At 72.0% G+C, this 114,104-nt stretch carries 96 protein-coding genes (1 of these 96 only partly in view); 33 read left to right on the top strand and 63 right to left on the bottom strand.

Translation table 11 applies throughout. The features are described from left to right. A protein-coding gene (gene purH / locus ABZ725_RS01875; RefSeq protein ID WP_358800864.1) for a bifunctional phosphoribosylaminoimidazolecarboxamide formyltransferase/IMP cyclohydrolase crosses the window boundary here: on the bottom strand, window positions 1-851 show its 5' portion. It extends 733 nt beyond the left edge of the window; the window shows 851 of its 1,584 coding nt (coding positions 1-851); it begins with the start codon at window positions 849-851; the stop codon falls past the left edge of the window. Continuing rightward, on the bottom strand, window positions 848-1,477 hold the full coding sequence (gene purN / locus ABZ725_RS01870; protein ID WP_358800863.1) for a phosphoribosylglycinamide formyltransferase: 630 nt from the start codon (window positions 1,475-1,477) through the stop codon (window positions 848-850). Before purN ends, purH begins: the two co-directional genes overlap by 4 nt. Window positions 1,478-1,799: 322 nt before the next feature. Between purN and ABZ725_RS01865 the strand changes: the two genes are divergently transcribed. Then, window positions 1,800-2,549 carry a hypothetical protein gene (locus tag ABZ725_RS01865; protein ID WP_358800862.1) on the top strand — a complete coding sequence of 250 codons (750 nt, stop codon included), beginning with the start codon at window positions 1,800-1,802 and terminating at the stop codon, window positions 2,547-2,549. 10 nt (window positions 2,550-2,559) lie between these two features. Here ABZ725_RS01865 and ABZ725_RS01860 read toward each other — a convergent pair whose 3' ends face one another. Further along, the gene (locus tag ABZ725_RS01860; RefSeq protein WP_358800861.1) at window positions 2,560-4,293 is read right to left on the bottom strand and encodes a DUF6350 family protein; all 1,734 of its coding nucleotides are present in this window, start codon (window positions 4,291-4,293) and stop codon (window positions 2,560-2,562) included. 96 nt (window positions 4,294-4,389) lie between these two features. Here ABZ725_RS01860 and ABZ725_RS01855 point away from each other — a divergent pair, with 96 nt between their 5' ends. Further along, on the top strand, window positions 4,390-5,658 hold the full coding sequence (locus tag ABZ725_RS01855) for a helix-turn-helix domain-containing protein (protein WP_358800860.1): 1,269 nt from the start codon (window positions 4,390-4,392) through the stop codon (window positions 5,656-5,658). A 199-nt stretch (window positions 5,659-5,857) separates the two neighbouring features. Here the strand turns inward: ABZ725_RS01855 and sucD are convergent, their stop codons facing one another. From sucD to ABZ725_RS01830, 5 genes are all read right to left on the bottom strand, one after another. Continuing rightward, a complete protein-coding gene (sucD, locus tag ABZ725_RS01850) occupies window positions 5,858-6,745 on the bottom strand; it encodes a succinate--CoA ligase subunit alpha (RefSeq protein ID WP_351908596.1) in 888 nt (295 codons plus the stop codon). A 21-nt stretch (window positions 6,746-6,766) separates the two neighbouring features. Then, entirely contained in the window at window positions 6,767-7,945 is a 1,179-nt protein-coding gene (gene sucC, locus ABZ725_RS01845) for an ADP-forming succinate--CoA ligase subunit beta (RefSeq protein WP_358800859.1), read from the bottom strand. Window positions 7,946-8,182: 237 nt separating this feature from the next. Next, the gene (locus ABZ725_RS01840; RefSeq protein ID WP_358800858.1) at window positions 8,183-9,337 is read right to left on the bottom strand and encodes a VWA domain-containing protein; all 1,155 of its coding nucleotides are present in this window, start codon (window positions 9,335-9,337) and stop codon (window positions 8,183-8,185) included. A gap of 71 nt (window positions 9,338-9,408) precedes the next feature. After that, on the bottom strand, window positions 9,409-11,700 hold the full coding sequence (locus ABZ725_RS01835; protein ID WP_358800857.1) for a DUF5682 family protein: 2,292 nt from the start codon (window positions 11,698-11,700) through the stop codon (window positions 9,409-9,411). A gap of 151 nt (window positions 11,701-11,851) precedes the next feature. Then, window positions 11,852-12,982, bottom strand: a complete 1,131-nt coding sequence (locus ABZ725_RS01830) for an AAA family ATPase (RefSeq protein ID WP_358800856.1) — start codon at window positions 12,980-12,982, stop codon at window positions 11,852-11,854. Between the two features lie 167 nt (window positions 12,983-13,149). Between ABZ725_RS01830 and ABZ725_RS01825 the strand changes: the two genes are divergently transcribed. Both ABZ725_RS01825 and ABZ725_RS01820 read left to right on the top strand, forming a co-directional pair. Beyond that, window positions 13,150-14,514: an SWIM zinc finger family protein gene (locus ABZ725_RS01825; RefSeq protein WP_358800855.1), complete on the top strand. Its 1,365-nt coding sequence runs from the start codon at window positions 13,150-13,152 to the stop codon at window positions 14,512-14,514. A 139-nt stretch (window positions 14,515-14,653) separates the two neighbouring features. Beyond that, on the top strand, window positions 14,654-16,264 hold the full coding sequence (locus ABZ725_RS01820) for a DUF5691 domain-containing protein (RefSeq protein WP_358800854.1): 1,611 nt from the start codon (window positions 14,654-14,656) through the stop codon (window positions 16,262-16,264). Window positions 16,265-16,295: 31 nt separating this feature from the next. Here ABZ725_RS01820 and ABZ725_RS01815 read toward each other — a convergent pair whose 3' ends face one another. Further along, window positions 16,296-16,712, bottom strand: coding sequence for a cobalamin B12-binding domain-containing protein (locus ABZ725_RS01815; RefSeq protein ID WP_351908583.1), 417 nt, complete (start codon window positions 16,710-16,712; stop codon window positions 16,296-16,298). Window positions 16,713-17,171: 459 nt separating this feature from the next. Between ABZ725_RS01815 and ABZ725_RS01810 the strand changes: the two genes are divergently transcribed. Beyond that, window positions 17,172-18,152 (top strand): alpha/beta fold hydrolase, encoded by a 981-nt coding sequence (locus tag ABZ725_RS01810; RefSeq protein ID WP_358800853.1) that lies wholly within the window; start codon window positions 17,172-17,174, stop codon window positions 18,150-18,152. Window positions 18,153-18,359: 207 nt separating this feature from the next. Continuing rightward, window positions 18,360-19,910 (top strand): M23 family metallopeptidase, encoded by a 1,551-nt coding sequence (locus ABZ725_RS01805; protein ID WP_358800852.1) that lies wholly within the window; start codon window positions 18,360-18,362, stop codon window positions 19,908-19,910. Between the two features lie 66 nt (window positions 19,911-19,976). On the opposite strand, the gene pcrA is transcribed toward ABZ725_RS01805, so the two are convergent. Continuing rightward, a complete protein-coding gene (pcrA, locus tag ABZ725_RS01800; RefSeq protein WP_358800851.1) occupies window positions 19,977-22,490 on the bottom strand; it encodes a DNA helicase PcrA in 2,514 nt (837 codons plus the stop codon). A gap of 312 nt (window positions 22,491-22,802) precedes the next feature. Between pcrA and ABZ725_RS01795 the strand changes: the two genes are divergently transcribed. After that, window positions 22,803-23,924 (top strand): NlpC/P60 family protein, encoded by a 1,122-nt coding sequence (locus ABZ725_RS01795; RefSeq protein ID WP_358800850.1) that lies wholly within the window; start codon window positions 22,803-22,805, stop codon window positions 23,922-23,924. Between the two features lie 176 nt (window positions 23,925-24,100). Continuing rightward, window positions 24,101-25,108, top strand: a complete 1,008-nt coding sequence (locus ABZ725_RS01790) for a tellurite resistance/C4-dicarboxylate transporter family protein (RefSeq protein ID WP_358800849.1) — start codon at window positions 24,101-24,103, stop codon at window positions 25,106-25,108. On the opposite strand, the gene ABZ725_RS01785 is transcribed toward ABZ725_RS01790, so the two are convergent. Further along, window positions 25,086-25,439: a hypothetical protein gene (locus ABZ725_RS01785; RefSeq protein WP_358800848.1), complete on the bottom strand. Its 354-nt coding sequence runs from the start codon at window positions 25,437-25,439 to the stop codon at window positions 25,086-25,088. The genes ABZ725_RS01790 and ABZ725_RS01785 overlap by 23 nt on opposite strands. Before the next feature lie 471 nt (window positions 25,440-25,910). On the opposite strand from ABZ725_RS01785, the gene ABZ725_RS01780 reads away from it, so the two are divergent. Beyond that, window positions 25,911-26,999 (top strand): NlpC/P60 family protein, encoded by a 1,089-nt coding sequence (locus ABZ725_RS01780; protein ID WP_358800847.1) that lies wholly within the window; start codon window positions 25,911-25,913, stop codon window positions 26,997-26,999. A 57-nt stretch (window positions 27,000-27,056) separates the two neighbouring features. Here the strand turns inward: ABZ725_RS01780 and ABZ725_RS01775 are convergent, their stop codons facing one another. Both ABZ725_RS01775 and ABZ725_RS01770 read right to left on the bottom strand, forming a co-directional pair. Continuing rightward, window positions 27,057-27,803: a response regulator transcription factor gene (locus tag ABZ725_RS01775; RefSeq protein ID WP_358800846.1), complete on the bottom strand. Its 747-nt coding sequence runs from the start codon at window positions 27,801-27,803 to the stop codon at window positions 27,057-27,059. After that, window positions 27,800-29,092 (bottom strand): PspC domain-containing protein, encoded by a 1,293-nt coding sequence (locus tag ABZ725_RS01770; RefSeq protein WP_351908565.1) that lies wholly within the window; start codon window positions 29,090-29,092, stop codon window positions 27,800-27,802. Before ABZ725_RS01770 ends, ABZ725_RS01775 begins: the two co-directional genes overlap by 4 nt. A gap of 179 nt (window positions 29,093-29,271) precedes the next feature. Between ABZ725_RS01770 and ABZ725_RS01765 the strand changes: the two genes are divergently transcribed. Both ABZ725_RS01765 and ABZ725_RS01760 read left to right on the top strand, forming a co-directional pair. Continuing rightward, window positions 29,272-30,951 (top strand): PspC domain-containing protein, encoded by a 1,680-nt coding sequence (locus ABZ725_RS01765; RefSeq protein ID WP_358800845.1) that lies wholly within the window; start codon window positions 29,272-29,274, stop codon window positions 30,949-30,951. Beyond that, the gene (locus ABZ725_RS01760; protein ID WP_358800844.1) at window positions 30,938-31,228 is read left to right on the top strand and encodes a hypothetical protein; all 291 of its coding nucleotides are present in this window, start codon (window positions 30,938-30,940) and stop codon (window positions 31,226-31,228) included. Before ABZ725_RS01765 ends, ABZ725_RS01760 begins: the two co-directional genes overlap by 14 nt. Before the next feature lie 122 nt (window positions 31,229-31,350). Here ABZ725_RS01760 and ABZ725_RS01755 read toward each other — a convergent pair whose 3' ends face one another. Further along, on the bottom strand, window positions 31,351-31,881 hold the full coding sequence (locus ABZ725_RS01755) for a DoxX family protein (protein WP_358800843.1): 531 nt from the start codon (window positions 31,879-31,881) through the stop codon (window positions 31,351-31,353). A gap of 204 nt (window positions 31,882-32,085) precedes the next feature. Next, a complete protein-coding gene (locus tag ABZ725_RS01750) occupies window positions 32,086-33,387 on the bottom strand; it encodes a hypothetical protein (protein ID WP_358800842.1) in 1,302 nt (433 codons plus the stop codon). 201 nt (window positions 33,388-33,588) lie between these two features. On the opposite strand from ABZ725_RS01750, the gene ABZ725_RS01745 reads away from it, so the two are divergent. Beyond that, window positions 33,589-34,554 carry a DUF4429 domain-containing protein gene (locus tag ABZ725_RS01745; RefSeq protein WP_358800841.1) on the top strand — a complete coding sequence of 322 codons (966 nt, stop codon included), beginning with the start codon at window positions 33,589-33,591 and terminating at the stop codon, window positions 34,552-34,554. A 30-nt stretch (window positions 34,555-34,584) separates the two neighbouring features. Here ABZ725_RS01745 and ABZ725_RS01740 read toward each other — a convergent pair whose 3' ends face one another. Then, entirely contained in the window at window positions 34,585-35,379 is a 795-nt protein-coding gene (locus ABZ725_RS01740) for a class II aldolase/adducin family protein (protein WP_358800840.1), read from the bottom strand. Window positions 35,380-35,489: 110 nt separating this feature from the next. Here ABZ725_RS01740 and ABZ725_RS01735 point away from each other — a divergent pair, with 110 nt between their 5' ends. Both ABZ725_RS01735 and ABZ725_RS01730 read left to right on the top strand, forming a co-directional pair. Next, the gene (locus ABZ725_RS01735) at window positions 35,490-36,116 is read left to right on the top strand and encodes a hypothetical protein (RefSeq protein ID WP_358800839.1); all 627 of its coding nucleotides are present in this window, start codon (window positions 35,490-35,492) and stop codon (window positions 36,114-36,116) included. Window positions 36,117-36,228: 112 nt separating this feature from the next. After that, on the top strand, window positions 36,229-36,702 hold the full coding sequence (locus tag ABZ725_RS01730; protein ID WP_358800838.1) for a pyridoxamine 5'-phosphate oxidase family protein: 474 nt from the start codon (window positions 36,229-36,231) through the stop codon (window positions 36,700-36,702). A gap of 3 nt (window positions 36,703-36,705) precedes the next feature. Here the strand turns inward: ABZ725_RS01730 and guaA are convergent, their stop codons facing one another. Beyond that, window positions 36,706-38,286, bottom strand: coding sequence for a glutamine-hydrolyzing GMP synthase (gene guaA, locus ABZ725_RS01725; RefSeq protein ID WP_358800837.1), 1,581 nt, complete (start codon window positions 38,284-38,286; stop codon window positions 36,706-36,708). Window positions 38,287-38,648: 362 nt separating this feature from the next. Here guaA and ABZ725_RS01720 point away from each other — a divergent pair, with 362 nt between their 5' ends. Continuing rightward, complete coding sequence (locus ABZ725_RS01720) at window positions 38,649-38,930, top strand: chorismate mutase (RefSeq protein ID WP_351903612.1); 282 nt, start codon at window positions 38,649-38,651, stop codon at window positions 38,928-38,930. A 728-nt stretch (window positions 38,931-39,658) separates the two neighbouring features. Next, window positions 39,659-40,690, top strand: a complete 1,032-nt coding sequence (locus tag ABZ725_RS01715; protein ID WP_358800836.1) for an LPXTG cell wall anchor domain-containing protein — start codon at window positions 39,659-39,661, stop codon at window positions 40,688-40,690. A gap of 78 nt (window positions 40,691-40,768) precedes the next feature. Here ABZ725_RS01715 and ABZ725_RS01710 read toward each other — a convergent pair whose 3' ends face one another. The 4 genes from ABZ725_RS01710 to ABZ725_RS01695 all read right to left on the bottom strand — a co-directional run bounded on the left by ABZ725_RS01710 (window position 40,769) and on the right by ABZ725_RS01695 (window position 46,908). Further along, entirely contained in the window at window positions 40,769-42,553 is a 1,785-nt protein-coding gene (locus ABZ725_RS01710) for a GMC family oxidoreductase (protein WP_358800835.1), read from the bottom strand. Between the two features lie 29 nt (window positions 42,554-42,582). Next, window positions 42,583-44,232 (bottom strand): succinic semialdehyde dehydrogenase, encoded by a 1,650-nt coding sequence (locus ABZ725_RS01705; protein ID WP_358800834.1) that lies wholly within the window; start codon window positions 44,230-44,232, stop codon window positions 42,583-42,585. 137 nt (window positions 44,233-44,369) lie between these two features. Beyond that, complete coding sequence (locus ABZ725_RS01700; RefSeq protein WP_358800833.1) at window positions 44,370-45,980, bottom strand: serine/threonine-protein kinase; 1,611 nt, start codon at window positions 45,978-45,980, stop codon at window positions 44,370-44,372. Window positions 45,981-46,011: 31 nt separating this feature from the next. Then, window positions 46,012-46,908 (bottom strand): MBL fold metallo-hydrolase, encoded by an 897-nt coding sequence (locus tag ABZ725_RS01695; RefSeq protein ID WP_358800832.1) that lies wholly within the window; start codon window positions 46,906-46,908, stop codon window positions 46,012-46,014. Between the two features lie 87 nt (window positions 46,909-46,995). Here ABZ725_RS01695 and ABZ725_RS01690 point away from each other — a divergent pair, with 87 nt between their 5' ends. Further along, complete coding sequence (locus ABZ725_RS01690) at window positions 46,996-47,979, top strand: AraC family transcriptional regulator (RefSeq protein ID WP_358800831.1); 984 nt, start codon at window positions 46,996-46,998, stop codon at window positions 47,977-47,979. Here the strand turns inward: ABZ725_RS01690 and ABZ725_RS01685 are convergent. From ABZ725_RS01685 to ABZ725_RS01660, 6 genes are all read right to left on the bottom strand, one after another. Then, window positions 47,976-49,601: a serine/threonine-protein kinase gene (locus ABZ725_RS01685; RefSeq protein ID WP_358800830.1), complete on the bottom strand. Its 1,626-nt coding sequence runs from the start codon at window positions 49,599-49,601 to the stop codon at window positions 47,976-47,978. The two genes, ABZ725_RS01690 and ABZ725_RS01685, sit on opposite strands and share 4 nt — an antisense overlap. Before the next feature lie 57 nt (window positions 49,602-49,658). Further along, the gene (locus ABZ725_RS01680) at window positions 49,659-51,299 is read right to left on the bottom strand and encodes a serine/threonine-protein kinase (protein ID WP_358800829.1); all 1,641 of its coding nucleotides are present in this window, start codon (window positions 51,297-51,299) and stop codon (window positions 49,659-49,661) included. A 116-nt stretch (window positions 51,300-51,415) separates the two neighbouring features. Next, window positions 51,416-53,176: a serine/threonine-protein kinase gene (locus ABZ725_RS01675; RefSeq protein ID WP_358800828.1), complete on the bottom strand. Its 1,761-nt coding sequence runs from the start codon at window positions 53,174-53,176 to the stop codon at window positions 51,416-51,418. Window positions 53,177-53,335: 159 nt separating this feature from the next. Then, the gene (locus tag ABZ725_RS01670; RefSeq protein WP_358800827.1) at window positions 53,336-55,837 is read right to left on the bottom strand and encodes a protein kinase; all 2,502 of its coding nucleotides are present in this window, start codon (window positions 55,835-55,837) and stop codon (window positions 53,336-53,338) included. A gap of 259 nt (window positions 55,838-56,096) precedes the next feature. Further along, window positions 56,097-58,301, bottom strand: a complete 2,205-nt coding sequence (locus ABZ725_RS01665; protein WP_358801350.1) for a serine/threonine-protein kinase — start codon at window positions 58,299-58,301, stop codon at window positions 56,097-56,099. Between the two features lie 341 nt (window positions 58,302-58,642). Further along, entirely contained in the window at window positions 58,643-60,349 is a 1,707-nt protein-coding gene (locus tag ABZ725_RS01660; RefSeq protein WP_358800826.1) for a glycerol-3-phosphate dehydrogenase/oxidase, read from the bottom strand. A 267-nt stretch (window positions 60,350-60,616) separates the two neighbouring features. Here ABZ725_RS01660 and ABZ725_RS01655 point away from each other — a divergent pair, with 267 nt between their 5' ends. Beyond that, on the top strand, window positions 60,617-61,825 hold the full coding sequence (locus ABZ725_RS01655; protein WP_358800825.1) for a nucleotide sugar dehydrogenase: 1,209 nt from the start codon (window positions 60,617-60,619) through the stop codon (window positions 61,823-61,825). A 661-nt stretch (window positions 61,826-62,486) separates the two neighbouring features. Here the strand turns inward: ABZ725_RS01655 and ABZ725_RS01650 are convergent. The 4 genes from ABZ725_RS01650 to ABZ725_RS01635 all read right to left on the bottom strand — a co-directional run bounded on the left by ABZ725_RS01650 (window position 62,487) and on the right by ABZ725_RS01635 (window position 67,050). After that, on the bottom strand, window positions 62,487-63,611 hold the full coding sequence (locus ABZ725_RS01650; protein ID WP_329220292.1) for a GuaB3 family IMP dehydrogenase-related protein: 1,125 nt from the start codon (window positions 63,609-63,611) through the stop codon (window positions 62,487-62,489). Between the two features lie 161 nt (window positions 63,612-63,772). Next, a complete protein-coding gene (gene guaB / locus ABZ725_RS01645; protein ID WP_351903653.1) occupies window positions 63,773-65,275 on the bottom strand; it encodes an IMP dehydrogenase in 1,503 nt (500 codons plus the stop codon). A 143-nt stretch (window positions 65,276-65,418) separates the two neighbouring features. After that, a complete protein-coding gene (locus ABZ725_RS01640; protein WP_351903656.1) occupies window positions 65,419-66,006 on the bottom strand; it encodes a sigma-70 family RNA polymerase sigma factor in 588 nt (195 codons plus the stop codon). A gap of 432 nt (window positions 66,007-66,438) precedes the next feature. Next, window positions 66,439-67,050 carry a response regulator transcription factor gene (locus tag ABZ725_RS01635; RefSeq protein ID WP_003948568.1) on the bottom strand — a complete coding sequence of 204 codons (612 nt, stop codon included), beginning with the start codon at window positions 67,048-67,050 and terminating at the stop codon, window positions 66,439-66,441. A 379-nt stretch (window positions 67,051-67,429) separates the two neighbouring features. On the opposite strand from ABZ725_RS01635, the gene ABZ725_RS01630 reads away from it, so the two are divergent. Beyond that, window positions 67,430-67,759 carry a WhiB family transcriptional regulator gene (locus tag ABZ725_RS01630; RefSeq protein ID WP_358800824.1) on the top strand — a complete coding sequence of 110 codons (330 nt, stop codon included), beginning with the start codon at window positions 67,430-67,432 and terminating at the stop codon, window positions 67,757-67,759. Window positions 67,760-67,890: 131 nt separating this feature from the next. On the opposite strand, the gene ABZ725_RS01625 is transcribed toward ABZ725_RS01630, so the two are convergent. Further along, window positions 67,891-68,838: a LysR family transcriptional regulator gene (locus ABZ725_RS01625; protein ID WP_358800823.1), complete on the bottom strand. Its 948-nt coding sequence runs from the start codon at window positions 68,836-68,838 to the stop codon at window positions 67,891-67,893. Window positions 68,839-68,918: 80 nt separating this feature from the next. Here ABZ725_RS01625 and ABZ725_RS01620 point away from each other — a divergent pair, with 80 nt between their 5' ends. The 3 genes from ABZ725_RS01620 (at window position 68,919) to ABZ725_RS01610 (ending at window position 71,269) form a co-directional block, all read left to right on the top strand. Continuing rightward, entirely contained in the window at window positions 68,919-69,587 is a 669-nt protein-coding gene (locus ABZ725_RS01620; RefSeq protein WP_351903662.1) for an MOSC domain-containing protein, read from the top strand. A gap of 110 nt (window positions 69,588-69,697) precedes the next feature. Beyond that, window positions 69,698-70,471, top strand: a complete 774-nt coding sequence (locus tag ABZ725_RS01615) for an SDR family oxidoreductase (protein ID WP_351903665.1) — start codon at window positions 69,698-69,700, stop codon at window positions 70,469-70,471. Window positions 70,472-70,561: 90 nt separating this feature from the next. After that, window positions 70,562-71,269 (top strand): ester cyclase, encoded by a 708-nt coding sequence (locus ABZ725_RS01610; RefSeq protein WP_358800822.1) that lies wholly within the window; start codon window positions 70,562-70,564, stop codon window positions 71,267-71,269. Between the two features lie 83 nt (window positions 71,270-71,352). Here ABZ725_RS01610 and groL read toward each other — a convergent pair whose 3' ends face one another. From groL to ABZ725_RS01590, 4 genes are all read right to left on the bottom strand, one after another. Beyond that, window positions 71,353-72,978 (bottom strand): chaperonin GroEL, encoded by a 1,626-nt coding sequence (gene groL / locus ABZ725_RS01605; protein WP_351903671.1) that lies wholly within the window; start codon window positions 72,976-72,978, stop codon window positions 71,353-71,355. 111 nt (window positions 72,979-73,089) lie between these two features. Continuing rightward, window positions 73,090-73,398 carry a co-chaperone GroES gene (gene groES / locus ABZ725_RS01600; protein ID WP_020132158.1) on the bottom strand — a complete coding sequence of 103 codons (309 nt, stop codon included), beginning with the start codon at window positions 73,396-73,398 and terminating at the stop codon, window positions 73,090-73,092. Between the two features lie 272 nt (window positions 73,399-73,670). Beyond that, window positions 73,671-74,477, bottom strand: a complete 807-nt coding sequence (locus ABZ725_RS01595) for a polysaccharide deacetylase family protein (RefSeq protein ID WP_358801349.1) — start codon at window positions 74,475-74,477, stop codon at window positions 73,671-73,673. Between the two features lie 14 nt (window positions 74,478-74,491). Next, window positions 74,492-75,529 (bottom strand): polysaccharide deacetylase family protein, encoded by a 1,038-nt coding sequence (locus ABZ725_RS01590; RefSeq protein WP_358800821.1) that lies wholly within the window; start codon window positions 75,527-75,529, stop codon window positions 74,492-74,494. Between the two features lie 113 nt (window positions 75,530-75,642). On the opposite strand from ABZ725_RS01590, the gene ABZ725_RS01585 reads away from it, so the two are divergent. After that, window positions 75,643-76,809: a class I SAM-dependent methyltransferase gene (locus ABZ725_RS01585; protein ID WP_358800820.1), complete on the top strand. Its 1,167-nt coding sequence runs from the start codon at window positions 75,643-75,645 to the stop codon at window positions 76,807-76,809. Between the two features lie 22 nt (window positions 76,810-76,831). Here ABZ725_RS01585 and ABZ725_RS01580 read toward each other — a convergent pair whose 3' ends face one another. The 3 genes from ABZ725_RS01580 to ABZ725_RS01570 all read right to left on the bottom strand — a co-directional run bounded on the left by ABZ725_RS01580 (window position 76,832) and on the right by ABZ725_RS01570 (window position 80,126). Further along, window positions 76,832-78,109 (bottom strand): sigma-70 family RNA polymerase sigma factor, encoded by a 1,278-nt coding sequence (locus ABZ725_RS01580; protein WP_358800819.1) that lies wholly within the window; start codon window positions 78,107-78,109, stop codon window positions 76,832-76,834. 70 nt (window positions 78,110-78,179) lie between these two features. Beyond that, entirely contained in the window at window positions 78,180-78,536 is a 357-nt protein-coding gene (locus ABZ725_RS01575) for a YciI family protein (RefSeq protein ID WP_358800818.1), read from the bottom strand. A gap of 42 nt (window positions 78,537-78,578) precedes the next feature. Then, the gene (locus ABZ725_RS01570) at window positions 78,579-80,126 is read right to left on the bottom strand and encodes an MFS transporter (RefSeq protein WP_358800817.1); all 1,548 of its coding nucleotides are present in this window, start codon (window positions 80,124-80,126) and stop codon (window positions 78,579-78,581) included. 72 nt (window positions 80,127-80,198) lie between these two features. On the opposite strand from ABZ725_RS01570, the gene ABZ725_RS01565 reads away from it, so the two are divergent. Next, window positions 80,199-80,858: a helix-turn-helix domain-containing protein gene (locus ABZ725_RS01565; RefSeq protein WP_358800816.1), complete on the top strand. Its 660-nt coding sequence runs from the start codon at window positions 80,199-80,201 to the stop codon at window positions 80,856-80,858. Here the strand turns inward: ABZ725_RS01565 and ABZ725_RS01560 are convergent. From ABZ725_RS01560 to ABZ725_RS01550, 3 genes are all read right to left on the bottom strand, one after another. Further along, the gene (locus ABZ725_RS01560; protein ID WP_358801348.1) at window positions 80,851-81,903 is read right to left on the bottom strand and encodes an LCP family protein; all 1,053 of its coding nucleotides are present in this window, start codon (window positions 81,901-81,903) and stop codon (window positions 80,851-80,853) included. The two genes, ABZ725_RS01565 and ABZ725_RS01560, sit on opposite strands and share 8 nt — an antisense overlap. A 127-nt stretch (window positions 81,904-82,030) precedes the next feature. Next, complete coding sequence (locus tag ABZ725_RS01555; protein WP_358800815.1) at window positions 82,031-83,389, bottom strand: endo-1,4-beta-xylanase; 1,359 nt, start codon at window positions 83,387-83,389, stop codon at window positions 82,031-82,033. A gap of 82 nt (window positions 83,390-83,471) precedes the next feature. Beyond that, on the bottom strand, window positions 83,472-84,536 hold the full coding sequence (locus ABZ725_RS01550; protein WP_351903689.1) for a LacI family DNA-binding transcriptional regulator: 1,065 nt from the start codon (window positions 84,534-84,536) through the stop codon (window positions 83,472-83,474). Between the two features lie 142 nt (window positions 84,537-84,678). Here ABZ725_RS01550 and ABZ725_RS01545 point away from each other — a divergent pair, with 142 nt between their 5' ends. From ABZ725_RS01545 to ABZ725_RS01535, 3 genes are all read left to right on the top strand, one after another. Continuing rightward, entirely contained in the window at window positions 84,679-87,048 is a 2,370-nt protein-coding gene (locus tag ABZ725_RS01545; protein WP_358800814.1) for a glycoside hydrolase family 3 N-terminal domain-containing protein, read from the top strand. Window positions 87,049-87,113: 65 nt separating this feature from the next. Continuing rightward, window positions 87,114-88,592: a M48 family metalloprotease gene (locus tag ABZ725_RS01540; protein WP_358800813.1), complete on the top strand. Its 1,479-nt coding sequence runs from the start codon at window positions 87,114-87,116 to the stop codon at window positions 88,590-88,592. Beyond that, window positions 88,589-89,548 (top strand): hypothetical protein, encoded by a 960-nt coding sequence (locus tag ABZ725_RS01535; protein ID WP_358800812.1) that lies wholly within the window; start codon window positions 88,589-88,591, stop codon window positions 89,546-89,548. Before ABZ725_RS01540 ends, ABZ725_RS01535 begins: the two co-directional genes overlap by 4 nt. 37 nt (window positions 89,549-89,585) lie before the next feature. On the opposite strand, the gene ABZ725_RS01530 is transcribed toward ABZ725_RS01535, so the two are convergent. The 4 genes from ABZ725_RS01530 to tsaB are packed head-to-tail and all read right to left on the bottom strand — an operon-like array spanning window position 89,586 to window position 92,128. Beyond that, on the bottom strand, window positions 89,586-89,840 hold the full coding sequence (locus tag ABZ725_RS01530; protein ID WP_358800811.1) for a hypothetical protein: 255 nt from the start codon (window positions 89,838-89,840) through the stop codon (window positions 89,586-89,588). After that, window positions 89,837-90,949: a tRNA (adenosine(37)-N6)-threonylcarbamoyltransferase complex transferase subunit TsaD gene (tsaD, locus tag ABZ725_RS01525; protein ID WP_358800810.1), complete on the bottom strand. Its 1,113-nt coding sequence runs from the start codon at window positions 90,947-90,949 to the stop codon at window positions 89,837-89,839. Before tsaD ends, ABZ725_RS01530 begins: the two co-directional genes overlap by 4 nt. Beyond that, window positions 90,942-91,478: a ribosomal protein S18-alanine N-acetyltransferase gene (rimI, locus tag ABZ725_RS01520; protein ID WP_358800809.1), complete on the bottom strand. Its 537-nt coding sequence runs from the start codon at window positions 91,476-91,478 to the stop codon at window positions 90,942-90,944. The genes tsaD and rimI overlap by 8 nt, the downstream gene beginning before the upstream one ends. Continuing rightward, window positions 91,475-92,128, bottom strand: coding sequence for a tRNA (adenosine(37)-N6)-threonylcarbamoyltransferase complex dimerization subunit type 1 TsaB (gene tsaB / locus ABZ725_RS01515; protein WP_358800808.1), 654 nt, complete (start codon window positions 92,126-92,128; stop codon window positions 91,475-91,477). The genes rimI and tsaB overlap by 4 nt, the downstream gene beginning before the upstream one ends. A 112-nt stretch (window positions 92,129-92,240) precedes the next feature. On the opposite strand from tsaB, the gene ABZ725_RS01510 reads away from it, so the two are divergent. Then, complete coding sequence (locus tag ABZ725_RS01510; protein WP_358800807.1) at window positions 92,241-92,792, top strand: hypothetical protein; 552 nt, start codon at window positions 92,241-92,243, stop codon at window positions 92,790-92,792. A gap of 6 nt (window positions 92,793-92,798) precedes the next feature. On the opposite strand, the gene ABZ725_RS01505 is transcribed toward ABZ725_RS01510, so the two are convergent. The 6 genes from ABZ725_RS01505 to ABZ725_RS01480 form a co-directional block, all read right to left on the bottom strand. Next, window positions 92,799-92,987, bottom strand: coding sequence for a hypothetical protein (locus ABZ725_RS01505; RefSeq protein ID WP_358800806.1), 189 nt, complete (start codon window positions 92,985-92,987; stop codon window positions 92,799-92,801). A 179-nt stretch (window positions 92,988-93,166) separates the two neighbouring features. Then, window positions 93,167-93,679, bottom strand: coding sequence for a tRNA (adenosine(37)-N6)-threonylcarbamoyltransferase complex ATPase subunit type 1 TsaE (tsaE, locus tag ABZ725_RS01500; RefSeq protein ID WP_358800805.1), 513 nt, complete (start codon window positions 93,677-93,679; stop codon window positions 93,167-93,169). After that, a complete protein-coding gene (locus tag ABZ725_RS01495) occupies window positions 93,645-94,898 on the bottom strand; it encodes an alpha/beta hydrolase (RefSeq protein ID WP_358800804.1) in 1,254 nt (417 codons plus the stop codon). The genes tsaE and ABZ725_RS01495 overlap by 35 nt, the downstream gene beginning before the upstream one ends. A gap of 108 nt (window positions 94,899-95,006) precedes the next feature. After that, on the bottom strand, window positions 95,007-96,176 hold the full coding sequence (gene alr, locus ABZ725_RS01490) for an alanine racemase (protein ID WP_358800803.1): 1,170 nt from the start codon (window positions 96,174-96,176) through the stop codon (window positions 95,007-95,009). A 110-nt stretch (window positions 96,177-96,286) separates the two neighbouring features. After that, a complete protein-coding gene (locus tag ABZ725_RS01485) occupies window positions 96,287-97,732 on the bottom strand; it encodes an NAD(P)H-hydrate dehydratase (protein ID WP_358800802.1) in 1,446 nt (481 codons plus the stop codon). Between the two features lie 192 nt (window positions 97,733-97,924). Then, complete coding sequence (locus ABZ725_RS01480) at window positions 97,925-98,296, bottom strand: holo-ACP synthase (protein ID WP_358800801.1); 372 nt, start codon at window positions 98,294-98,296, stop codon at window positions 97,925-97,927. Window positions 98,297-98,429: 133 nt separating this feature from the next. Between ABZ725_RS01480 and ABZ725_RS01475 the strand changes: the two genes are divergently transcribed. Both ABZ725_RS01475 and ABZ725_RS01470 read left to right on the top strand, forming a co-directional pair. Beyond that, entirely contained in the window at window positions 98,430-99,425 is a 996-nt protein-coding gene (locus ABZ725_RS01475; RefSeq protein WP_358800800.1) for a hypothetical protein, read from the top strand. Then, complete coding sequence (locus tag ABZ725_RS01470; protein ID WP_358800799.1) at window positions 99,422-101,200, top strand: insulinase family protein; 1,779 nt, start codon at window positions 99,422-99,424, stop codon at window positions 101,198-101,200. Before ABZ725_RS01475 ends, ABZ725_RS01470 begins: the two co-directional genes overlap by 4 nt. Window positions 101,201-101,282: 82 nt before the next feature. Here ABZ725_RS01470 and glmS read toward each other — a convergent pair whose 3' ends face one another. Further along, window positions 101,283-103,130, bottom strand: a complete 1,848-nt coding sequence (glmS, locus tag ABZ725_RS01465; protein WP_358800798.1) for a glutamine--fructose-6-phosphate transaminase (isomerizing) — start codon at window positions 103,128-103,130, stop codon at window positions 101,283-101,285. A 131-nt stretch (window positions 103,131-103,261) separates the two neighbouring features. Here glmS and coaA point away from each other — a divergent pair, with 131 nt between their 5' ends. Together coaA and ABZ725_RS01455 are read left to right on the top strand one after the other, a co-directional pair. Further along, window positions 103,262-104,251: a type I pantothenate kinase gene (coaA, locus tag ABZ725_RS01460; protein ID WP_358800797.1), complete on the top strand. Its 990-nt coding sequence runs from the start codon at window positions 103,262-103,264 to the stop codon at window positions 104,249-104,251. A 29-nt stretch (window positions 104,252-104,280) separates the two neighbouring features. Continuing rightward, window positions 104,281-105,219 carry a DUF389 domain-containing protein gene (locus ABZ725_RS01455; RefSeq protein ID WP_358800796.1) on the top strand — a complete coding sequence of 313 codons (939 nt, stop codon included), beginning with the start codon at window positions 104,281-104,283 and terminating at the stop codon, window positions 105,217-105,219. A 124-nt stretch (window positions 105,220-105,343) separates the two neighbouring features. Here ABZ725_RS01455 and glmM read toward each other — a convergent pair whose 3' ends face one another. From glmM to rplM, 3 genes are all read right to left on the bottom strand, one after another. Continuing rightward, entirely contained in the window at window positions 105,344-106,702 is a 1,359-nt protein-coding gene (gene glmM, locus ABZ725_RS01450; RefSeq protein WP_358800795.1) for a phosphoglucosamine mutase, read from the bottom strand. A gap of 281 nt (window positions 106,703-106,983) precedes the next feature. Beyond that, entirely contained in the window at window positions 106,984-107,505 is a 522-nt protein-coding gene (gene rpsI / locus ABZ725_RS01445) for a 30S ribosomal protein S9 (protein WP_351903752.1), read from the bottom strand. A 42-nt stretch (window positions 107,506-107,547) separates the two neighbouring features. Then, window positions 107,548-107,991, bottom strand: coding sequence for a 50S ribosomal protein L13 (rplM, locus tag ABZ725_RS01440; RefSeq protein ID WP_358800794.1), 444 nt, complete (start codon window positions 107,989-107,991; stop codon window positions 107,548-107,550). A gap of 408 nt (window positions 107,992-108,399) precedes the next feature. On the opposite strand from rplM, the gene ABZ725_RS01435 reads away from it, so the two are divergent. After that, a complete protein-coding gene (locus tag ABZ725_RS01435) occupies window positions 108,400-109,275 on the top strand; it encodes a hypothetical protein (RefSeq protein WP_358800793.1) in 876 nt (291 codons plus the stop codon). Window positions 109,276-109,297: 22 nt separating this feature from the next. Here the strand turns inward: ABZ725_RS01435 and truA are convergent, their stop codons facing one another. From truA to infA, 7 genes are all read right to left on the bottom strand, one after another. Then, window positions 109,298-110,155 carry a tRNA pseudouridine(38-40) synthase TruA gene (gene truA / locus ABZ725_RS01430; protein WP_358800792.1) on the bottom strand — a complete coding sequence of 286 codons (858 nt, stop codon included), beginning with the start codon at window positions 110,153-110,155 and terminating at the stop codon, window positions 109,298-109,300. 88 nt (window positions 110,156-110,243) lie between these two features. Then, window positions 110,244-110,756 (bottom strand): 50S ribosomal protein L17, encoded by a 513-nt coding sequence (gene rplQ, locus ABZ725_RS01425; protein ID WP_351903764.1) that lies wholly within the window; start codon window positions 110,754-110,756, stop codon window positions 110,244-110,246. Between the two features lie 198 nt (window positions 110,757-110,954). Next, window positions 110,955-111,977, bottom strand: a complete 1,023-nt coding sequence (locus ABZ725_RS01420) for a DNA-directed RNA polymerase subunit alpha (protein ID WP_003966937.1) — start codon at window positions 111,975-111,977, stop codon at window positions 110,955-110,957. 122 nt (window positions 111,978-112,099) lie between these two features. Next, a complete protein-coding gene (rpsK, locus tag ABZ725_RS01415) occupies window positions 112,100-112,504 on the bottom strand; it encodes a 30S ribosomal protein S11 (protein ID WP_010354218.1) in 405 nt (134 codons plus the stop codon). Window positions 112,505-112,574: 70 nt separating this feature from the next. Then, entirely contained in the window at window positions 112,575-112,955 is a 381-nt protein-coding gene (gene rpsM, locus ABZ725_RS01410; RefSeq protein ID WP_020132619.1) for a 30S ribosomal protein S13, read from the bottom strand. Between the two features lie 213 nt (window positions 112,956-113,168). Then, window positions 113,169-113,282, bottom strand: coding sequence for a 50S ribosomal protein L36 (gene rpmJ / locus ABZ725_RS01405; protein WP_004984509.1), 114 nt, complete (start codon window positions 113,280-113,282; stop codon window positions 113,169-113,171). Between the two features lie 73 nt (window positions 113,283-113,355). Next, complete coding sequence (gene infA / locus ABZ725_RS01400; RefSeq protein ID WP_003948620.1) at window positions 113,356-113,577, bottom strand: translation initiation factor IF-1; 222 nt, start codon at window positions 113,575-113,577, stop codon at window positions 113,356-113,358. Window positions 113,578-114,104: the final 527 nt, after the last annotated feature.

Raw genomic sequence — 114,104 nt, 5'->3', positions numbered from 1 at the left:
GCGACGGCCGGCTCGGCGTGGTCGTACGCGGCACGGTGCGCGGCGTCCGTGTCCGTGTAGTTGTTGTACGACATCTCCTTGCCGTGCAGCTGCTCGGCCTCGGCGAGACCGGCGCCGCTGCCGTCCACGTAGAGCGCGGCGGGCTGGTGCGGGTTCTCGCCGTAGCGCAGGGTGCTCCTGCGCTCCCAAGTGGCGCCGAGGAAGTCGGGGAACTGCGACTCGTCCACGGGCGCGTAGGAGGAGGCGAACCAGGAGGCCACGGCCACGTCGTAGGCGGCGGTGTGCTGGAAGGCCTCGGCGGCGAGCCGCTTGCGGGCGGCGAGGTCGAAGCCGCCGTCCTGCACGGCCGCGAGGACGTCGGTGTACCGCGCCGGGCTGGTGACGACGGCCACCGACGGGTGGTTCTTGGCGGCGGCGCGCACCATGGACGGCCCGCCGATGTCGATCTGCTCGACGCACTCGTCGGGCGAGGCGCCCGAGGCGACGGTCTCGCGGAACGGGTAGAGGTTGACGACGACCAGGTCGAACGGCTCGACGCCCAGCTCGGCGAGCTGCTCGCGGTGGCTCTCCAGCCGCAGGTCGGCGAGGATGCCGGCGTGCACCTTGGGGTGCAGGGTCTTGACCCGGCCGTCCAGGCACTCGGGGAAGCCGGTGAGCTCCTCGACCTTGGTGACGGGGACGCCGGCGGCGGCGATGCGGGAGGCGGTGGACCCGGTGGAGACGAGCTCCACGCCCGCCTCGTGCAGCCCGCGCGCGAGCTCTTCCAGACCGGTCTTGTCGTAGACGCTGACGAGCGCGCGACGGATGCCCCGCTTGCTGCTCTCGGCCGTGACAGTGCTGTCGGCGGTCACTGGATAACTACCTTTCGTCCCTCAATGCGATAGCCGTTGCGGGCGAGCCGCCCCACGACCTCGACGAGCAGCCTTCGCTCGACTTCCTTGATGCGCTCGTGCAGAGCGCTCTCGTCGTCCTCGTCCCGGATCTCGACCACGCCCTGGGCGATGATCGGCCCGGTGTCGACGCCGTCGTCGACGAAGTGGACGGTGCAGCCGGTGACCCGCGCGCCGTACGCGAGCGCGTCACGCACGCCGTGGGTCCCGGGAAAACTGGGCAGCAGCGCGGGATGCGTGTTGACGACCCGCCCCCCGAACCGCGCCAGGAACCGCTTCCCCACGATCTTCATGAACCCGGCGGACACGACCAGGTCGGGCTCGTGCTCGGCCACGGCCTCGGCAAGAGCGGCGTCCCACTCCTCCCGGCTCCCGTAGTCCTTGACGCGGCGCACGAAGGTGGGAATCCCGGCCCGCTCGGCACGGGCCAGCCCCTCGATGCCGTCGCGATCGGCCCCGACGGCCACGATCTCGGCTCCGTAGGCCTCGACGCCGGCGGCTCCGACGGCGTCCAGGAGTGCCTGCAGGTTCGTACCGGATCCGGAGACCAGCACGACGAGGCGCTTGGCCACGGGCTTGGCGGCCACGGCGGGGGCCCTTTCTCGGGGAAACGTGTGTGCAATGCCGGCCCGCCCCGCCTCACTCACACCGTGAGCACGTTGCCACTCGCACGTTCGCCACTTGTACGTTCATACGAATGCATCGCGCCCCCGGATACGGGGAAGCCTACGAAGCAGCCGACCGTCAGCAACGATACCGGCACACGAGGCAGCCCCCACGGGACGGGGGCGTGGCCGGAAGGTAGCGTCTGCGACGAGCCGGATCGGGAACGCGGTGGTAGTGCGGTGCGTTTCCGAAGTGACAGCTCACTCCAGACAGTCGTACCTCCTAGGGGAAGACGCTCATTTGATGCCGGACCGCAGTCTGCGACTCCTCACGCTCCCCCCGCAGTCACCGCAGGGAGGGGAGCGCGGCGCCGTGCTGCTGCGGGAGCGCCCAGCCTCTCCCCCCGACGCCCCGTCGGGCGACAGCACACCCCCCGAGGACGACAACCCCTTCGCCCCGCCGCCGGAGGGCGCCCCGGACCGCCCGTGGCAGCCCCGGCGCCCGGCGGGCGGCGCCCCCGAGGGCGGGCGTTCCCCGTGGGGCAGCCACTGGAGCAACCAGCAGCCCGGCCGCTCCCCCGGCGGCTTCGGCGAGCGACCCGGCGGCGGCCCCGAGGGCGGCGGCCCCGGCAACACCGACCCCGGCAAACGCTGGGACCCCACGGACCCCGCCCAGCGCCGCGCGCGCTACGCCCTGCTCTGCGGTATGTGGGCCTTCTTCTTCGCCCTCTTCGGCTGGCCGTATGTGGCCCTGCTGCTCGGCGCACTGGCCCTGAACTGGGGCATCAGCGCCCTGCGCGCCAAGCCCCGCACCCCCGACCCGGACACCCCGCCCACCCCCGAGACCACCGGCCGCCCCCAGCGGACCGCCGCCGTCAGCGGCCTGGTCACCGCGTCCCTGGCCCTGGCCCTGGTCGCCGCGAGCTTCACCGCGCAGCTGGTCTACAGCGACTACTACACCTGCACGAACGACGCCCTGACGAACGAGGCGAAGCAGTCGTGCAGCGACCTGCTGCCGAAGGAACTGAAGGGAATCCTGGGCGCGAACGCCTGATTCCCTCAGGTCACCGCCCCTCCGGCCCGTCCTCCCCCGCCTCCCGCAGGACAGCCCACCGAGCCTCCCGACCGACATCCCCGTGCCACACCGGGTCCATGGGGTCGGGCTCGACGGCGACGGGCGCTGCGGGTACTTCGGGCACTGCGCGACTTTCGGGCGCGGGGGCGGGCGCAGGCACAGCGGCAGGGGCGGGTTCGGGCGCGGGTACGGGGGCAGGGGCGGGCGCGGGTACGGGCGCGGGCTCGGCAGCGAAGGGCTCAAGGGGAGCGAAGTCGTACAGCTCCGACTCCGACCCGGACGCGGACTCCGCCGCCATCGCCACCGCCGGCACTCCCCGCTCCTCCTTCGCCCCTCTCCTCCACCAGCCCCTCCACCCCTTCCGAGCCCCACCGACCCCGCGTTCGCCCCGCTCCCGCTCTCGCTCCCCACGCCCCCGCCATCCACGCACCCCCACAGCCACCGGCACCCCCACCCCCACGGTCCACAGCAGCACCGCGCCCCCGACCTGCCACCACACCGGCCCGAACCGAGCCAACGCGGCCACTCCCAGCGGGCCGCCGGCCAACCCCGCGAGCGCTCCCATCAGCGCCCCGCACACCGCCCCCGCCACCGCGACGGCCTCCACGGTCCTCCTCCGCGAGCTACGCCCCGCCGCGTCCGCCGCGTCCATCGCCCGGGCCACGAACACGCCCACCGTCACCCCGGCGACCAGCGGCACCACCCCCGCCGCCCAGTTCAACGGCGTTCCGCCCCCCGCCTCCGGCACCGCCGCCAGCAGCGGAAACGGCGGCAGCAGCGGCGCGGGGTCGGCGGACAGCGGCGCCACGACATGCCCGGCCCCGAGGACGTACCCCGGACCGAGCGCGTACGCCGCGCCCCACACCGCCGCGTTGGGCACCAGCGCCACGCACAGCAACAGCACCGCGAACCGCCCCGACCACCCCTCCGTGAGCTGCAGAAACGCCTGCCGAGCCGCATCCGCGTGCCACACCGACGAGGCCGCCACCAGCAACGCCCCGCCCCCGACGAGCACCGCAGCCCCGGCCCCCGCCGCCCGCCCGGCGACCCCGAGCCGCGCGCGCCCGTCCTCCTCCAGAAGCAGTCGCCGCATCCTGCGCGGCAGCACCTGCAGCGCGCTGTCCACCGGCCCGCGCGGACGACCGTGGGCCGACCAGACCCCCGCCCCGGCCGCCAGCACGGCGACCGCGGGCACCGACACCGCCGTCCACACCCATGAGGGCCGCAGCGCACCGCCGGCGGCGTAGCAGGCGACGCCCGAGCCGACGGCGAGGTAGCCGAGCACGACGCCCGCCCACGCCGTACGGGCGCTCACGAGCGTCCCGTACTCGCCGGGGCCGTCCGCCTCGACGACGACGCCCCCGTCCACCGCGTCCCGCGCGGCGCGCCGCACCAGCCACACGGGCAGCACGAGCAGCAGCAGCGGTGTGACGCCGACCGGGGCCGGGACCCCGGACAGCGTGTCGACGCGGACCAGTTCCGCGCCATGGGCCAGCAGCCACAGCGCGGCGGCGACGTGCAGCGCGCCGCCGGGACCGCTGTCCGGATACGGGGAGCTGATCCACAGCACCATCACGAGCACGGCGAACGCACCGAGCCCCAGCCCGGCCGCGAGCACCCCGCCCAGGAGGCCGGCGGCGAGCCCGGGCGATCGGTCGCGCATCCGGGTGAGCAGGGGCGACAGCGACAGTCGGCGAGCGGTCATCTGGATCACGACGGTCATGGTCCCAACGACACGCGCTTTCCCGTCGTAACAGGCGAACTTCCGCTGTGTCGCTCAATATACGCTTATGTACTTTTTCGCGCGAAGGGACATCCTGTGACGCAGCAGCGCCCTGTCCCCCCGCTTCCGTCCCCCAAGGAACGCCGACGCCTGCGCGAGGCCGCCTCGTTGACGCAGGCTCAGGTCGCCGAGCAGGTGGGCGTCGCCCGGGAGACGGTGCGCGCGTGGGAGTCCGGCCGCACGACACCGCGCGGCCCCAAGCAGGAGGCGTACGCGAAACTGCTGGCATCGCTGAACAAGGCGGACATGGTGACGAACACCCAGGAGACAGCGCCTCGACCCCAGGTGACGGCAGGCCTGGACGCGAAGGGCAGGAAGGGCCGGAGGCCGAGACCGCCGGGCACGGCGTCGGCGCCTCTCCTCGACCAGGCCCTCGCCTCCACCCTCGAACTGCAACCCGTCGCACCTCTCGCAGCCCTCGAACCTCTCGCAGCCCTCACATCCCTGGCGCCTCTCGCGCCTCTCGCGCCCGGGGCCGGCGCCGCCGCGCCTCCTCCTCCCGGCACTTCCCTGACCCCCGCTCAGGCCTTCGACGCCCTCTACGCCTTCTGCGCCCCCGCGCTGGTCCGGCAGACCTATCTGCTCTCCGGTCGCCGCGAACTGGCGCGCGAATCGGTCGAGTGGGCCTTCCAACTGGCCTGGCAGCGCTGGCCCGAGGTGGCCGTCGACCGTGACCCGGCGGGCTGGGTGCGAGCGGCCGCGTACGAGTTCGCGCTCTCCCCCTGGCACCGGTTCCGCCCCCGCTACCGCCACCCGGAACCGCCCCCGGCCGACGCCTCCGACCGCGCGCTGCTCGACGTGTTCCTGACCCTCCCCGCGCCGCAGCGCCGCACCCTCCTCCTCTATGACGGTGTCGGCCTCGACCTGCCGGAGACCGCGGCCGAGACGGAGGCGAGCACACCGGCGGCGGCGAACCGGCTGCTGCACGCGCGCGAGGTGATCGCCGCGCGGCTCCCCGACCTGGCGGACCCCGTCGAGCTCCACCGGCGGCTGGCGGAGGTCGCGTCCGCCGAGCGGCTGCGTGCGGCCAAGTCGCCCACCGTGCGGTTGGGCAGCGAACGGCGGGCCCGCTTCTGGACCAGGGCGGCGATCGCGTTCACGATCGCGATCATCGGCGCGACGGCGCTGACCGCGCGCACGGCCCCCACCCGGTACGAGCCCCCGGTGCCGCCCGGCGAGACCGTGCAGGGAGTCCCGCCCCGAACGGCCCCGGGCGCGCTCTCCGACGCGGAGCTGAACCTGCGCGCGAAGCTGCGGGCCGAGGCCCAGCCCGGCCCCGAACGACTGCTCCCGGAAGGCCGCTGACGCCGACCGGCCGACCGGCCGGCTGACCGGCTGACCGGCTGACCGGCTGACCGGCTGACCGGCTGACCGGCTGACCGGCTGACCGGCTGACCGGCGAAAATACCGTTGGGCCCGCCCCCGCTCGCTGCGGGGTCGGGCCCAACGGTGTTCGGCTGAGAAACCGGCTGAATGATCCGGCTGGGAAACCCGGCCGGAAAGGTCAGCCGGCCGCGAGGATCTCGCGGGCCAGCTTCGCCGTCTCGGTCGGCGTCTTGCCGACCTTGACGCCGGCGGCCTCGAGGGCCTCCTTCTTCGCGGCGGCCGTGCCGGAGGAGCCGGAGACGATGGCGCCGGCGTGGCCCATGGTCTTGCCCTCGGGCGCGGTGAAGCCCGCGACGTAGCCGACGACCGGCTTCTTCACGTTGTCCTTGATGAAGGCCGCGGCCCGCTCCTCGGCGTCGCCGCCGATCTCACCGATCATCACGATGAGGTCGGTGTCGGGGTCGGCCTCGAACGCGGCGAGCGCGTCGATGTGCGTGGTGCCGATGATCGGGTCGCCACCGATGCCGACGGCCGACGAGAAGCCGATGTCACGCAGCTCGTACATCATCTGGTACGTGAGCGTGCCGGACTTCGAGACCAGGCCGATGCGGCCCGGCTTGGTGATGTCGCCCGGGATGATGCCGGCGTTCGACTGACCCGGGGTGATGAGACCGGGGCAGTTCGGGCCGATGATCCGGGTCTTGTTGCCCTGCGACACGGCGTACGCGTAGAACGCGGCCGAGTCGTGGACGGCGATGCCCTCGGTGATGACGACCGCGAGCGGGATCTCGGCGTCGATCGCCTCGACCACGGCGGCCTTGGCGAAGGCCGGCGGCACGAAGAGGACGGACACGTTCGCGCCCGTCTTCTCGATCGCCTCGGCGACCGTGCCGAAGACCGGGATCTCGGTGCCGTCGACGTCGACGGACGTGCCCGCCTTGCGCGGGTTCACGCCACCGACGATGTTGGTGCCGTCGGCGAGCATGAGCTTGGTGTGCTTCATGCCCGTGGAGCCGGTCATGCCCTGGACGATGACCTTGCTGTCCTTGTTGAGGAAGATAGCCATGGCTGTCTGAGTCCCTCTTCCTTACTTCGCAGCCGCGAGCTCGGCGGCCTTGTCGGCCGCGCCGTCCATGGTGTCCACGCGCTGGACCAGCGGGTGGTTGGCGTCGGAGAGGATCTTGCGACCCAGCTCGGCGTTGTTGCCGTCCAGTCGGACGACCAGCGGCTTGGTGACTTCCTCGCCCTTGGACTTGAGAAGCTCCAGGGCCTGGACGATGCCGTTGGCGACCTCGTCACAGGCGGTGATGCCGCCGAAGACGTTGACGAACACGGACTTGACGTCCGGGTCGCCGAGGATGATCTCCAGGCCGTTCGCCATCACCTGGGCGGACGCGCCGCCGCCGATGTCGAGGAAGTTGGCCGGCTTCACGCCGCCGTGGTTCTCACCGGCGTACGCGACGACGTCCAGGGTGCTCATGACGAGACCCGCGCCGTTGCCGATGATGCCGACCTCGCCGTCGAGCTTGACGTAGTTGAGGTTCTTCTCCTTGGCGGCGGCCTCGAGGGGGTTCGCCGACGCGTGGTCGACGAGCGCCTCGTGGTCCGGCTGGCGGAACTCGGCGTTCTCGTCCAGCGAGACCTTGCCGTCGAGGGCGATGACCTCGCCGGAGGCGACCTTGGCCAGCGGGTTGACCTCGACGAGGAGCGCGTCCTCTTCGATGAAGGTCTTCCACAGGGTGACCAGGACGTTCTCGACCTTGTCGGCGACCTCGGCCGGGAAGTTCGCGGCCTCGACGATCTGGCGGGCGACCTCGGGGGTCACGCCCACGTTGGCGTCGATCGGCGTCTTGGCGACGGCCTCCGGACGGTTGGCCGCCACCTCCTCGATCTCCATGCCGCCCTCGACGGACGCGATGGAGAGGAAGGTGCGGTTGGCACGGTCGAGGAGGAAGGAGACGTAGTACTCCTCCAGGATCTCCGGGGCCGTCTCGGCGATCATCACCTTGTGGACCGTGTGGCCCTTGATGTCCATGCCGAGGATGTCCGTCGCACGGGCGACGGCTTCGTCCGGGGTGGCGGCGAGCTTCACGCCACCGGCCTTGCCACGGCCGCCGACCTTCACCTGGGCCTTGACGACGGACTTGCCACCAAGACGCTCGGTGGCTGCGCGGGCCGCCTCAGGCGTGTCGATGACTTCACCGGCCAGCACCGGTACATCGTGCTTGGCGAAGAGGTCCCTCGCCTGGTACTCGAACAGGTCCACGCGCTTCCGTCCCTATCAGTGATCTCGCGGTTCGTTGGATGCGTGGGCGTGCCGCGAAGGGCAACGTGACGTCCGCTGTCACAGGGGTGGCGCACACGGTGTCCGAGCGCGCGGCATGTCCGTCTCGCAGGTTATCGCTGCTTTAAGGGGGCCCCTAAATCGAGGGTCACACCTGAGCGGTGATACCTGTCACATGATGCCGCGATCACTGGCACCGGGTGCCGGAGGTGAGGGTCCTCACGGGGCCGGGATCACCCCGGTGAGCCCCCGTTTCTCGATCGCCGCCGCCATGACCTCCGGGAACAGTTCGGGTGTGCAGGCGAACGCCGGCGCGCCCAGCTCGGCGAGCGCGGCCGCGTGCTCCCGGTCGTAGGCCGGCGCTCCCTCGTCCGACAGCGCGAGCAGCGCGACGAACTGCACTCCCGACGCCTTCATGGCCGCGACCCGCTTGAGCATCTCGTGGCGGATGCCTCCCTCGTACAGGTCGCTCACGAGGACCACCACCGTCTCCGCCGGCCGGGTGATCTGTGACTGGCAGTAGGCGAGCGCCCGGTTGATGTCCGTGCCGCCGCCGAGCTGGGTGCCGAACAACACGTCCACCGGATCGTCGAGCAGGTCGGTGAGGTCGACGACCGCGGTGTCGAAGACGACGAGCCGCGTGCTGATCGACCGCATCGACGCCAGCACCGCCCCGAACACCGACGCGTACACGACCGAGGCCGCCATCGACCCGGACTGGTCGATGCAGAGGATCACCTCCTTCTTCACCGACTGCGAAGCCCGCCCGTACCCGACGAGCCGTTCCGGCACGACCGTCCCGTACTCGGGCTGGTAGTGCTTGAGGTTGGCGGCGATCGTGCGGTTCCAGTCGATGTCACGGTGGCGCGGCCGGCTGACGCGCGCGGCGCGGTCCAGCGCCCCGGTCAGCGCGGCCCGGATACGGGTGGCGAGCCGCTTCTCCAGGTCGTCGACGACCTTGCGCACGACCGCCCGCGCCGTCTCCTTCGTCGTCTCCGGCATCGCCTTGTTGAGGGAGAGCAGCGTGCCGACGAGGTGCACGTCGGCCTCCACCGCTTCCAGCATCTCGGGCTCCAGCAGCAGCGCGGACAGCCCGAGCCGGTCGATGGCGTCGCGCTGCATGACCTGCACCACGGAGGAGGGGAAGTACGTCCGGATGTCCCCGAGCCAGCGCGCCACGGACGGCGCCGACGCCCCGAGCCCCGCCGAACGCTCCCGCCCCGTCCGTGCCCCGTCTCGCGACCCGTAGAGCGCGGTGAGCGCCCGGTCCATCGCGGCGTCCCGCCCGGAGAGCCCGTGGCCGGTCCCGTCCGCCGCATCGCCGTCGCCGCCGCCGAGCACGAGCCGCCAGCGCCGCAGCCGCTCCCGCCCCATCTCCGTACCTGTGCCTGCCTCTGTACCTGTGTCTGCCTCTGTAGCTGTGTCTGTCTCGATCTCGGTCCCCGTCATCCGCCGACCACCGTCTCCCTGTGCCTGTCCCCGTCCAGTCCCAGCAGCAGCCGCACCACCGGCAGGACGGCGTCCGCGCGCCCCTCGTCGAGCCCGGCCGCGAACCCCGGCGTCCCGGTCTCCACCGCGCTCGTCCTCTTCCCCCGGCGGATCAGCTCGCCGAGCGTTCTGCGCGCCCCCGGCTCGTACGCCGAGAAGGTCCGCCGCAGCAGTGGCAGTACGTCGGTGAACGCCTCCGCCGGCACCGAGGTGAGCCAGCCGTCGACCAGCCCGAGCAGTCGTTCGTCGTGCACGAGGAGCAGTCCGCCCCCGGAACCGCCGCCGACGAAGCCCTCGATCCAGGCGGCCGCGTCGCCCGGCGGTGTCCCCGGCGACAGGGCGAGCCCCATCAGCCGTGCCGCCTCCGCCGGGTCCAGCTCCCCTTCGTCCAGGAGGAGGCGCACGGCACGGCCCCGGACGACGCCCGGCACGGTGTCCCGCCCGGACAGCACGCGCAGCACGGCACGCCATCGGATGCGCGGACCGTCCCCGAGCATCGCCACCGCCCCGTGCACCGCGTCCACATGGCGCCGCATCTCGTCCGCCGCGTCCGCGTCCAGCGAGGCGCAGGCCGCCGGGAGGCCGACGAAGATCCGCTCGGCGAGGCCCGCGGCCACCTCCGCCAGCGCGCCGGTGTCGGTGCCGCGCACGTCTCCGTAGCGCAGCGAGCGGACCAGGGCGGGGAGGGCCTGGGCGAGGTGGCCGACGTCCGTGTCGAGGGCCGCCCGGTCGGCGAGGACCCGCATCACCGTCGGCAGCGCGTCCGGCAGCCCGGCCAGCAGGCAGCGCTCGGCGAGCGCGGTCACCTCGGCGAGGGCGCGTGCGGCGACGGCGTCCGTCTCCGCCTTCGCGGTGGCCGCGGCGAGCACGGTGGTCCCCCACACCCCGGCCTCGGCGACCCGCACGGACAGCTCCGGCTCCCACCGCAGCCGCCATCTCTCCCGGAACGTCCCCGTGTCGCCGTGCGAGGCGGCCGGCTCGCCCCAGGCGACGTGCAGCAGCCGCAGCCGGTGCAGCAGTCTGCTGCGCTCGGCGTCGGTCTCCTTGCGCAGGTCGAGCGCCAGCTCGCGGTCCTCCGCCTCCGGTTTCAGCCGCAGCCGACGCTGCGACCGGTCGAGGTCGCGCCGCAACGGCACCGCGGGCGCGCCGGCCGGGACCTCGCCCAGCACATCCCCGACCACCAGCCGGTCCCGCACCAGCGCCAGCGGAACGTCCGAGCCCTCGCACAGCACCGCGCGCACGGCGTCGGTCGTCTCGCCCAGACCGGGCAGCGGCCGGCCGCGCACCGCGGCGAGCGTCTCGGCGAGCCGCACCGCCTCGATGACATGCGCCGGGGAGACGATCCGGTCCTCCTCGCGAAGCAGCACGGCCACCTTCGTCAGCCACCGCTCGACCGGCCGGTCCGGCGCATCGAACAGATGGGCGTACCAGCCCGGCGAGTCGATGCCGGCGCCGTACCCCCCGGCCCGTGCGAGCCTGCGATGGGTCCACGGCACCCAGGTCAGATCGGCCTTGACCTTGGGCAGCCCCTTGAGCAGCGCCCGGTCCGCGGCGACGGCGGCCTTCCGGCGCAACGCGGGCACATGCCACGCCCCGCACACCACGGCCACTCCGTCCGGCCCGAACTCCCGTTGCGCGAGCCGTACTTGGCCGCGCATGTACGCCTCCCGCACAAGGTCGCGCCGGTCGCCGTCGTACGTCTCGCGCAGCGCGCCCATGGCCTCTTCGAGCGCGGCGAACGGCGCGAACGGATCCCCCGAGGTCCGATGCTCGACGACGTCCTCCCACCATCGCTCGACATCGTCGTACCCGGCGACCTCGGCAAGCGCCGCAAGGGGATCCCCTCGCAGCCCGTCACCCCCGTCCGCCTGCTCCGCCTCCGCTCTCTCCCCTGCCAGCGTGTGGGTGGCCGGGAGGTCGATGAAGCGGGCCGGGACTCCGTGTTCCAGGGCCCAGCGCAGGGCGACCCACTCCGGGGAGAACGCGGCCATGGGCCAGAAGGCGGACCGGCCGGGTTCGTCTACGGCGTGGGCGAGCAGGGCGACCGGCGGTCGCATTCCGGCGTCGGCGGCGAGCGGGATCAGCGCGTCGGCCTCGGGCGGCCCCTCGATCAGGACGGTCCGCGGGCGGGCGGCCGCCAGGGCCGCCCGCACCGCCCGGGCCGAACCCGGCCCGTGATGACGCACCCCGAGGAGCAGCGGCCGGCCCGCGTCCGCGGCCCGGCCGCCGCCTCCGTCGGCGCTCGTCATCCCGTCCACCCGCGCCTGCGGGGCCACTTCGTGTCGTCGTCCACAGCCACCTTGTTCACAGCCACCCCGTTCATAGCCACCCTCCGTACTCCGTGGGCATACGCCCAGGTCATCTGGTTCTGGTTGATCCCGTTGCTTTCCTTGCTGACGTTCACTCGCTCACCTCCCTGCAGGCGCGATAGAAGTCCGTCCAGCCGGCGCGTTCGCGCACGACCGCCTCCAAGTACTCCTGCCACACGACCCGGTCGGCGGCCGGGTCGCGGACGACGGCGCCGAGGACACCCGCGGCGACATCCCCCGGTCGCAGCACTCCGTCGCCGAAGTGCGCGGACAGGGCAAGCCCGCCCGTGACGACGGAGATGGCTTCGGCCGTCGACAAGGTGCCACTCGGTGATTTCACTTTGGTCCGGCCGTCGGAGGTGACCCCGTCGCGCAGTTCGCGGAAGACGGTCACCACGCGGCGGATCTCGTCGATACCGTCGGGTGCGGTCGGCAGATCGAGGGAGCGCCCGATCTGGCCCACGCGCCGTGCGACGATGTCGACCTCGGCCTCGACACTGTCCGGCAGCGGCAGCACCACCGTGTTGAAACGGCGGCGCAGGGCACTGGACAGCTCGTTGACCCCGCGGTCGCGGTCGTTGGCCGTGGCAATCAGGTTGAAGCCACGGACCGCCTGTACTTCCTGCCCCAACTCCGGTACCGGGAGCGTCTTCTCCGACAGGATCGTGATGAGTGTGTCCTGTACGTCGGCCGGAACGCGAGTCAATTCCTCGACGCGGACGGTCATTCCGTCGGCCATGGCGCGCATGACCGGACTGGGCACCAGCGCGTCCCTGCTCGGCCCGTGCGCGAGCAGCTGCGCGTAGTTCCAGCCGTAGCGGATCGCCTCCTCCGGGGTGCCCGCGGTGCCCTGCACGAGCAGCGTCGAGTCGCCGCTGACGGCTGCGGCAAGGTGTTCGGAGACCCAGGTCTTGGCGGTGCCGGGCACGCCGAGCAGCAGCAGGGCGCGGTCGGTGGCGAGGGTGGAGATGGCGACCTCGACGATCCGGCGCGGGCCCACGTACTTCGGCGAGATCACCGTGCCGTCCGGCAGGGCGCCGCCGAGGAGGTAGGTGGCGACGGCCCACGGCGACAGTTTCCAGCGGGCCGGGCGCGGACGGTCGTCCTGTGCTGCCAGCGCGGCGAGTTCACCCGCGAAAGCGTCCTCGGCGTGCGGACGCAATGCATCGGGCGACTGGCCGCCGGTCGATTCCACGGACGTCGGATCTACGGACACAGACATGGCTGAGGCCCCCTCCAGCTCGGCCGGTTCGGATCTGGTGTCCACCGTGCACCACGCCACTGACAACGCGATCCGACCTGCGAAAACGTCCTGGCAGCCAGGCTCGCCGGATGCTCGCCGGATGCGCGTCGGAGCGATTGTCAGTGGTGGGGTCTACCTTCGATGGCATGACTCAGCAGGGGGTGCGCTGGACCGCGGATCAGGTGCTGGCACTGGCGCCTGACTCCGCGTCACGCAAAGCGGGGAGCAAACTCGGCGCGGCCGGGCCGTGGTCCGGGACGGGCAGCTCGCGGGAGGGGGCGGTGTGGGGCCTGTGCAAGGGCAGCGGCAGCACGCCGTACCGGACGGTCGTCGATGTCGCCGACCCGTCGTCCGCCGTCTCCGGCCCGGCGTACGACTGCAGTTGTCCGAGCCGCAAGTTCCCGTGCAAGCACGCGCTCGGGCTGTTGCTGCTCTGGTCGGACGAGGAGGGATCGGTGCCGGCGGGGCGGGCGCCGGACTGGGCCGAACAGTGGATCGCGGGGCGCAGAGGTACCCAGGAGGAACGGGCGGCGGCCCCGGCGGGTTCCGCGTCCGGCCCCGCGGATCCGGAGGGGGCGCGCCGCAGGGCGGAGCGCCGCGCCGAGCGGATCACCGCAGGGGCGACGGAACTCGAGGAGCGGCTCGCCGACCTCCTGCGCTCCGGCCTGGCCACGGCCGAGCAGGCGGGGTACGGCCTGTGGGAGGAGACGGCGGCGCGCATGGTCGACGCGCAGGCACCCGGACTCGCCTCGCGGGTGCGGGAGTTGGGGGCGATCCCGGCGTCCGGCGCGGGCTGGCCGGTGCGGCTGCTGGAGGAGTGCGCGCTGCTCCACCTCCTCGATCAGGGCTGGCTGCACCGCGAGCGGCTGCCGGAGGCCCTGGCGGCGACGGTCCGTACCCGCGTGGGCCTGCCCTCGTCCCCGGCCGGCCCGCCGGTCCGGGATCAGTGGCTGGTTCTCGCCCAGTACGACACGCCGGACCCGAAACTGACGACGCGTCGTATCTGGCTCTACGGCACGACCTCGGGCCGTACCGCGCTCCTCCTCTCCTACGGCGCCGCGGGCCGCGCCCCGGAGCTCTCGCTGCCCGTCGGCCTCGCCCTGGACGCCGAGCTGTCCGCGCATCCCGGCACCGGACAGCAACGGGCGTCGCTCGGCGAGCAGTTCGCGCCGCCCACCCTCACCGGGACCCGGCCCCCGGGCTCGACGACGACCGAGGCGACCGCGCGCTACGGCGAGACCTTGCGCCACGACCCCTGGCAGGACGCCGTCCCGGTGACCTTGGACGGCGTCGTACCGACCCCGGACGGCGACTCCTGGCAACTGGCGGACGCCGACGGCGACACGGCCCTGCCGCTCACCCCCGCGGCGGTCGCCCACCCCGGCCTGTGGCGCCTGGTGGCCCTGTCGGGCGGCGCCCCCGTCAGGGTCTTCGGCGAGTGCGGCCACCGTGGCTTCACCCCCCTGACGGCCTGGCCGACGGGCCCGGGAGAGGCGGTACGCCTGCGCTGAACACGGCTGGCCCCAGGAACAACGACACCAGCGACGACACCAGCAACGACGCCAGCGACAGCAACAACACCCCCGCCCGCACCCCTCACCAGCACCCGCACCCGCACCCGCACCCGCACCCGCACCAGAAGGGAGCCTCATGACCGCCGCCTCGCACCTCTCCCCACCACCCGCCTGGGAGGACCTGGTCACCGCGGCCCTCCTCGGCACCGACCGCCGTACGCCCCCGGGAGCGGCCCCCGGCCGGGACGCGCCGGCGGCGCTGCTGGACGCCGCGGCCGCCGAGACCGTCCGCCGACGGGCCGGCCTGCGCCCGGGCCGGGCGGCTCCCCGCCCGGAGCCGGCCCCCGAGGACCCCCGCCCGGCGCTGCCGGCCGCGGCGGCCCGCAGGCTCGCCCTGCTCCTGGCCGACCGCCCCGGCACCGGCTCGGGCGGCCGCAGAAGCACGGCACCGGATCTCATGGAGCTGCTGCCCCAGTGGCTGACGGCGGTGAACGCCCGCGGGTTCGCCGCTCCCCCCGAGGCCCTCCCCGCGCTGCTCGACGCGGCACGCGCGCGTACGGACCTGCGCCCGGCGGCACTGCGGTTCGCGGGTTCGCGGGCGCTGTGGCTGGCCCGGCTGAACCCGGACTGGCGGTTCGCGCTGCGCGGCGCGCCGGGCGGCGGCGCCCCCCTGCCGGGCCCGGCGGAGGCCCGGAGGGTCGAGACGCTGTGGCAGGAGGGCCTGTTCGCCGAGCGGGTCGCCCTGCTGGCGTCGATCCGCTCCCGCGACCCCGACGCGGCCCGTGAGCTGCTCATGGCCACCTGGTCGACGGAGCGGGCCGAGGACCGGCTGATGTTCCTCGACTCGCTGCGCACCGGCCTCGGCGCACGGGACGAGCCGTTCCTGGAGCAGGCGCTGGCCGACCGCAGCCGCAATGTGCGGGCGACGGCCGCGGAGCTGCTGTCGGCCCTGCCGGGCTCCGCGCTCGCCGCGCGCATGGCCGTCCGGGCCGGCACGTGCGTGGCCGTCGACCACACCGGGGACACGCCGACGCTCGTGGTGGAGGCACCGCACGAGTGCGACGCGGCCATGGAGCGTGACGGCGTGTCGCCCAAGGCGCCGACCGGCCGCGGCGAACGGTCCTGGTGGTTCGGCCAGCTGATGGAGGCGGCCCCGCTCGCCACCTGGCCGGCGCGACTGGGCGGCCGTACGCCGCAGCAGATCGTGGCGTTGCCGGTGGCCGACGACTGGCTGGGCGAGCTGCACGGGGCGTGGTGCCGAGCGGCGGTACGGCAGCGGGACCCCGGCTGGTCGCGGGCGCTGCTCGGCGCGCCGTCGGCGCCCGGCGCGGGCGGGCCGGGCGCGGTGTCCCTCGCCGAACGGGCGAAGCTGCTGGGCACGCTTCCGGTGCCCGAGCGGGCGGACTGGGTCGCCGGTTTCATCGCGGCGCACGGCCTGTCGGAGGCGTTCCAACTGCTCGGCGTCTGCGCCGTACCGTGGGCGGAACCGCTGGGCCGCTCCGTGGTCGACGCGCTCAACATCGCGCGGGACGCGGGCAGCTATCCCTGGAGCTTCAGCGGAGTGATGGGCCTGGCCGAACGCTGCCTGGACCCGTCGGAGGCAGCCCGCCTGGACGCCCTCCTGGCCGTACCGGACGAACCGGAGGACGCGTCACCGGGAGCGGGCGGTTACTGGGCGGAGGCGTTCCAACGACTGGGGAGAACCTTGCGGCTGCGGGCGGTGATGACGCAGGAGCTGGGCGCATGACAAAGCGCCTTCAGGGCCGAACCGGGCTCGCTCAAGCCCCCGCAGGCTGCTGGACGTGGGCCCGGATCCATTCCACGATCGACGCGGTGGTCGCCCCCGGAGTGAAGATCTCGGCGACCCCCTTCTCCTTCAGGGGCGCGATGTCCGCCTCGGGAATGATCCCGCCGCCGAAGACCAGGATGTCCTCCGCCTCCCGCTCCTTCAGCAGCTCGATCACCGCGGCGAAGAGCGTGTTGTGGGCCCCGGACAGGATGGACAGTCCGATCGCGTCGGCGTCCTCCTGGATCGCGGTGTCCACGATCTGCTCGGGCGTCTGGTGGAGACCGGTGTAGATGACCTCCATACCGGCGTCGCGCAGTGCCCGCGCGATCACCTTGGCCCCGCGATCGTGGCCGTCGAGCCCCGGCTTGGCGACCACCACGCGGATCGGACCGGCTGCCACACCCATCACTGCCTCCATGACGCGACCGAGTGAACGAACGTTATCTCCAGCATCCCGCAACCGGCAGTTTCACCGTGCCGGCCGAGGGGGAAATCACACGGAGGGACACGTTCATCGCGCGCTGATCGCCCGCGCCACGGGGGAACAGCCGCACCGGGAGCCGCGACGAGGTCGCCGTACCGCCCCGCAGCAGGCCGCGCTGCGTGGCGGTACGGCGCATCGGCAGGCACGATGGTCACGTAGGGCAGGTAAGGCACGACAGCGGGGAGCCTCGTCGCCACAACCGGACAGGGTTCCTCGTCGCGTCATCGGTGCAACGGGTGTCACACAAGCCGTACACACCCCGCACCACAGGCCGCACCCGCTCCACACCCTGTCGTGCCCGCTCGACCTCCTCGAGAGCGACTTCCACGAGGGCACACGGGGGACAGAGAAGTCCTCAGCGTGCCGACAGGAGGTCGGCCCATGAAGGTCACCTGGGCACTGCAGCCCTTTCTCCCGCTGTACCGGCGTCTGCTGGCGGACATGCCGAGCCTGTCGGGCCTCCCGAACATCATGAGCATCACCAGCCTTCCGAACGTGCCCGGCCTTCCCAGCAGGCTGGCCGGTTTCTCCCTGACCCTCCTCAAGGCGACCGCCCTGGACCTCGCGATCCTCGCGGGCCACCTGCTCCTCTACCCCTCCGGCATCGCCCAGGAGCGCCGTGGCGCGGCCCGCCCCGCACTTCCCGGACCGACCGGCGAGGGGCCCGCACAGCTGCCCACGCATGCCCCGCCCCCGGTCGTGCTGCTGCACGGCTTCATCGACAACCGTTCGGTGTTCGTCCTGCTGCGGCGCAGCCTGGCCCAGCACGGCAGGCATCGGGTGGAGTCGCTCAACTACTCCCCCCTGACCTGCGACATCCGGACCGCGGCCGAGCTGCTCGGCCGGCACATAGAGGAGATATGCGAGCGCACCGGCAGTCCGCAGGTCGACGTGGTCGGGCACAGCCTGGGCGGCCTCATCGCCCGCTACTACGTGCAGCGACTGGGCGGTGACATACGCGTCCGGACGCTGGTCACGCTGGGCACCCCGCACTCCGGCACCCGGGTGGCGCCGCTGGCGAACGCGCACCCGATCGTGCGCCAGATGCGCCCCGGCTCGCAGGTCATCGAGGAGCTCTCCCGGCCCGCGCCGGGCTGCCGTACGCACTTCGTCAGCTTCTGGAGCGACCTCGACCACCTGATGGACCCGCTGGAGACCGCCTGCGTCGACCATCCCGACCTGCTGGCGCAGAACGTCCGGGTGACCGGGATCGGCCACCTCGCCCTGCCCGTGCACCCGGCCGTGGCGACCGGCATCCGGCAGGCCCTCGACAGCGCGCACACGGGGTCGGCCACAGCATCCGCAGGAACGTCCACCGGCGCCCGCACCGGCCCCCGGTCCGACGGCCTCACCGTGGCCTGACGACGCCCCGAGACTCGCCCGGCGCCCCTCCCGCCTCGAACGCTATTCGAACATACGGCCAAACCCGCGCCCGCCGTCCCCCGAAACACCGCCGAATGCCCCTTTCCTGCGAGCGCGAAACCTGCAGAAGATTGTCGTGCCCGCGTACTGCCGGGTACAGTCGCCGCACTGCTCTGGCAGCCCCTGTCGTCGGCGAAAGAGAAGTTGGTGAACGACCGTCACCCGTCGGGGATCATGACCACCCCGGCCCCGGCTTCCGATCCCGCTGCGGCGCACTACGCGTCGTACGGCGCCCAGGAAGCCCAGCACGACGGCTTCACCACGTACCCCGGCTACGAGACCGGCTCCTATGACACCGGCGCGCACGGCACCGGACACTTCCAGGCGGCCGACCCCCTCTTCGGTGAGCTCCCCGGCGACAGCACGAACCGGGCGACCGGTACGTACGACACCGGCGCGCAGTGGAGCACCGACGGTCATCAGGACCACCAGAGCCACCAGGCCCCGGACACGGGCAGCCACCAGACCCTGAACTACGACGCGTACGCCGCCCAGCACCACGCGGTCTACGACTCGGGCGCGTACGACGCGACCGCCTGGTCCACCGGCCAGTACCAGCACCTGTCCGCCGTCCCGCAGCAGGCGACCGCGCCCGACGGCAGCGGTCAGTGGGACGCGAGCGCCTGGCTGCAGCCCGACCAGTCCGGCAGCCCGGCCGACCAGACCCAGCACTGGGAATGGGGCACACAGGCCTTCGACACCGGCGCGTACGACGCGACGCAGTGGAACTCCGACGGCGGCGAGTCCGCGCAGGCCGCTCAGTCCGCCGACGAGTACGAGCAGTCGGCCGAGGTCCCGTTCGACCAGCAGGCCACCGCCACCTTCGAACACGTCGGGTACGACGACTCCGCCCCGGCCGAGGGCGAGTCGTCCGACGACGCCCCGCTCCCGCTCCTCGACGAGCAGGAGGACGCCGCCCCCGCACCGGTCGGGCGGGCGGCCACCCGCAACGCGAACCGTTCCCGGCGCCGGATGCCCGCGAAGCGCTCCGCGCTGCTGACCGTGGCGGTGCCCTCGGCCTGTGTGATGGGGGTCGCCGGGATCGCCGCCGCCTCCGTCGGCACGCTGACCGGCGGCGACGGCGACAAGGACACGACGGCGTCCGCCTCGGACGCGCAGCCGGTGAAACCGTCCGCCGCCAACAACAAGCTGGACAGCCAGCTGGAGACCCTCTCCGCCGGGGCCGACGACTTCGCCGACCGGGCCAGCCGTACGCAGGAACGTATCGACCTCAAGACGCAACAGGAAGCCGAGAAGAAGAAGGCGGCGGCGGAGGCGGCCCGCAAGGAGCGGCTGCGCCCCAAGTACGCCCTTCCGGTCGCGAAGCACGGCCTCAGCGCCTACTTCGGCCAGGCCGGCATCAACTGGATGTCCCAGCACACCGGCATCGACTTCCCGGTCTCCTACGGCACGACCGTGATGGCGGCGACCGACGGCACCGTACGCACACAGTGGAACAGCGCCTACGGCAACATGATGATCGTGACGGCGAAGGACGGCACGGAGACCTGGTACTGCCACCTCTCCAGCTACCGCGTCGCCTCCGGTACGACGGTCAAGGCCGGCGACCCCATCGCGTACTCCGGCAACTCCGGCAACTCCACCGGTCCGCACCTGCACTTCGAGGTCCGGCCGGCCGGCGGCTCTCCCATAGACCCGCTGCCGTGGCTGCGCAGCCACGGCCTCAACCCGACGTAGACCCGACGGCCTTGCTCCGAGCCCCCGCTCGAACCGAAGTCCGAGCGGGGGCTCAGCCGTGTGCGGCTACAGCTTCTCCACCGGCGCGTACCGCAGCAGCAGCCGCTTCGGCTTGGTGTCGCCGAAGTCGACCGTGGCCTCCGCGTTCGCGCCCGTGCCCTTCACTCCGACGACCGTGCCGAGCCCGAACTGGTCGTGCGTGACGCGGTCGCCGACGGTCAGCGCGACCACCGGCTTGTCCGCCGCACCCCGGCGCGTCGCGAAGCCGGACGCGCCCGCGGCCGAGGAACGCGAGCGGGACGAGGACAGCGACGCCGCCACCCCGGACACCGGGCCGGAGGACACGGGAGCGGTGGCTCCCGTCCGCTTCCAGTCCACATGCGTCGGCGGGATCTCCTCGAGGAACCGGGAGGGCGGGTTGTACGACGGCTGCCCCCAGGCGCTGCGCAGCGCGGACCGGGTGAGGTACAGCCGCTCACGCGCGCGTGTGATGCCGACGTAGGCGAGGCGGCGCTCCTCCTCCAGTTCCTTGGCCTGGCCGAGGGCGCGCATATGCGGGAAGACACCGTCCTCCATGCCGGTGAGGAAGACGACGGGGAACTCGAGGCCCTTGGCGGTGTGCAGGGTCATCAGGGTGATGACGCCCGAGCCGTCCTCCTCGTCGTCGGGGATCTGGTCGGAGTCGGCGACGAGCGCGACCCGCTCCAGGAAGGCGGCGAGCCCGACGGGCACCGCGGCCGCGGCCTCGCCCTCCCCTTCGGCCTCCCCGGACTCCTGCTCGAACTCCAGGGCCACCGCGGCGAGTTCCTGAAGGTTCTCGATGCGGGTCTCGTCCTGCGGGTCGGTGGAGGACTGCAACTCGGCGAGGTAGCCGGTGCGTTCGAGCACCGCCTCCAGGACCGTCGCCGGACCGGCGCCCGACTCGACGATCGTGCGGAGGTCGTCCATCAGCGCGTTGAACCGCTTCACGGCGTTCGTCGACCGCGAGGCCATGCCGTACGCCTCGTCGACGCGCTTCAGCGCCTGCGAGAAGCTGATCTTCTCCCGCTGGGAGAGGGCGTCGATCATCGCCTCGGCGCGGTCGCCGATGCCGCGCTTGGGCACGTTGAGGATCCGGCGCAGCGGCACCGAGTCCTCCGGGTTGGCCAGCACGCGCAGATAGGCCAGGACGTCCCGGACCTCCTTGCGCTCGTAGAAGCGGACGCCGCCGACGACCTTGTAGGGCAGACCCACCCGGATGAAGATCTCTTCGAAGACCCGGGACTGGGCGTTGGTGCGGTAGAACACGGCGACGTCGCCCGCCTTCGCGTCGCCCGCGTCCGTCAGTCGGTCTATCTCGTCGGCGACGAACTGCGCCTCGTCGTGCTCGGTGTCGGCGACATAGCCGGTGATGCGCGCGCCCGCGCCCGCGTTGGTCCACAGGTTCTTGGGGCGGCGGGACTCGTTGCGCTCGATGACCGCGTTGGCCGCGGACAGGATCGTCTGCGTGGAGCGGTAGTTCTGCTCCAGCAGGATCGTCGTCGCGTTCGGGTAGTCCTCCTCGAACTGGAGGATGTTGCGGATCGTCGCACCGCGGAAGGCGTAGATCGACTGGTCGGCGTCACCGACGACGCAGAGTTCGGCGGGCGGCACGTCGTACTCGTTCGGCGGTACGTCGACGGGGTGCTCGGAGGTCCCGACCAGTTCGCGGACGAGGGTGTACTGGGCGTGGTTGGTGTCCTGGTACTCGTCGACCAGGACGTGCCGGAAGCGGCGGCGGTAGTGCTCGGCGACGTCCGGGAAGGCGCGCAGCAGGTTGACCGTCGTCATGATCAGGTCGTCGAAGTCGAGGGCGTTGGCCTCGCGCAGCCGGGACTGGTACATCGCGTAGGCCTGGGCGAGCGTCTTCTCGAACCCGTCGGCGGCCTGGGCGGCGAAGTCCTCCTCGTCGATCAGCTCGTTCTTGAGGTTGCTGATCTTGGCGCTGAAGGACTTGGGCGGGTAGCGCTTGGGGTCGAGGTCCAGATCCCGGCAGACCAGGGCCATCAGGCGCTTGGAGTCGGCGGCGTCGTAGATCGAGAACGACGACGTGAAGCCGAGCCGCTTGCTCTCCCGACGCAGGATGCGCACGCACGCGCTGTGGAACGTCATCACCCACATCGCGTTCGCGCGCGGGCCGACGAGGTGCTCGACGCGCTCCTTCATCTCGCCCGCGGCCTTGTTGGTGAAGGTGATCGCGAGGATCTGGCCCGGGTGCACGTTCCGCTCGGCGAGCAGGTGGGCGATGCGGTGGGTGAGCACGCGCGTCTTGCCGGAGCCGGCGCCGGCCACGATGAGCAGCGGGGTGCCGGCGTGGGCGACGGCCGCGCGCTGGTTGTCGTTCAGCCCCTCCAGGAGTGCGGCCGCGTCCAGGACCGGGCGGGGGGCGCCGCCGCGGTAGTGGGCGTCGCGGTCCGGGGGCACGTCGAACTTCCCGCCGAACAGATCGTCCGGGACCGACTCCGGTCCGTGATCGTCCTCGGGCGGTGGCGGGGGCTCCTCCTCGTGGGCACGGGGGCCCTGGAGGTCCGCCAGGAAGCTGTCGTCAAAGAGGCTGCTCATCGCTCTCCGAGTCTAGGGGGCACCACTGACAAGCGGCCGCCGCCCCGGAAACATCTCCGCTCTCACCCTCCGACGCAGCGCCGTCACCGCACGTGATCCCACATGCGGGCATCACAAAAGGTCACGGAAATGTATCGGGCATATCACCCATCAACCTTCACAGGAGCAGCACGAGTTGGCTACCGTTTCGGCAGGCCACACGGATCCCCACCGGCGAAACCTCGCCGAGCCGCACGGCCTCCGCCGAGTCCGGTTGCGCCCCTGTGCGGCGGCCGGAGCCGGGGACCCACCGAACCAAAGGAGTCGCCTCCCTTGGCGTCGCAGCACCGCAAGCCGCGCTCCGCGGGCACGCGCGTGGCGGGCATACGCACGCCCACCCTCGCCACCGCCGCCCTCACCTCCGTGGCCCTGCTCTCCCAGACGGCGGACGCCGCTCCGCAGGAGGACGGCAAGCCGAGCCTGGAAGAGGTCGAGAAGAAGGTCGACAACCTCTACCGCCAGGCGGAGTCGGCGACCGAGAAGTACAACTTCGCCAGTGAGAAGACGACCAAGAAGCGCGCCGCCGCGCCCGACACGGCGACGTTCCCGCAAGCGGACACCCCGCAGGAGCACGTCGACCGGAACCAGCCGACGAACCGGCTGACCGACCGTCAGAAAGGCACGGTCGCCGACTACGTCACCGAGCAGTCGGCGACGACGAAGCGCCAGGAGGCCACCGGGAGCCTCGCGACGCTCGCCGACTCGCCGGACGCGCTGAAGACCGCCAAGGCCACCGTCCAGAAGAAGCTCGGCGACGCGCGCGAGCTGCTGTCCCGGCTGACGGCCCAGGAGAACGCGCGCCTCGCGGCGATCGAGAAGCAGAAGCAGAACGAGGCCGCGCGCAAGGCGGCGGAGCTGGCCCAGCAGCAGGCGGCGGAGCTGGCCCGGCAGCAGGCGACAGAGCTCGCTCAACAGCAGGCGGCAGACCAGGCCGCGGCGCAGGCCGCCGCCCAGCAGGAGAGCGGCGGCGACTCGTCGAACGCGGGTTCCCCGTCCGCCTCCACCTCCGCCTCGCCCTCCGCGGACTCCCCGTACGCCACCAAGGCCGCGAAGGCGATCGCCTTCGCCCGCGCGCAGATCGGCAAGCCGTACGTCTGGGGTGCGACGGGCCCCGACTCCTACGACTGCTCCGGCCTCACCCAGGCCGTCTGGAAGGCCGCCGGCGTCACCCTCCCGCGCACCACCCACGACCAGGCGAAGGCCGGCACCAAGGTCTCCCTGACCGACGCCCGGCCCGGCGACCTGATCTTCTTCTACGACGACGTCAGCCACGCCGGCGTCTACATCGGCAACGGCATGATGATCCACGCCCCGAAGCCGGGTGCCTACGTGCGCGAGGAGTCGGTCCGCTACGACGGCGAGACGATCGTCCCCAGCGTGGTCCGCCCGGCCTGAGAACAGGCACACGCGCGTGGGCCTGGTTCGCGGGTACGCGCGCGTGAGCGTCTGTTCTCGGGCACACGCGCGTGGGCCGCACGCCCCCTCCCCCGCGCCCTGCACCCGCGCGTAATTCCACCCGCCCGCGCGCGAGCCCCGCACACCCGGCACACCGCGCTCCTTAGCATCGCCGCATGTCCGGCTCCCCAGCTCGTCCCACCCCTTCCCCCGAGCCCGCCCCCCGCTCCCCTTTCGGCCTCTGGTGGGCGCGGCGGCAGCCGGCCGCCGGGGCCGCTGTGATGGCGACCGGGATCCTGTCCATCGGCCTGCATCTGACGGACTACGAGACGCTGTCCCGCGTCGCCCTGGCGCTCGCGGGCGCCGCTTGGGTGGCGCTGGCGGCGGACTTCGTCGTGCGGCTGCTGCGCGAGCGCGAGCGGTGGCTGGCGGAGGCGGGCACGCCGGGGGCGCTGACCGCCGTGGCGGCGACGACCGTGCTCGGCACGCGCGTGTGCGTGCTCGGCCGGCAGACCCTGGCCGAGGTGCTGCTCGCGCTGTCGGCGGTGCTGTGGCCCGTGCTGCTGGCGACCGTCGTACGACGGTGGAGGCGGCGGATGCCCGGGGCGGTGTTCCTGGCCTGCGTGGCCACGCAGGGGCTCGCCCTGCTCGGCGCGGTCCTGGCGAAGGCGGAGGCGGCGGCCTGGCTCGCGCACACCGCGCTCGTGCTGTTCTGGCTCGGACTCGTGCTCTACGGCGTCGCCCTGGCCCTGTTCGACCTGCGGCAGGTGGCCGAGGGGGCCGGGGACCAGTGGGTGGCCGGCGGCGCGCTCGCCGTCTCGGCGCTCGCGGGGGCGAATCTCCTCACGGCCGAGGCCGGGGGCCTGTACCTGTGGAACGACGACGACACCGACGTCCTGCGCACGGTGACCGTCACGCTGCTCGTGCTCGCCCTGGCCTGGTACGCCGTCCTGCTCGTCGCCGAGGTGCGATGGCCGCGGCCCCGCTACGACGTGCGCCGCTGGGCGACGGTGTTCCCGATGGGGATGTCGGCCGCGGCGACCCTGTCCGTGGCCGCCGAAGTCGACGTCCCGTCGCTCGAGGGGCCCGGGGAGGTGCTGCTGTGGGTCGCGGTGGCGGCATGGCTGGCCGCGGCGGCCGTGACCGTGGCCGGCACCGCGCTCAGGTCCAGAGCACCGCGATGAAGACGTTCACCACGGTCAGCAGTCCGACCAGGCCGAACAGCGGCTTCTCCACCGTCTCGTCGTCCCGCTTCACATAGACGAGGCCGAGGATCACGATCAGCAGGGCCAGCTTCACGCCGATCTTGATGTTGTTGACGTGCTGGTCGTCCGCCTGGTTGAGGCCGACCAGGATCACGCCGGTGACCAGCATCGTGGCCGCGCCGTGGAGCATCGCCGGGACGAAGCGGGCCGTGCCCTGGCCCATCGCCTTCAGCTGCGTGAGGAAGCCGCCCAGCAGCGCGGCGATGCCGATGATGTGCAGTCCGACAAAAAGATGGATGAGTACGTCCATGAGGCCGGATGCTAGTCAGCCGCGGGTGCGCCGCCCGACACCGGCCCTCCCCACCCGACCGGACTTGCATATATGCGTCCCATAGCAGTCCGCCGCCCCGACGTGTCCCGAAAACGCCGTTTCGGTCAGCGCACCGCGTGAATCCGACGGCCGCGGTCCGGAATTTCGGACAGGTGTGGTCACCCGGCAGTCCGCTCGAGTCACTTCCGCACATCGCGTTACCCGACCGACACCACCGGGCCTAGCGTCCTCCCCCAGGTGACCGGCTCCCCACCGCCGCCCGGGCCAGGGGCGGCAGTCGGCCACCACCGCCGAGAAGGTCCGGCGGCGGCCCGCTCCCCCGTGCGGGCCGTCGCCGGACGCGTCAGCCGCTTCCCGGGCCGTCCGTCCGCTCCCCCACGACGGCCCCCAGGTCCCCCGGCGGCTGTCCCAACGGACGAGGCGGTCGTACGAAAGGACGTGCAGTCCCACGTGGCAGCGCACCGCAGGCCCCGACAACGCTCGCTCGGCGGCCAGACGGCCCGTACGGCGTTCACCCTCGCCCTCGCGGGCGCGGCGACGGCGACGGCCTTCGACGGGACCGGACAGGCCGAGCCGAACCTGACTCAGGCCGAGGTCAAGACGAAGGTGGCCAAGCTGTACCAGGAGGCGGAGGCAGCCACCGAGAAGTACAACGGCGCGCAGGAGAGGGCGACCGCGGCCGAGCAGCGGCTGGAGACGATCCGGGACGAGGCGGCGCGCAAGGAGGAGAAGCTCAACTCGGCGCGGGAGGCGCTGGGTTCGATGGCGGCGGCGCAGTACCGCAGCGCCGGACTCGACCCCGCCGTGCAGCTGGCGCTCTCCGACGACCCCGACGGCTATCTCGACGGCGCCGCCTTCGCCGAGCGGGCCGGCGACCGCCAGTCGGCCGCCGTCGCCCGGGTCCGCAGACAGCTGCGGGAGATCGAGCAGCTGCGCGGCGCCGCGCGCGTCGAACTGACCTCCCTCAAGGCGCGTCAGGCCGAACTGAAGACGCAGAAGGAGACCATCACCGGCAAGCTGGACGCGGCCCGCCGCCTGCTGTCCCAGCTGTCGGCGGCGGAGCGGGCCCGGATCGCCGAGGGGACGAGCGGCAGAACAGCCGCAGGCGCCGGCGACCGCGCCTCACGCACCTCCACGGGCGGACGCACCGACCTCCAGCCGCCCGGCTCCACCACCGTAGGAGCCCCCAACTCCCGTGCGGCCGCCGCCGTTTCCTACGCCTACTCCAAGCTCGGCAGCCCGTATGTGTGGGGCGCGACCGGACCGAACGCCTTCGACTGCTCGGGCCTCGTCCTGGCCTCGTACCGCTCCGCCGGCGTCTCCCTGCCCCGCACCACATACGCCCAGATCGGCGCCGGGCAGCGCGTCTCCCGCGCCGAACTCCTCCCGGGCGACCTGGTGTTCTTCTACTCCGGCATCACCCACGTCGGCCTCTACATCGGCGACGGCCAGATGATCCACGCCCCGAACCCGTCGGCCCCGGTGCGGGTGGCGCCGATCGACGAGATGCCCTTCGCGGGGGCGACACGGGTGGTGTGAGCCGACGAGCGACCCGGTGGGCGCACCCGGCCCGCTCCGGCCCGCTCCGGCCCGGCGTCACACCAGTCGCCGCGCCGTCGCCCACCGGGTGAGCTCGTGCCGGTTGGACAGCTGAAGCTTGCGCAGCACCGCCGAGACATGGGACTCGACCGTCTTGACGGAGATGAAGAGCTGCTTGGCGATCTCCTTGTAGGCATAACCGCGGGCGATGAGCCGCAGGACCTCACGCTCGCGCTGGGTGAGCCGGTCGAGGTCCTCGTCGACCGGCGGGGCGTCGGTCGAGGCGAAGGCGTCCAGGACGAACCCGGCGAGGCGAGGCGAGAAGACGGCGTCGCCCTCCTGCACCCGGAACACGGAGTTCACCAGGTCCGTACCGGTGATCGTCTTGGTGACGTAGCCCCGGGCGCCGCCGCGGATCACCCCGATGACGTCCTCCGCCGCGTCCGACACGGACAGGGCGAGGAAGCGCACCGGCTGCTCGGCGTCGGCCATCAACGGGGCGCAGCGGCGCAGCACTTCGACCCCGCCGCCGCCGGGCAGGTGGACGTCCAGGAGGACCACCTCGGGCCGGGTCGCGGTGATGACCGTGACCGCCTGGTCGACGTCCGCCGCCTCACCGACGACCTCGACGCCGGTCTGCTCGGTCTGGCCGATCTCGGCCTGCACACCGGTGCGGAACATACGGTGGTCGTCGACGAGGACCACGCGCACATGGCGCCCGCTCGTCGTCTCGCCGGAGGCCTTCGCCGGCTCGGCCGACTCCGCCGCTCCCGCCGTGCCGTTCGTCTCGGTCGGGTCGCTCATGACGTGTTCTCCACCCTCTCCATCTCCAGCTCGACCTCCGTGCCGCCGCCCGGGACCGCCCGCAGCCGCGCCGTGCCGCCGTGGCGCTCCATGCGGCCGATGATCGATTCTCTGACGCCCATGCGGTCGGCGGGTATCGAGTCGAGGTCGAAGCCGGGTCCGCGGTCCCGGACGGACACGAAGACCGTCCTTCCCTCGACTTCGGCGTAGACCTGCACGGCGCCGCCCTCGCCACCGTACTTGGCCGCGTTCACCATCGCCTCGCGCGCGGCCTGCATCTGTGCGCCCACCCGTTCGTCGAGCGGGCAGTCCCCGACGACCACGACCTCGATGGGGACGCCGTGCTTGTCCTCGACCTCGGCGGCGTTGCGGCGCACCGCGTCGGCGACCGTGGTCGGCTCGTCGGCCTCCTCCTTTCCGGTGCCCTCGGGTTTGTAGAGCCAGGTGCGCAGGTCGCGCTCCTGGGCGCGGGCGAGGCGGCGCACCTCGCCGGCGTTCTCCGCGTTGCGCTGGATCAGGGTGAGGGTGTGCAGCACCGAGTCGTGGACATGGGCGGCGACCTCCGCACGCTCCTGGGCGCGGATGCGCATCAGGCGCTCCTCGGAGAGGTCCTGGGTCATACGGACCAGGTAGGGACCGGCGAGGAGCGTGATGCCGACGAGGACCGCGAGGGCCGCCTGGAGAACCGAGCCGAGGTGGGCGGCCGAGCCCTGCAGGACGAAGATGCCGGAGACGCCGGCCGTGACCAGCAGGACGCCGGCGCCCGCGCGCAGGAGCGTGAGCGTACGGCGTCTGCGGCCGACCTCGACCCAGCGGGCCCGGCGCGCGTTGTCCGCCTGTCTCCAGACGAGGGCGACGCCCGCGCCGACGAGGACGGCGGGCAGCAGATACGCCTTGGCGCCGGTGCCCAGGTTCACATTGCCGACGAAGACCATGGCGACGACGACCATGAGGAGCAGGGCGACGATCTGCCCCTTGTCGGGTTTGCGGGCGACGAGCCTGCGGCGGCCGTCGGGCGCGGTCTCGGTGGCGACCAGCGCCGGGGGTTTCTGGTCGCCGACACCGCCGACCCCGAGCGGCACGAAGAACCAGAAGGCCGCGTAGAGCAGGGCGCCGAGGCCGTCCGCCATGAACAGGCCGGCGAAGACGAGCCGCACCCACACGACGGGCAGCCCGAGATGCCCGGCGAGCCCCCGCGCCACGCCACCCAGCCAGCGTCCGTCGCTGCTGCGGTAGAGCTTGCGCGGCGGCCGCGGTTCGACGAGTGGCGCTGTTGCGGCTTCCGGCATGCCAACGATGGTCACACGGGCGGTCGGCCCGGGCATCAGGGTTCGTCCCCGAGAGGCCCCTGATCTTCCGGGCCGCCGCACGTCGAACGCCTCCCCTGCCCCGGATCAGGGCCGATATCAGGGTCCGACCAGGGTCGTTCCGACTGCCGCGAGGGCGGCTCGCCCGCCACCATGGACTCATGACAGATCACCAGCACGCCGCGGACGCCGAGCCCGACGGGGGCACCGCGCCCGACGCGGCCGCCCCGTCCCCCGGCGTCTCGGGCACGGCCGGTGAAAAGCCTCGCGCGCACGGAGAACACGGAGAACACGGAGGGCCTGGCGAGCAAGGAGTCCGCGAAGGACCCGGCCCGTCCGAGGGAACGGAGGCGCGGACCGTGGTCGAGGCGGCCACCGAGGCCGCGACAGCCGCCGCGATCGCCGACCGGGCTGCGGCCGCGGCAGCAGCCGATAGCGGTTCAGAGACCGGTAGCGGTTCAGAGAGAGGAACAAGCTCAGCGGGAGGTGCCGAGGCACCAGGGGCGGCGGGAGCGGGATCGGGAGCACCGGGCGCACCCGGCACTCCGGAAGGCGCCGAAGCGACCGGCCCCCCGCCCGGATTCCGGCGGGACCGCGAACACAAGATGCTCGCCGGTGTGTGCGCGGGTCTCGGGCGGCACTGCGACATGGACCCGGTGATCTTCCGGATCACGCTCGCCGTGCTCTCCGCGACCGGCGGCATCGGCCTCATCTTCTACGGCTTCGCCTGGCTCTTCGTCCCGTACGCCGACAACGGGCAGAACGAGGTGCGCAAGCTTCTGACCGGACGGGTCGACGGCCAGGCTCTCGCGGCCGTGCTGTTCGCGCTGGTCGGCTGCGGGGTGTTCCTGTCGATGCTGAACAACGGCAGCGTGCTGACCTTCGCCGTGGTTCTCTCCCTGCTCCTCGCGGGCGCCGGGTACTGGTCCCGGCAGCGGGACTCCTCCGACCCCGACCCGCTGGCCGCCCAGGCCGTGGCCGACGCACCGCCGGAGGCCCAGGCGCCGCCGGTGCCCGCCGCCTACCTCTCCTGGTGGCGCGACCCCATCGTCAAGGACGGCACGCACGACGGCGGCACCGGCTATCTGTGGGGCCCCTGGGACGCCCACGGCCGGGACATCACAGCGACCGTCAGAGTCGACCTCGCCGGCCACCGGCGCCGCCCCGATGACATACGCACCGCGCGCGAGGCATACACCGGACCGCGCGGCCCCCGCTGGATCGGCGGCTGGGTCTTTCTGCTCGCCGTGCTGGCGGGCGGCCTCGCCACCCGGCTCACCTGGGACGACCATCCGCTCGGCACCAGCCTGCAGGCCGGCCTGGCGGCCGCGCTCATCGTGCTCGGCGGCGGCATCGCGATCAGCTCGTTCCTGGGGCGGACGGGCGCGGGGTCGGTGTTCCTGGCGATCGTCACAGCGGGCCTGCTGGCCTGCACGGCTGCCCTGCCGAAGGACATCGGCACGCACTGGACGAACACGACCTGGCGGCCCACGGCGGTGGCGGAGGTGCGGACGGCCTACGACCTGGGCACCGGCGAGGGCACCCTGGACCTGTCCCGGCTGGACCTGGCCAAGGGGCAGACGGTGAGCACCAACGCCGAGGTGGGGGCGGGCCGGCTGCGGGTGATCGTGCCGCCGGACGTGATCGTGAAGGTGAGGATCGACGTGGGGCTGGGAGACGTCCAGCTGCCCGGCGACGACGAGAAGGACGTGGACGTGGAGCCGGGCAAGCACAAGGAGGTGACCCTGCAGCCGGTCTCCGGCAAGGCGGACGCGGGGACCATCGACCTCGACCTCCAGGTCGGAGTGGGACAGGCGGAGGTGGCCCGTGCTGCGTCATGAGTTCCGGCCCGGCAGGCTGGTCGCCGGCGTCTTCTTCACCCTCGCCGGCGTCATCTACGTGGGGGACGCGGGCGGCGCCTGGGAGACGCCGTGGTTCGTGGTGATCCCGGTCGTCATGGCCGGCCTCTTCCTGGCGGGCGCGACGGGCGTGGTGGCCGGGAGCATCCGCAGACGACGCGGCCCGTCCCGCCGGACCGCTCCGCCCACGGACACCGGCACGAGCACAACGCCCCCGACCCAAGGGGCCAGGGGTCCAAGGGGCCAGGGGGCCGGCTAAGCGGGTCGGGCGAAGTCGGCTGCGGTTCGGCAGCACCCTGAAGGGGCGCGGGGAACTGCGCGACGAGCGACGATGGCGCCGCAGCGCAACGACGGCACAGCGCGGCACTTCCAGCGGAGCGCTTAGCTCAGGTCGCCCGCACGCTGCCGTCGCCGGGAGCGCCAGACCGCGTCGAGGGAGAGGACGGGAGCACCGGCGAGGATGAAGGGCAGCCAGGCCATGAGGTAGGGGAGGTCGTTGCCGTAGTAGTAGGGATCCGAGGCCCAGCTCACCGTCAGCCACAGGCTGAGCGAGATCAGCGCGCCGCCGAGCGCGGCGATCCGGGTGAGGACGCCCAGCAGGGCGCCGATGCCGACGGCGAGTTCGCCGAAGGCCATGGCGTAGCCGAAGGCGACGGGGTTGTTCAGGGCCATGTCGACCAGGGCCGGGATGGCCGAGGAGTCACGGACGGCCCGCATGGTCTCGCCGATCGAGCCGGCCCCGCTGTCCTTCAGGAAGGCGCTGTCGGTGAGTTTGTCGAGGCCGGCGTAGATGAAGGTGACGCCGAGGAAGATGCGCAGGGGAAGGAGGGCGTACCGGGCGGCGGTGTCCCGCCAGTCGCCGCCACCGTCGAGATAGGGGGGGTAGCTGTCCGTCCGCATGCCGTGAGTCATCGCCCGTAGCCGCCTCTCGCCCGCAGTGGTGGGACCCCTCAACAGACCATACGTACGAAATGGGGGGTGCGCTCAACTGTTGACACGGCTTCTGCGCCCCACGGATTCACTCAGCCGCACCGATTCACACGACCGTGCCGACTCACACCGCCGCGCCGACCGCCGCGCCGACCGCCGGTATCACCGCCAGGATCACCGCCGGGATCACTCCGTGACGTCGATCGCGTAGCGGTTCGTCTCCGCTCCTGCCGCGGTGACGACCTGGACGTCCAGGCGGCCCGGTTCCACGTCCACCGGGACGGGGACGGTGAGGACTGCGTCGGTGGGGTTGCTGAAGCCGCCCGTGACCGGGACGAGGGGGACATGGACGTGGACCGGGCCGATACGGACGACCATCCGGGACAGGCGGTCGGCGGTCTGCGCGCCGGGCGGGACGAAACCGGCGCCGCGGATCTCGATGTCGTCGCCGGTGCGGATCGGGGCGTCCAGGTCGCCGGCCTCGCGGGAGCGGACGACGGAGAGGATGACGGGGCGGCCTCCCTCGGCGTACTTGCCGGCGAGGTAGGTCGCGGCGGAGACCAGGACCACGACCGCCAGACCCCAGGGCAGGTCGGGCAGCTGGTCGGGCCGGCGGGCCAGCCGGACCGCGGCGAAGGCGAGGGCGACGGCGCCGATCACGACGTACTGGATGTCGGCGAAGGTGCCGCGGCCGGCGTCGTCGGTGAGCAGGTCGGCGGCCCGGGGCCGGTGGGCGCGGACCTTCTGGAGCCGTTGGGCGAGGACGCGCAGGCCGACCACCCGGCGTACCAGCACCGCGATCCCGCAGACCACGGCGAGGACGGTCACCACGCCGGCGCCCCGGGCCAGGTCGAGCCCGGCGATCAGCGCGTCGCGTTCGGCGTGGCCGGAGGCGGCGGCGAGCCGGCCCACCAGGACCAGCACCGCATAGGCCACGAGCAGCACCCAGGCGGCGGCGACCGCACGGGAGGTGGAGAGGCGGTTGTCCTCGCCGATCACGGGCGCGAGCGCGCCGCCGCGCGCCCGGTGGAACCAGGAGGCGGCGGTCAGCGCGCCGGCGACGACGAGGGCGGCGAGGAGTCCGGCGGTGCGGGCGCTGGTCCAGCCCGCGCCGATGGCGGTCAGCGACTGGACCAGCAACAGCACGACGACCGCCGCCCACACGGTGACCGCCGTGCGGAGCCAGAGCCGGGTCAGCCAGGCCTCGCCCTCGGCGCGGCCGCGTTCGGCGACGAGCTCCGCGGACTGCGCCAGCTCCTCGGAGACCCACTGGCGCGAGGCGGAGGCCGAGTGCGCGACGGCGGCCGGCAGGCCCTGTCCGGCCGCGAACTCCTCCCGTTTCACCAAGAACGCGGCCACCGCGCGCCGATGCCCCTCGCGCGCCCCGTGCGGGCAGTCCCCGCACGCACAACCGCCGTCGTGCGCACCCGCTCCCGCACCCGTTCCCGGGCCGGGATTCACGCCCTGTCTCGCCTCCTGAACCGCCACGTCCGACGCCTGCCTTCCCGGCTACCCGATCGGATGGCGGCCTTTGTGGGACCCCGTGCGGACCCCTGCCGCCACCCTGTGAACAACTCCCCTGCGATGACTGCGAATTGTGCCCTACGCCACACCCTCCGTTTCCGCCAGGTCTGGTCAGCGCGGGTGAAGCCGCGTGGGCAGTGTTGACCCGGCTGCGAGAATTCCCGTATGGCCGAGATCATCCAGCGTGACGGGACCTGGGCCTTCGACGGCACAACGGTCAGGATCACGCCGGGGCTGCACCGCTCCGTGCCGCTGTTCCGGCAGACGTACGGGGAGATCGCCGTGCCCCTGGAGGCGGTCGCCGGGATCGTCTACGAGCCCGAACGCAGGCGCGGCAGGCTGCGGATGCGGCTGCGCGAGGGGGCCGATCCGCTGTTGCAGGCGACCGGCGGCCGGCTGCCCGACGCGGCCGACCCTTACCGGCTCACCGTGGACATCGACCGCTCCGGGGTCGCGGAGTACCTCGCCGAGGAGATCCGGCACGCACTGCTGCTGGACCAGATCCCGGGCGAGCCGACCAAGGCCTACCTCCTGCCGGGTCCGCCGGTCCCGGTGTCCGTGCGCTCCTCCGACGGCATCGTCTCCTTCGACGGGATCCAGGTGCGGATCGACTGGGCCGACACCTCGGACCGGGTGAAGCGGGCGACCGGGCCACGGGTGATGAACGTCCGCGACGTCGTGCAGGTCGAGTGGCTGCCCAACTCCGGCTACGAGGATGGTTTCCTGCGCTTTGTGACCCGCGAGACGGTGTTCTCGAAACTGCCCGCGGAGAAGGATCCGTATGCCCTGGACCTGTGGGGCAACGTGAGCCGCGACCTGCTCACCGCGCTGGTGGCGACCGCGGTCACGGCCCGTCTCCCGCATCCCTCGGCGCGCCCGCCTGCCGACGACGAACACGCGGACGAATACGCGGACGGACAAGCGGACAGACACCGACGCGGACACGGAGACGGACATCGGCGCGAGGACGCGGACCGCAGGCGTCGACTCACCGCCTCCGTCCCGCCCCCGGCCGACCACCACGACGTACTGCTGCGTCGCCTGCGCGAGTTGGGCGAGCTGCACCGGGCCGGGGTGCTCACGGACGAGGAGTTCGCCCGCACGAAGGCGGTCGTGCTCCGCGGCTTCTAGCGCAGGCGACAGCTCGACAGGGCGCAGGCGTCAGCTCAACAGGTCCGGCTCGCTGCGGCTGATGTCCTGCCACAGCGGCTGGTAGTTGATCCACGCCACGAGGTCGCCGCCGAGCTGTTCGCGGGTCGCCGTGGCCGCCCGGTGGTCGATCAGGATCGGCCGGCCCGCCGCCCGCGCGGTCAGCTGGACCTGGCTGGAGCGTTCCATCGACACGAACCACCAGGCGGCCGCGTCCACGGAGTCGCCGACCGTGAGCAGCCCGTGGTTGCGCAGCACGAGCGCCTTGCGGGAGCCGAGCGCGGTCGCGATGCGCCGTCCCTCCTCCGCGTCGACGGCCACGCCGGTGTAGGCGTCGTAGAGGGCGTGGTCCTCGTAGAACGCGCAGCTCTCCTGGGTGATGGGGTCCAGCAGCTCGCCGAGTGCGGCGAGGGCGCGGCCGTGCACCGAGTGGCAGTGGGCGACGGCGACGACGTCCGGGCGGGCGGCGTGGACCTGGGCGTGCACGGTGAAGGCGGCCTGGTTGACGTGGTAGCGGCCCTCGACGACCTGACCGTCGGCGTTGGCCAGCACCAGGTCGCTCACCGTGACGTGCTTGAAGGGCATCCCGAACGGGTTGACCCAGAAGCAGTCGTCGAACTCCGGGTCGCGGGCGGTGATGTGTCCGGAGACGCCGTCCTCGAAGCCGAGCCGCCCGAAGAGCCGCACCGCCCCCGCCAGCCGTTCCTTGCGGTGCCGGCGCTCGTCCTCCACCGAGTCGTGCATCGGCGGCATGGCGAACTGCAGCCGGTCGGTGGGCAGCGGGGCAGGCGGTGTGGGCCCGTGCATCGGTCCTCCAGCACTGGGTGGGTTTACGACGCGGAAGTTACCGTCGGTCAGTGCAAAAGGGCAGAGCCGTTATGCAAAGATGACGATTTCCGTCACCTTCGGAGTACAACTTGAGCCTCGCCGACCGACACGTCACCGCCCTCATGCGTCAGATCACGACGCGAAACGATATCGAGCTCGTCCATCCCTTCGCGGAGCTGGAGACGATCGGCGCGCTGGTCTACGTGGCCGAGTGCTACGGCTTCCGGTACGAGAGGGTGCGCCTCGTCGGCAAGCACCGCATCATGCACGTCCAGCTGGTCCGCGACCCCGGCGCCTGGGCGCGGCAGCGGGCCGCGGCGAACTCGGCCGCCTTCCCCGACCCGGGCCCCGGTCGCCCGGTGCCGGGCATGTACCTGGGCTCGCTCACCCCGGTCCCCGAAATACAGGCGGACGTCGAGGTGATCACGGCGCTCATCCGCTACGACGGTCTCGGCGCGGCTGCCAACCGTAAGCAGCTGCTGGCCATCGGCTGGGGCTCGGCGGTGCTGTTCCTGTTGATGGCCGTGCTGACCGGCAAGTACGCCGTCCTGCTCCCGCTGGCCGTGCTGATGCCGCTGTTCATGCTGGGCTCGCTCCGGGTCAACGCGAGCCGGCGCGCGAAGCTGGCCCAGCGGCTGACGGCGGCGGGGTGCACGCCGGTCCGGGACGCGTCGGGCCGCGAGCGGTTCGTCCGGCCGGTGCCGAGCACGGCGTGAACGCGCAGGCCCCGGACACGTCGAACACGCCGGACACCTCGGATACACCGGACACCTCGGATACCTCGGATACCTGACAGAAGATGTCGGGTATCGGGGTCAGACTCGGCACATGGCATCGAACTGGGCGGCGTTCGCCGCAGCCGAACCCGAACTCGCGACGACCGCCGAGGACCGCTTCGGCGCCTTCACCCACCATGTCCTCGCCACCCTCCGCAAGGACGGCTCCCCCCGCACCACCGGCATCGAGGTCCGCTTCCTCGGCGGTGAGCTGTGGCTCGGCATGATGCCGGACTCGCTCAAGGCCCTCGACCTGCGCCGGGACCCGCGTTTCGCGCTCCAGGCGAACCCCGGGGAGGGGCAGTCCATGGGCGGGGGCGATGTACGGATCGCGGGGCGGGCGATCGAGGTCGAGGACCGCGAGACGAAGGCCGGATACCGCGAAGAGGTGGAACCGCCGGAGCCGTTCCACCTCTTCCGCACCGAGCTGACGGAGGTCGTGCGGACCTACGTCGAGGACGAGACGTATCTCGTCGTGCAGGTCTGGAAGCCCGGTGCCCCGCTGCGCACGATCAAGCGCAAGTAGGGGCTACTCCCACTCGATCGTGCCCGGCGGCTTCGACGTCACGTCGACGACCACACGGTTGACGTCGGCGACCTCGTTGGTGATCCGGGTCGAGATCCTCGCCAGGACGTCGTACGGCAGGCGCGACCAGTCGGCCGTCATGGCGTCCTCGCTGGACACCGGGCGCAGGACGATCGGGTGGCCGTAGGTGCGGCCGTCGCCCTGGACGCCGACGCTGCGGACGTCCGCCAGGAGGACCACGGGGCACTGCCAGATCTCGCGGTCGAGACCGGCCGCCGTCAGCTCCTCACGGGCGATGGCGTCGGCGTCGCGCAGCAGGTCCAGCCGCTCCTTGGTGACCTCGCCGACGATCCGGATGCCCAGGCCGGGGCCCGGGAACGGCTGGCGCTGGACGATCTCCTCCGGGAGCCCGAGCTCCTGGCCGACCATCCGCACCTCGTCCTTGAACAGCTTGCGCAGCGGCTCGATGAGCTGGAACTCGAGGTCCTCCGGCAGGCCGCCCACATTGTGGTGGGACTTGATGTTCGCGGTGCCGGTGCCGCCGCCGGACTCGACGACGTCCGGGTACAGCGTGCCCTGGACCAGGAATTCCACGGCCGGACCCGCGTCCGCGACGATCTCCGCCTGGGCCTGCTCGAAGACGCGGATGAACTCGCGGCCGATGATCTTCCGCTTCTCCTCGGGGTCGGAGACCCCGGCGAGCGCGCCGAGGAAGCGCTCCTCCGCGTCGACGACGACGAGCTGGACGCCGGTCGCGGCCACGAAGTCCTTCTCGACCTGCTCGGTCTCGCCCTTGCGCATCAGACCGTGGTCGACGTACACGCAGGTCAGCTGGGAGCCGATGGCCTTCTGCACGAGGGCCGCGGCGACCGCCGAGTCCACGCCGCCGGAGAGGCCGCAGATGGCGCGCTTGTCGCCGACCTGCTCGCGGATCGCGGCGACCTGCTCCTCGATGACGTTGCCGGTCGTCCAGGACGGAGTGAGGCCCGCGCCGCGGTAGAGGAAGTGCTCCAGGACCTGCTGGCCGTGCGTGGAGTGCATGACCTCGGGGTGGTACTGGACGCCGTAGAGCTTCTTCTCGTCGTTCTCGAAGGCGGCGACCGGGACGACGTCCGTGGCGGCGCTGACGGTGAAGCCCTCGGGGGCGGCGGAGCAGGCGTCGCCGTGCGACATCCACACGGCCTGCTCGGCGGGGGTGCCCTCGAAGAGGGTGGACGACGTCCTCGACACATGGAGATCGGTGCGGCCGTACTCACGGGCGCCGGTGTTGTCGACGGTGCCGCCGAGCGTCTGCGCCATCAGCTGGAAGCCGTAGCACATGCCGAAGACGGGGACGCCGGCTTCGAAGATCTCGCGGTCGAGGCGGGGGGCGCCCTCCTCGTACACGGACGAGGGGCCGCCGGAGAGGATGATCGCCGCCGGGTTCTTGGCGAGCATCTCCTGGACCGGCATGGTGCTCGGCACGATCTCGCTGTAGACCCGCGCCTCGCGGACTCGACGGGCGATGAGCTGGGCATACTGCGCGCCGAAGTCGACGACCAGGACGGTGTCGGGGGCGGCGGCAGTAGGAGTCGCTGATGACACGGGAGCCTTCCGGCGGTGGGGCGGGGGTCTGTGTGTACCGCCGATTCTACCGAGCCGGGCGTCCGGACGGTCCCGGTGCCGAAGGCTCCGCCCCCGGCCCCCCGGACTCCGCGCACCCCCGGCCCCTCCGGACTCCCCGGTCCATGCCCAGGGAGCCGTGGCATACTGCCTCCATGCGCAAGCTCACGTCCTTCGTCTTTACCTATGGCAACCGGCCCACCGGCTGCCATGGTCGTGCTGCTTGAGCAACTGACAAGCGACTTCCCAGGCGCCCCGGGCCGACAAGGCCCGGGGCGCCTGTCGTTTTCCCGGGCCGGACCGGGGCATCCCGTACCCACCTCGTACTCACCACAGGAGCCCCCATGACCGCCACCGACGTGACCGGCGCCCGTACCCCCGAGGCCGCGGACGTGATCACCGGCGCCCGTGAGCGCATCGACGCGCTCGACGACCGGATCATCGGTCTGATCCAGGAGCGGATGGCCGTCTCCGCCGTCATCCAGGAGGCGCGGATCACCTCCGGCGGCCGGCGCGTGAACCTCTCCCGCGAGATGGAGGTCCTCGGCCACTACCGGGACGCGCTCGGCAAGCCAGGGACCTCCCTGGCGATGACGCTGCTCGAACTGTGCCGGGGTCGCATCTGAGTTCGGCCCCCTTCTCACCCGTACGGCGCGTGACCGCCCCGCGAACGGCCTCGTTGGTGCTGGTGTCCGTTCCAGCCAGGTGCGGGCCCGGAAGAACCACGCGTGGCTCGCTGGAGCGATGAGGCGCACGGATCGTGCGTGCGTCGTGGGACCTCGCTCCAGGAAGTGACCGGACGGCAGGGGACAGCAGCCCGGTCACCCAAGAGAACGGTCGGCCCCGGGGACGCCCGGGGCCGACCGGCGGAAAATGCAAAAATGCACAAGGGCCGGGTCAAACGGTTGCGGGGGCCGCGCTCATCCAGCACGATGCGTAGAAAGCCCCGAACAGGCTCAAGTCACCCCTCGGGCAGCCGTCTTGCGTTGCCCTCCCCAGCTGTTCAGACGTTGTCGGACCTTGCCAGACCTCATTGCCAAAGGTCCAGACCAGCGGCGCAACCCCCCGGCGCCGCTCCCAGGCACCGGCGCTGCCCTGACGCCGGTGCTGACGATAGAGAAGGGCCTCGCGGTTTCCGTCCCGCGGGGCCCTTCGTCATGCCCGGCCCTCGTCGCGCCCGGATCTTCGCAGTGCCCCGCCTTCGCCGACCCGGACTGTGACGCGTGCCACATAAAGAACCTGTGAATAGAGGACAACCGTTCACAGGCTTCGCCGGTCACACCTAGCGAAACACGGGCCACTCCCACACCCCCATATGAGGAAGGCCTCCCCCACCAGATCCACCGAGGTCTTCATGAAGCTCCGCCGCACGATCGTCACCATGGCCGCGACGGCCGTCATCGCGCCGCTCGCCCTGCTGTCCGCGCCCGCCGCCTTCGCGGAGGGGGACGACACGTCCTCCCCGAGCGCGACGTCGTCCTCGACGGAGACGGCCACCTCCGCTCCGTCCGCGTCCGACAGCCAGAGCGCGACCGGCACCCCGACCGACACCACCTCGGCCTCCTCGTCCTCCTCGCCGTCCGGTTCGAACACCCTGGCCGCGACCGGCACGCCCACCGGCACCACGTCGCCGTCCGCGTCCGACTCGAGCAAGCCCGGCGCGAGCGAGGAGCCGTTCGACCCGTTCCAGGACTGCGAGTCCTTCGAGCTGGACGAGAAGCTCACCGCGCAGCTCAAGGGCCTGCCGAACAAGATCGTCGCCGGTTCGGGCTGGCACGCCTTCAAGATCGTGATCGACAACGACTCCGACCGTGATCTGAAGAACGTCTACATCGACTCCATGCTGGAGTACGGCGACGAGACGGACGCCTGGCTGTCCGAGGGGCTCGCCGTCATCCAGGTCAAGGAGGACGGCAAGTGGACCGACTCCTACCAGGACTCCTACGAGGACGAGAACGGCAAGACGGTCAACGTCACGGGCTCCTTCGTCGGGCTGCTCGACTCGCTGGAGAAGGACTCCTCCGCGACCCTCGACCTGCGGGTGAAGGTCTCGGCCTCCGCTCCGGCGGGCTCCTCGTTCGCGCTGAGCGAGGCCATCTACGCGGGTGAGGGCTCCGACTGCTACGGCAACGGCGACTTCTACGACGTCGACATCCTCGCCGCCGGCAGCAGCGCGGACGACGTCGACGACGCCACGCCGAACGGTGACAAGCCCACCGACGGCGACAAGCCCCAGGGCGGCGCCAAGCCGATCAGCGGCAGCCTCGCCTCGACCGGCGCCGACTCCACGCTCCCGATGATCGGGCTGGTCGGCGGCGTCGCCGTCGTCGCCGGTGCGGGCGCGCTGTTCGTCGCGCGTCGCCGCAAGGTCGGCGCGCACGCGTAACGCACCACTGGACCAGCGAAGGGACCTGCGCTCGGAGGGGGGCGCAGGTCCCTTCGCTCTTTGTCGGACCTCGTCGACCTACTTCTTGGGCGGTACCGCGGGGATGCCCAGGAAGGGCAGGCGCAGTGCGCCGAACGCGTCCGCCGGCACCGCCGGGCGGGCCGGCTCCACCGGCTTGAGGCGTTCGTACGCCGCCCCCTGCGCCGGACGCGGATCCGCCCCGCCCTTGTTGGGCCAGTACGACATCGCGCGCTCGGCCTGCGCGGTGATGGTGAGCGACGGGTTCACGCCCAGGTTCGCCGAGACCGCGGCGCCGTCGACGACCGAGATGCCGGGATGGCCGTAGAGGCGGTGGTAGGGGTCGATGACGCCCGTCTCGCGCGAGTCGCCGATCGGACAGCCGCCGAGGAAGTGGGCGGTGAGCGGGGTGCCCATCAGCTCGCCCACGTTGGACCCGGCGAAGCCGTTGATGTCGGCGGCGATCGCGGAGGCCGCCTCCGAAGCGGCCCTGATCTGCTTGGGGTTGGGCGCACCGTGCCCCTGACGTGCCGTCAGCAGGCCTTTTCCGACGCCCGTCGGCTTCAGGTACGTCGTCAGCGAGTTGTCCAGGGACTGCATCACCAGGCCGATGATGGTCCGCTCCGACCAGCGGCGGTTGGAGAGCGAGCGCAGCACGAGCAGCGGGTGGCGGGCCGCGCTCGCCAGCCAGCCCGCGACCCTCGACGAGCCCTCCGCGTACGGCACCTGGAGGATCGACAGGCCGCCCATCGAGTTGGAGCCCTTGCCGTAGCGGACCGGCTCGATGTGGGTGTTGTCGTCCGGGTGGATGGACGAGGTGATGGCGACGCCGCGCGTGAAGTCCACCTTCGCCTCGCCCGTCGCCCTGCGATAGCGGCGGTCGTCGGTCTGCGCGCCGACCAGAGCCTCCGAGTTGGTGCGGGTCAGCTCGCCCAACCGGTCGGAGAGGTACGGGAGTCGGCCGTCGGCCTTCATGCGGTGCAGCAGGGTCTGGGTGCCGTAGGTGCCGGCCGCGAGGACGACCCGGCGGGCCTTGAAGGTCCGGCCCGCGCTCGACTTCCGCTTCCGCGCGTCGGTGGGGAGGGTGGCGATCGCGTAGCCGCCCTGCGAGTCGTCCGTGATCGACACGACCGTGGTCAGGGGGTGCACGACCGCGCCCGCCTGCTCGGCGAGATACAGGTAGTTCTCGTTCAGGGTGTTCTTCGCGCCGTGCCGGCAGCCGGTCATGCACTCGCCGCACTCGGTGCAGGCCTTGCGGTCCGGGCCCGCGCCTCCGAAGTAGGGGTCGGCGACCTGCTCGCCCGGCTTCGCCTTCGCGCTGCCGTCGGCGTCCTCGCCGTCGCCGAAGAACACGCCGACCGGCGCCATATGGAAGGTGTCGCCGACGCCCATCCGCTCGGCGGCCGCCTTCAGGTGCACGTCGGAGGGGGTGGTCGTCGGGTTGAGCCGGACGCCGAGCATACGGCGGGCCTGGTCGTAGTACGGCTTCAGCTCGTCCTGCCAGTCGGTGATGTCACGCCACTGGGGGTCGTCGAAGAAGGGTTTCGGCGGTACGTAGAGGGTGTTGGCGTAGTTGAGGGAGCCGCCGCCGACGCCCGCGCCCGCCAGGACCATGACGTTGCCCAGGAGGTGGATGCGCTGGATTCCGTACATGCCGAGCCTGGGGGCCCAGAGGTAGTTCCTCAGGTCCCAGGAGTTCTTGGGAAGCGTTTCCCCGGTGAAGCGGCGGCCCGCCTCCAGGACGCCTACGGTGTAGCCCTTCTCTGTCAGGCGCAGGGCGGTCACCGAACCGCCGAAGCCCGATCCGACGACGATGACGTCGTAGTCGTAGGCGTCCTTGGACACAGGGTCTCCTCGTTGAGAACAGGTCCTGTCTAGCGCAGGCGGAGCGCCTTCATGACCCGCAGGCTCGTGCTCATGAACTGGGCGTACTTCTCGTCCGTCATCCCCAGGGAGGGCGCCATCGGCAGCAGGCGCTGCTGGGCGACCGTCTGGGCCTCCGTGTACTTCAGGATGCCCTCGGAGCCGTGGCGGCGGCCCAGGCCGGAGTCCTTCATGCCGCCCATCGGGGACTGGACGCTTCCGTAGGCCGGGGCGTAGCCCTCGTTGACGTTCACGGTGCCGGTGCGCAGCCGGGCGGCGACCTCCCGGCCGCGCCGGCCGTCCTTCGTCCAGACCGACGAGTTCAGGCCGTACGGCGTGGAGTTGGCGTGCTCGACCGCCTCGTCGTCGGTCTTGAAGCGGTAGATCGAGACGACCGGGCCGAAGGTCTCCTCGGTGCAGACGGACATGGGCTCCGTCACTCCGTCGAGGATGGTCGGCTCGAAGAAGTAGGGGCCGACGTCCGGGCGGGCGACGCCGCCGGCGACGACCTTCGCGCCCTTGGCGACGGCCTCCTCCACATGCCGGGTCACCGTCTCCAGCTGGCGCTCGCCGACCAGGGAGCCCATGTCGGCGCCGTAGGCCAGGGAGGTGCCGAGGCGCATGGCCTTGGTGCGGGCGGCGAACCGCTCGACGAAGGCGTCCGCGATCGACTCGTGGACGTACAACCGCTCGATGGAGATGCACAGTTGACCGGCGGAGGAGAAGCAGGCGCGGACCGCGCCCTCGGCCGCCCGCTCGATGTCGGCGTCCTCGAGGACCAGCATGGCGTTCTTGCCGCCGAGCTCGAGGGAGACGCCGACGAGCCGGGCGGCGGCGCCCTGGGCGACCTCGCGGCCGGTGCGGGTGGAGCCGGTGAAGGAGACGTAGTCGGCGTGCCGGACGACCTCCGGGCCGACGACCGGACCCTCGCCGAGGACGACCTGGAAGACATCGGCGGGCAGACCGGCCTCGACGAGCAGATCGCGGGCCCACAGGGCGGTCAGGCAGGTCTCCGTGTCCGGCTTCATCACGACCGCGTTGCCCGCGACGAACGCCGGCAGCGCGTCGCCGACCGACAGCTCCAGCGGATAGTTCCAGGGGGCGATCTGGCCCACGACACCGCGCGCGTGACGCAGTTCGGTGACCTTCGTCAGGGTCGGCATGGCGCCGGCGTGCCGCTTGGGGCGCAGATAGGCCGGGGCCTTGCGACCGTAGTGGCGGGCGGCGACCGCGACGGCCTGCACCTCCTCGTGGGCGTGCAGGCGCGCCTTGCCGGTCTCCAGCTGGATGAGGTCGAGCACCTCGGCCTGGCGGGCCAGCACCAGGTCGTGGAAGCGGAGCAGGACGGCGGCACGCTCCCGGACGGGCGTCTTCTCCCACACCGCCTGGGCGGCGCGGGCCGACTCGAAGGCCTTGAGCACGTCCTCGGGAGTGGACTCGGGCAGGTCGGCGAGCTTCTCGCCGGTGAACGGCGTGTGGTTCGCCGTCCGGCCGGAGCCCGTCACGCCCTTGGTGAGCTGGGCGACCAGTTCCGGCGTCACCACGTCGGCGGCGGTGCGGACGCCGACGGGGGTGGGGGCGAGGGGGTTCGTCCCAGCCTTGGCCGGCGTCTTCTCCGACGTCGTTTCCTGCGTCTTTTCCGGGGCCTGCGAGTCCGTCATGAGGCGCAGGGTATGACGTGGGGAAGACTTTGGGTACCCGCCGGTAATAGGGATTCACCGACCGCACACACGACGCCAGCGTTCACTGGCAACAAACCTGCTGATCAGGGCGTCGAGCCCGGCGCCTGCCGCGCGATTCAGCCGACCGCGATCTCCAGACGGTCGCGCGCCTCCTCGAACACCGCCGTGCCCTGCTTCTCGTCCGGCGTCCCCTTCGGCATGTCGACGCGCAGCTCGTACATGCGGCTGTCGGCGGTCAGGACGAACAGTTGCAGGACACGGGTCGGGGTGACGTCCAGACCGTAGGTGGTGTCGGCGAGCACGGCCTCGAAGCCGTGGAAGGTGGTGCGGGTGCTCTGGGTGCGCGCGTCCTGGGCGTAGCCCTTCCAGGTCTCGTGCGCCTCGACCGCCCGGGCCAACGGGGTGCCGGGCGCCCGGTCCCAGAGGGTGAGGCGTACGTCGACGGAGCCCGCCGAGTAGATCACCAGCCGGGGCTGCTGATCGGCGGCGCCCTGGCGGGCGGACTCCAGGTACAGGCTCGGAAGGGTCAGGGACGCGTCCATGCCGGCCTCACGGTGGACGACCCACGGCGACGACCGCGCCCCTGTTTCCCACAGGGACGCCCCCAGCCAGCCACCGCCCGCGAGCAGCCCGACGACCAGCGCCAGCGCCGGCGCCAGCGCCGGCGCCAGGGCCACGGGACGGCGGTGGAAGGGGCGACGGACGCGGGTGTCGCGGGTGGGCGGGGGCTCCGGTTCGGGGTGGTCGACGGGCGGCGCTCCCCCCACCCGCACCGTCCCCACGTCCTCCCCGAACTCTCGAAGGACCCGCACGTCCTGAGGCTCGGCCTCCGCAGCGCCGTGAGCCCGGTCCATCCCCGCAGCCACCCCCTCCGCCCCCTCGGCGACCGCCGCCAGCGCCGCGGCCGCCTCCGCCGGGTCCGGGCGGCGTTCCGGGTCGCGTTGCAGGAGCCGTACGAGCAGGGGGCCGAGCGGGCCGGCCTGTTTCGGCTCGGGCGGGTCCGCGGCGAGGATCGCGGCGAGCGTGGACTCCAGGGTCGTCCGCCGGAACGGGGACCAACCCTCGACGGCCGCGTACAGCAGGACGCCGAGGGACCACAGGTCGGACGCGGGGCCCGCGCCGCGCCCGGACATCCGCTCGGGGGCGATGAACTCCAGCGAGCCGACGAACTCGCCGCTGGCGGTGAGGGATTCCTCGCCCTGGATGTGCGCGATGCCGAAGTCGGTGAGGACGACCCGGCCATGCGGGCCGAGCAGCACGTTGGCGGGCTTCACATCCCGGTGGACGATGCCGACGGCGTGCGCGGCGCGCAGGGCGCCCAGGACGGCGAGGCCGATGCGGGCGGTCTCGGCCGGGTCGAGGGGGCCGCGCCGCAGCACCTCGTGCAGGGACTCGCCGCGGACCAACTCCATGACGATCCAGGGGAGTCCGCCGTCCGCGTCGGCCCCCTCCTCCACCACCACGTCGTGGATGGAGACGGCGCACGGGTGGTCGACGCGGGCGGCGGCCCGGGCCTCGCGGTGCAGACGGTGGGCGGCCCGGCGATAGGAGTCGCCCTCGGGGTCGCCCGACAACCGGGGCTGTTTGACGGCGACTTCGCGCCCTATGAGCTCGTCCCGGGCCCGCCAGACGGTACCCATGCCGCCGGAGCCGATGCGTTCGAGCAGCCGGTAACGCCCGTCCACTGTCCGGCTTTTGGCGCCTCCGGGGTCCCCGTCGTTGCTCATGCACCCATGACTACCACGATCACCGTCGCCCTCACCGGGCCGGGGCGAACCGTCCCGTCTCCAGCCGTCGCACCGCCACCACGCCCGGCCCGGCGAAGTGCGCCGGTATCACCAACTCCCGTTCACTCGCGGCCCGTTCGAGGATCCGTCGGCGGCTGGCCGCCGCCTGGCCGGGGTCGAGACAGAAGCAGCTGCTGCACTCCGGCCGCAGCACCTGCATCGGGTTGTGCAGCAGGTCCCCCACGAACACCGCGCGCTCGCCGCGCGAGGCGACCCGCAGGACGGCCGAGCCCGGGGTGTGGCCGGGGGCCGACTCCAGGGTCAGGTGCTCGTCGACGCGGTGCCGCCCGTCCCAGAGCACGGCCTGCCCGGCACGGTGGACGGGCGCCACGCTGTCCTCGTAGACGAGACGGTCGTCCTCCCTGACCCCGCCGCCGTAGCCGCCCGCCGGCCCGAAGTAGGCGTCGTCGGCGGCCGGGAGGAGGTAGCGGGCCCGGGGGAACGTCGGCGCCCACTCCCCCTCGACGTCACGGGTGTTCCAGCCGACGTGGTCCGCGTGGATATGGGTGTTGACGACGACGTCGACGTCCTGCGGGCGCACCCCGGCCCGTGCGAGCCGTCCCGGCAGGTCGCTCTGCCGCCGGTGGAAGTGCGGATAGCCGGGCCGCTCCCGCCCGTCGCCGACCCCGGTGTCCACGAGGATCGTCCGGCCGGCGCTGCGCACGATCCAGGTCTGCAGCGCCGACCTGACCCGGTCGCTGTCGGGGTCCCAGTGGTCGGGGGCGAGCAGCTCGCGGTGCTCCTTCCACTCCTCGGGATCGCAGCCGGGAACGAGGTCGGGGGCGGGTATGAAGGGGCCGTGCCACTCGACGATCCGGAGGAGCTCTACGTCTCCGACCCGGAAACTCTGCACCTGTTCGTCAGTCATGTCCGGGAGCCTAGGGAGACGCCACTGAGCGTTTCGATGCCCGAACCGCTCATCTCGATACTCATGCGTCTCACGTACCCTTCCTGCATGGACGTGGTGAGCGACGCGATCTCCTCGGTGCGCACCGGGCGGCCCCACTCCAGCCGGCTGAGCGTGAGCGGCGGTTGGTGCACCCGGATCGCCTCCTACGAAGGCGCCGGGTTCCATGTCGTGCTGGCGGGGAGCTGCTGGCTGCTGCCGGACGGCGGCGGCTCGGGGGTGCCGCTGGCCGCGGGGGACGTCGTCCTGCTGCCGCACGGCGCGGGGCATGTGCTGGCCGACGGGCCGGTGGACGCGAGGACGGCGGCGCGAGCGACACCGTTCGAGGAGGTCGAAGAGGCCGAACAGGCCGGCCGGCGGCATCTCGTGGGAGACGTGCTGGACACGCGGGACGTGGAGCTGCTCTGCGGCAAGTACCGCCTGGACCGCAGCCGCACGCACCCCCTGCTGGCGGAGCTTCCCGAGGTGGTGCATCTGGCGAACCACGCCGACCGGCCGCCCGAACTCCGGGCCGCGGTGGACCTGTTGGCCCGCGAGCTCGACGGTCGCCGACCCGGTTCCTCGCTCGCCCTGCCGAGCCTGCTCGACCTGCTGCTCGTCTACATGGTCCGGGCGTGGCTGGCGCGCGCCGCGACGGGCGCCTGGCCCGCCGTGCTGGGCGACCCGGTGGCCGCGGCGGCACTGCGCGCGCTGCACGCCGACCCGGCCGCCGCCTGGACCAACGACAGCCTCGCGGCCCGGGCGGGCGTCTCCCGGGCCGCGCTCGCGCGCCGCTTCACCGCGTTGGTCGGCCGCCCCCCGATGGCGTACCTGCGGTGGTGGCGGCTGACCCTCGCCGCGGCCCGGCTCCGCGACAGCGACGCGCCGCTGGCCACGGTGGCCCGGGAGACCGGGTACGGCAGCCCGTACGCCCTCTCCCACGCCTTCAGCAGGGAGTTCGGAACGACACCGGGGCGATACCGCTCCGCCGACACCCCCGCAGGGACCGTCGCAGACGCCACCGCCGGCACCCCCGCAGGGATTGTCGGCTAGAGCTTGTCGATCTTCAGGTTGGCGATCGCCGCGCTCGCCACCTCACGGCCGCGCGCCGTGAAGTCGCCCTTGCCCGGGTAGCCGATCATGAGCTTGTACATGTCGCCGCCGGTGGACTTGTAGTAGAGGATCCTGAGCTCGCGCGGGGCCGGTGCCTGGCTGTCGTCGGTGGTGTAGACGACCGTGTTCCCGGCGGCCTTCCTGCCGTCGAAGGTCGCGTTGTCGTCCGTCCGGGTCTTCGGGTTCTTCGGCATGTCGAGCTCGTAGCTGCCGGACTCCTTGAAGTCCCCGTTGTCGGCGTACATCTCGGCGGCCGCGGAGTCCTTGATGTCGCGGCCGGTGTCCGCCGCCTTGCGGTCCACCAGCAGGACGACCGAGATCGCGCCGCTCGGGTCGGTGTAGCTCACCCAGTGTTCGTCGGCGGCGGCCTTCTCGGGCTCGCCGCGCACATAGCTGTCGGGCACCGCCAGCGTCGCGGTGACGTCCTGCTCGTGCTTCGTCTTCCAGCCGTCCGGCAGCGGCCCCGCGAACGGGTCGGCGACCACCAGATACGCCCCTGCCGCCGCAGCGACGACGACGGCGCCGAGCCCGATCCACGCCGGGCGGCCGAACCGGCGCCGGGCGGGCGGGACTTCGCCCTGCGACACCACCGACACCGCCTGCGTGGGCTGGGGCGCGGGCGGGTCCGCGGCGGCCTCCAGCAGGGCCCGCACCTGTGCGGCGGCCGGGCGGCGCGCCGGGTCCTTCTCCAACAGCCCGTTGACGGCCTCCGCGAGCGGGCCCTGCGCGGCGGCGGGCGGCGCGGGCACCGCGTTGAGGACGGACTGCAGGGTGGCCGGCGTGTTGCTGCGCCGGAACGGCGACACGCCCTCGGTCGCCGCGTACAGCACCACGCCCAGCGACCACAGGTCGGAGGCCGGACCCGGACGCTGACCCAGCACCCGCTCGGGGGCGATGTACTCGGGCGAGCCGACGAAGCCGCCGGTGTCGGTCAGGTTCGTCTCACCCTCTGTCTGGGCGATGCCGAAGTCGGTGAGGACGACCCGCTCGTGCCGGCCGAGCAGCACGTTGTCGGGCTTGACGTCCCGGTGCAGGATGCCCGCCGCGTGCGCGGCCTCCAGCGCGCCCAGCAGCTCCAGGCCGATCCGGGCCGCCTCGCGCGCGCTGAGCGTGCCCTCCTGGAGGACGTCGCCGAGCGAGCGTCCGTGGACCAGCTCCATCACGATCCAGGGCCGGCCGTCGACCACCGCGACGTCGTGCACGTTGACCACGGCCGGGTGGTCGAGCCGGGCCGCGGCCCGCGCCTCGCGACGCATCCGCTCGAACGCGTTGGCTCGTTCGCGCTCGGGAAGATGGTCCGGCACACGAGGCTCCTTGACGGCAACCTCGCGGTCCACCGTCTCGTCCTTGGCGCGCCACACCGTGCCCATGCCACCGTGCCCGAGCTTGGCCAGCAGCCGGTAGCGGCCACCGATCAGCCGGCCGATGCCGGGTTCCTGCGGCTGTTCCCGGGACTGCGGGGGCACCGCCACGGACTGACCGGCCGGGTGTGGGTTCGGCGGTTGCAGAACAAAACTCGTCGTCTCGTCGGGCCCCTGGCCGACTCCCCCGTCATGATTCATGCGTCCATCCATATCGCGCCGGGCAGGCCGGTATCCACTGCCCGTGGAGAGTTGCGACTACCCGGTGACGAACGTGTCGACGGCGACGTCGAAGTACTCCCGCGCCTCCGCCGCCTTCCCGACCGGCGCCGACACCCACACGTCGTACAGCCGCCCGCCCTCCTCCCAGCACAGGTCGTAGGTGTGCCGGGGGCCCTCCGCCGCGCTGAAGCCGTTCCAGGTGAACTGCCAGAGGGCGGCGGGGCGACCGCCGTGGGTGGTCTCGGTGACCCGGCCGTCGTCGTACCCCGGGTTGGTGTCCGGGCCCTTGGCCGCCGCCCGCCGCATCACGCCCAGCGGGCCGTCCGACGGCGGGTCGGAGACCTTGATGCCGAGCCGGAAGACCTGCCCCGGGGACATGTAGAAGACCCGCTCGCCCTGCGGCACGCGCGTGAACCCGTCCGGCACGGCGAGCGCGAACCCGGCCGGGTCGTCGGCCACCCGGTAGCCGGAGGGGACGGACGGCGTACGGGTCGCCGTCAGGGACGGGCTCGGGGATGAGCTGGGCGTCGCCGTAGGGGACAGAGCGGAACTCCCCGTAGGGCTCGGGCTCGTCGTCCCGCCCGTCGAGGACCCCGACGCCGACGCCGAACCTGCCGTCGGCGACGCCGAGCTCGCGGGCGTACGACCGCCGTCGCCGTCGCCGTCCCCGTTCAGCAGCAGCGCCGCCGCCGACACGCCCGCCCCCGCCATCGCGGCGACCAGCAGCGCGGCCACCAGCACGCCCCGCGTGGAGCGCTCCCGGGCCGCTGGCTCCGGGCGGGGCCGGGGCAGATCGGCCTGAGTCGGGGTGTAGCCGGACGACACCGGCGCCGGCGTACGCCCGGTGTCCAGGAAGGCGCGCAGCAGCCGCTCCGCCTCCGCCACGCCCAGCCGCCGGTCCGGATCGCGCTCCAACAGCCCCCGCACGACGGGCAGCAGCGGCGCGGCCTGCGGGGGCGTACGGATCTCGGCGAAGACGACGGCGTGCAGGATGCCGCCCAACGAGTCGCGCCGGAACGGGGATTCGCCGCTCAGCGCCGTGCACAGCAGCGCGCCCAGCGACCACAGGTCGGACTCCGCGCCGGTCCGCGCCCCGGACATCCGCTCCGGCGCGGTGTACTCGGGCGAGCCGACGAACGAACCGGTCTCGGTGAGCGTGGTGGCGCCCGCGACCTGCGCGATCCCGAAGTCGGTGAGGACGACCCGGTCGCTGTCGCGTTCCAGCAGGACGTTCGCGGGTTTGATGTCCCGGTGCAGGACCCCGGCCGCGTGCGCGGCGCGCAGGGCGCCGAGCAGCGCGATGCCGATCCGGGCCGCCTCCGCCGGATCGATCGGGCCCTGCGCGGCGATCCGGTCGGCGAGCGAGCCGCCGTCGATCAACTCCATGACGATGTACGGGCGTTCGCCGTCCTCGACGACGTCGTGCACGACGATGATGTGCGGGTGGCTCAGCTGCGCGACCGCACGGGCCTCGCGCAGTGTCCGGTCGCGGCGGCCCCGCGCCTCCTCGGCGGAGAGCGTGTCGTCCTGGGTCAGCTCCTTGACGGCGACACGCCGTCCCAACAGCTGGTCCGTGGCCCGCCACACGACCCCCATGCCCCCGCGCCCGAGCCTCGCCTCCAGCCGGTAACGGCCCGCGATGACCCGTACGTCGTTCCCGCCCCCCTCGGTCCCCATGGGGCCATCATGCCGCACCGGACGGCGCGCCTCCGGGGCGCCGTCCGGCCAACTGCGGGATGCCGCCGCGCTGTCGCCGGAAGCCGGTCCGAAGCCAGTCCGAAGCTAGTCGGAAGCTACGAGGTCGGTTCCCGCCAGCTCTGCAGTACCGACTTGAACTGCTGGGCCGTCGTGGCCCAGTCGGCGGCGGGCGAGGACATGTAGATCGCGTACTCGGTGCCGTCCCGGGCGACGTACGTCTCCTCGATGGCGCGGCGCGGCCCGGGGAACTTCGTGTCCTTCGCCAGCGCGGTCCACGTGTACTCCCACTCGGCACCGTCGCGGTCGCGGTAGACGTTCTTCTCCAGGGTGACCCGTTCGTAGTCGACCAGCCGCTGGACCTGCTGTTCGAGGTCGATCTGATGGGCGTACGGGTCGCTGAAGTCGGGGGACTTGTCGAGCGCGATGCGGATGAAGTGCTCGCCGCCGTCGGGTGTGTAGTCGATCTGCTGGAGGTCGCCGTCGTCCTGGAACACCTCCCGCTCCCAGCCCTTGGGGAGGGAGAGCCCGAAGCCCAGCGGGTCGTCGACCTCCTCCCAGGAGTCGAGGTCGGAGCCCTGCTCGACGGGGGTGCCGGTCGGCGTCGGGCTCGGCGAGGCGGACGCCGACGTGGACCCGCCGGACTGCTGCTGCCGGTCCTCGTCCCACTTCTGCAGGGACACCGCCGCGACCCCGCCGACCAGCGCGGCGAGGACGACCACGAGCGCGAGCGTGCGCCTGCGGCGACGCCGCCGGGGCGGCCGGCCGGACGGGCCCCCCTCCGGGCCGATGTTCGTCGGCCCCACGGCCGTCGGGTCGGTCATGGGGTGCCCGGGGTGCCCCGGCACGGGCGTGGACGCCTCCGGCGCCAGCGGCACGTACGCGGTACCGGCCGTGGGATGGCCTGTGGGGTGGGCAGCGGAATGGGCGGCGGCGTAGGACGCAGAGTGGCCCATGGAGTGGTGACCGCCGGTGGGGTGACCGCCGGTGGCCCGGTCCGGTCCCCCGAACTGCGTGGGCACATACGCCTGGGCCCCGCTGGGGCGCCGTCCCTCGGCCGCCTCGGCGAGGAGCTGCTCGGCCTCCGCGGTGCCGGGTCTGGTGGCCGGGTCCTTGCGCAGGAGAGCCGTGATGACGGGGCCGAGCGGCCCGGCGTACTGCGGGTCGGCGGCCTCCTCCTCGACGACGGCTTGCAGCGTGGTCAGCGGCGAGGTGCGCCGGAACGGCGACCGTCCCTCCACCGCCGTGTACAGCGTCGCGCCCAGCGCCCACAGGTCGGAGGACGGACCGGGGTCCTGGCCGCGCACCCGCTCGGGGGCCAGATAGTCGACGGAGCCGACGACCTCGCCGGTCCGGGTGATCGTGCTGTCGCCCTCGATCTGGGCGATGCCGAAGTCGGTGAGGAGGACGCGGCCGTCATCGGAGAGGAGCACGTTGCCCGGCTTGACGTCGCGGTGCAGCACGCCGGCGGAGTGCGCGGCGCGCAGCGCACGCAGCACCCACAGACCGACCCGGGCGGCCTCGGCGGGCTCGACCCGCCCGTCCTCCTTGACCGCGTCGGCCAGCGAGCGGCCCTCGACCAGCTCCATCACGATCCACGGCCGACCGTCGTGTTCGAGCACGTCATGGACGGTGACGACGGCGGAGTGGTTGATCCGCGCGGCCGCACGAGCCTCGGCGCGGGTGCGCGCCAGCAGGATCGCCTGGTCGCCCTCGGCGACATAGAGCGCGGCGGTCAGCTCTTTGATCGCGACGGCCCGGTGCAACAGCTCGTCGTGGGCACGCCACACCCGGCCCATGCCGCCGCTGCCGATGGCGTCGACAAGCCGGTAGCGGCCCGCGAGGAGCAGGCCCTGCATCTGATTCACGTTGCCCCGCAATGGTCTTGACAAGCTCAGCGTAAAGACCGGACCGCGTCCGGGGAACCACGGGGGTGCCAAGGAGACAGCACTGTGACGGTTGTCGCTTCCCGGGCCGCACGGGAACCGCAGCGGGCGCGGGGAGTTCCCGGGTGACGCTCAACCGGTGTACTGGTAGGTGGCCGACGCCTGGTCGTACAGCCGCGTCACTTCGTCCCGCTCGGCTTCCGGTCCTCTGACCTGCACGATGTGGTACCGCCCGGCGATGAGGATCGCGAGGTTGCGCACATACAGCGCCCGTCCGTCGGCGTCGGTCCAGGTGAACTGCCCCTCGGCCATGGTCCGGGTGCCCACCGTCGTCGTGCGCAGCCCGGAGGCCGTCGCCCAGCTGGAGTCGCGGTACGGCTGGAGTTCGCTCTCCTTCTCCCGCTGGTAGACCATCGGGTCGCTGCCGTTGGCGGACGCGCTGTCACGCCCCGCCACGACGATCAACTCGAAGTCTCCGTGCGAGTAGACGACCTGACCGCGCCCGTTCTTCGGCGTACGGTCCCAGCCGTTGGCCACGGCGATCCGGAAGCCGGCGTCGTCCGTGCGGAGGGTGAATCCGTCGGCGACCTCCACGCCGGAGCCGCCCGTCTGCGTCTGCGTGGCCTCCGCTCCCGACTGCGAGGAGGGCGAGGCGGAGGAGCCCGTGCCCGGCGAGGTCTGGTCGGGCCGCGGCTCGCTGCTCGCCGTGGGCGGCTGACCGGCCGACGTGCCGGTGGCGCCGGTCCGCTGGGAGCCGTCGGTGCCAACCTCCCCGTCCTCGCCGGCCTTGGGCAGGAACAGCACGGCGTAGGCGACCGCCGCGGCCATCAGCAGCAGTATCAGCACCAGCAGGGTGCGGCCCAGGCTGCGGGGCGAGCCGCCCGTCTCCTGCCGGGACCGCTTGTGCCGGCCGTGCGTCGCGGGCAGCCCGGCACGCCGTCTGCGCACCAGTTCGCCCTTGCGGCGGACGATCGGCAGCCGACGCGGATCGGTCGGCGGCGCGGCGACGACGTGGGCGCCCGCCTCCGGCTCCGGCGCGGAGCGGACCAGCGAGCGCAGCCAGCCCCGCAGTTCCTCGAAGTCGAGTCGCTCGGTGGGGTCCTGGCGCAGCAGCGACTCCACGACCGGCCTGAGCGGTCCGCACTCCTCGGCGAAGGCGGGCGGCTCGGCGCACACCATCTGCACCAGCTCGGCCGTCGACTCCTCCGGGTACGGCGCATGCCCCTGGACGGCCCGGAAGAGCAGCGCGCCGAGCGCCCAGAGGTCGGTCGCGGGACCGATCGGCGCGGCCAACTGCCAGTTCTCGTGCACCGGCCCGGCCTGCTCGGGCGCCCACCGCTCGGTCACCGGCCCGACGACGGCCATCCGCGCCTGCCGCGCCCGCTCGGCGGCAAGCGCGCTGGCGGGCCCCCGCCGCACGACCGCCTCGGGCACCTCGGACACCTCGGGCGCCGGTTCGCCCCCGGGGACGGGCGCGGGCGCGCCCTGGACGCGGTAAGGGGCGACGCCGTAAGGGTCGGCGATCTGACCAGGAGGGTTGCCCTCGGCCGGGGTACGGGCGCCGGGCAGGGCCGCGCGCCCGTTCTGCTGGGCCTCCTGGGCCTCCTGCACCCGGGCCGCGGCCCGCGCTCCGGCACGGTAGGCGGCGATCGCCCCGGCCCGCGCGGCGCGAATGTCTCCGCCGGTCTCCATGGGCGCCGCTCTACGGGCCACCGCACCCGACGCCCCGCCCGCGCCTCCGCCGGACGGCTCACCCGCCGCCACCGGAAACGCACCCGACCCCCGCGCCTCTATGGCGGCCCGCCGCGCGGCCTCGGGATCCCCCGCCCCTACGGCCGGCCCGGCAGCCGGCCCGACCGGGCCACGCAAGCCACCCTGAGCACCCGGGCCGACCGGGGCACCATGGATCCCCTGGCCACCCTGTCGAACCGGGGCCGCAGCCGGCCCGGGGCCGCCGCTCCCCCGACTCCGCTCACTCTCGGCCGCGCCCTGTGCCGCGTCCGCCTGCGGCACCGGGTCGTAGCCGCACAGCGCCTCTTCCGCCGCGCCGACCGCGAGGCCGGTCAGCATGACCCGTCCGTCGTCGCAGACGAGGACCGTGCGGGCGGTGATGTTCCGGTGCACCCAGCCATGCGCGTGCAGCACCCGCAGCGCCATCAGCACGTCGGAGGCGACCTCGGCGGCCCGGTACGGCGTCAGCGGCTTCTCGGCGAGCAGCGCCGCGAGCGGCCGCGCGGCGACCAGTTCACTCACTATCCACAGCGAACCGCCCTCGGCGAACACGTCGAAGACCTGGTCGAGCCGCGGATGGTCGGGAATGCTCGCCGTGGCCTGCGCCGCTTCCATCGCACGCCGTACGACGGGATCGGCGGGCCGACGCGTCCCCGCGTCCGCGCCCGCGCCTCGTGGTCCCGGCGGCCGTGTCCCGCGCTCACGCGCCGTGAACCCCGCGGGCAGCCCCTCCGCGTCGAGCACCTCCGCCTCGACGACCTCCGGCAACGGCACCTGGCGGACCAGGACTTCCTGCCCGCTGTAGGTGTCGAAGGCCCGGCTCTCGGTGAGTTCGTACTCGTCGGAGGGCGGCAACGGCAGGCGGTAACGGTCGACGAGTACCCGACCCGCATAGTCGTCCACGTTGCCTCCCCCGGCCGCTCGGTCGGTCAATTCCGTTCGTGTTGCGTGCCGTTACAGCCGTATCCGGCCGGATAGCTGGATGCGTACGGTCCGCAGCCATTCACGATACGTGCCGGAGGCAACCCGCAAAGAGGGGATGCCAGATCTCACCCCCGGATCTCACGCCCCGAACACGGCCGGGCGACGCCCGAGTTGGCCGCTGCCTCGTCGGCTGCCACTTCTTCGGCTGCCACTTCAGCGGCTGCCACTTCAGCGGCTGCTACTTCTTCGGCGTGAAGGTGTCCGTCAGCGTCGTCCAGGTGGTCGTACGCAGCTCGGTGCCCCACGCGGCGGACTTCGCCGTGTACATCAGCGCGTACCCGAGACTGTCGTTCACGACGAACCCGCGGTCGATGGTGCGGTACGCCGTCCCGCCGTCCGTGTAGGTGAACTCCCAGTCGGCTGTGTTCCAGCCCCGGTAGTTCACCTTGTCTATTCGGATCTTCGCGTACTGCGAGCGCGTCATGGAGCGCTCCTGGTTCTTCCAGTCGGCGACGGGGTCGTCCTTGGGCGTGGTCGTCCAGGCGACGAGCAGCTTCTGCCCGTCGGGGCCGGTGAAACGGTCCCCCGCGGAGTCCGAGGACTGGTACTTCCAGCCCGTGGGCAGCCCGATCGAGTAGCCCTGCCCGCCCGTGTACGTCGTCGCCTTGGTCTCATCGGTGGCGGTGACACCGGACCCGGCGCCCCCGGCCGCAGCGGTGTTGCTCGACGAGGAGCCGGACCCGGTGGACTGCGACTGCGACCCGTCCGTACTGGTCCCGCCGGCCTCGTCCTCCTTGGTGTCGGCACTCGCGCTCGCGCTCGCACTCCCGCCGGCCACCGGCCGGGAGGCGCCGCCGCTCGGCGAGCCGCTCGCGCTGTCGTCGCCACCGCCGAGCGTGAGGGCCAGCACGGTACCGAGCACCGCGAGCACCACCACGACGGCGATGATCACCAGCGTCCGCTTGGGCACCACGTCGGTCAGCGGCGCCCTGGGCACATGCCGCGGCGGCAGGTCCGGCGGTGTCATCACCGGCCACCCCGAACTCCGGCCACCGGTGCCGGCAGCGGCATCGGCACCCGAACCGGAGCCGGACCCGGAACGGGCCGCCGGAACGGACGGGGACGACGACGCCGAACCGCTCACCGAAGCCGAAGCCGACGCCGAAGTCGCCGTGGCCTTGGCCGTGGAGGAAGCGGCCGACACGGCAGGCGCGGCAGCCGCTGACGGGGCAACGGACGGCGCGGCGGCGGAAGCGGTCGCCCCGGCGCCCCGAGCCGCACCACCCTTCCGCGCCTCGTCCTTACGTGTTTCGTCCTTACGTGTTTCGTCCTTACGTGCCTCGTCCTTGCGTGCGGTGCCCGCGCTCACCGAACCGGAAGCGCCCGTCCCGTTCGCCGACTTGGCGCGGGACGCGGCCGCCGAGGTGGCCGCCCCGGCCGCGACTGCGGCCTTGCGCACCGACCGGAACGCGCCGCGCAGCTTCTCGCCCGCCTCCGCGCCCGCCGAACTCCCCTTGCCCTCGGGACCGTCCGGCTGCGGCGGCAGCGGCACCAGTTTCGTCGCGTCCGCCGGCTCGGCGTGCCGCGGATCGGGCGCGTGCAGCACCGCGTCGAGCATCGCCCGCGCGCCGGCGTCGTCGAGTCGCCGCGCGGGGTCCTTGGTGAGCAGGCCGTAGATGACGTCCTTCAGCGGACCCGCGTTCTTCGGCTCCTCCAACTGCTCGGTCATCACCGCGGTGAGCGTGGCGATCGCCGAGCCCTTGTCGTAGGGCGGCGAGCCCTCGACCGACGCGTACAGCAGACCGCCGAGCGACCAGAGGTCGGCCGCCGGCCCGGGCTTGTGACCGCGGGCCCGCTCCGGGGAAATATAGGAGGGCGCGCCGACGAGCATGCCGGTGGAGGTGATGGACGGGTCGCCCTCGACCTGGGCGATGCCGAAGTCGGTGAGCACGACCCGGCCGTCCTCGGCGATCAGCACGTTCGACGGCTTCACGTCACGGTGCAGGATGCCCTCTCGGTGCGCCGACCGCAGCACGTCGAGGATCGCCAGCCCGACCTCCGCCGCACGCTTCGGCTCCAGCACGCCGTCCTCACGGATGACTTCGGCGAGCGACTTGCCCTCGACGAGCTCCATGACGATCCACGGCCGGTCGTCCTCCTCGACCACGTCGAAGACCGTCACCGCGCTGTTGTTGCGGATCCGCGCGATGGCCTTGGCCTCGCGCAGCGTCCGTGTGATCAGCCGACGCTTCTCGTCCTCGTCGATGTTCCCCGGGAACCGCAGCTCCTTGACGGCGACCGTGCGCCCGAGGGTCTCGTCCTCCGCGCGCCACACCGTCCCCATGCCGCCGCGGCCGAGTACGTCTCCCAGCCGGTACCGCCCGGCGAGGAGACGTGCGCTCTTGTCCTGACGGGATGCTCCCGCCCGCTCCGCCTCCGACATGCGTCCCCTCATGCAACCCGCCCTGACAGAGCCTCCATTGTCCCTCACCCGACAAGTGCCCGACGCCCAGGGTGCCTCTCATGGCATTCGGACCGCATCCCAGGAGTGGAGCATTCCGGCCAGAAGGTGCAGCACGCTCCGGCCAGAGTGCGCGCGGGAGCGCTCTACGGCCTGCCCGCCGCCGAGTTCTGCCCTCGCAATCCGTACAACGCGCCGGTTCCGAACAGAGATCCCGGTTCACGACACTCGTTCGAGTGAAGCCGACCCGGCCATTCGCCCAGGCGCCCACTGCCTGCTGCCTGCTGCCTGCTGCCTGCTGCCTGCTGCCTGCTGCCTGCTGCCTACAGCGGCACGATGTCCGGCGCGCCCAGCCGGGCCGCGTCCGCCGTCAGGTCGTCGGGCTGGCGCTGCGACTCGCGCTCGGCCTCCACCCGCTTCTCGTAGTGCTCGACCTCGCGCTCGATGTGCTCCTTGTCCCAGCCGAGGACCGGCGCCATCAGCTCGGCGGCCTCGCGGGCGCTGCGCGTACCGCGGTCGAAGGTCTCGATGGAGATGCGCGTGCGGCGCGTCAGCACGTCGTCCAGGTGCCGGGCCCCCTCGTGCGAGGCGGCGTAGACGATCTCGGCGCGCAGATAGTCGTCGGCGGCGTGCAGCGGCTCGCCCAGCGACGGGTCCGCGGCGATCAGGTCCAGCACCTCCTCCGCCATCGCCCCGAAGCGGTTCAGCAGATGCTCCACCCGCACCACGTGCAGGCCGGTCCGCGCGGCGATCCGCGCCCGCGCGTTCCACAGCGCCCGATAGCCCTCCGCGCCCAACAACGGCACGTCCTCCGTGACGCAGTCGGCGACCCGCTGGTCGAGCCCGCGCACCGCCTCGTCGACCGCGTCCTTGGCCATCACCCGGTACGTCGTGTACTTGCCGCCCGCCACGACGACCAGTCCCGGCGCCGGATGCGCGACGGTGTGCTCGCGCGACAGCTTGCTGGTGGCCTCGGACTCACCGGCCAGCAGCGGCCGCAGCCCCGCGTACACACCCTCGACGTCGTCCCTGCTCAGCGGCACGGCGAGCACCGAGTTCACCCGCTCGAGCAGGTAGTCGATGTCGGCGCTGGACGCGGCCGGGTGGGCCTTGTCGAGGTCCCAGTCGGTGTCGGTCGTACCGATGATCCAGTGCCGGCCCCAGGGGATGACGAACAGCACGGACTTCTCGGTGCGCAGGATGAGCCCGCTGGAGGAGCTGATCCGGTCCCTCGGCACGACGAGGTGGATGCCCTTGGAGGCGCGGACGTGGAACTGCCCCCGCTCCCCCACCATCGCCTGGGTGTCGTCGGTCCACACGCCCGTCGCGTTGACGATCTGCCGGGCGCGGATCTCGTACTCCCCGCCCGCCTCGACGTCCTGCACGCGCGCGCCCACGACGCGTTCGCCCTCGCGCAGGAACCCCGTGACCCGCGCGCGGTTGGCCGCCTGCGCCCCGTAGGACACGGCCGTGCGCACCAACGTGGCGACGAAGCGCGCGTCGTCCATCTGCGCGTCGTAGTACTGCAACGCGCCGACCAGCGCGTCCTTCTTCAAAGCGGGGGCGATGCGCAGGGCGTGACGGCGGCTCAGGTGGCGGTGTGTCGGCAGGCCGCGGCCGTGCCCGCGGGCCATGGACATCGCGTCGTAGAGCGCGACGCCCATCCCGGCGTACAGCCGCTCCCAGACCTTGTGCTCGAACGGATAGAGGATGGGCACCGGCTTCACAAGATGCGGAGCGAGCCGTTCGAGCAGCAGCCCGCGCTCCTTCAGCGCTTCGCGCACCAGGGCGAAGTCGAGCATCTCCAGATAGCGCAGGCCACCGTGGATCAGCTTGCTGGACCTGCTGGACGTGCCCGACGCCCAGTCACGCGCCTCGACCAGACCGGTGGACAGGCCGCGTGTCACGGCGTCCAGGGCGATACCCGCGCCGACCACGCCGCTTCCCACCACCAGCACGTCCAGCTCGCGCTCGGCCATGGCCGCCAGTGACTCGGCCCGCTGCGCCGGTCCCAGTGTCGCTGTCCTCACGGTGCCTCCCGCTGTCGGTCGCCCCTGCCCAGATTCTGACCGCGTTGCCCGACTTCAGCCACCACTCGCCCCCAGCCTGTGGACAACTCTCACGGAACCGGAACCGACCTGCCGGGAAACCGGCCGCCCAACACAGCCGCCCAACACAGTCGATCAATCCCGCATAACGGTCATATTTACTCCTAGTCTGACATTGCGCTCGTCCATCCTGTCCACCGGGCTTGCGCACCTGTCCCACCTCGGTTATTGGGAAGGACGGCTCACGCCATGCCCGCAGATCTCGCCGTCATCGGACTCGGCCCGCTCGGCCTGCCCCTGGCCCAGGCCGCCGTGGCCGCCGGCATCCCCACCGTCGGCTACCGCACCGGCCCCGAGGCCGGCTCCCTCAGCCCCGCCGAACTGCGCCGGATGCTCTCGGGGGGCTTCCGGCCCGCCACCAACCCCGCCGAGCTGGGCCGGGTGCGCACCGCCGTCATCTGCGCCCCGACCCCGCGCGACGCGGACGGCGGACTCGACCTGAGCCAGCTGGAGGCGGCCGCCCGCACCCTCGCGGGGCACCTGCGCCCGCACACCACCGTCATCCTGGAGTCGCCGGTGTACCCCGGGGCGACCGAGGAGTTCCTGCTACCGCTGCTGGAGGAGACGTCCGGTCTCCGCGCGGGCCGCGATTTCCACCTCGCCTACTCCCCCAGCCGGGTCGACCCCGGCAGCCGCGCCTTCACCCCGGCCAACACGCCGAAGGTCATCGGGGGGCTCACCCCCGCCTGCACCGAGTCCGCCGCCGCGTTCTACAGCCGGCTCACCGACAAGGTGGTACGCGCGCGTGGCCTGCGGGAAGCCGAGACCGTGCAGCTTCTGGAGACCAACTTCCGGCACGTCAACATCGCGCTCGTCAACGAGATGGCCGTCCTCTGCCACGACCTGGGCGTCGACCTCTGGGACGTCGTCCGCTGCGCGGAGACCAAGCCGTTCGGCTTCGAGGCCTTCCGCCCCGGCCCCGGCGTCGGCGGCCACTCCGTCCCCCTCGACCGCACCGGTCGGCCCGGCAACCCCCTGCGCATGGTCGAACTGGCCCAGCAGGTCAACAACCGCATGCCCCGCTACGTCGTCCAGCGCGCCGCCGCGCTCCTGAACGAGCACGGCAAGTCGGCGCGGGGCGCGCGCGTGCTGCTGCTCGGCGTCACCTACAAGGCCGACCTCGCCGACCAGCAGAACACCCCCGCGCGCGAGATCGCGCTCCGCCTGATGGAACTCGGCGCGGCCGTCAGCTACCACGACCCGCACGTGCCGTCCTGGAGCGTCCTCGACCGCCCGGTCCCCCGCGCCGACTCCCTCTACGAGGCCGCCGCCGAAGCCGACCTCACGATCCTCCTCCAGCAGCACCGCACCTACGACCTCCAGGGCCTGTCGGTGAAGGCCCAGCTACTGCTGGACACCCGGGGGGCGACCCCTACGGGGGCGGCGCACCGGTTGTGAACCGGGGCGCACACGTCCGCCACGGGCTCCGAAGGCTGGTGGCGCACGACCCGGCCCGCCGGTAACGTACGAAACAGGTGGGGCCCACCGCAGCGGGTACTGCGGCAGGCTCCTGGATGGATCACGGAGTGTCCGCCCCTACTGTGTTTGGGGGCGGCCGATCACCGTCCGAAAAGGGTGGAGCCCACCGCAGGGGCTACTGCGGCAGGCTCCTGACGGGTTACGGGTGTCCGCCCCTAGTTGTGATGGGGGCGGCCGCTCACCGTCCGAAAAGACGCAAGATCCACCTCCTCCGGCACTTCACCATCCGAAGACGGAGTCGGTCCCAGCGGGTGGGCTTGCGGTGGCGTCCCATGGGCGCCCCCTTCCCGACGCCGCCCATTGACCCGGTAGGCGGCCCGTCGGAACTCGGGCCGGGCCCCGAGGGCGGGGTCCGGAACGATGTCCTTGGAAGGGGGGCACCCCACACAACTGGGGCGCCGAACACGGACGCTACCGCCCGCGACCCCCCTGACCAGCCCACATTCGCCCCGAAGGCAACCGTGCGCCCCCGCCCCGCACCACACGCCACCGTGTCCCCGGGCCCGTCCGGGCATGCGACAGGGGCCGGTCGTCTCACCCGAGTGAGTCGACCGGCCCCTGTCGTCGTTCTACGCGGCCGCTAGCGCCGGTGCACCGAGTCCGCGACCGTCACCTCGACGCGCTGGAACTCCTTGAGCTCGCTGTAGCCGGTGGTGGCCATCGCGCGGCGCAGAGCGCCGAAGAGGTTCATCGAGCCGTCGGGCGTGTGCGAGGGGCCCGTCAGGACCTCCTCGATGGTGCCGACCGTGCCGAGGTCGACCTTCTTGCCGCGCGGCAGCTCCTCGTTGACGGCCTCCATGCCCCAGTGGTGGCCTCGGCCCGGCGCGTCGGTCGCGCGCGCGAGCGGGGAGCCCATCATCACCGAGTCGGCGCCGCAGGCGATGGCCTTGGCCAGGTCGCCGGACCAGCCGACGCCGCCGTCCGCGATGACGTGCACATACCGGCCGCCGGACTCGTCCATGTAGTCGCGGCGGGCCGCCGCCACGTCCGCGACCGCCGTCGCCATCGGGACCTGGATGCCCAGCACGTTGCGCGTGGTGTGCGCCGCGCCGCCGCCGAAGCCGACCAGGACGCCCGCCGCGCCGGTGCGCATCAGGTGCAGGGCCGCCGTGTACGTGGCGCAGCCGCCGACGATCACCGGGACGTCGAGCTCGTAGATGAACTGCTTCAGGTTCAGCGGCTCGTGCGAGCCGGAGACGTGCTCCGCCGAGACCGTGGTGCCGCGGATGACGAAGATGTCCACGCCCGCGTCGACGACGGCCTTGGAGAACTGGGCGGTGCGCTGCGGGGAGAGCGCGGCCGCGGTGACCACGCCCGAGTCGCGCACCTCCTTGATGCGCTGCCCGATCAGCTCCTCCTTGATGGGGGCCGCGTAGATCTCCTGGAGGCGGCGGGTCGCGGTGTCCGCGTCCAGCTCGACGATCTCGTCGAGCAGCGGCTGCGGGTCCTCGTGCCGGGTCCACAGGCCCTCGAGGTTGAGGACGCCGAGGCCGCCGAGCTCGCCGATGCGGATCGCGGTGGCCGGAGAGACGACCGAGTCCATGGGGGCGGCCAGGAACGGCAGCTCGAACCGGTAGGCGTCGATCTGCCAGGCGATCGAGACCTCCTTCGGGTCCCGCGTACGGCGGCTGGGGACGACGGCGATGTCGTCGAATGCGTACGCCCGGCGGCCGCGCTTGCCGCGCCCGATCTCGATCTCAGTCACGTGTGTGGCCTTTCCCTGATGCGTTGCAGCGTCTTCCAGTATCGCCGACTGGTACGACAAGGGCGGCCCCGGAGTCTCCGGGGCCGCCCTTGGAATGCCTCACGCGCGCGTGCGGGTCACTTTCTACCGTGAGACCGCTGCGCCTGCTGCGACCGCTGTCGTCACTTGTTGCTGTAGTTCGGCGCCTCGACCGTCATCTGGATGTCGTGCGGGTGGCTCTCCTTGAGGCCCGCGGAGGTGATCCGCACGAAGCGGCCCTTGGTCTCCATCTCCTCGATGGTGGCCGCGCCCACATAGCCCATGGTCTGGCGCAGACCACCGACGAGCTGGTGCAGCACGTTGCCCAGCGGACCGCGGTAGGGCACCTGGCCCTCGATGCCCTCGGGGACGAGCTTGTCGTCGGCCGCGACCTCCGCCTGGAAGTAGCGGTCCTTGGAGTACGACTTGGCCTGGCCGCGGGACTGCATGGCGCCGAGCGAGCCCATGCCCCGGTAGGACTTGAACTGCTTGCCGTTGATGAACTGCAGCTCGCCCGGGGACTCCTCACAGCCCGCGAGGAGGCTGCCCAGCATCACCGTGTCGGCGCCGGCGGCGAGCGCCTTGCCGATGTCGCCGGAGTACTGCAGGCCGCCGTCGCCGATCAGCGGGATGCCCGCCGGACGGGCCGCGAGGGACGCCTCGTAGATGGCCGTGACCTGCGGGACGCCGATGCCGGCGACCACGCGGGTGGTGCAGATCGAGCCGGGTCCGACGCCGACCTTGATGCCGTCGACACCGGCGTCGATCAGGGCCTGGGCGCCGTCGCGGGTGGCGACGTTGCCGCCGATCACGTCGACGCGCACGCTCGACTTGATCTTCGACATCCAGCTGAGGGCGTTGCTGTTGTGACCGTGCGAGGTGTCGACGACCAGGAAGTCCACGCCGGCCTCGGCGAGGGCCTGGGCGCGCTCCAGCGCCTCCGGGCTCGCGCCGACCGCGGCGCCGACGAGCAGTCGGCCCTCGGCGTCCTTGGCGGCGTGCGGGTACTTCTCGGCCTTGACGAAGTCCTTGACGGTGATGAGGCCCTGGAGAACGCCCGCCGCGTCGACCAGCGGAAGCTTCTCGATCTTGTGGCGGCGCAGCAGCTCCATGGCGTCCGTGCCGGAGATGCCGACCTGGCCGGTGACCAGCGGCATCGGGGTCATGACCTCGCGCACCTGACGGCCGCGGTCGGACTCGAAGGCCATGTCACGGTTGGTGACGATGCCGAGCAGCTTGCCGGCCGGGTCGGTGACCGGCACACCGCTGATGCGGAACTTGGCGCACAGCGCGTCGGCCTCGGCCAGCGTGGCGTCCGGGTGCACGGTGATCGGGTCGGTGACCATGCCGGACTCGGAGCGCTTCACGAGGTCGACCTGGTTGACCTGGTCCTCGATGGAGAGGTTGCGGTGCAGCACGCCGACGCCGCCCTGGCGGGCCATCGCGATCGCCATGCGGGACTCGGTCACCTTGTCCATCGCCGCGGACAGCAGCGGGATGTTGACCCGGACGTTGCGGGAGATGCGGGACGAGGTGTCGACCGCGTTGGGGAGCACCTCGGATGCCCCCGGCAGCAGCAGCACGTCGTCGTAGGTCAGCCCGAGGGTCGCGAATTTTCCGGGCACTCCGTCGACGTTGGCAGTCATGACACCTTCCCCAAATGGCCTTGATCGGTGCGGATGTCCATGCTAACGGGAAGCGCACCTCCCGAATTCCACGGTCGAGCGTGGTTCCGGGCTTCGTATGTTCGTACGGAAACGGGGCGAACCCTGTTCAGCGAAGGGGTCGCCTACTGCTCGGCGAGCGCTCGCAGCCTGCTCAGCGCCCGGTGCTGGGCCACCCGGACCGCTCCGGGTGACATTCCCAACATCTGGCCGGTCTCCTCGGCGGTGAGGCCCACCGCGATGCGCAGCAGCAGCAGTTCCCGCTGGTTCTCGGGCAGGTTGGCCAGGAGTTTCTTCGCCCATTCGGCATCGCTGCTGAGGAGGGCGCGCTCCTCGGGGCCGAGGGAGTCGTCCGGGCGTTCGGGCATCTCGTCGGAGGGGACCGCCGTCGAGCCCGGGTGGCGCATCGCGGCGCGCTGGAGGTCCGCGACCTTGTGGGCGGCGATGGCGAAGACGAAGGCCTCGAAGGGCCTGCCGGTGTCCCGGTAGCGGGGCAGCGCGAGCAGGACCGCTACGCAGACCTCCTGGGCGAGGTCCTCGACGAAGTGGCGTGCGTCGCCGGGCAGCCGGGAGAGCCGGGTGCGGCAGTAGCGCAGCGCCAGCGGGTGGACATGGGCCAGCAGATCATGGGTGGCCTGTTCGTCGCCGTCCACTGCGCGATGGACGAGTGCCCCGATCGTCCCCCCGGCAGTGACCGCCTCGTCATCGCGCATCGGTCCATGGTGCACTGCGGCCGGACCGGCCGCGGCACCGTGCCCGTCGTTGTGCACCGAAGCGTTATGAGCAGGTGCGCCGGAACTCATCCCCTGCGCCCTCCCCTTCCGCTCGACCGACTCGTCCCCGAGGAACTCCACACCTCAAGGATGCGGCATCGGCGGCGAAACGAGCAGCGGGCACCCGCCGAGACCGTGCCCCGCACCCGCTCACGGCGCGGTGGATGGGGGCCTCACCGGGCCGCCGCACCACGTCTGAGCAGGGAAGTTCGCGCATGAGCCCGCTCCCTCACTGAATGACCGATGTCACCCCGAAGCCGACCCGATCCGCCGGACGGCCCAGGACCGTCCCGCTTCGGGACCGGTCCAGGACCGCGGGGCCGGGCGGGCGAGGACGATCCCCCGAAGGGACGATCCCTGGTGGGACGATCCCTAACGGACCAGCCCCCAACGGAAGCCGAGCGCCACGGCGTGCGCGCGGTCCGAGGCGCCGAGCTTCTTGAACAACCTGCGGGCGTGCGTCTTGACGGTGTCCTCGGAGAGGAACAGCTCGCGGCCGATCTCCGCGTTGGAGCGGCCGTGGCTCATGCCTTCGAGCACCTGGATCTCACGCGCGGTGAGCGTGGGCGCCGCGCCCATCTCGGCCGAGCGCAGCCGGCGCGGGGCGAGCCGCCAGGTCGGGTCGGCGAGCGCCTGGGTGACGGTCGCGCGCAGTTCCGCGCGCGAGGCGTCCTTGTGCAGGTAGCCGCGGGCGCCGGCGGCGACCGCGAGGGCGACGCCGTCGAGGTCCTCGGCGACGGTCAGCATGATGATGCGCGCCCCGGGGTCGGCGGACAGCAGCCGCCGTACGGTCTCGACGCCGCCCAGTCCGGGCATGCGTACGTCCATCAGAATCAGGTCCGAGCGGTCGGCACCCCAGCGGCGGAGTACTTCCTCGCCGTTGGCCGCCGTCGTCACGCGCTCGACGCCGGGCACGGTCGCGACCGCGCGGCGGAGCGCCTCTCGGGCAAGCGGGGAGTCGTCGCAGACGAGGACGGAAGTCATGGCCGCCCTCCGCAGCTGATGCGCGTCACCTTGTGCCTCCAGGCTGGTACGAATCGTCACCTGTGCGGTCGACCGTCTCGGACGCCTGCCCGAGCGTTTGTGTTTTCAACCGCCACCGCACTACCAACGACGGTCACTCGAAAGAGTTACGGGGCTGCGTGCATTCTTCGGCACTCTACGTGAGGGCGCGGACACAGTGGAGGCAGCCACACGGACCCTCAAGCTTTCATCACAACCCATGCCCCGTTCAGCCCTATTTCTTCCCTTTTACTGGTGTCTGAGGCTAGATTCGCAATGAGTCATATTTTCATCTCCTTAGATCGTAGTTGTACGGTCGTGGGCACCGTATCCGCTCAGAACGGCTACAAGGGGTCACACAATGGCAGATTTCTCCCGCCTTCCCGGACCGAACGCGGACCTGTGGGACTGGCAGCTCCTGGCCGCCTGCCGCGGGGTGGACAGTTCGCTCTTCTTCCATCCGGAGGGTGAGCGCGGGGCGGCTCGGAGCGCTCGAGAGAACTCGGCCAAGGAGGTCTGCATGAGGTGCCCGGTCCGCGCGCAGTGCGCGGCGCACGCGCTGGCGGTGCGCGAGCCGTACGGCGTGTGGGGCGGGTTGACCGAGGACGAGCGCGAAGAGCTCATGGGGCGGGCGCGCAACCGCCTGGTGTCGGCGTCGTCGGGCGCGAGCGATACCGCTTCGAACACATGAAGGAACGTTTCTCCTAAACGGAGAGCACGCAGCCGGAGGGCACACAGACGGAGGGCACGCGCGCGTGCCCTCCGTCTTTCACTGCCGCCTCACTGCTGTCGCCTCACTGCTGACGCCTCACTGCTGCCGCCTCACTGTCTGACGTCTCCACTCCGCGCCGCCGCCCGCCCCAGCTGCTCCAGCGTGGCGGTCACCGCCGGAACCTGGGCCAGGTCCGGCAGGGTGAGCGCGACGATCTCCCGCCGCACCGCCGGTTCCAGCGTGAGCACGCGAGCGCCACGCGGGCGTACGGACTCGATCGCGAGCTGGGGCAGGACGGCGACCCCGAGACCGGCGCCCACCAGGCCGACCACCGCGGGATAGTCGTCGGTCGCGAAGTCGATGCGGGGGGTGAAGCCCGCGCGCTCGCACACCTGGACCAGCTGGCCGCGGCAGCGCGGACAGCCGGCGATCCACGGCTCGGCGGCGAGATCGCCGATGGCGAGGGACTCCCCGCGCGCGAGGGGGTGCCGTTCGGGCACGAGGGCGACCAGCCGGTCCTTCAGCAGCGGCCGTACGACCAGGTCGTCCCACTCGCCGTCGGCGGCGGACCCGGTGTCGCCGGCGTCGCCGCCGCCCGGCGCGCGTTCGTAGCGGAAGGCGAGGGCGATGTCGCAGTCGCCCTCGCGCAGCAGCTCGACCGACTGCGGCGGCTCGGCCTCCTCCAGGGAGACACGGGTGCCGGGGTGGGCGGCGCGCAGGGCGGCGAGGGCGGTGGGGACGAGCGTGGAGCTGCCGCTGGGGAAGGAGACCAGGCGGACCCGGCCGGCCCGCAGCCCCGCGATCGCGGCGACCTCCTCCTCGGCGGCGGTCAGCCCGGACAGGATCCCGGCCGCATGCCGGACGAGGGCCTCGCCCGCCTGGGTCAGCCGCATCTCGCGGCCGCTGCGGACCAGCAGGGGCGTGCCCACCGAGGCCTCCAGGGCCTTCATCTGCTGGCTGACGGCCGGCTGTGTGCAGCCCAGTTCGCGCCCGGCCGCCGAGAAGGAGCCGGTGGCGGCCACGGCACGCAGGACGCGGAGATGACGGGCCTCGATCATCCATCGATCATAAGTGAACCTTGGGTCACGGAGCGAATAATGCGTCGACACTTTGATCTACGGTCCCCTACCGTGACGGTATGAGGCTTCTGTCAGTCAATCTGGGCCGCCCGAAGGCCGTGCCGTACACCGACCAGCCGCAGGGGCTGACCGGGATCGACAAGCAGCCGGTCGACGGGCCCGTGCGGGTCTTCGCGCCCGGCCCGAAGGGGGTCGGCGCGAGCGGTCTGGCCGGGGACACGGTGTGCGACCTGCGCCATCACGGCGGCGACGACCAGGCGGTGTACGCCGTCGCGCGCGAGGACCTCGACGACTGGGGGCGCGAGCTGGGGCGCACCCTGGCCAACGGCGCGTTCGGCGAGAACCTCACCACCGAAGGGCTGGACGTCTCCGACGCGCGGATCGGCGAGCGCTGGCGGATCGGCGCCGAGGTGGTGCTGGAGGTGAGCGCCGGGCGGGTTCCGTGCCTCACCTTCCAAGGCCACATGGGTGAGAAGCGGTGGGTCAGGCGGTTCACGGAGAAGGCGGCGACGGGCGCGTATCTGCGGGTGATCGTGCCGGGTGAGATCCGCGCGGGGGACGCGGTGGAGATCGTCCATGTGCCGGATCACGACGTGACGGCGCGGATGGAGTTCCGGGCCACCACCACGAACCGGGAACTGCTGCCCCGACTGCTCGCGGCGGGCGAGGCGCTGCATCCGGAGGCGCTGGCGAGCGCCCGGAAGTACGTGGAGAAGTACGGGGGTTGAAGCGACCTCGCCGCAGGGGCCGCACGGGAGCGGTGCACACGCGGCCTTCACGTTCGGGAGGCCGCGTGCAGAGAACGGACGCGGACACTCCGGGTCACTAACCTTGCGGCATGACAACGGCTCTCATTACGGGTTCGACCGCGGGGATCGGCGCCGCGTTCGCGCGCAGACTGGCGGCGGACGGGCACGATCTCGTCCTCGTGGCACGGGACACCAAGCGGCTGCGTGAGCAGGCGACCGAGTTGCACGACCGGCACGGCATCGAGGCGGAGGTGCTGACGGCCGACCTGGCGACGGACGACGGCATCGAGAAGGTCGCCGCCCGGCTCGGCGACCGCAAGAACCCCGTCGACCTGCTGGTCAACAACGCCGGCTTCGGCAACAAGGGCCGCTATCTCGACGTCTCCATGGCCGATGAGCTGAAGATGCTCAAGGTGCACTGCGAGGCGGTGCTGCGGCTGACGTCCGCGGCGACGACGGTGATGCGGGAGCGCGGGCGCGGGGGCGTCGTCAACGTGGCCTCGGTGGCGGCCTTCGTGCCGCGCGGGACGTACGGGGCGTCCAAGGCGTGGGTCGTGCAGTTCACGCAGGGCGCCGCGAAGGATCTGGCCGGTACGGGCGTCCGGCTGATGGCGCTGTGCCCGGGGTTCGTGCGCACGGAGTTCCACGAGCGGGCCGGGATGGGCACGGACAACATCCCGGGCTGGATGTGGCTGGACGCGGACAAGCTGGTCGCGGCGGCGCTGCACGACCTCGCGCGCGGGAAGTCGCTGTCGATCCCCGACCCGCGCTACAAGGCGCTGATGGGGCTGGTGAAGGTCACGCCCCGGTCGCTGCTGGGCGGGATCAGCTCGAAGACGGGGCGGAAGTACGGGCCTCAGTGACAGCCCGCGGGCGGTGGTCGGGTGGCGTCGGCGCTCCGGTGGGAAACTGGACGTGAGGGAACCGGACCCAGGGGGGCCGGAGGCGGCGTCATGACATTCGTACAGCTCATCGACTGCAGGACCAGCCGGTTCGACGAGATGGACCGGCTGATGGACACATGGGTCGAACAGACCAAGGGGAAGCGGACGGCGACGCACGCGGTGGTCGGCAAGGACCGCTCCGACGCGTCGCACTTCATCGAGATCGTGGAGTTCCCGTCGTACGAGGAAGCGATGCGGAACTCGAACCTTCCGGAGACGGACAAGGTCTTCCGGGATCTGGTGGCGCTGTGCGACGAGATGCCGACGTTCACGGATCTCGACGTCGTGCGGGACGAGCAGTTGTACGCGGACACGGCACGGCGGTTCTTCGAGACGATCGGCGCCCGGGGTGAGCTGCCGCCGCTCGACGGGCTGGTCGCCGAGGACTATCACGATCATGACCCCGCCAACGAACAGGACACCATGGGGATGGACGCGATGCGGCGGGAGGTCGAGCGGTGGCGGGGCGGCTTCGACTTCGCCTTCTCCCTCGACGACCAGTTCGGCCAGGGCGACCGCGTGTGCAACCGGTGGACCTGGAACGCGACCCACACGGGCGACTTCGTCGGGATCCCGGCGACCGGGCGGAAGGTCACCATGACCGGGACGACCGTCTTCCGGTGCCAGGAGGACGGAAAGATCGTCGAGGGCTGGTGGCAGTACGACCGGCTCGGGCTGATGGGGCAGCTGGGTGTGCTGGACACGCTGGAGCAGTAGCGGAAAAATGGGAAACGCTGAGGCCCGGCGCCCCTTGTCTGCAGGGTGCCGGGCCTCAGTGCTGGTACGTCCAGCGAACTGCGTCAGTGCGAGTGACCGTGGCTGTGACCGCCGGCGGCCGGCTCTTCCTCTTCCTTCTTCTCGACGACCAGGGTCTCGGTCGTCAGCAGGAGGGAGGCGATGGAGGCGGCGTTCTCCAGGGCGGAGCGGGTGACCTTGACCGGGTCGATGACGCCGGCCTTGACCAGGTCGCCGTACTCGCCGGTGGCGGCGTTGAAGCCCTGGCCCTTGTCGAGCTCGGCGACCTTGGAGGTGATGACGTAACCCTCCAGGCCGGCGTTCTCGGCGATCCAGCGCAGCGGCTCGACGGCGGCCTTGCGGACCACGGCGACACCGGTGGCCTCGTCGCCGGTCTTGCCGAGGTTGCCCTCGAGGACCTTCACGGCGTGGACGAGCGCGGAGCCGCCACCGGAGACGATGCCCTCCTCGACCGCGGCGCGGGTCGCGGAGATGGCGTCCTCGAGACGGTGCTTCTTCTCCTTCAGCTCCACCTCGGTGGCGGCGCCGACCTTGATCACGCACACGCCGCCGGCCAGCTTCGCGAGGCGCTCCTGGAGCTTCTCGCGGTCCCAGTCGGAGTCGGTGTTCTCGATCTCGGCCTTGATCTGCGCGACGCGGCCCGTGACCTCGGAGGAGTCGCCGGCGCCGTCGACGACCGTGGTGTCGTCCTTGGTGACGGTGACGCGGCGGGCGGAGCCGAGCACGTCGACGCCGACCTGGTCGAGCTTGAGGCCGACCTCTTCGGAGATGACGGTGGCGCCGGTGAGGACCGCCAGGTCCTGGAGCATCGCCTTGCGACGGTCACCGAAGCCGGGGGCCTTGACGGCGACCGCGTTGAAGGTGCCGCGGATCTTGTTCACGACCAGGGTCGACAGGGCCTCGCCCTCGAGGTCCTCGGCGATGATCAGCAGCGGACGCGAGGAGTTGGTCTGGATGACCTTCTCCAGCAGCGGCAGCAGGTCGGAGATCGAGGAGATCTTGCCCTGGTTGATGAGGATGTAGGGGTCCTCGAGGACGGCCTCCATGCGCTCCTGGTCCGTCACGAAGTACGGCGACAGGTAGCCCTTGTCGAAGGCCATGCCCTCGGTGAAGTCCAGCTCCAGACCGAAGGTGTTGGACTCCTCGACGGTGATGACACCGTCCTTGCCGACCTTGTCCATCGCCTCGGCGATGAGCTCGCCGACCTGCTGGTCCTGGGCGGACAGCGCGGCGACCGCGGCGATGTCGGACTTCTCCTCGATCGGGCGGGCCGAGGCGAGCAGCTCGTCGGAGACGGCCTTGACCGCCGCGTCGATGCCCTTCTTCAGGGAGGCCGGGGAGGCGCCGGCGGCGACGTTCTTCAGGCCCTCGCGGACCAGCGCCTGGGCGAGCACGGTGGCGGTGGTGGTGCCGTCGCCCGCGATGTCGTTGGTCTTGGTCGCCACCTCCTTCACCAGCTGGGCGCCGAGGTTCTCGTACGGGTCGTCGAGCTCGACCTCGCGGGCGATCGTGACACCGTCGTTGGTGATGGTGGGAGCGCCGAACTTCTTGTCGATGACGACGTTGCGGCCCTTGGGGCCGATCGTCACCTTGACCGTGTCGGCAAGCTTGTTGACGCCGCGCTCGAGGGCGCGACGGGCGTCCTCGTCGAACTTCAGGATCTTCGCCATGGGAGCGGTTCAGCCCTCTCGGAAAACGTGGGTGAAACGAACTGCGCCCCCAGCACCCGGCATCACAAGTCGCGGGGGCCAGGGGCGCAGTTCACTGCAAAACTGGGTGAATTACTTCTCGATGATCGCGAGCACGTCGCGAGCCGAGAGGACGAGGTACTCCTCGCCGTTGTACTTCACCTCGGTGCCGCCGTACTTGCTGTACAGGACGACGTCGCCGACCTTGACGTCGAGCGGCAGGCGCTCGCCGTTCTCGAAGCGACCCGGACCAACGGCGAGGACGGCGCCCTCCTGGGGCTTCTCCTTCGCGGTGTCCGGGATGACCAGGCCAGAGGCGGTGGTCTGCTCGGCGTCGAGCGGCTGGACCACAATGCGGTCCTCGAGCGGCTTGATGGCAACCTTGGAGCTGGTGGTCGTCACGATCCGACCTCCCCCTTCGGAGATCTCACGGGGCTAACTGTCTGAGGTGGCGACCAGGTGGATCCGTCGTCGCGGGTGCCGGACCTGCCCGTCGCTATTGGCACTCTCCAGGGGGGAGTGCCAGAAGCGAGACTATGACCGCGGTTAGCACTCGGTCAAGCGGAGTGCCAATGCCTGCGGCGCGTCGGCAGGAAATCGGCCCTGAAGGGGCCTCGTCCTCAAACGCCGGACGGGCTGAAGAACAGGCACCTACCCTGCGCCGCGATGAGCCCTCAGACGTAGTCCTCCAGCCTGGCCACCGTCAGGCCCTGCTCCTGTACCCGGCGCAGGAGTCGGGTCGTGCGTTCCCTCAGGCCCGGGCCCGGGGACTCGTCCGGGGCCACGGCGATGACGTCGCCGGGGTGGAGGTGGTGGGGGCCGTGGGTGTAGGTGAGGTCGGTGGGGCCCATCGAGACGCGCCACAGGACGATCGCCGTGATGCCGCAGTCGGCGGCGGCGCGTCGGGTGGTGGTGTCGTAGGCGCCGTACGGCGGGCGGAAGAGGCGGGGGCGCAGACCGAAGCGGGAGCGGAGTTTGTCCTGCTGGCCGCAGATCTCGGCGCGCTGGCCGGCGTAGGGCAGACCGCGCAGGGCCGGGTGGTCCAGGGTGTGGTTCTGGATGTTCGCGCCGACCGACTGCAGCCGGGCGAAGTGGGCGTAGCCCGGGCCCACCACGCTGTCCGTGAGGAACATGCTCACGGGGAGGCGCAGTTCGCGGACCATGTCGATGAAGCGGGGGTCGCGTTCCGCGCCGTCGTCGTAGGTGAGGAAGACGACCTTGTCGGCGGTCGGAATGCGGTCGACGACCGGCGGGAGGGCCGTGCCCGGGCTGCCCGCCAGCGAACGGGACGGGTTCTTCGGGGCCGGGGCCAGGGGGGCCGTCAGGCCCCAGCGGCGGTAGGGGGCGGGCTCGGCCGGGCCGGTCGGGTGCACCCGGGCGGCGGCCTTCTTGCCCAGCCGTTCGATGGGGTCGACGGACTGGGCACAGCCGGACAGAGCCGCCAGGGTGGTCGTCGTCAGGATCAGCAGTACGGCCGTCAGGCCCCGCCGCGTCCTCACAGGTAGTCCTCCAGCCGGGCCACCGCGTACCCCTTGTCCGTGACCTTGTTCAGGAAGCGGCGGACCATGTCGGGCATCGTGCCCTTCCAGTCCTCGCGGCCGCGGAAATGACTCAGGACGATGTCGCCGGGGTGGAGGTCCTGGTCCCACTCGCGGTACTCCCAGTGGTCGACGAAGACCTCCTCCGCCCAGAGCGGGGCGTAGCGCACTCCGCAGGTCTTCGCGGCGCGCAGGCTGTCCCGGTCGTAGTTGCCGAACGGCGGCCGGAAGAGGGCGGGGCGCTTGCCGTAGCGCTTCTCGATCACGTCCTGCATGCCGCAGATCTCGCGCTTCTGGCGGGCGTAGGAGAGGGCGGGCAGGTAGGGGTGGCGGAGGGTGTGGTTGTTCAGGCCCACGCCCAGGTCCTGCATCTTCTTGAAGTAGCCGTAGTCGTCCTTGACCAGGTAGTCGCTGAGGAAGGCGGTGTACGGGATCTTCAGCTCGCTCATCATGCGCAGGAACGCGGGGTCCTTCTCGGCGCCGTCGTCGATGGTGAGGAAGACGACCTTGTCCTTGGTCGGGATCCTGGTGAAGACCGGCGGGAGACCGAGTTCCTCGTGGTCGGTGACCTCGAAGCCCTTGCGGGTCGTGATCTCCGGCTTGTGCGCGGGCGGCGCGGGGGGCGTCAGCGGGACCTTCTTCAGGCCCCAGCGCCGCGCCGCGGCGACCCGGGCCTGCTGGGCGGCGCGGAGCCGGGCGGCGTACGCGTGCAGGGCGCGGGCCGGCGGCGTGGCGGGCGCCGTCTGCTCGGGCGGCTGACCCGGCGCGGGGCTGGCCCCCTTGCCCACTCCGCCGCCGACCCCTCCCCCGGCTCCCGCGCAGCCCGTCGCGATCGAGGCCAGGGTGAGCAGGCCGACGACACTCCGGAGACTGAGGTTCCTGAGACCAGAACTCCTGAGACCAGAACTCCTGAGACCGGCGCTGCGGATGCCCGTCCGAGCGCGGGGTCTCCGAGAACATCCGCACTTGTCATCATCTTGTACGACAGATCCCATGGCGCCGGATCCTCGCAGCCATCGCCCCGGAACCCCGCCCGACACCGCCGCCCGAGCGCCCACCGTCCACCGACTGGCCCACAGGGGCGGCCGGGGTGGCCGACAATGGCCTGGTGAACGACCTCGCCCCCCTCCTCACCCCCGAGGGCCGTGCCCTCCTCGACCTGGTGCGCGGCACCGCCCCGGCCGACGAGCTCGGCGTCGCCACCCGGTTGCGGCGCGAGCATCCCGCCGAACTGGTGTCCGCGGCGCTCGGTCAGGCGCGGCTGCGGCAGCGGGCGGCGGTGAAGTTCGGGGCCGAGGACGCGGAGCGGATGTACTTCACGCCCAACGGGGTGGAGCAGTCGACGCGGGCGAGCGTCGCCGGTTATCGGGCCGGGCGGATGAAGGCGCTCGGGGTGACCTCCGTCGCCGACCTGTGCTGTGGGATCGGCGGTGACGCGATCGCGCTCGCGCGGGCGGGGATCCGGGTCCTGGCTGTGGACCGGGACCCGTTGACGGCGGCCGCGGCGCGCGCGAACGCCGACGTGCTGGGGCTGAGCGAGCTGATCGAGGTGCGGGAGGCGGACGTCACCGGGGTGGACACCGCCGGCTACGACGCCGTCTTCGTCGATCCGGCGCGCAGGGGCGGACGCGGGCGCGTCTTCGATCCGGAGGCGTACTCGCCGCCCCTGTCGTGGGCGATCCGCGCCGCCCTCGCCGCCCCGCGCGCCGCGCTGAAGATCGCGCCCGGTGTGCCGCACGAGGCGATCCCCGCCGAGGCCGAGGCCGAGTGGATCTCGGACGGCGGGGACGTGAAGGAGGCGGTGCTGTGGTTCGGGACCGAGCCGGGGGCGGTGCGGGCCACCCTGCTCCCGGGGCCGCGGACCCTCCTCGGCGCCGGACTGCCCGACCCGGCCGTCCGCCCGGTCGGGCGGTATCTGTACGAGCCCGACGGCGCCGTCATCCGGGCCCATCTGGTCGCCGACGTGGCCCGGGAGCTGGACGGCGGGCTGATCGACGAGACCATCGCCTACGTCACCGCCGACGCCCTGCACCCCACCCCGTACGCCTCCGCCTACGAGATCACCGATCAACTCCCGTTCAACGTCAAGAAGTTGAAGGCGCTGCTACGGGAGCGGGAGGTGGGGATCCTGACCGTGAAGAAGCGGGGGTCGGCGGTGGAACCGGAGGAGCTGCGCAGGAAGGCGCTGCCCAAGGCGCACGGGCGGAACTCGGCGACCGTGTTCATGACCCGGGTCGCGGGAGCGCCGACGATGTTGATCGGGCAGCCGGTCTAGGGCCTGATCCGCCGGACAGGCCCTAGACCGCCTCTTCGGCCCGGTGCAGCAGGAGTCGGCGTTCCCGTTCGTTGTGGGCCAGCGAGGCCGCTCGGGTGAACTCCGCCTTCGCCTCCGTCGTCCGGCCGAGGCGCAGCAGCAGGTCGCCGCGGACGCTCGGCAGCAAGTGGTAGTCGCGCAGGGCGGGTTCGCCGGCGAGGGCGTCGACGACGGCGAGGGCCGGGGCCGGACCCTCCGTCATCGAGATCGCCACCGCGCGGTTCAACTCCACGACAGGGGACGGGGCTCGGGCGGCGAGGAGTCCGTACAGGGTCGCGATCGTCGGCCAGTCGGTCTCCTCGTAGGTGTACGCGTGCGCGTGGCAGGCGGCGATGGCCGCCTGGAGGGCGTACGGGCCGGGGGCGCCGGTGGCCACCGCGTCCGCGCGGCCGAGGGCGGTGATGCCGCGGGCGATGAGCAGACGGTTCCAGCGGCGGCGGTTCTGGTCCTTGAGGAGGACGGGTTCGCCGTCCGGGCCGGTGCGGGCGGCCGAGCGGGACGCCTGGAACTCCAGCAGGGAGGCCAGGGCGTGCACTTCGGGTTCCTTCGGCATCAGCCCGGCCAGGAGGCGCGCCAGGCGCAGGGCGTCCTCGCAGAGGCTCGGGCGCAGCCAGTCGTCGCCCGCCGTCGCCGCGTAACCCTCGTTGAAGATGAGGTAGATGACGTCGAGAACGGAGCCGAGCCGGGCCTCGCGGTCGGGGCCGTAGGGCACCTCGAAGGCCACGTTCCCGGTGGCCAGGGTGCGTTTGGCGCGGACGATGCGCTGGGCGATCGTCGGCTCGGGGGTGAGGAAGGCGCGGGCGATCTCGGCGGTGGTCAGGCCGCCGAGGAGGCGGAGGGTCAGGGCGGTGCGGGCCTCGGCGGACAGCACCGGGTGGCAGGCGGTGAAGACGAGCCGGAGGAGGTCGTCGTCGATGTCGTCGGGGTCGGCGGGCTCGTCCGGCGGGGGCGTGTCCGACAGGTCCCGGCCGATCTCGGCGAGCTTGCGGGCGTAGTTCTCCCGGCGCCGGATCAGGTCGACGGCGCGGTGCCGGGCGGTGGCCGTCAGCCAGGCGCCCGGGTTGTCGGGCACGCCGTCCCGCGGCCACTGCTCCAGCGCGGCGACCAGCGCGTCCTGCGCGAGCTCCTCGGCGATGCCGACGTCGCGGACTGTCCGGGCGACGGCGGCGATGACGCGGGGGGACTCGATACGGAAGACGGTCTCGACGACGGTACGGGGATCGGTGGCGGTACGGGGGTCCGAGGCAGGCTGTCGTTCCACAGCCCACCATCGAACACCCGGAGCGCGTGCAGACCAAGAACGGCTCGGCCGGAAGACCCGGCCGGAAGGCTCAGCCCTCGGCGATCTCCCGCACCTCGCAGGTCACCGTCCAGAACTCCTCGTGGACCTTCAGGAAGCGCTTCGTCCACTCGATGGCCTCGGCCATGTCCTTGCACTGCATGAGCGCATAGCCGCCGACGACCTCCTTGGACTCGGTGAAGGGTCCGTCGGTGACGGAGATCTTCCCGCCCTCCCAGTGCACACGGGTGCCCTGCGCGGACGGGGTGAGCCCGGCGGTGTCGAGCATGACGCCGGCCTTGGTGACCTCCTCGATCAGCTCGCCCATCCGCTGCATCAGCTCAGGGCTGGGGCCCTCCGCGGGGGCGTTGGCCTCGTCGATCTTCACGAGCGACAGGTAGCGGGGCATGGTGACTCCTCGGGTCCGGCGAGCCGGGTCCTTCCCGGCCTCTCACCCCTGCGTCGAACGGGAGGCGGCCGGATCGACACCCTCGCCGGAAATTTCTGAGGAGATTTCCGAGGAGACTTCTGAGGAGACCGCCGAGGAAAGTTTTCCGGTCTGCGTTTCCGCAGGTGAGCGGCGTTTTCGGTGCAGGACGCCCGCCGCCGCCGCGCCCGCCGCGAGCAGCGCCGCCGACACCCAGTAGGCGGCCGCGTACCCCTCGACGAGCCCCTGCCGGCCGCCCCCGCCGTCGTATGCCCCCGCCACCGTGACCAGCACGCCCAGCCCCACCGCCCCGCCCACCTGCCGGGAGCTGTTGAGCAGGCCGGACGCCATGCCCGTCTCCTCGGGCGCGACTCCCTCGGTGGCCGCCGTGCCCAGTGGGACGAAGCACATGCCGATGCCGACGCTCGCGACCGCCTGCGGCAGCAGCACGGAGAGCAGGAAACCGCCGTCCACCGTCACCGTCGCCGCGAACAGCGCGATGCCGACGGCGCCGATCAGCCCGCCGGCCAGGAGCAGCGCCCCGGAGCCGACCCGGGCGACGGCACGGGTCGCGATCACGGTCCCGGCCACGATGCCCGCGCAGAACGGCAGGAACGCGGCCCCGGCGGCCGTCGGGCCGTAGCCGAGTACCTGCTGGAGGTAGAGCGAGGTGAAGTAGAACGCGGCGAACTGGCCCGCCGACATCAGCAGCGCGAAGACGTTCGCCGCCAGCACCGGGCCCCGGCTCAGCAGCCCGAGCCGCAGCAGCGGCTGCCGCACCCGGGTCTCGGTCACCACGAACGCGGCCAGCAGCGCGACCGCCGCGCCCAGCAGGCCCGCCGACCGCCAGGCCGTCCAGCCGTACGTCTGCGTACGCACCAGGCCGAGCACGAGCAGCGCGGTGCCCGCGGTGACGAGGAGGGCGCCGACGACGTCCAGGCGGGGGGCCGGGGCACGGCGGTCGGGGTCGGCCGGGACCGCGAGGCGCGCCAGGGCCAGCGCCGCCGCCACGACCGGCACGTTGACCAGCATGACCGAGCGCCAGCCCGCCCAGTCGGTGAGCAGGCCGCCGGCCAGCACGCCGACCGCGCCGCCCGCCGCGCCCGCGGCTCCCCACAGGCCCAGGGCGCGTGAACGAGCCGCTCCCGCCGGGTTGCCGAGGGTGATCAGGACCAGGGCCACGGGTGCGAGCGCGGCGGCCCCGACGCCCTGCACGGCCCGGGCGGCGATCAGCTGACCCGGCGTCTGGGCGAGTCCGCCGGCCAGGCTCGCGAGGCCGAACACGGCGAAGCCGGCCAGCAGGATCCGGCGTCGGCCCACGACGTCGGCGAGCCGTCCGCAGAGCATGAGCAGTCCGCCGAAGGTCAGGGCGTAGGCGTTGACCACCCAGGCCAGTGAGTCGGGCGCGAAGCCGAGGCCCCGGCCGATGTCCGGCAGGGCCACGTTGACCACGGACACGTCGAGAGAGACGAGGAACTGCACGGTGAGCAGCACCGGCAGTAACCAACGGGAGGTGTGCGACGAGGAGTGCGACGGGGAGTGCGTCAAAGCGCGCGTCGGAGAGTCGGCCATGCCAGGCAGATTAATATACGCGTACAGAAACTAGCTATACGCGTACGGAAATCAGCAGGGGACAATGCCGGGGTGACAGCGGAGAAACGGGCGGCGGGCCGGCCCCGGCGCATCGAGAAACAGCAGATCGTGGACGTCGCGCGACGCATCCTTCAGGAGGAGGGGGTCCAGGCGCTCTCCATGCGCCGGGTCGCCAAGGAGGTCGGCGCCACGCCGATGGCGCTCTACCACCACGTACGCGACAAGGACGAGCTGCTGATGCTCACGCTGGCGGGCCTGGCCGCCTCCATCCCGCGCCCGGAGCTGCCCGCGGACCCGCGTGAGCGCGTCCTGGTCACCGCCCTGCACATCTTCACGGGGCTGAGCGGCTTCCCCTGGGCCGTCGACGTCCTCGGCCTCGGCGAACTGACCGACAAGGGCGCGCTGTGGATGCCGGAGGAGATCATCGCCTCGTGCATCGCCTGCGGGCAGACCCACGAGGAGGCCGTGCACACGTACCGCACGCTCTGGTACTTCCTGTACGGCGCACTGCGCTTCACCACCGCCGAGGCCCGCCGCGCGGCCGACCCCGACCGCAGGCCGTTCTTCCCGAACCTGCTCACACCGGCGGACGCGGACGAACTCCCCCACCTCACGTCCCTGTCGGCCGACTGGCAGGAGCTGACGCGGGGCTACGACATCGCCGTACAGCTGCGGGCGATGATCGACGGGCTGCTGCCGCCCGCTACCTGAGCGACTTCCACAGCTCGCTCGCCTCCGGTTCCTGCGCCACCACCCGGTTGGGGTCGGACGGGGCCGTCACCACCGGCATGGTGACCGTCTCGACCTGGTCGGCCGTCAGGCCCTTGAGGCTCTCGCCGAGTTCCATCAGTTCGGTGAGGGAGTTCAGGCCGGTGTCGGTGGTCAGACTGCCGGTGATCGCGTCGGCGACCTCGTAGAGCTTGGTCGGGCTGGTCAGCAGGTTCGTGGAGGCGATCTGCTCCAGCAGGGCCTTCACCAGCTTCTGCTGGAGGCCTATCCGGCCGAGGTCGCTGCCGTCGCCTATGCCGTGCCGGGTGCGGGCCAGGGCGAGGGCCTGGGTGCCGTCGAGGTGATGGGTGCCGGCCGCGAGCGTCAGATGGCTGTCCTCGTCGTCGATGTCCTGGTCGGTGGTGACGGTGACCCCGCCGAGCGCGTCCACGAGCTTCGCGAAGCCCGAGAAGTCGACCTCGATGTAGTGGTCCATACGGACGTTCGTGATCGACTCGACCGTCTTGACGGCGCACGCCGGACCGCCCACCGAGTAGGCGGTGTTGAACATGACGCCGTACGCCACCGCCGTCGAGCCGCCGTCGGCCAGTGGGCAGGAGGGGCGGGTGACGAGGGTGTCGCGCGGGATGCTGACGACCGTGGCCGTCGTGCGGCCGGCGTCGATGTGCACGACCATCGCCGTGTCGGAGCGGGCGCCCTCGCTGTCGCCGCCGCCGAGTTCCTGGTTCTCCGTGCCGCTGCGCGAGTCCGAGCCCAGGACGAGGATGTTCACGGCCTCCGTCGGCAGCGCGGCCGCGGAGGCCGAGCCGGACGGCGTCGGGGTGGTGACCGCCTTCACGGGACGGCTGTCGCCGAGCGCCTGGTCGATGTCGACGCTTCGGATGTTGTCGTTGAGGTGCCAGTAGACCCAGCCCGCCGACCCGATGCCCAGCACCAGGACGGCGGCCAGGGTGACGCCGGCGGCCTTCAGCACTCTCGACCGCCGGCCCGCTCTTCTGCCGTCTTCGCCGCGCTCCTCGTGTCCCATCACGGGGAGGAACGTAAATCCGAATTATGAGCGGACTGTTAGGACGGCGAAGACAAGGCAGATTTCTTGTGAAAATCTCACGATCCTCAGCCCGGCATCAGACGGGACCAGCCCGGATCAGCCCGGATCAGCCCAGTGTCACCGTCGGCACGGGATTGCTGCCGCTCCAGTTCGCGTTGAAGCCGAAGCTCACCGAACCGCCGTCCGGGACCGTCCCGTTGTACGAGGCGTTCACGCACGACACGGCCGCCCCCGACTGGGTGCAGGTCGCGTTCCAGGCCTGGGTGATCTGCTGCCCGGCGCCGTACGTCCAGGTCACCCTCCAGGACGACAGCGAGGCTCCCGAGCAGGAGATCGTCACGTTCCCGGTGAACCCGGTGTTCCACTGACTGCCCACGCTGTAGACGGCCGTGCACGCTCCGGTGGGCGGGGGCGTGGTCGTGCCGCCGAGCGCCTCCGCGATGCCGTAGTACGCGGGTTTCGGCGCGTAGTTCGCGTCGTACGGGGTCGCCGCGCCCTGCCCCGGGAAGGTGCTCTCCACCCAGGAGTCGGAGTCGGTGAAGCCCCAGACGGTCAGGTTCACACAGCGCGCGACCGCCACGCAGGCGGCGGTGACCGCCTTGTAGTCGGCCTTCTGCTGGGCGAGCTTGGCACTGTCGGAGGGCAGCGTCATCCGGATGTCCAGCTCGGTGATCGCCACGTCGAGACCGAGATCGGCGAAGCGCTGGATGTTCTGCTGGAAGGTGGCGGGGACCTGACCGAGGATCAGATGCGCCTGGAGCCCGACGCCGTCGATCGGGACACCCCGCTCCTTCAGCGACTTGACCAGGTTGTACAGGGCGGTGCTCTTCGCGTTGACGCCCTCGACGTTGTAGTCGTTGATGTAGAGCTTGGCGGCCGGGTCGGCGGCCCGCGCCCAGGTCAGCGCATTGGCGATGTAGTCGACGCCGAGGCCGTTGTACCAGAGGGTCGAACGGTAGGTGCCGTCCTCGTTGAAGGGCTCGTTGACGACGTCCCAGGCGGCGATCTGCCCCTTGTAGCGGCCGACCTCGGTGTTGATGTGGTTCTGCAGCAGGCTGCTGAGCTGGGCGGACGTCCAGCTGCCGTTCGTCAGCCAGCTCGGGTTCTGGCTGTGCCAGACCAGGGTGTGGCCGCGCACCTGCTGGTTGTGGGCCTGCGCGAAGGCCACGATCTGGTCGGCCTCCGCCCAGTTGAACGTGCCTTGGGTCGGCTCGACCGAGCCCCACTTCATGGCGTTGCCGGGGGTCAGCGAGCCGAACTGCGCCCCGGCGATGTCGCCGTAGGTCCCGGTGAGCTTGGAGCCGGTCACCGCCGTGCCGACGACCTTGCCCTTGGCCGCGCCGAGGTCGCGCAGCGGGGTGTCGGCGGCGTGCGCGGCGGGGGCCGTGAGCAGGAGCGCGAGGCCGGACACGAGCGACGCCAGGGACAGGCCTGTTCTCAGAGATCTCGTGCGGGTGGATCTCATTGCGGGTGCCTCCGAAAGTTTCGGTCGTGCAACCGATTGGCTTCGGAGGAGTGTGGAGGCGGCCCCCACACTCGTCAATACGTCAGCTTCCGGCCACCGGCGGCGCCCCCGTGCTCGCCCGCACCACCAGGCTGGTCGCCAGTTCCACCCTGGTGGCCGTCGGCGCCTCCCGCGACGTCGACCGCCCCAGCTCCAGCACCAGCCGGGCCGCCGCCTCCGCCATCTCGGTGAGCGGCTGGCGCACGGAGGTCAGCGGCGGGCCCACCCAGCGGGCCACCGGCAGGTCGTCGAAGCCGACCACGCTCACGTCCTCCGGGATGCGCAGTCCCAGCTCACGGGCGGCCTCGTAGCAGCCGAGCGCCTGGAGGTCGTTGCCGGCGAAGACGGCGGTGGGCCGGTCGGGCCGGTCGAGGAGCTCGCGGCCGAGCCGGTAGCCGGTCTCGTGGTGGAAGTCGCCGGTCTTGATCAGCCCCTGCTCGACCGGCAGCCCGGCCGTCTCCAGCGCGGCGCGGTAGCCGTCCATCCGGGCGCGGCTGCACATCATCTGCGGCGGCCCGCTGATCGCCCCGATCCGCCGGTGCCCCAGCTCGACCAGGTGCCGGGTCGCGGCGAGGCCGCCCTGCCAGTTGGTCGCCCCGATGGACGGCACGTCGGCGCCCGGGTCGCCGGCCGGGTCCATCACCACGAACGGGATGGAACGGCTGGTCAGCAGCGCCCGCTGGGACTCGTCGAGCCCGGACAGCACCAGGACGACACCGTGCGGGCGGCGGGCGGCGACCTGGTCGGCCCAGGTCCGCCCCGGGGTGAGCCGACCCGCGCTCTCGCTCAGCACCACGCTCAGCCCGGCGTCCCGCGCCACGTTCTCCACACCCCGGATGACCTCCATCGCCCAGGCGCTGTCCAGCTCGTGGAAGACCAGGTCGATCAGCGGGGAGCGGGTCGCCTCGGCGCGCCGGCGCCGGTAGCCGTGGGCGCGCAGCAGTTCCTCGACGCGGGTGCGGGTCGCGGGGGCGACGTCGGCGCGGCCGTTGAGGACCTTCGAAACAGTCGGTGCCGAGACGCCGGCCTCGCGGGCGATCTCCGCAAGGGTCGCGGTCTGCGTCTGCCGCGCTTCTGTCCGCGTTTCTGTGGGCTCCGAGGGTGTCATGGCGGCGATCGTATCGTCACGCGACCTCTTGACGAACCCAGTACGACGCCATAGGTTCCCGGAACATTCGAAGTACAGCTCGAAACATTCGCACCCAACGACCTGTCCCTCTGGTGGCTCACCGACCTCTGACAGGAGTTTCATGACCACCGCCCCCTGGCGTGACCCCGCCCTGCCCGCCACCGCCCGCGTCGACGACCTCCTCCCCCGGATGACCCTGGAGGAGAAGACCGCCCAGCTGTACGGCGTGTGGGTCGGCGCCGCGACGGACGGCGACGGAGTCGCCCCGCACCAGCACGACATGACCGCCGACTACGACTGGAACGAGCTGATCACCCGGGGGCTCGGCCAGCTGACCCGGTCCTTCGGCACCGCCCCCGTGGACCCGGCGCTCGGCGCGCGCGCCCTGGCCCTCGCCCAGCAGCGGATCGTCGCGGCGGGCCGCTTCGGCATCCCGGCGGTCGCCCATGAGGAGTGCCTGGCCGGCTTCACCGCCTGGCGGGCCACCGCGTACCCGGTCCCGCTGGCCTGGGGCGCCGCCTTCGACCCGCCGCTGGTGGAGGAGGTGGGCCGGGCGATCGGCCGCGACCTGCGCGCGGTCGGCGTCCACCAGGGCCTGGCCCCCGTCCTGGACGTCGTCCGCGACCCGCGCTGGGGACGGGTCGAGGAGACGATCGGCGAGGACCCGTACCTGGTCGGCACGGTCGGCACCGCCTACGTGCGCGGCCTCGAGTCGGCCGGGGTCGTCGCCACGCTCAAGCACTTCGCCGGGTACGCCTCCTCGGCGGGCGCCCGCAACCTGGCCCCGGTGCGCGCGGGCACCCGGGAGTTCGCGGACGTGACGCTGCCGCCGTTCGAGATGGCGCTGCGCGACGGCGGCGCGCGCTCGGTGATGGCCGCCTACACCGAACGCGACGGCGTCCCGGCCTCCGCCGACCCCGAGCTGCTGACCCGCCTCCTGCGCGAGGAGTGGGGCTTCACGGGGACGGTCGTCGCCGACTACTTCGGCATCGGCTTCCTGCAGACCCTGCACCGGGTCGCCGGCACCGCCGCGGAGACGGCCCACGTCGCCCTGGCCGCCGGCATCGATGTCGAGCTGCCCACGGTGAAGTACTACGGCGAGGCGCTCGTGGCGGCCGTGCGGGCGGGCGAGGTCGCCGAGGAACTGGTCGACCGGGCCGCCCGGCGCGTCCTGCTCCAGAAGTGCGAGCTGGGCCTGCTGGACGAGGACTGGCGGCCGCCGAGCCCCGAGTCGGTCGAGTCGATCGACCTCGACCCGGCGGCCAACCGCGTCCTGGCCCGGCGGCTGGCGGAGGAGTCGGTGGTCCTGCTGGACAACCCCGACGGCCTGCTCCCGCTCGCCCCCGACACCCGGGTCGCCGTGGTCGGGCCGCGGGCGGCGGACGCGCTGGCGATGCTCGGCTGCTACTCCTTCCCCTCGCACGTCCTGCCCCATCACCCCGGCGTGGAGACGGGCATCGACATCCCGACCCTGCTGGAGTCCCTGCGGGCCGAACTCCCGGACGCCAAGGTGACGTTCACGGAGGGCTGCGACGTCTTGGACCCGGACCCGTCCGGCTTCCCGGAGGCCGTCGCGCGCACCGCGGAGGCCGACGTCTGCGTGGCCGTCCTCGGCGACCGGGCGGGCCTGTTCGGCCGGGGCACCTCGGGCGAGGGCTGCGATGTGACCGACCTGAACCTGCCGGGCGTCCAGGGCGAGCTGCTGGACGCGCTGGTGGCGACGGGCGTCCCGGTCGTCCTCGTCCTGCTCACCGGCCGCCCGTACGCGCTCGGCCGCTGGCACGGGCGGCTGGGGGCGGTCGTCCAGGCGTTCTTCCCGGGCGAGGAGGGCGGTCCGGCGGTCGCGGGAGTGCTGTCGGGCCGCGTCAACCCGTCCGGCCGTCTCCCGGTGAGCGTGCCGCGCGTGCCGGGCGGCCAGCCCTGGACCTACCTCCAGCCGCCCCTGGGCCTGGCCGGCGAGGTCAGCAACCTGGACCCGACCCCGCTGTACCCCTTCGGCCATGGACGCTCCTACACGCAGTTCGCGTGGGAGGACTTCACCGGCGGCCCGGCCACGGCAGACGGCCCGGCCACGGCAGACGGCCCCGCGACGGTGGACGGCCCCGCGACGGAGATCGGCACGGACGGCGCCCACGACCTGTCCGTCACCGTCCGCAACACCGGGGACCGGGCGGGCGCGGAGGTCGTGCAGCTGTACCTGCACGACCCGGTCGCCTCGGTGACCCGCCCCGACGTCCGGCTGATCGGCTACCGGCGGCTGGAGCTGGCCGCGGGCGAGTCGGCGCGGGTGACCCTCCGCTTCCATGCCGACCTGTCCGCGTTCACCGACCGCGAGGGCCGGCGGATCGTCGAACCCGGCGCGCTGGAACTGCGGCTGGGCACCTCCAGCGCCCAGGTGCGGGAGGTGGCCCGGGTACGGCTGACGGGGCCGGTACGCGAGGTGGGGGCGGGGCGTCGGCTGCTGTGCGAGACGGAGGTCCTGCGTAACTGAGGTGCGGCCGGGGGGTGTCCGCATGGCACAATCCGCCGACACTCCAGGCACATGACGGGACCGCCATGGACACCCCCATATCCGCATCCGAGGACACGGCCGCGGCCGAGGACGGCCGTGGCCGTGAGTGGCTGCTCGGCATCGCCATGCCGGTGCTGGCCTGGCTGCCGAGGGCGGTCACCGCATCGGTTCTGATCCTCGCGCTGTACCTCTGGGGTCTGCACTGGCCCGCGGCCGCGGCGCTGTTCCTGCTCGCCGTCGGGATCTCCAGGAGCGTCCTGGAGACCCACGACCCGCTGCCCGGCCGGGCCGTCCGCCCCGAGGACGAACCGGAGCTGGCCGAGCTGGTCCGGGACGTCGCCGAGCGGCTCGGGTTCCGCGAGCCGCTCCTCGTACGGATCGTGCCGGTCGTCCAGGCGTCCCTGGGCCGCACCCGGGTGAGCGGAGTGCGCACCCACGTGCTCCTCCTCGGCCTGCCGCTGCTGCGCCGGCTGACCGAGGCCCAGCTGGCGTCCGTGATCGCGCACGAGCTGGCGCACGAGAAGCACCTGGGCGAGCGGCGGCACCGTCTGCTGCGGTTCGGCCACGCCGTGCTCGCGGAGCGGCTGGAGGGCCGCTTCCGCCCCCTCGCCCCGCTGGCCGCTCCGCTGTTGCGCGCCGGCCGGCCCCGGCTGTGGGCCCAGGAGACGGCCGCCGACGCCGACGCGGCGCGGATCGCGGGCACCGAGGCCACCGCCGAGGCGCTGCGCCGGGCCGGGCTGCTGCACGCCGTGTTCGAGGCGTTCAGCGAGCGCTGGGTGGCGGCGCTGGCCGAGGAGGACTCCTGGCCCGTGGACCTCTACGACGCCTTCGGCACCGCCGTGAGCGACCCGTACGTCGCCCGCCGGGCCGCCCGCGCCGCGGCCGAGGAGGACGCCGTGGACCCGTACGCCGCCGCCGACCACCCGCCCCTGGACCGACGGGTGACCGCGCTGCCGGCCCACTCCGGGACCCCGTACGGCGACGCTCCCCTCGCCCTGCGGACCGGGGCGGCCGTCACGGCGTGGTGCGACCGGCAGCTCGCGGGGCTGGACTGGCAACCGGAGCCGGAGCCGGGCGACGAGCTGGACCGGGTGCGCATCCTCGACCTGCCCGCCGACCGGCTCCGCGAGCTCGGCTTCGACGCCCGCCTCGCCCTCCTCCACGCGACCGACCGGGACAGCTCGACCGAGGCGGTGGCGCAGGCCCTGGACGCCCTCGCCGACGGCAGCTGGCCGAGGCTGGCCCGCCGTCTGGAACCCGCCCTGCGGTGGGCCCCCGCCGCCGTCCGCCCGGCGTTCGCCCGCAGCGTCCTGGCCGGCGCCCTGAGCACGCCGTTCGCGGAGGTGCTGTGCACGACGGGCTGGACGTACACCAGCCGCTGGCTCGGCTCGGTCGTCACCGCGCCGGACGGCGAGCGGGTCGTCGATCTGCACGAACTGATCGGCGAGGCCCTGATCAGCGGGGACCCGGCGCCGGTGCTCGCCCTGTGGACGTCCGCCGAACCGAAGGAGTGGGCCGTATGAGACGCCCCGGACCCGCCCTGCGCGTGGGCCTGCTGGGCGTGGCCGTCACCCTCACCGGCTACGCCCTCTTCGCCGGCTGGCTCGGCCTGCACGCCCAGCGCTACGCCGACGCCCGCGACCGGGCCACGCAACGGATCGTGGGAGTCGTCGTCGAGGACGGCATCGGCGACGAGGACGACATCCGGGTGCGCTGGACGGACGCCGAGGACCGCACCCACCTGCAGCGCTTCCCCGTCTACGACACCGACCGCTACCGCAGGGGCAGCTCGTTCCCCGTGGCCTACGCCCCCGGCTCCGCCGAGGCCTTTCCGACCGACCCGGACGAGACGGCCGCCGAGGACGACCTGATCGTCCCGATCGTCCTGGGCTCGGCGGCAGCCCTGCTGATCCTCGGGGTCTGGGTCTGGCGGGGCCTGCGCTTCCGCCTCACGGCCCGTCGCCCGGGCCGCCCGATGACGGCGCGCGTCCGTTACGGCCGACGGCGGACGGCGGGGCCGCGCGCCCCGAGGACGACCTGGCTGGAACTGACGGCGCCGGACGGCACGCGGCGCCTGCAACGGGTCATGTGGCACCCGACCCTGGACGAGACTCCCGCCGACTCCCCGGTGACCGTGCACGGCTCGCCCCGCCGACCCGCCGTCGTCGCCCTCCCCGACGGCACCCGGCTGGTCCCCCTGGGCCGACTGCGCAACGGCCCGGCGACCGGCGTCGTCCTCGACGACGAGGCCCTGCGCGCCGACCTGCGGGACGCCTTCGTGCTCCCCGCCGACACCGTCGTACGCCCCGCCTCCGCCCTTTGGCGGCGCGGCGCCCTGACCGCCGCGACCGGCACCGCCCTCGGCGTCGTCGCGGGCTTCGTCCTGACCGGCGGGAGCCTGGTCCCGGCGGTGGCCGTCGCCCTGTGCGCGGCGGCGCTGCTCACCTCGACGTGGGCACTGTCGGCTCCGCAGCCCTAGGACGTCCCCGCCACCGGCCCCCGCTGCCCGGTCCCCGCTACCCGGCCACCGCCTCGAACCGCCACCGGTGCACCGCCCGGGTCACCAACTCCCCGTCCGGCTCCGGAAGTTCGGGCAGGACGGCGTCGTACGCGGCGTCCCACCAGGTGATGACCAGCACCCGGTCCTGCGGGGCCCGGAAGGTCTCCCGGCGCAGGGGCCGCTCGGCGAGCTCCTGCGCCCGCGCCCACGCCAGCAGCTCCGCGCCCCGCCCGGCGACCGCGCGGGCCTCCCACATCAGCGCGACGGTCATGAGTACAGGTTGTCCTTGGCGACCTCGTGCACATGATCGTGATCGTGGGCGTGGGTGTCGTGGGTGCGGCCCGGGACATGCGGGTCCGTCACCGGGAGCGACGAGTCCGCCGACAGGTCCCAGCTCGACGCGGCCCGCCCCCGGGCCACCATCTCCGCGCCCAGGGCGGCCACCATCGCACCGTTGTCCGTGCACAGCTTGGGGCGCGGCACCCGCAGCCGGATGCCGGCCGCCTCGCAGCGCTCCTGGGCCAGCACCCGCAGCCGGGAGTTGGCGGCCACACCGCCGCCGATCATCAGATGGTCGACGCCTTCGTCCTTGCAGGCCCGGACGGCCTTGCGGGTCAGGACGTCCACGACCGCCTCCTGGAAGGAGGCCGCCACGTCCCGGACCGGCACCTCCTCGCCCGCCGCCCGCTTCGCCTCGATCCAGCGGGCGACCGACGTCTTCAGACCGGAGAAGGAGAAGTCGTACGCCGGGTCGCGCGGGCCGGTGAGGCCGCGCGGGAACGCGATCGCCTTCGGGTCGCCCTCGCGCGCGTAGCGGTCGATGACCGGGCCGCCCGGGAAGCCCAGGTTCAGCACCCGGGCGATCTTGTCGAAGGCCTCGCCCGCCGCGTCGTCGATGGTCGCGCCCATCGGACGGACGTCGGAGGTGATGTCGGTGGACAGCAGGAGGGACGAGTGCCCGCCCGACACCAGCAGGGCCATCGTGGGCTCCGGCAGAGCGCCGTGCTCCAGCTGGTCCACGCAGATGTGCGAGGCGAGGTGGTTGACGCCGTAGAGGGGCTTGCCCAGGGCGTAGGCGTAGGCCTTCGCCGCCGAGACGCCGACCAGGAGGGCGCCGGCCAGGCCCGGACCGGCCGTGACCGCGATGCCGTCGAGGTCTCTCGCGCTCACCCCCGCTTCCCTCAGCGCCCGGTCGATGGTCGGGACCATGGCCTCCAGGTGGGCCCGGGAGGCCACCTCCGGCACGACCCCGCCGAAGCGGGCGTGCTCGTCGACGCTGGAGGCGATCGCGTCCGCCAGCAGGGTCGTGCCGCGCACGACGCCCACGCCGGTCTCGTCGCAGGAGGTCTCGATCCCCAGAACCAGGGGTTCGTCAGCCATTGTTCTCGGTTTCCTGTGTCCCTTGTACCGGGGTCGGTACCTGTCTCGATGGGTCGGTGAGGCGCATGACCAGGGCGTCCACGTTCCCCGGCTGGTAGTAGCCGCGCCGGAAGCCGATGGCCTCGAAGCCGAAGCGCTCGTAGAGCTTCTGGGCGCGGACGTTGTCGATCCGGCACTCCAGCATGACCTCGGCGCACTCGAAGGCGGTCGCCGCGCGCAGCAGCTCCGTCAGCAGGCGTCCGCCGAGTCCGGTGCCCCAGTGGCCGCGGGCGACGGCGATGGTCTGGACGTCGGCGAGGTCACCGGCGGCGGCCAGGCCCGCGTACCCGACGATCCGGTCGTCCTCGGCCGTGTCGACGGCGATCAGATACCGCCGGGTCGCCGCGGGGCCTCGGGCATGGGCCAGGTCGGACCAGAACATGCCCCGCGACCAGGCGTCCTCGGGGAAGAGGTCCTTCTCCAGCTCCAGCACGGGCTCGATGTGCCACCAGCGCATCTCGCGCAGTACGGGGTTGACGGGTTCGGTCACTTGGGGGTGACCACCTTGTAGTTCTTGGGCACCTGGGCGTCCGGCCGGCGCAGATACAGCGGCCGCGGGGCAGGCAGCTCCTCGCCCGCGGCCAGCTGCTCCGCGGCCAGACTCGCGAGCGCCGCCGCGGAGACGTGCTCGGGCTCGTGCGCGTTCGGGAACGTGTCCGGGTAGAGCAGCGCGCCCGCGCCGACGGCCGGCAGCCCGGCCACCTCCTCGGCGATGTCGGCGGGCCGGTCGACGGCCGGGCCCGAGAGACGGGTCCGGGAGTCGGCGTAGCGCGCCCAGTAGACCTCCTTGCGGCGGGCGTCGGTCGCCACGACGAAGGGTCCTTCGAGGTCGGACGCGTATGCGAGGCCGTCGAGCGTGCACAGCCCGTGCACGGGGACGCCCAGTGCGAGCCCGAAGGTGTCGGCGGTCATCAGCCCCACTCTCAGCCCCGTGTACGGGCCGGGTCCGACGCCGACGACGATCCCGGTGACGGCGTCGAGCCGGAGCCCGGCCCCGGCGAGCAGCCGGTCGACGGCGGGCAGCAGCAGCTCACCGTGCCGGCGCGCGTCCACCTGACTCGAGGAGGCGATGACGCCGTCGCCGTCGTGCAGCGCGACGGTGATGGCGGGGGTGGCGGTATCCAGAGCGAGCAAGAGCACGCAAACAGCCTACGGCTCCCGTGCCTCGGACACGGCCGTCCCGGTCGGAGGCGCGAACACTGCTAACGTCGCCGCGAAACGTGATCAACAGGACGGATGGGATGGTTCGCCGATGCCGAGCAACAGCGCGACTTTCGTGGCCGGGCTGACCGCGGCAGCCCTGACGACGGTCGGGTTCCTCGCCTTCCACGCGTCGGCGAACGCGCCCGCCGGCCCCGCCGAGCCGCTGCGCAGCGGCGCCCCCGCGAAGGCGGCGAGCGCGCACCGGGACAAGGAGCGCTCCGCGGCGCTGCCGGACGACTCCGGCGTGGGCGAGCGGGTCGTGTACGCGCTGAGCGGCGACCGGGTGTGGCTCGTCGGCTCGAACGACGAGGTCAAGCGCACGTTCAAGGTCGCCCCCGGCAGTGTGGACCCGCTCCCGGGGAGTTACGACGTGTCCTCGCGCTCGGGCGCCGTCACCGGCACCGACGGCACCCCCATCGAGCACGTCGTGCGCTTCACCACCGTGGACGGCGTGACGATCGGCTTCAGCGCGGCGCTGGACGGCTCGCTGCCGGAGGCCGACCCGACGGTGAAGACGGGCGGCATCCGGGAGACCGTCGCGGACGGCAACGCGATGTGGGACTTCGCGACGATCGGACAGCGGATCATCGTGATCCGCTGAGCCTGCTCACGCCGCCTCGGGGTGCCTGACCGGTTCTTCCGCGAGCCCGGGGTCGGGAAGTCTCGGCGGTGTCGAGACCGCGTCCGCGGCCGCGCACGAGGCCAGCAGGTCGCGCATGGACAGACCGGCGAGCGTGAACGGCCGCGACGGCTGGGCCTGAGACGGGGGCTGGGGCTGGGGCTCTGTGGCCGGCATGGACGCCTCCTGAGGTTCGGGGGCGGGCGTACTTAGGTAGACCTAAGTACGAACTTGATACCATGTGACCACGCACCCGACACCAAGCGCAACATTTTGCCGACAGGTTGTCGGAACATTCACGAAGTCGGATCACGCCGGAACAGCGGCGGCCTCAGGCCGACAGCACAGCGGCAGCCTCAGGCCGACAGCACGCTGAGGTCCGCCGCGGCCCACCGCTCACCGAGCCCGGTCACCGTCACATGCCGCACCTCGTCCGTCGTGTCGCCGACGGCCCGGTGGATACGGACCTGGAGCCGCTCCTCGGTCAGCTCCTCGACCTTGCCCTCGCCCCACTCCACGACGATCACCGAGTCGGTCAGCGACACATCGAGGTCGAGGTCCTCCATCTCGTCGAGCCCGCCGCCCAGGCGGTACGCGTCGACGTGGACGAGCGGCGGGCCGTCCCCGAGGGAGGGGTGCACACGGGCGATCACGAACGTGGGCGAGGTGACCGCGCCCCGGACCCCGAGGCCCTCGCCGAGCCCCCGGGTGAGCGTCGTCTTGCCCGCGCCGAGCTCCCCGCTGAGCATCACGAGATCGCCTGCGCGAAGCAGCTTGGCCAGGCGACGGCCCAGCTCCCGCATCTGATCGGGGGAGGTGACGGTGATCTCGACGTCAGCCGGGTTGCGCGCTGCTGCTGGTGCTTCCATAGCCATTCACGGTAGCCCCTGCGGGCACGGCGCCCGCGCGGGTGAGCAGGTCGGCGAGGCGGTCGGTGACCACTTCCGGGTGCTCCAGCATCACGAGGTGCCCGGCGTCGGGGACGAGGACCAGTTCCGCGTCCGGCAGCAGGTCGGCGATCGCCTCGCTGTGCTCGCTCGGCGTGACCAGGTCCCCGATCCCGGCCAGCACCAGTACCGGCAGGTCCGTGAAACCGGCGAGCGCCTCGGTCTTGTCGTGGTCGGTGAAGGCCGGGTAGAACTCGGCGACCACGTCGATCGGCGTGCTCTCGATCATCCGCTCGGCGAACCGCGCCACGGCCGGATCCACGTCCCGGGACGCGAACGAGTACCGCTTGATGATCCCGGCGAAGAGATCGGCGGTGGCCCGTCGCCCCTTCTCCACCAGGGCCGCCTGCTGTCCGAGCGCCTTCAGCACCCCGGGCAGCACCCGCCGCACCGCGTTCACGCCCGCGACCGGCAGCCCGAAGTTGACCTCGCCCAGCCGCCCGGACGAGGTGCCGACGAAGGCGGTGGCGACGACCCGCTCGCTGATCAGCTCCGGATACAGCGCGGCCAGCGCCATCACCGTCATCCCGCCCATGGAGTGCCCGACCAGCACGATCGGGCCCTCCGGCGCGGCCGCGTCGACGACGGCCTTCAGATCGCGGCCCAGCTGGTCGATGCTGACCGGCACGCCGTCCTGCACCTGGGCGACGCCGCGCCCGGAGCGGCCGTGGCTGCGCTGGTCCCAGTACACGGCCCGCACGACGCCCCGCAGGGCCGCCCGCTGGAAGTGCCAGGAGTCCTGGTTGAGGCAGTAGCCGTGGCTGAAGACCACGGTGACGGGCAGCGGGGCCTTGCGCCCGAACAGCCGACGGCGCCGCCCCGGCGACCCGCCCTGCGGCTCGACGTCGTCGACCTCGTAGTACAGCTCGGTGCCGTCGTCGGCGTACGCCTTGCCCGGGGTGCCGCGCAGCCCGCCGTAGGGGCCGGCCGAGTCGAGGGCGAGCCGGGCCTTGGCCCGCATGCCGCGCCCCACGGTCATCCGCTCCAGGGCGACGCCGGCCGCGGCGCCCGCGGCGATCACGCCTATCGCGGCGCCGGCGATGCCGGTCGCCCGGCGCCAGCCCCCGCCCGCCCCCGTGGCGGAGACGGCGGCGACCGCCGAAGCGGCGCTCGCCACTGCCTCCGCACCGCTGTCGCTCACGAACCGCTCCTCTCCGGCCGACGCCACGTCCTGTCACGCATTCAGGTCACGCATTCAGATCACGCATTCACGTCACAGATGCACGTCACACATTCACATGGACGCATTTCACATGGACGCATTCATATAGACGCGGGGAACCCGCACTCCGATGCGCGTGACGATCTCGTATCCGATGGTTCCGGCCGCCTGCGCCCAGTCCTCCGCCGTCGGCTCGCCGTGGTCGCCGGGTCCGAAGAGGATCGCCTCCGCGCCCGGCTCGGGTTCGTCGCCGCCGAGGTCGACGACGAACTGGTCCATCGCGATGCGCCCGGCGGCCGTCCGCCATTTGCCGCCGACCAGCACCGGTCCGGTGCCGGAGGCGTGCCGGGGAACGCCGTCCGCGTAGCCCAGGGGGATCAGGCCGAGGGTGGTCTCGCCCGGGGTGACGTAGTGATGGCCGTAGCTGACGCCGTGCCCGCCCGGGACGTGCTTCACCAGGGCCAGCGAGGCCGCGAGGGTCATCACCGGACGCAGCCCGAAGTCGGCGGAGGAGCCCAGCTCGGGGCTGGGCGAGACGCCGTACATGGCGACGCCCGGCCGGACGAGGTCGAAGTGGCTCTCCGGGAGCGTGAGCGTGGCCGGGGAGTTGGCGATGTGCCGCACCTCGGGCCGGACGCCCTGCCGCTCGGCCTGCGCCACCATCTCCCGGAAGCGGCCGAGTTGGGCCGCGACGGAAGGATGCCCGGGTTCGTCGGCACAGGCGAAGTGCGACCAGAGCCCGGTGATCCGAACGGTTCCCTCCCCCTCGGCGAGGAGCGCCTGCGCGACCAGCTCGGCCCAGTCGGCGGGCTGGCACCCGCCCCGTCCGAGCCCGGTGTCGGCCTTGAGCTGAACCCTGGCCGCCCGCCCGGCGGCCCGCGCCCCTTCAACGGCCTCCCGCAGGGCCCAGAGCCCACTGACGGAGACGTCGAGATCCGCCTCGACCGCCTCCCGCCAGGGCCCGCCCGGAGTCCACAGCCAGCACATGATCCGGACGTCCGCCGGCAGCCCGCCGTCGGCCCGCAACGCCAGCGCCTCCTCGGGCGTGGCGGTGCCCACCCACGTCGCGCCGGCCTCGACGGCCGCGCGGGCGCAGGCGGCGGCGCCGTGCCCGTAGCCGTCCGCCTTCACCACGGCCATGAACGCCGCGCCCGGCGCCTTCGCGCGCAGCGTGCGCACGTTGGCCCGCAGCGCGGCCAGGTCGATCTCGGCACGGGCGCGCATCGGGGCAGCGGGCGGCTTGGCGTTCTCACTCATCGTGCCCAGTGTCTCAGAGGCCTCGGACAGCCCCCGTATTCAGCCCGTGCAGGTGTTGTTCCCTCCGCCCGTCCGGGGCCGCCTCCGGGGGAGTTCGAGGACGAGGCCCGCTACCCCCGCACATCCCGCCAGGCCGCCGGCAACGCCTCCGCGACGTCATGCGCCCGCACCGGCGCCCCGTCCGCCGCGAACCGCCCCGCCAGCCCGTGCAGATACGCCCCCACGCTCCCCGCGTCCAACGCGCTCAACCCCGCCGCGAGCAACGACCCCGCAAGCCCGGACAGCACGTCCCCGCTCCCGGCCGTGGCCAGCCAGGGCGTCCCCGTCGCGTTCACCCGCACCACGCCGGCGCCCCCCGCCTCCGCGACCAACGTCGTGGAGCCCTTCAGCAGCACGGCAGCCCGATAGCGCGCCGCCAGCTCCCGCACACTGCTCAGCCGAGCCCCCTCCACCTCCTCCCGGGCCACCCCCAGCAGCGCGGCCGCCTCCCCCGCGTGCGGCGTCATCAGCGTGGGCGCGCTGCGCCCCCGCACCGCGTCGACGTCCGCCAGCCGCAGCCCGTCCGCGTCGATCAGCACCGGCACGTCGGCGGCAGCCGCCAGCACCTCCGCCACCGCCCCCGCGTCGTCCCCGGCGCCCGGCCCGACGACCCACGCCTGCACCCGTCCGGCCTGCTTGGGCCCCTGGTCGGAGACGAGCGTCTCGGGGAACCGCGCGACGACCGCGTCCCCGGCCGGCCCGACGTACCGCACGGCCCCCGCGCCGCCGCGCAGCGCGCCCGCGACGGCCAGCACGGCGGCCCCCGGGTACCGGGCCGACCCGGCGGCGATCCCGAGGACCCCCCGCCGGTACTTGTCGCTCTCGCCGCCCGGCAGCGGCAGCAGGTCGGCCACCTCCGCGTGCTGCAAGGCCTCCAACTCGGGCCGCACGGGCAGTGCGTCCCCCAGCCCGATGTCGACGAGCCGCACCGACCCGGCGTACTCCCGCGCGGGATCGATCAGCAGCCCCGGCTTGTGCGTGCCGAAGGCGACGGTGAGGTCGGCGCGGATCGCGCTCCCGCGCACCTCACCGGTGTCGGCGTCGACGCCGCTGGGCAGATCGACGGCGACGACGGCGGCCCGGGACCCGGCGACCAGCTCGGCCAGTGCGGCCGCGTCCGGCCGCAGCCCGCCCCGGCCCCCGATCCCGACGATCCCGTCGAGCACGAGGTCGGCGCGCCGCACGACGTCGTCGGCGCCGCCCGGGGCGACCGTGCGCCCGCCCGCCCACCGCAGGGCCGCCAGCCCGCCGGCATGCGTCCGTTCGGGCGCGAGCAGCACCGCCGTGACGCCGGCCCCGCGCCGGGCGAGCCGGGCCCCGGCGTACAGGGCGTCGCCCCCGTTGTCCCCGCTGCCGACCAGCAGCACGATCCGCCGCCCGTACACCCGTCCCAGCAGATCCGCGCAGGCGGCGGCGAGCCCGGCGGCGGCCCGCTGCATGAGGGCCCCTTCGGGAAGCCCGGCCATCAACTCCCGCTCGGCGCGGCGGACGGTCTCGACGCAGTAGGCAGTACGCATGGGGCGAGTCTCCCCCGGCTTCCCCCGCCACCGCACGCGCTCGACTCAGCCTTCGGCCACCATCGCTCGGCCTTAGACCACCGCCACTCGGCCTTCGACCACCATCGCTCGGCCTTAGACCACCGCCACTCGGCCTTCGACCACCATCGCTCGGCTTTCGACCACCGCCACTTGGCCTTCGGCCAGCACCACTCAGCCTTCGGCCACCACCACCGCCGAAGCGACCCCCGCGTCATGACTCAACGACACATGCCAGCTCCGCACGCCCAGTTCGGCCGCCCGCGCGGCGACACTCCCCCGCACCCGCAGCCGGGGCCGCCCGCTGTCCTCGACATAGACCTCGGCATCCGTCCACAGCAGCCCGGGCGGCGCCCCCAGCGCCTTGGCCAGGGCCTCCTTCGCCGCGAACCGCGCCGCCAGCGAGGCGACGCCCCGCCGCTCCCCGCTCGGCAGCAGCAGCTCGCTCTCCAGGAACAGCCGTTCGGCCAGTGCGGGCGTCCGCTCCAGCGACGCCGCGAACCGCTCGATCTCGGCCACGTCGATACCGACCCCGATGATGCTCATGCCGAGCACCCTAAGGCCGCTCTGTCACAGCCTGCTGCTAGCCTGCGGCGACTTGATCAAGCAGGCTTTCACCGCCGCGCGCCCTGGGGGGCCAGCCCGCGCGCCGCGGACAGTGACGCCAGGGGGCGGAGGCATGACCAGCACGACCAACGGCACACCCATGAGCTCGGGCGGGGGCTCGGGCTCTTCGGGGCCGACATTCGACCCGTACGACAACACACCCGAGCTGATCCCGCTGCGCACCGCCGCGCAGGCCGGGGACTGGCCCGCCGTCCGGGCCTTCTTCGCGGGCCTCGGGTCGGTCGACCAGCTCACCTCGGCCTCCGCCCTCCTCGCCGACACTCCCGGCGTCGAGAACTTCCTGGAGCGGGCCGCCGCCGAACTGCCCGGCGACCCGCTGCCGCGCACCCTGCTCGCCGAGCGGTATGTCTTCATCGGCTGGGACATCCGCAGCGGCGCCCGCGCCAAGTACGTCTCGCAGGACCAGTTCGGCCAGTTCCACGACTGGCTGCGGCGGGCCGAGCAGATCCTGATCGAGGTGTGCGCCGAGCAGCCCGCGTACGCCCCCGCCTGGACGGCCCGACTGCTGACCGCGCGCGGTCTGCAGCTGGGCCAGGCCGAGGCGCGCCGCCGCTACGACCGGCTCGCCGCCCACCACCCGCACCACTACCGCGCCCAGATGCAGCTGCTCCAGCAGCTGTGCCCGAAGTGGAGCGGTTCCTGGGAGGCGGCGCACGGCTTCGCCCGCGAGTGCGCGACCGCCGCCCCCGACGGCTCCAACTCCGGCGCGATGGTGGCCCTGGCCCACATCGAGCACTGGCTGGACCTGGACAGCGGCGAGGACGCGGCCTACCTGCGGGGCGTGCCGGTCCGCGACGACCTGCGCAACGCCGCCCAGGTGTCCGTGCTGCACCCGGACCATCGGCCCGACTGGAACTCGATCGGCGCGCACAGCGCGTTCGCGTTCGCCTTCTCGGTCGGCGGCCACTTCGCGGACGCGGCCCCGCACTTCGCCTTCCTCGGCGACCGGGCGTCCGAGTTCCCCTGGCAGTACCTGCCCGACCAGAAGTCGGCGTTCCTCAAGTTCCGCAAGTCCGCGCTGGCGAGCCAGGGAGGCAGACAGCTGTGACCACCGACCTGCACGACGACGGCGCCGCGGACGCCCTCGGCACCGCCGACGCCCTCGCCGCCCTCACCGGCCTGGTCTCGCACACCAGCACCGACGGCATCCCCACCCTCTACGCCCCGGCCTCCGGCAACGAGATCACCGCCGGTCTCTTCTTCCGGGTGGGCCGCGCCGACGAGACCCTGGCCACCTCCGGCCTCACCCACCTCGTCGAACACCTCGCCCTGCACCGCCTCGGCCTGTCCGACCTGCACTACAACGGCGCGACGGCGAACGCCTACACCCTCTTCCACGTCCACGGCAGCGAGGCGGAGGTCGTCGAGTACCTCAACAGCGTGTGCGCGGGGCTGCGGGACCTGCCGATGGAGCGGCTGGAGACCGAGAAGGAGATCCTGCGCACCGAGGCGGCCGGCCGCGGCGGCGGCCCCCAGCAGCAGCTGCCGCTGTGGCGGTACGGCGCCCAGGGCTACGGCCTGACCAGCTACAACGAGCTCGGCACCTGGAGCCTGACCCCGGACCAGGTGCGCGACTGGGCCCGGACCCGCTTCACCAGGGACAACGCGGTCCTGTGGATCACCAGCGACCATGTCCCCGAAGGCCTGGACCTCACCCTCCCGCAGGGCTCACGGCTGCCCGCGCCGGCCCCGACCAGCGCCCTGCCGGTCACCCCCGCCTTCATCGGCGGCGACGACGGCCATGTGGTCCTCACCTCGGTGCTCCGCCGCTCCACCGCGGCCAGCGTCTTCGCGGACGTCCTCGGCCGGGCCCTCTTCCAGGACCTGCGCCAGGAGGGCGGCTACTCCTACTCCGCGGAGGCCGACTACTCCCCGCGCGACGCCGACTTCGCCACCCTCACCGCATACGCCGACGCCCTCCCGCAGAAGCAGGACGCGGTCGTCGGCGGCTTCGTCGACACCCTCGCCCGGCTGCGCGCGGGACGCATCGAGCAGGCCGAGCTGGACTCCGCCCGCGGCAAGATCCTCAAGATGTACGACACGCCCGACCTCGCCGCGGCCGCGCTCCCCTCGTACGCGCTGAGCCTGCTGCTCGGGCACCGCGTCCTCACCCCCGAGCAGCACCGGGCCGAGCTGGACGCGGTGACGGTGGACGACCTGCGCGAGGTCGCCCGGGAGACCTGGGCCGGGGCGCTGCTCCAGGTGCCGGGCCGGGGCGTCGACTGGGCGGGCTGCACCCTCGCCCCGCAGTTCTCGACGGACTCCGTCACCGGCACCCGCCACCAGTCCCTGGAGGACGAGGACGTCACCCTGGTCATCGGCACGGAGGGCGTGAGCCTGCTGACCCCGAGGGGTCCGATCACCGTCCGCTACGCCGCCTGCTCGGCGATGACCGCCCGCCCCGACGGCGCCCGCGGCCTCACCGGCCACGACGGCTTCTCGGTCAACGTGGAGCCGACCCTGTACCGGGGGGTGACCCCGGAGCGCATCGCGGCCCTCGACGCGGCCGTCCCGGCGGCGGCGGTGGTGCGGATGCCGGCCCGGGCCCCGGAGCAGATCCCCCAGCCCCGCAAGCGGTCGGCCTCCGGCGGCCGGAGCGGCGGCGGCAACGCCCGCTCGACCTGGGCCTGGACCACCGCGCTCTGGCTCGTGGGCCTGCTCGCGGCGGCCTGGGGCCTGCTCTGCGCGGTGATCACCTCCGAGGAGGCCTCGGCCGCGAACCCGGAGTGGGACGCGGTGGTAGGCGTCTGGATCATGGAGATCCCGCTGGCCTTCGCCACCTGGAAGCTGTACACGGCCCGCAGGCAACGCCGCCGGTCCTGACGAGCGGGCGGGGCGCCCTCGCCCTACAGGCACCCAGGCGCCCCGCCCGCTCGACCGTCACCGACTACTCCCCCGGCACCGCCTACTCGACCGTCACCGACTTCGCCAGGTTCCGCGGCTGATCCACCTCGTTGCCTCGCGCGGTGGCGAGCTCGCACGCGAACACCTGCAACGGCACCGTCGCCACCAGCGGCTGGAGCAGAGTCGGGGTCACCGGAATCCGGATCAGATGGTCGGCGTACGGCGCCACCGCCTCGTCCCCCTCCTCCGCGATGACGATCGTGCGCGCGCCCCGCGCCCGGATCTCCTGGATGTTGGACACGATCTTGTCGTGGAGGACGGACCGCCCCCGGGGCGAGGGCACCACCACCACGACCGGCATGTCCTCCTCGATGAGGGCGATCGGACCGTGCTTCAGCTCACCGGCGGCGAACCCCTCCGCATGCATGTAGGCGAGCTCCTTCAGCTTGAGCGCACCCTCCAGCGCGACCGGGTATCCCACGTGCCGCCCCAGGAACAGCACGGTGTCCTTCCCGGCGAGCGACCGCGCCAGCTCCCGCACCGGCTCCATGGTCTCCAGCACCCGCTCGACCTCATGGGAGATCCGCGCGAGGTCCCGCACCACGGCCCGGATCTCGTCCGCCCACTTGGTGCCGCGCACCTGGCCGAGGTACAGCGCGACCAGATAGCAGGCGACCAGCTGCGTCAGGAACGCCTTGGTGGACGCGACGGCCACCTCCGGCCCGGCGTGCGTGTAGAGCACCGCGTCCGACTCACGGGGGATGGTCGAGCCGTTGGTGTTGCAGATCGCCAGCACCTTGGAGCCCTGCTCGCGGGCGTGCCGCAGCGCCATCAGGGTGTCCATGGTCTCGCCGGACTGCGAGATGGCGATGACGAGCGAGCGTGGGCCCAGGATCGGATCCCGATACCGGAACTCACTGGCCAGCTCCACCTCGCACGGGATCCGCGTCCAGTGCTCGATGGCGTACTTGGCGATCAGACCGGCGTGGAAGGCCGTGCCGCAGGCGACGATGACGACCTTGTCGACCTCCCGCAGCTCGGAGGCCGGGATCCGCACCTCGTCGAGGGTCAGCGCACCGGAGCCGTCGATCCGGCCCAGCAGGGTATCGGCGACCGCCTTGGGCTGCTCGGCGATCTCCTTGAGCATGAAGTAGTCATAACCCCCCTTTTCCGCAGCCGACGCGTCCCAGTCGACGTGGTACTCCCGGACCTCCGCCGGCAGCCCGTCGAACCCGGTGACGCTCACTCCGTCCCGCCGCAGCTCGACGACCTGGTCCTGGCCCAGCTCGATCGCCGACCGCGTGTGGGCGATGAACGCGGCGACGTCCGAGGCGAGAAAGGCCTCGCCCTCTCCAACGCCCACCACGAGCGGCGAGTTCCGCCGCGCGCCGACCACCACACCGGGTTCGTCGGCATGCACCGCGACCAGCGTGAACGCCCCCTCCAGCCGCCGGCACACCAGGCGCATCGACTCCGCCAGATCGGAGGTCGCGGAGAACTCCTCGGCGAGCAGATGCGCGACGACCTCGGTGTCGGTCTCGGAGCCCAGCTCGTGCCCCCGCTCGGCGAGTTCGTCCCGCAGCAGGGCGAAGTTCTCGATGATCCCGTTGTGCACGACGGCGACCCGCCCGGCGTTGTCGAGATGCGGATGGGCGTTCGCATCGGTCGGCCCGCCGTGTGTGGCCCACCGTGTGTGCCCGATTCCCGTCGGCCCGGTCGGCAGCGGTCGCGCCCCGAGCTCCTTCTCCAGATTGACGAGCTTGCCCGCCTTCCTGGCGGCGGCGAGCCCGCCGTCCGCCAGAACGGCGACTCCCGCCGAGTCGTACCCCCGGTACTCCAGCCGTTTCAGCCCGGCCATGACGACCTCTAGCGCCGACTGAGACCCCACGTATCCCACGATTCCGCACATGCGCGGCAGCCTACGACCGAACCCCGCCCCGAAAGAGCCTCCGCGTGCCCGATTTCGGAAATTCTGCTGGAGTTCCATGGACGTGACGGAGCCCACCCGCCATCCCGTTCAAACTCCGTTAACAATGGACTGTGATCTCTCCGGTCTCCTCGATGCCCCGGAGCGCCCACCGGCACAGGCCGGAGGCGACTCCTTACGTCGACCTCACCCGCCCCGAGTGGAGCGCGCTGCGTGAGAAGACGCCGCTGCCGCTGACCGCCGAGGAGGTCGAGAAGCTGCGCGGCCTGGGCGACGTCATCGACCTCGACGAGGTGCGCGACATCTATCTCCCGCTGTCCCGCCTGCTCAACCTCTACATCGGCGCCACCGACGGCCTGCGCGGCGCCCTGAACACCTTCCTCGGCGAACAGGGCTCCCAGTCGGGCACCCCGTTCGTCATAGGGGTCGCCGGCTCCGTGGCCGTCGGCAAGTCGACGGTCGCCCGCCTGCTGCAGGCCCTGCTCTCCCGCTGGCCGGAACACCCCCGCGTGGAACTGGTCACCACGGACGGCTTCCTGCTCCCCACCAGAGAACTGGAAGCCCGCGGTCTGATGTCCCGCAAGGGCTTCCCCGAGTCCTACGACCGCCGCGCCCTGACCCGCTTCGTGGCCGACATCAAGGCAGGGAAGGACGAGGTCACCGCCCCCGTCTACTCCCACCTGATCTACGACATCGTGCCGGACCGCAAGCTCACCGTCCGCCGCCCCGACATCCTCATCGTCGAGGGCCTCAACGTCCTGCAGCCCGCCCTGCCCGGCAACGACGGCCGCACCCGCGTCGGCCTCGCCGACTACTTCGACTTCAGCGTGTACGTCGACGCCCGTGTCGAGGACATCGAGCGCTGGTACCTCAACCGCTTCCGCAAACTGCGCGACACGGCGTTCCAGGACCCCTCCTCGTACTTCCGCAAGTACACCCAGGTCTCGGAGGAGGAGGCCCTCGACTACGCCCGCACGATGTGGCGCACCATCAACAAGCCCAACCTGGTGGAGAACATCGCCCCCACCCGAGGCCGCGCCACCCTGGTGGTCCGCAAGGGCCAGGACCACAAGGTCCAACGCCTGAGCCTGCGCAAACTCTGACGCCGGATTCCGACGGCTACCCTGCCCCCATGCTGCACCTGCGCCTGATCACCCCGTCCGACAGCACCGACGACGTCGTCCGGCTGATCGAGCGGACCGTCGGCACCACCCACCTCGTGGTGCTGACGGGCGCGGCCCGCAACCCGGTCGGCGATGTCGTCCTGTGCGATGTGGCACGCGAGGCGGGCGACGAACTCCTCACCGGGCTACAGGAGTTGGGCCTCGACAAAACGGGCTCGATCGCCGTGGAGAACATCGACCTGTCGCTGTCCCGGCGCGCCGACAAGGCCGAGGCGGAGGCGCCGGGCGAGGGCGCCGACGCGGTCCTGTGGGAGCACCTCACGGACGCCACCCACGAGGAGTCGACGCTCTCCGTCACCTACGTCGCCTTCATCACCCTGGCCACGATGATCGCGGCCTGCGGTGTGGTCCTGGACAGCGCGATCCTGGTCGTGGGCGCGATGGCCGTCGGCCCGGAGTTCGGCCCCCTGGCCGGCATCTGCACATCGATCGTGCAGCGCGCCCCCCGCCTGGCCCTGCGCTCCCTGATCGCCCTGCTGGTCGGCTTCGCCGTGGCCATCGCCGTGACGGTCGGCTTCAGCCTCTTCATGGACGGCCTGGACCTGTTCAGCAAGGAGCAGTTGGAGGCGGACCGCCCCCAGACCGGCTTCGTCTACGCCCCCGACGCGTTCTCGTTCATCGTGGCCGTCCTGGCAGGAGCCGCCGGCACCCTCTCCCTGACGTCGGCGAAGTCCGGCGCCCTGGTCGGCGTGGCCATCTCGGTGACGACAGTCCCGGCCGCAGCCAACGCCGCCGTAGCCCTCAGCTACGGCGACACGAAGCAGACCTGGGGCTCAACAGAACAACTCCTACTGAACCTACTGGGCATCATCCTGGCAGGCACCCTGACCCTGCTGGCCCAGAAGTACTTCTGGGCAAGACAACGCCGGTCGAGTCAACCCACCTAGGGGCGCGGGGCTCTGCTCGATTTGCGGCTCCGCCGCGTGGGCGCGACAAGCCACGAAGCACCCGCACCCCGCAACGCACAGAACCCCCACCCCGAACCCGGCACCCGCACCCGCACCCCGGCGGCTAGCCGAGCGCGGACTTCACCACATCCGCCAACCGCCCCGCAACAGACCGCGCCTGCTCGATGTCCGCGGCCTCGACCATCACCCGCACCAACGGCTCGGTCCCGGAAGGCCGCAGCAGCACCCGCCCGGTGGCCCCCAGCTCCCGCTCCGCCTCGGCGACGGCGACGGCGAGCTCGGCGGAGTCCCCGACCCGGGACCTGTCGACGTCAGGCACATTGACCAGCACCTGAGGCAGCCGCTCCATCACCGAGGCCAGCTCCCGCAGCGACTTCCCGGTCTCGGCGACGCGCGCCGCCAGCATCAGGCCCGTCAGCGTGCCGTCACCGGTCGTCGCGTGATCGAGGATGATCACGTGCCCGGACTGCTCGCCGCCCAGCGCGTACCCGTGCTCCTTCATCTCCTCCAGCACATACCGGTCGCCGACGGCGGCCTGCACCAGCTGGATCCCCTCGCGCTCCATGGCCAGCTTGAAGCCGAGGTTGGACATGACGGTCGCGACAACGGTGTCCGAGCGCAGCACGCCCCGCTCCCGCATGGCCAGGGCCAGCACGGAGAGGATCTGGTCGCCGTCGATCTCCTCGCCGGTGTGGTCCACCGCGAGGCACCGGTCCGCGTCGCCGTCGTGCGCGATGCCGAAGGCGGCCCCGTGCTCGATGACCGCGTCCTTCAGCTTGCCGAGGTGCGTGGACCCGCAGCCGTCGTTGATGTTGAGCCCGTCCGGCTCGGCCCCGATGGTGACGATCTCCGCGCCGGCCCGGGTGAACGCCTCGGGCGACACCCACGCGGCCGCGCCGTGCGCCTCGTCGAGGACGACCTTCAGCCCGTCCAGCCGGTTCGGCAGGACGGCGATGAGGTGGGCGACGTAACGGTCGAACCCTTCGTCGTACGAGCGGACCCGCCCGACGCCGCTGCCGGTCGGCCGCTCCCAGGGCGCTCCGGTGCGGTGCTCCTCGTAGACGGACTCGATGCGGTCCTCGAGATCGTCGGCGAGCTTGTGACCGCCGCGGGCGAAGAACTTGACGCCGTTGTCGGGCATGGCGTTGTGGCTGGCGGAGAGCATCACGCCGAGGTCCGCGCCGAGCACACCGGTGAGATAAGCGACGGCGGGCGTCGGCAGCACGCCGACCTTCAGCACGTCGACGCCCGCACTCGCCAGGCCGGCCACCACGGCGGCCTCCAGGAACTCCCCGGACGCACGCGGGTCCCGTCCGACGACGGCCACCGGCCGGTGCCCCTCGAACGTGCCCGCCTCGGCCAGCACGTGCGCCGCGGCGACGGACAGGCCAAGAGCCATCTCCGCCGTCAGATCCGCGTTGGCGACACCGCGCACGCCGTCCGTGCCGAAGAGTCGTCCCACTTGTCCTCCTGAGGAAGCGTCAGTTTCAAAAGCCGTGCGGGGCGCGCCGGATGGCCGTCCGGTCTGCGGCGGCTCCCACAGTCCGACATCCCGCATTCAGGCATTGCATGCCCTGAACATCCGATCACACAAGCCTTTGAGCACCTTGTGCCGTTATACGCCCAGAACTGCGAGAAAACGAACGCCCCGGCGACACTGTGGCGTGCCGCCGGGGCGTTCGGAGTACGTGGGGTCGGACCGAACCGGCCCGACCCGGTATACGTACGAGCAGGCAGCGAAGCTTAACGCTTGCTGTACTGCGGGGCCTTGCGGGCCTTCTTGAGACCGGCCTTCTTGCGCTCGACCGCACGGTCGTCACGCGTGAGGAAGCCGGCCTTCTTGAGCGCGCCGCGGTTGTTGTCCACGTCGGCCTCGTTCAGCGCACGGGCGACACCGAGACGGAGCGCACCGGCCTGACCCGAGACACCGCCGCCGGAGATCCGGGCGACGACGTCGTAGCGACCCTCGAGCTCGAGGACCTTGAACGGCTCGTTGACTTCCTGCTGGTGCACCTTGTTCGGGAAGTAGTCCTCGAGGGTGCGACCGTTGATCTTCCACTTCCCGGAGCCCGGAACGATCCGGACGCGGGCGATGGCGTTCTTGCGACGGCCCAGGCCGGCGGCCGGCTGGGGCTCGCCGAAGCGGGAGGCCAGGGACTCCGAGGTGTACTCACCCTCGACGGGGACCTCGGACTCGGTGGTGTAGCTGTCGATGTCGACGAGCTCGGTCTCTTCGAGCGGCTGCTCGGCAGTGGTCTCGGCCACGGTTCTCCTCAGATTCTCTTCAGCTTGGGGGTGTGGCCGGAATTACTGCGCGACCTGGGTGATCTCGAACGGCACAGGCTGCTGTGCCGCGTGCGGGTGCACGTCACCCCTGTAGACCTTCAGCTTCGAGAGCATCTGACGGCCGAGCGTGTTCTTGGGGAGCATGCCCTTGACGGCCTTCTCGACGGCCTTCTCCGGGTTGTTCGCCAGCAGGTCGTCGTAGCGCACGGAGCGCAGACCACCCGGGTACCCGGAGTGGCGGTAGGCCATCTTCTGGGTCCGCTTGTTGCCGGAGAGGTGCACCTTGTCGGCGTTGATGATGATGACGAAGTCACCGGTGTCGACGTGGGGCGCGTAGATCGGCTTGTGCTTGCCTCGCAGAAGGGAGGCGGCAGTGGTGGCGAGACGGCCCAGGACGATGTCCTGAGCGTCGATGACGTGCCACTGGCGCGTCACATCGCCGGGCTTGGGGCTGTACGTACGCACGGTTCGTAGCCTTCGCTTCTTCAGTGAATGGTCCTGACAAGGTCACCGAAGACGATCGACAGCCCTGACCGCACTGCGGTGACGCATACCGCGTGCTGGTCGCATGTCATCGGCCCGGTGGACCGGTGTAAGGGCCCGTCCCGTGAGAAGAGCAAGCCAATACACAACGAAGAAGCAGAATACCCGCGTCTCGGGGGCCTGGTCAAAACGAGCCCCGCGACCACCGGAAACGGCCTTCCGGAGTGGCCCGCGCCACACCCTGAGCGGCGGCCTGGGGAAATGCCGCACCAACCACCCGGAGATGTCGTCTTTGCCCGCACTCACGGCCGCTCACGCCCGGAACGCCAGGGGCTCCAGCGCCTGTTGGGGCGCAACACGACACGCCGATGCCCGTCTAAGATGCGCCCCATGAGCTATGGGCAGGGGGGACCTCAGTCCCAGTGGGATCCGTGGAAACCGAACTCCCAGCAGCCGTGGACCACCGGCGATGACGGCCGGACCCCGGACTGGGCCGCGCTCGCCGAGGCGTCCGAGACGCGCAACAAGCGCCGTCGGGTGTTCTTCATAGGCGGGGGCGCGCTCGCCACGATCGCCATCGGCACCGCCGTGGCCATGGCCGTGGTCTCGGCGAACGGCAGCGACGAGGCGAACAAGCCCACCTCCTCACTGCCCGCGACCGCCGATCTGCCGAGCGCGTCCACCACCCCGTCCTTCGCGCCGACCAGCGCCCCGCCCCCGCTGGACCCGAAGGAGTTCGTCTCCAGCAAGGCCAAGGACACCGCCCCCAACGGCCCCGACCTCCTCTTCCCCGGCACCCAGCTGACCATGGGCTCGGCCGTGTACAAGAAGGGCCCGAAGGCCGACAGCACCACGTGCACGACGGGCGCGGGGGGCACTCTCCCCACCGTCCTCACCGCCAACGGCTGCACCCGCATCATGCGGGTCACGTACACCAAGGACGGCATCGCGACCACGGTCGGCGTGGCCGTCTTCGACACCGAGGCCCAGGCCCTCAAGGTCAAGAGCCAGTCCGACGACAAGAGCATCGTCAAGGCCCTCACCGGCGGGGACGTCAAGGCCTTCTGCAACGGCGCGATCTGCCGCTCGACGACCAACTCCTACGGCCGGTACGCCTACTTCACGATCACCGGCTTCGCGAACGGCAAGGACGTGACCACGAAGGACACGGCCGTCTTCACCGCGGGTGACGACCTCGCCGAGTTCGCGTTCCAGCAGATCCGCCGCCGCGGCGAGGCCCAGGCCTCCGCGGCCGCCAACAGCTGACGCCTTCCCTCCAGGGGCCGGCTCAGCAGCAGCCGGCCCCCGGCAGCGTCCGCTTGTTGCGCGCCTCCTTGTTGCGCGCGGCGAGCAGCTCGTCGGCCGGGTAGCCGACCTCCTCCAGCGTCAGCCCGTGCGGCCGCACGACATGCACGGCGGAGTCCCGCACCCCCGCGGCCAGCACCTTCCCGGGCCACTCGTCCCCCCGGTGCCCGTCCCCCACGAACAGCAACGCGCCGATCAACGACCGCACCATGTTGTGACAGAACGCATCGGCCCGAACGGTCGCGGTGACGATCCCGTCGTCCCCCCGCACCAGACTCAGCTCCTGCAGGGTGCGGATGGTGGTCGCCCCCTCCCGCCGCTTGCAGTAGGCGGCGAAGTCGTGCTCGCCGAGCAGCCTGCGCGCCGCCTCGTTCATGGCGTCGACGTCGAGGGGCCAGTCGTGCCAGAGGACGTGACTGCGCAGCAGCGGATCGACACCGCCCGGATCGTCGGTGACCCGGTACGCGTACCGCCGCCAGATCGCCGAGAAGCGTGCGTTGAACCCGTCCGGCGCCTCGGTGAGGGACCAGATACGGACATCCTTGGCGAGCCGCCCGGCCAGCCGCTTGAGCAGCTTCTCCCGGTGCTCGGCCCAGAGTCCCTCCGGCAGATCGACGTGCGCCACCTGCCCGCGCGCGTGCACCCCGGCGTCCGTCCGCCCGGCCACGGTCAGCTCGTACGTCGTGTCCTTCGACCGCGTGACGGTCCGCAGGGCGTCCTCGATCTCCCCCTGCACGGTCCGCCGGCCGCCGGCCTGCTTGGCCCACCCGGAGAACCCGCTCCCGTCGTACGACAGGTCCATCCGCACCCGTACGAACCCGGGCTGTACTTCGTCACTCACCCCTAGATCCTCTCAAGCCTGCATCCTGCGGAGAACGCGGAACGGGCCCGCCCCCGAGGGGCGGACCCGTTCACTGCAAGGCAGAGCCTCAGGCGTCCTTGGACTCCCCGGCCGGAGCCTCGTCCGCGACCTCTTCGGCAGCGGGCTTGGCGTCCTCGACGACCTCGTCCTTCTTGAGGGCGTCTTCCTTGACCGCACGCTTGGTGGCAGCCTCGGCCTCACCCGTGGCCTGCTGCGCGACCGTCAGCGCCTCGACCAGCTCGATGACAGCCATGGGCGCGTTGTCGCCACGACGGTTACCGATCTTGGTGATACGGGTGTAGCCACCCGGACGGTTCTCGTAGCGCGGGCCGATCTCGGTGAAGAGCGTGTGCACGATGCTCTTGTCCGTGATCACCTGGAGCACCTGACGGCGGTTGTGAAGGTCGCCCTTCTTCGCCTTGGTGACCAGACGCTCGGCGTACGGACGCAGCTTGCGCGCCTTCGCCTCGGTGGTGGTGATACGACCGTGCTCGAAAAGCGCCTTCGCGAGGTTCGCGAGGAGCAGCTTCTCGTGCGCGGCGCTGCCGCCCATACGGGCACCCTTGGTGGGCTTCGGCATGATGTCTCTCCTAGGGTGTCTGCCCCGGCCGTATCAGGTACCGAGGTCAGTATCCGAGCAGGCGGTTACCTGTCGGAGATCCAGGCCCCCGAAGGGGCCTGGAAGGGGCGCGGGGCGGTGCCAATATGCGACTCCGTCGCGTGGGCGCGACCAGCCACAGCCGGTCCGCAGACGCAGTACGGCCTCCCCGCGGAGCGCTCAGTACTGCTCGGTCTCCACGAAACCGGCGTCCGCGTCGTCATCGGCGCCGAACGCGTCAGCCGCAGCGGTCGGGTCGAATCCGGGCGGGCTGTCCTTGAGGGCCAGGCCCATGCCGGCCAGCTTCGCCTTGACCTCGTCGATCGACTTCGCACCGAAGTTGCGGATGTCGAGCAGGTCGGCCTCGGAACGAGCCACGAGCTCACCCACGGAGTGGATGCCCTCACGCTTGAGGCAGTTGTACGACCGAACGGTGAGCTCGAGCTCCTCGATCGGCAGCGCCAGATCAGCGGCCAGGGCTGCGTCCGTCGGGGACGGACCCATGTCGATGCCCTCGGCGTCGATGTTGAGCTCACGGGCCAGACCGAACAGCTCGACCAGCGTCTTACCGGCGGAGGCCATGGCGTCACGCGGACGCATCGCCTGCTTGGTCTCGACGTCGACGATCAGCTTGTCGAAGTCGGTGCGCTGCTCGACACGGGTCGCCTCGACCTTGTACGTGACCTTGAGCACCGGCGAGTAGATCGAGTCGACCGGGATGCGCCCGATCTCCTGACCGACCTGCTTGTTCTGCACCGCGGAGACGTAACCGCGACCGCGCTCGACGGTCAGCTCCATCTCCAGCTTGCCCTTGCCGTTGAGCGTGGCGAGGACCAGGTCGGGGTTGTGCACCTCGACACCGGCCGGAGGCGCGATGTCGGCGGCGGTGACCAGACCCGGACCCTGCTTGCGCAGGTACATCACAACCGGCTCGTCGTGCTCGGACGACACGACGAGCTGCTTGATGTTGAGGATCAGGTCGGTGACGTCCTCCTTGACGCCCGGCACGGTGGTGAACTCGTGCAGCACGCCGTCGATCCGGATGCTGGTGACAGCGGCGCCGGGGATCGAGGAGAGGAGGGTACGGCGGAGGGAGTTACCGAGGGTGTAGCCGAATCCCGGCTCCAGCGGCTCGATCACGAACCGGGAGCGGAACTCGTCAACGACCTCTTCGGTCAACGAGGGACGCTGAGCGATCAGCATGTTGCGATCCTTCTGTCAGGGACGCCCGCTATTTGACGTCCTGATATGTGACAAGGGTACGGGCGATACGACCCGAAGGAGCCGTACCGCCCGAAAACCTCAGCCCGACAAGCAGCCGTGCGTCAGACGCGGCGACGCTTGGGCGGACGGCAGCCGTTGTGCGGGGTCGGGGTGACGTCCTGGATGGAGCCGACCTCGAGGCCCGTGGCCTGCAGGGAGCGGATGGCGGTCTCACGACCGGCGCCCGGGCCCTTGACGAAGACGTCGACCTTGCGCATGCCGTGCTCCTGCGCGCGACGGGCAGCCGACTCGGCGGCCATCTGCGCGGCGAACGGCGTGGACTTGCGCGAGCCCTTGAAACCGACGTGGCCGGCGGAGGCCCACGAGATCACGTTTCCGGCCGGGTCCGTGATGGACACGATCGTGTTGTTGAACGTGCTCTTGATGTGCGCCTGGCCGTGCGCGACGTTCTTCTTTTCCTTGCGGCGCACCTTCTTGGCAGCGCCCTGACGACCCTTGGGGGGCATCTACAAACTCCTACGGGGAGGTGGTCGGTCCTACAGCGAAGACCGCTGATGAAGCGTTGTCCGCTGAGGACTACTTCTTGCCCGGCTTCTTCTTGCCGGCGATGGCGCGACGCGGGCCCTTGCGGGTACGAGCGTTCGTGCTGGTGCGCTGACCGCGGACGGGCAGACCACGACGGTGACGGAGACCCTGGTAGCAGCCGATCTCGACCTTGCGGCGGATGTCGGCCTGGATCTCGCGACGGAGGTCACCCTCGGTCTTGATGTTGGCGTCCACGTACTCGCGGATCGCGACGAGCTGCTCCTCGGAGAGGTCGCGAACGCGGGTGTTCGGGTCGACGCCGGTCGCTGCCAGCGTCTCCTGGGAGAGGGTCCGGCCGATGCCGAACACGTAGGTGAGGGCGACCTCCACGCGCTTTTCGCGCGGGATGTCGACACCGGAAACGCGTGCCATTCAATGGCTCCAGTTGATCTTCGGAGGTCTTCCGCAGAACCGCCTCCCATCCGCCGTCCTCCCCTTCGGGGATTTGGTACGAAATGGGTCCCCGGCCTCCGAGCCGGGGGTATCAGGCGCAGAAAAACGCCTGGGTCCTGCGTATGAACAAATTCAGCTCGCGTCGCGCGAAGTCTCTGCGATATCGATGCAGAGGGTGTGATCTGTCTGCGATCAGCCCTGGCGCTGCTTGTGGCGCGGGTTCTCGCAAATGATCATGACCCGACCGTGACGGCGGATCACCCTGCACTTGTCGCAGATCTTCTTGACGCTCGGCTTGACCTTCATGGGGTGAGGTTCTCCGGGTCAGTTGCCGACAACCCTGCCCGCCCACCAAGGCGCACAGGGACATGGGCAAGATCTACTTGTACCGGTAGACGATCCGGCCACGCGTCAGGTCGTACGGAGACAGCTCCACCACGACCCGGTCGTCAGGGAGGATACGGATGTAGTGCATACGCATCTTGCCGCTGATGTGTGCCAGGACCTGGTGGCCGTTCTGGAGCTCGACCTTGAACATGGCGTTCGGAAGAGACTCGACGACAGTGCCCTCGATCTCGATGGCACCTTGCTTCTTGGCCACGCTTCGCCCTTCGAATCGACTACCTTGATCGACTCCCACGCTTTCCCTAATGGGCGCATGCGGACATGCGGGTGCACGAGAGCCGACGAGTCAGTCTACGTCAGCGCACCCGGAAAGACGAATCGGGAAAGCCTGCCCCACGAGGGTGATCCTTAAGCGATGTAAGCCCGGCCCAGCACAAATCAGCCCGTCCGGCGCTTGAGGACGAGGCCGTCCGGGCCGAAAGGGGGGTCCGGGGGCACAGCCCCCGGAGACGGGACGGAAGGGCCTCAGCCCAGCGGATCCGGCGCCGCCACGACCCCGTGCTCCGCCAGCTTCGCCTTGCCCCCGACCAATCCTCGACGCCGCTCTCGCGGGCTCGGCGCCGGGGCGCCTCACAAGCTTCAAGCGGCTGCGCCGCCCTCCGACCGGCGGCACGGGCGCAGGTCTTCGTCAGCCCAGCGGATCCGGCGCCGCCACGACCCCGTGCTCCGCCAGCTTCGCCTTGCCCCCGACCAATCCTCGACGCCGCTCTCGCGGGCTCGGCG

This window comes from Streptomyces sp. NPDC006872 (assembly GCF_040635845.1).
In the GTDB taxonomy this organism is placed as follows: Bacteria; Actinomycetota; Actinomycetes; order Streptomycetales; family Streptomycetaceae; genus Streptomyces.
This window is presented reverse-complemented; position numbering and strand designations above follow the sequence as displayed.

Coding starts and splice junctions, on each gene's coding strand:
- ABZ725_RS01865 (WP_358800862.1), top strand. CDS start 1,800: ATGCCGGACCGCAGTCTGCGACTCCTCACGCTCCCCCCGCAGTCACCG.
- ABZ725_RS01860 (WP_358800861.1), bottom strand. CDS start 4,293: ATGACCGTCGTGATCCAGATGACCGCTCGCCGACTGTCGCTGTCGCCC.
- sucD (WP_351908596.1), bottom strand. CDS start 6,745: ATGGCTATCTTCCTCAACAAGGACAGCAAGGTCATCGTCCAGGGCATG.
- ABZ725_RS01840 (WP_358800858.1), bottom strand. CDS start 9,337: ATGGGGCGGGAGCGGCTGCGGCGCTGGCGGCTCGTGCTCGGCGGCGGC.
- ABZ725_RS01835 (WP_358800857.1), bottom strand. CDS start 11,700: ATGACGAGCGCCGACGGAGGCGGCGGCCGGGCCGCGGACGCGGGCCGG.
- ABZ725_RS01830 (WP_358800856.1), bottom strand. CDS start 12,982: ATGTCTGTGTCCGTAGATCCGACGTCCGTGGAATCGACCGGCGGCCAG.
- ABZ725_RS01825 (WP_358800855.1), top strand. CDS start 13,150: ATGACTCAGCAGGGGGTGCGCTGGACCGCGGATCAGGTGCTGGCACTG.
- ABZ725_RS01820 (WP_358800854.1), top strand. CDS start 14,654: ATGACCGCCGCCTCGCACCTCTCCCCACCACCCGCCTGGGAGGACCTG.
- ABZ725_RS01815 (WP_351908583.1), bottom strand. CDS start 16,712: ATGGGTGTGGCAGCCGGTCCGATCCGCGTGGTGGTCGCCAAGCCGGGG.
- ABZ725_RS01810 (WP_358800853.1), top strand. CDS start 17,172: ATGAAGGTCACCTGGGCACTGCAGCCCTTTCTCCCGCTGTACCGGCGT.
- pcrA (WP_358800851.1), bottom strand. CDS start 22,490: ATGAGCAGCCTCTTTGACGACAGCTTCCTGGCGGACCTCCAGGGCCCC.
- ABZ725_RS01790 (WP_358800849.1), top strand. CDS start 24,101: ATGTCCGGCTCCCCAGCTCGTCCCACCCCTTCCCCCGAGCCCGCCCCC.
- ABZ725_RS01785 (WP_358800848.1), bottom strand. CDS start 25,439: ATGGACGTACTCATCCATCTTTTTGTCGGACTGCACATCATCGGCATC.
- ABZ725_RS01775 (WP_358800846.1), bottom strand. CDS start 27,803: ATGAGCGACCCGACCGAGACGAACGGCACGGCGGGAGCGGCGGAGTCG.
- ABZ725_RS01770 (WP_351908565.1), bottom strand. CDS start 29,092: ATGCCGGAAGCCGCAACAGCGCCACTCGTCGAACCGCGGCCGCCGCGC.
- ABZ725_RS01765 (WP_358800845.1), top strand. CDS start 29,272: ATGACAGATCACCAGCACGCCGCGGACGCCGAGCCCGACGGGGGCACC.
- ABZ725_RS01755 (WP_358800843.1), bottom strand. CDS start 31,881: ATGACTCACGGCATGCGGACGGACAGCTACCCCCCCTATCTCGACGGT.
- ABZ725_RS01745 (WP_358800841.1), top strand. CDS start 33,589: ATGGCCGAGATCATCCAGCGTGACGGGACCTGGGCCTTCGACGGCACA.
- ABZ725_RS01740 (WP_358800840.1), bottom strand. CDS start 35,379: ATGCACGGGCCCACACCGCCTGCCCCGCTGCCCACCGACCGGCTGCAG.
- ABZ725_RS01730 (WP_358800838.1), top strand. CDS start 36,229: ATGGCATCGAACTGGGCGGCGTTCGCCGCAGCCGAACCCGAACTCGCG.
- ABZ725_RS01720 (WP_351903612.1), top strand. CDS start 38,649: ATGACCGCCACCGACGTGACCGGCGCCCGTACCCCCGAGGCCGCGGAC.
- ABZ725_RS01715 (WP_358800836.1), top strand. CDS start 39,659: ATGAAGCTCCGCCGCACGATCGTCACCATGGCCGCGACGGCCGTCATC.
- ABZ725_RS01705 (WP_358800834.1), bottom strand. CDS start 44,232: ATGACGGACTCGCAGGCCCCGGAAAAGACGCAGGAAACGACGTCGGAG.
- ABZ725_RS01700 (WP_358800833.1), bottom strand. CDS start 45,980: ATGAGCAACGACGGGGACCCCGGAGGCGCCAAAAGCCGGACAGTGGAC.
- ABZ725_RS01695 (WP_358800832.1), bottom strand. CDS start 46,908: ATGACTGACGAACAGGTGCAGAGTTTCCGGGTCGGAGACGTAGAGCTC.
- ABZ725_RS01690 (WP_358800831.1), top strand. CDS start 46,996: ATGGACGTGGTGAGCGACGCGATCTCCTCGGTGCGCACCGGGCGGCCC.
- ABZ725_RS01685 (WP_358800830.1), bottom strand. CDS start 49,601: ATGAATCATGACGGGGGAGTCGGCCAGGGGCCCGACGAGACGACGAGT.
- ABZ725_RS01680 (WP_358800829.1), bottom strand. CDS start 51,299: ATGGGGACCGAGGGGGGCGGGAACGACGTACGGGTCATCGCGGGCCGT.
- ABZ725_RS01675 (WP_358800828.1), bottom strand. CDS start 53,176: ATGCAGGGCCTGCTCCTCGCGGGCCGCTACCGGCTTGTCGACGCCATC.
- ABZ725_RS01665 (WP_358801350.1), bottom strand. CDS start 58,301: ATGTCGGAGGCGGAGCGGGCGGGAGCATCCCGTCAGGACAAGAGCGCA.
- ABZ725_RS01655 (WP_358800825.1), top strand. CDS start 60,617: ATGCCCGCAGATCTCGCCGTCATCGGACTCGGCCCGCTCGGCCTGCCC.
- guaB (WP_351903653.1), bottom strand. CDS start 65,275: ATGACTGCCAACGTCGACGGAGTGCCCGGAAAATTCGCGACCCTCGGG.
- ABZ725_RS01640 (WP_351903656.1), bottom strand. CDS start 66,006: ATGCGCGATGACGAGGCGGTCACTGCCGGGGGGACGATCGGGGCACTC.
- ABZ725_RS01635 (WP_003948568.1), bottom strand. CDS start 67,050: ATGACTTCCGTCCTCGTCTGCGACGACTCCCCGCTTGCCCGAGAGGCG.
- ABZ725_RS01630 (WP_358800824.1), top strand. CDS start 67,430: ATGGCAGATTTCTCCCGCCTTCCCGGACCGAACGCGGACCTGTGGGAC.
- ABZ725_RS01625 (WP_358800823.1), bottom strand. CDS start 68,838: ATGATCGAGGCCCGTCATCTCCGCGTCCTGCGTGCCGTGGCCGCCACC.
- ABZ725_RS01620 (WP_351903662.1), top strand. CDS start 68,919: ATGAGGCTTCTGTCAGTCAATCTGGGCCGCCCGAAGGCCGTGCCGTAC.
- ABZ725_RS01615 (WP_351903665.1), top strand. CDS start 69,698: ATGACAACGGCTCTCATTACGGGTTCGACCGCGGGGATCGGCGCCGCG.
- ABZ725_RS01610 (WP_358800822.1), top strand. CDS start 70,562: ATGACATTCGTACAGCTCATCGACTGCAGGACCAGCCGGTTCGACGAG.
- groL (WP_351903671.1), bottom strand. CDS start 72,978: ATGGCGAAGATCCTGAAGTTCGACGAGGACGCCCGTCGCGCCCTCGAG.
- ABZ725_RS01590 (WP_358800821.1), bottom strand. CDS start 75,529: ATGGGATCTGTCGTACAAGATGATGACAAGTGCGGATGTTCTCGGAGA.
- ABZ725_RS01575 (WP_358800818.1), bottom strand. CDS start 78,536: ATGCCCCGCTACCTGTCGCTCGTGAAGATCGACGAGGCCAACGCCCCC.
- ABZ725_RS01570 (WP_358800817.1), bottom strand. CDS start 80,126: ATGGCCGACTCTCCGACGCGCGCTTTGACGCACTCCCCGTCGCACTCC.
- ABZ725_RS01560 (WP_358801348.1), bottom strand. CDS start 81,903: ATGGGACACGAGGAGCGCGGCGAAGACGGCAGAAGAGCGGGCCGGCGG.
- ABZ725_RS01555 (WP_358800815.1), bottom strand. CDS start 83,389: ATGAGATCCACCCGCACGAGATCTCTGAGAACAGGCCTGTCCCTGGCG.
- ABZ725_RS01550 (WP_351903689.1), bottom strand. CDS start 84,536: ATGACACCCTCGGAGCCCACAGAAACGCGGACAGAAGCGCGGCAGACG.
- ABZ725_RS01545 (WP_358800814.1), top strand. CDS start 84,679: ATGACCACCGCCCCCTGGCGTGACCCCGCCCTGCCCGCCACCGCCCGC.
- ABZ725_RS01540 (WP_358800813.1), top strand. CDS start 87,114: ATGGACACCCCCATATCCGCATCCGAGGACACGGCCGCGGCCGAGGAC.
- ABZ725_RS01535 (WP_358800812.1), top strand. CDS start 88,589: ATGAGACGCCCCGGACCCGCCCTGCGCGTGGGCCTGCTGGGCGTGGCC.
- ABZ725_RS01530 (WP_358800811.1), bottom strand. CDS start 89,840: ATGACCGTCGCGCTGATGTGGGAGGCCCGCGCGGTCGCCGGGCGGGGC.
- tsaD (WP_358800810.1), bottom strand. CDS start 90,949: ATGGCTGACGAACCCCTGGTTCTGGGGATCGAGACCTCCTGCGACGAG.
- ABZ725_RS01510 (WP_358800807.1), top strand. CDS start 92,241: ATGCCGAGCAACAGCGCGACTTTCGTGGCCGGGCTGACCGCGGCAGCC.
- ABZ725_RS01505 (WP_358800806.1), bottom strand. CDS start 92,987: ATGCCGGCCACAGAGCCCCAGCCCCAGCCCCCGTCTCAGGCCCAGCCG.
- tsaE (WP_358800805.1), bottom strand. CDS start 93,679: ATGGAAGCACCAGCAGCAGCGCGCAACCCGGCTGACGTCGAGATCACC.
- alr (WP_358800803.1), bottom strand. CDS start 96,176: ATGAGTGAGAACGCCAAGCCGCCCGCTGCCCCGATGCGCGCCCGTGCC.
- ABZ725_RS01485 (WP_358800802.1), bottom strand. CDS start 97,732: ATGCGTACTGCCTACTGCGTCGAGACCGTCCGCCGCGCCGAGCGGGAG.
- ABZ725_RS01480 (WP_358800801.1), bottom strand. CDS start 98,296: ATGAGCATCATCGGGGTCGGTATCGACGTGGCCGAGATCGAGCGGTTC.
- ABZ725_RS01475 (WP_358800800.1), top strand. CDS start 98,430: ATGACCAGCACGACCAACGGCACACCCATGAGCTCGGGCGGGGGCTCG.
- glmS (WP_358800798.1), bottom strand. CDS start 103,130: ATGTGCGGAATCGTGGGATACGTGGGGTCTCAGTCGGCGCTAGAGGTC.
- ABZ725_RS01455 (WP_358800796.1), top strand. CDS start 104,281: ATGCTGCACCTGCGCCTGATCACCCCGTCCGACAGCACCGACGACGTC.
- ABZ725_RS01435 (WP_358800793.1), top strand. CDS start 108,400: ATGAGCTATGGGCAGGGGGGACCTCAGTCCCAGTGGGATCCGTGGAAA.
- rplQ (WP_351903764.1), bottom strand. CDS start 110,756: ATGCCGAAGCCCACCAAGGGTGCCCGTATGGGCGGCAGCGCCGCGCAC.
- ABZ725_RS01420 (WP_003966937.1), bottom strand. CDS start 111,977: ATGCTGATCGCTCAGCGTCCCTCGTTGACCGAAGAGGTCGTTGACGAG.
- rpsK (WP_010354218.1), bottom strand. CDS start 112,504: ATGCCCCCCAAGGGTCGTCAGGGCGCTGCCAAGAAGGTGCGCCGCAAG.
- rpsM (WP_020132619.1), bottom strand. CDS start 112,955: ATGGCACGCGTTTCCGGTGTCGACATCCCGCGCGAAAAGCGCGTGGAG.
- rpmJ (WP_004984509.1), bottom strand. CDS start 113,282: ATGAAGGTCAAGCCGAGCGTCAAGAAGATCTGCGACAAGTGCAGGGTG.